The 115,343-nt window shown below is 45.5% G+C and carries 102 protein-coding genes (1 of these 102 running past the window's edge); 60 read left to right on the plus strand and 42 right to left on the minus strand.

The genetic code is table 11. The features are described from left to right. Nucleotides 1-325: 325 nt before the first annotated feature. Nucleotides 326-1,336: a DUF4179 domain-containing protein gene (locus AB4Z45_RS14140; RefSeq protein WP_441909978.1), complete on the minus strand. Its 1,011-nt coding sequence runs from the start codon at nt 1,334-1,336 to the stop codon at nt 326-328. 11 nt (nt 1,337-1,347) lie between these two features. Then, a complete protein-coding gene (locus tag AB4Z45_RS14145) occupies nt 1,348-1,887 on the minus strand; it encodes a sigma-70 family RNA polymerase sigma factor (protein ID WP_441878427.1) in 540 nt (179 codons plus the stop codon). 186 nt (nt 1,888-2,073) lie between these two features. Between AB4Z45_RS14145 and AB4Z45_RS14150 the strand changes: the two genes are divergently transcribed. The 4 genes from AB4Z45_RS14150 to AB4Z45_RS14165 all read left to right on the plus strand — a co-directional run bounded on the left by AB4Z45_RS14150 (nt 2,074) and on the right by AB4Z45_RS14165 (nt 6,504). After that, nucleotides 2,074-2,781, plus strand: a complete 708-nt coding sequence (locus tag AB4Z45_RS14150) for a response regulator transcription factor (RefSeq protein ID WP_441909979.1) — start codon at nt 2,074-2,076, stop codon at nt 2,779-2,781. Then, on the plus strand, nt 2,778-3,788 hold the full coding sequence (locus AB4Z45_RS14155; protein ID WP_441909980.1) for a sensor histidine kinase: 1,011 nt from the start codon (nt 2,778-2,780) through the stop codon (nt 3,786-3,788). Before AB4Z45_RS14150 ends, AB4Z45_RS14155 begins: the two co-directional genes overlap by 4 nt. A 93-nt stretch (nt 3,789-3,881) precedes the next feature. Further along, nucleotides 3,882-4,649 carry an ABC transporter ATP-binding protein gene (locus tag AB4Z45_RS14160; RefSeq protein WP_441909982.1) on the plus strand — a complete coding sequence of 256 codons (768 nt, stop codon included), beginning with the start codon at nt 3,882-3,884 and terminating at the stop codon, nt 4,647-4,649. Then, nucleotides 4,621-6,504, plus strand: a complete 1,884-nt coding sequence (locus AB4Z45_RS14165) for an ABC transporter permease (protein ID WP_441909983.1) — start codon at nt 4,621-4,623, stop codon at nt 6,502-6,504. The genes AB4Z45_RS14160 and AB4Z45_RS14165 overlap by 29 nt, the downstream gene beginning before the upstream one ends. A gap of 58 nt (nt 6,505-6,562) precedes the next feature. Here AB4Z45_RS14165 and AB4Z45_RS14170 read toward each other — a convergent pair whose 3' ends face one another. Next, a complete protein-coding gene (locus tag AB4Z45_RS14170; RefSeq protein WP_441909984.1) occupies nt 6,563-8,641 on the minus strand; it encodes an acyltransferase family protein in 2,079 nt (692 codons plus the stop codon). Nucleotides 8,642-8,943: 302 nt separating this feature from the next. Between AB4Z45_RS14170 and AB4Z45_RS14175 the strand changes: the two genes are divergently transcribed. Then, nucleotides 8,944-10,185: a hypothetical protein gene (locus AB4Z45_RS14175; RefSeq protein WP_441909985.1), complete on the plus strand. Its 1,242-nt coding sequence runs from the start codon at nt 8,944-8,946 to the stop codon at nt 10,183-10,185. Nucleotides 10,186-10,345: 160 nt separating this feature from the next. Beyond that, entirely contained in the window at nt 10,346-10,726 is a 381-nt protein-coding gene (locus AB4Z45_RS14180; protein ID WP_441909986.1) for a VOC family protein, read from the plus strand. A gap of 90 nt (nt 10,727-10,816) precedes the next feature. On the opposite strand, the gene AB4Z45_RS14185 is transcribed toward AB4Z45_RS14180, so the two are convergent. From AB4Z45_RS14185 to AB4Z45_RS14195, 3 genes are all read right to left on the minus strand, one after another. Continuing rightward, complete coding sequence (locus AB4Z45_RS14185; RefSeq protein ID WP_441909987.1) at nt 10,817-11,332, minus strand: DUF4309 domain-containing protein; 516 nt, start codon at nt 11,330-11,332, stop codon at nt 10,817-10,819. A 247-nt stretch (nt 11,333-11,579) separates the two neighbouring features. Beyond that, entirely contained in the window at nt 11,580-12,128 is a 549-nt protein-coding gene (locus AB4Z45_RS14190; RefSeq protein ID WP_441909988.1) for a hypothetical protein, read from the minus strand. Between the two features lie 620 nt (nt 12,129-12,748). Then, complete coding sequence (locus AB4Z45_RS14195; RefSeq protein ID WP_144376697.1) at nt 12,749-13,717, minus strand: MraY family glycosyltransferase; 969 nt, start codon at nt 13,715-13,717, stop codon at nt 12,749-12,751. A gap of 226 nt (nt 13,718-13,943) precedes the next feature. Between AB4Z45_RS14195 and AB4Z45_RS14200 the strand changes: the two genes are divergently transcribed. The 4 genes from AB4Z45_RS14200 to AB4Z45_RS14215 all read left to right on the plus strand — a co-directional run bounded on the left by AB4Z45_RS14200 (nt 13,944) and on the right by AB4Z45_RS14215 (nt 17,334). Beyond that, nucleotides 13,944-14,849: an NAD(P)/FAD-dependent oxidoreductase gene (locus tag AB4Z45_RS14200; protein ID WP_441909989.1), complete on the plus strand. Its 906-nt coding sequence runs from the start codon at nt 13,944-13,946 to the stop codon at nt 14,847-14,849. Nucleotides 14,850-15,008: 159 nt separating this feature from the next. Continuing rightward, nucleotides 15,009-15,818, plus strand: coding sequence for a GNAT family N-acetyltransferase (locus AB4Z45_RS14205; RefSeq protein ID WP_441909991.1), 810 nt, complete (start codon nt 15,009-15,011; stop codon nt 15,816-15,818). Between the two features lie 29 nt (nt 15,819-15,847). Continuing rightward, nucleotides 15,848-16,786, plus strand: coding sequence for a helix-turn-helix transcriptional regulator (locus AB4Z45_RS14210; RefSeq protein WP_441909992.1), 939 nt, complete (start codon nt 15,848-15,850; stop codon nt 16,784-16,786). Between the two features lie 65 nt (nt 16,787-16,851). Continuing rightward, nucleotides 16,852-17,334: a GyrI-like domain-containing protein gene (locus AB4Z45_RS14215; RefSeq protein WP_441909994.1), complete on the plus strand. Its 483-nt coding sequence runs from the start codon at nt 16,852-16,854 to the stop codon at nt 17,332-17,334. 72 nt (nt 17,335-17,406) lie between these two features. On the opposite strand, the gene AB4Z45_RS14220 is transcribed toward AB4Z45_RS14215, so the two are convergent. The 4 genes from AB4Z45_RS14220 to AB4Z45_RS14235 all read right to left on the minus strand — a co-directional run bounded on the left by AB4Z45_RS14220 (nt 17,407) and on the right by AB4Z45_RS14235 (nt 22,204). Then, nucleotides 17,407-17,973 (minus strand): beta-class carbonic anhydrase, encoded by a 567-nt coding sequence (locus AB4Z45_RS14220; protein ID WP_339205551.1) that lies wholly within the window; start codon nt 17,971-17,973, stop codon nt 17,407-17,409. An 81-nt stretch (nt 17,974-18,054) separates the two neighbouring features. Next, nucleotides 18,055-20,208 (minus strand): YhgE/Pip domain-containing protein, encoded by a 2,154-nt coding sequence (locus AB4Z45_RS14225; protein WP_441909996.1) that lies wholly within the window; start codon nt 20,206-20,208, stop codon nt 18,055-18,057. A 151-nt stretch (nt 20,209-20,359) separates the two neighbouring features. Continuing rightward, complete coding sequence (locus tag AB4Z45_RS14230) at nt 20,360-21,379, minus strand: LLM class flavin-dependent oxidoreductase (protein ID WP_441909998.1); 1,020 nt, start codon at nt 21,377-21,379, stop codon at nt 20,360-20,362. Nucleotides 21,380-21,484: 105 nt separating this feature from the next. Further along, complete coding sequence (locus tag AB4Z45_RS14235; protein ID WP_441909999.1) at nt 21,485-22,204, minus strand: 3-ketoacyl-ACP reductase; 720 nt, start codon at nt 22,202-22,204, stop codon at nt 21,485-21,487. Between the two features lie 276 nt (nt 22,205-22,480). On the opposite strand from AB4Z45_RS14235, the gene AB4Z45_RS14240 reads away from it, so the two are divergent. The 3 genes from AB4Z45_RS14240 (at nt 22,481) to hxlB (ending at nt 24,146) form a co-directional block, all read left to right on the plus strand. After that, nucleotides 22,481-22,816 carry a winged helix-turn-helix transcriptional regulator gene (locus tag AB4Z45_RS14240; protein WP_441910001.1) on the plus strand — a complete coding sequence of 112 codons (336 nt, stop codon included), beginning with the start codon at nt 22,481-22,483 and terminating at the stop codon, nt 22,814-22,816. A gap of 131 nt (nt 22,817-22,947) precedes the next feature. Continuing rightward, nucleotides 22,948-23,580: a 3-hexulose-6-phosphate synthase gene (gene hxlA, locus AB4Z45_RS14245; RefSeq protein WP_076266387.1), complete on the plus strand. Its 633-nt coding sequence runs from the start codon at nt 22,948-22,950 to the stop codon at nt 23,578-23,580. Nucleotides 23,581-23,588: 8 nt separating this feature from the next. Then, nucleotides 23,589-24,146 carry a 6-phospho-3-hexuloisomerase gene (gene hxlB / locus AB4Z45_RS14250; protein WP_441910003.1) on the plus strand — a complete coding sequence of 186 codons (558 nt, stop codon included), beginning with the start codon at nt 23,589-23,591 and terminating at the stop codon, nt 24,144-24,146. Nucleotides 24,147-24,218: 72 nt separating this feature from the next. Here the strand turns inward: hxlB and AB4Z45_RS14255 are convergent, their stop codons facing one another. Continuing rightward, nucleotides 24,219-25,889, minus strand: a complete 1,671-nt coding sequence (locus tag AB4Z45_RS14255) for a PucR family transcriptional regulator (protein WP_441910005.1) — start codon at nt 25,887-25,889, stop codon at nt 24,219-24,221. A 244-nt stretch (nt 25,890-26,133) separates the two neighbouring features. Between AB4Z45_RS14255 and AB4Z45_RS14260 the strand changes: the two genes are divergently transcribed. From AB4Z45_RS14260 to AB4Z45_RS14275, 4 genes are all read left to right on the plus strand, one after another. Then, a complete protein-coding gene (locus tag AB4Z45_RS14260) occupies nt 26,134-27,381 on the plus strand; it encodes an amidohydrolase family protein (protein ID WP_441910006.1) in 1,248 nt (415 codons plus the stop codon). 98 nt (nt 27,382-27,479) lie between these two features. Beyond that, nucleotides 27,480-28,661 carry an amidohydrolase family protein gene (locus tag AB4Z45_RS14265; protein WP_441910008.1) on the plus strand — a complete coding sequence of 394 codons (1,182 nt, stop codon included), beginning with the start codon at nt 27,480-27,482 and terminating at the stop codon, nt 28,659-28,661. Between the two features lie 502 nt (nt 28,662-29,163). Continuing rightward, nucleotides 29,164-29,592 (plus strand): SRPBCC family protein, encoded by a 429-nt coding sequence (locus tag AB4Z45_RS14270; RefSeq protein WP_441910010.1) that lies wholly within the window; start codon nt 29,164-29,166, stop codon nt 29,590-29,592. A gap of 1 nt (nt 29,593) precedes the next feature. Continuing rightward, complete coding sequence (locus tag AB4Z45_RS14275; protein ID WP_076266383.1) at nt 29,594-29,974, plus strand: ArsR/SmtB family transcription factor; 381 nt, start codon at nt 29,594-29,596, stop codon at nt 29,972-29,974. Between the two features lie 325 nt (nt 29,975-30,299). Here the strand turns inward: AB4Z45_RS14275 and AB4Z45_RS14280 are convergent, their stop codons facing one another. From AB4Z45_RS14280 to AB4Z45_RS14315, 8 genes are all read right to left on the minus strand, one after another. Then, nucleotides 30,300-31,130, minus strand: coding sequence for a 1,4-dihydroxy-6-naphthoate synthase (locus tag AB4Z45_RS14280; protein WP_441910011.1), 831 nt, complete (start codon nt 31,128-31,130; stop codon nt 30,300-30,302). A gap of 1 nt (nt 31,131) precedes the next feature. Beyond that, entirely contained in the window at nt 31,132-31,839 is a 708-nt protein-coding gene (locus AB4Z45_RS14285; RefSeq protein WP_441910013.1) for a futalosine hydrolase, read from the minus strand. A gap of 86 nt (nt 31,840-31,925) precedes the next feature. Further along, entirely contained in the window at nt 31,926-33,293 is a 1,368-nt protein-coding gene (locus AB4Z45_RS14290; protein WP_441910015.1) for a TrkH family potassium uptake protein, read from the minus strand. Between the two features lie 39 nt (nt 33,294-33,332). Then, nucleotides 33,333-34,925: a histidine kinase N-terminal 7TM domain-containing diguanylate cyclase gene (locus tag AB4Z45_RS14295; protein WP_441910017.1), complete on the minus strand. Its 1,593-nt coding sequence runs from the start codon at nt 34,923-34,925 to the stop codon at nt 33,333-33,335. Between the two features lie 145 nt (nt 34,926-35,070). Continuing rightward, entirely contained in the window at nt 35,071-37,338 is a 2,268-nt protein-coding gene (locus AB4Z45_RS14300) for a PAS domain S-box protein (RefSeq protein WP_441910019.1), read from the minus strand. A gap of 167 nt (nt 37,339-37,505) precedes the next feature. Then, nucleotides 37,506-37,991 carry a hypothetical protein gene (locus AB4Z45_RS14305; RefSeq protein ID WP_076266379.1) on the minus strand — a complete coding sequence of 162 codons (486 nt, stop codon included), beginning with the start codon at nt 37,989-37,991 and terminating at the stop codon, nt 37,506-37,508. 210 nt (nt 37,992-38,201) lie between these two features. After that, nucleotides 38,202-38,705 carry a hypothetical protein gene (locus tag AB4Z45_RS14310; RefSeq protein ID WP_339205534.1) on the minus strand — a complete coding sequence of 168 codons (504 nt, stop codon included), beginning with the start codon at nt 38,703-38,705 and terminating at the stop codon, nt 38,202-38,204. 234 nt (nt 38,706-38,939) lie between these two features. Beyond that, nucleotides 38,940-39,701 carry a hypothetical protein gene (locus AB4Z45_RS14315; RefSeq protein WP_441910021.1) on the minus strand — a complete coding sequence of 254 codons (762 nt, stop codon included), beginning with the start codon at nt 39,699-39,701 and terminating at the stop codon, nt 38,940-38,942. Nucleotides 39,702-39,983: 282 nt separating this feature from the next. Here AB4Z45_RS14315 and AB4Z45_RS14320 point away from each other — a divergent pair, with 282 nt between their 5' ends. From AB4Z45_RS14320 to AB4Z45_RS14380, 13 genes are all read left to right on the plus strand, one after another. Further along, entirely contained in the window at nt 39,984-40,202 is a 219-nt protein-coding gene (locus tag AB4Z45_RS14320) for a hypothetical protein (RefSeq protein WP_339205532.1), read from the plus strand. Between the two features lie 454 nt (nt 40,203-40,656). Further along, nucleotides 40,657-42,060, plus strand: a complete 1,404-nt coding sequence (locus tag AB4Z45_RS14325) for an MATE family efflux transporter (protein ID WP_441910023.1) — start codon at nt 40,657-40,659, stop codon at nt 42,058-42,060. Between the two features lie 195 nt (nt 42,061-42,255). Beyond that, on the plus strand, nt 42,256-42,789 hold the full coding sequence (locus tag AB4Z45_RS14330) for a YceI family protein (protein ID WP_076266374.1): 534 nt from the start codon (nt 42,256-42,258) through the stop codon (nt 42,787-42,789). Between the two features lie 130 nt (nt 42,790-42,919). Further along, complete coding sequence (locus tag AB4Z45_RS14335) at nt 42,920-44,923, plus strand: GTP-binding protein (RefSeq protein ID WP_441910025.1); 2,004 nt, start codon at nt 42,920-42,922, stop codon at nt 44,921-44,923. A 137-nt stretch (nt 44,924-45,060) separates the two neighbouring features. After that, complete coding sequence (locus AB4Z45_RS14340) at nt 45,061-46,458, plus strand: UDP-N-acetylmuramoyl-tripeptide--D-alanyl-D-alanine ligase (RefSeq protein WP_441910027.1); 1,398 nt, start codon at nt 45,061-45,063, stop codon at nt 46,456-46,458. Nucleotides 46,459-46,476: 18 nt separating this feature from the next. Continuing rightward, the gene (locus tag AB4Z45_RS14345) at nt 46,477-46,941 is read left to right on the plus strand and encodes an NUDIX domain-containing protein (protein WP_441910029.1); all 465 of its coding nucleotides are present in this window, start codon (nt 46,477-46,479) and stop codon (nt 46,939-46,941) included. Between the two features lie 443 nt (nt 46,942-47,384). After that, the gene (locus tag AB4Z45_RS14350) at nt 47,385-48,068 is read left to right on the plus strand and encodes a hypothetical protein (protein WP_441910031.1); all 684 of its coding nucleotides are present in this window, start codon (nt 47,385-47,387) and stop codon (nt 48,066-48,068) included. Between the two features lie 222 nt (nt 48,069-48,290). Then, the gene (locus tag AB4Z45_RS14355; RefSeq protein WP_441910033.1) at nt 48,291-50,096 is read left to right on the plus strand and encodes a histidine kinase; all 1,806 of its coding nucleotides are present in this window, start codon (nt 48,291-48,293) and stop codon (nt 50,094-50,096) included. Next, nucleotides 50,074-50,835, plus strand: coding sequence for a response regulator transcription factor (locus AB4Z45_RS14360; protein ID WP_441910034.1), 762 nt, complete (start codon nt 50,074-50,076; stop codon nt 50,833-50,835). The genes AB4Z45_RS14355 and AB4Z45_RS14360 overlap by 23 nt, the downstream gene beginning before the upstream one ends. Before the next feature lie 105 nt (nt 50,836-50,940). Next, complete coding sequence (locus tag AB4Z45_RS14365; protein WP_441910036.1) at nt 50,941-52,257, plus strand: ABC transporter substrate-binding protein; 1,317 nt, start codon at nt 50,941-50,943, stop codon at nt 52,255-52,257. A gap of 79 nt (nt 52,258-52,336) precedes the next feature. Then, the gene (locus AB4Z45_RS14370) at nt 52,337-53,221 is read left to right on the plus strand and encodes a carbohydrate ABC transporter permease (RefSeq protein WP_441910038.1); all 885 of its coding nucleotides are present in this window, start codon (nt 52,337-52,339) and stop codon (nt 53,219-53,221) included. Between the two features lie 15 nt (nt 53,222-53,236). After that, nucleotides 53,237-54,064 (plus strand): carbohydrate ABC transporter permease, encoded by an 828-nt coding sequence (locus AB4Z45_RS14375; RefSeq protein WP_441910039.1) that lies wholly within the window; start codon nt 53,237-53,239, stop codon nt 54,062-54,064. A 29-nt stretch (nt 54,065-54,093) separates the two neighbouring features. Next, entirely contained in the window at nt 54,094-56,334 is a 2,241-nt protein-coding gene (locus AB4Z45_RS14380) for an FAD-dependent oxidoreductase (RefSeq protein WP_441910040.1), read from the plus strand. Nucleotides 56,335-56,420: 86 nt separating this feature from the next. Here AB4Z45_RS14380 and AB4Z45_RS14385 read toward each other — a convergent pair whose 3' ends face one another. Together AB4Z45_RS14385 and AB4Z45_RS14390 are read right to left on the minus strand one after the other, a co-directional pair. Beyond that, nucleotides 56,421-56,648: a hypothetical protein gene (locus AB4Z45_RS14385; protein WP_441910041.1), complete on the minus strand. Its 228-nt coding sequence runs from the start codon at nt 56,646-56,648 to the stop codon at nt 56,421-56,423. Nucleotides 56,649-56,662: 14 nt separating this feature from the next. Further along, nucleotides 56,663-56,983 (minus strand): heavy metal-binding domain-containing protein, encoded by a 321-nt coding sequence (locus AB4Z45_RS14390; RefSeq protein WP_339205517.1) that lies wholly within the window; start codon nt 56,981-56,983, stop codon nt 56,663-56,665. 246 nt (nt 56,984-57,229) lie between these two features. Here AB4Z45_RS14390 and AB4Z45_RS14395 point away from each other — a divergent pair, with 246 nt between their 5' ends. After that, the gene (locus tag AB4Z45_RS14395) at nt 57,230-57,739 is read left to right on the plus strand and encodes a GNAT family N-acetyltransferase (RefSeq protein WP_441910043.1); all 510 of its coding nucleotides are present in this window, start codon (nt 57,230-57,232) and stop codon (nt 57,737-57,739) included. Between the two features lie 45 nt (nt 57,740-57,784). Continuing rightward, complete coding sequence (locus AB4Z45_RS14400; RefSeq protein ID WP_441910045.1) at nt 57,785-58,225, plus strand: hypothetical protein; 441 nt, start codon at nt 57,785-57,787, stop codon at nt 58,223-58,225. A 446-nt stretch (nt 58,226-58,671) separates the two neighbouring features. Here the strand turns inward: AB4Z45_RS14400 and AB4Z45_RS14405 are convergent, their stop codons facing one another. Together AB4Z45_RS14405 and AB4Z45_RS14410 are read right to left on the minus strand one after the other, a co-directional pair. Further along, nucleotides 58,672-59,202 (minus strand): GNAT family N-acetyltransferase, encoded by a 531-nt coding sequence (locus AB4Z45_RS14405; RefSeq protein WP_441910046.1) that lies wholly within the window; start codon nt 59,200-59,202, stop codon nt 58,672-58,674. Between the two features lie 113 nt (nt 59,203-59,315). Continuing rightward, a complete protein-coding gene (locus AB4Z45_RS14410) occupies nt 59,316-59,537 on the minus strand; it encodes a GNAT family N-acetyltransferase (RefSeq protein ID WP_441910047.1) in 222 nt (73 codons plus the stop codon). Nucleotides 59,538-60,063: 526 nt separating this feature from the next. Here AB4Z45_RS14410 and AB4Z45_RS14415 point away from each other — a divergent pair. Then, the gene (locus AB4Z45_RS14415) at nt 60,064-60,195 is read left to right on the plus strand and encodes an IS3 family transposase (RefSeq protein WP_441910048.1); all 132 of its coding nucleotides are present in this window, start codon (nt 60,064-60,066) and stop codon (nt 60,193-60,195) included. Nucleotides 60,196-60,217: 22 nt separating this feature from the next. Here AB4Z45_RS14415 and AB4Z45_RS14420 read toward each other — a convergent pair whose 3' ends face one another. Both AB4Z45_RS14420 and AB4Z45_RS14425 read right to left on the minus strand, forming a co-directional pair. Continuing rightward, nucleotides 60,218-60,802, minus strand: a complete 585-nt coding sequence (locus tag AB4Z45_RS14420) for a hypothetical protein (RefSeq protein WP_441910049.1) — start codon at nt 60,800-60,802, stop codon at nt 60,218-60,220. Between the two features lie 193 nt (nt 60,803-60,995). Further along, entirely contained in the window at nt 60,996-61,454 is a 459-nt protein-coding gene (locus AB4Z45_RS14425) for a hypothetical protein (protein ID WP_441910050.1), read from the minus strand. A gap of 381 nt (nt 61,455-61,835) precedes the next feature. On the opposite strand from AB4Z45_RS14425, the gene serS reads away from it, so the two are divergent. The 5 genes from serS to AB4Z45_RS14450 all read left to right on the plus strand — a co-directional run bounded on the left by serS (nt 61,836) and on the right by AB4Z45_RS14450 (nt 71,563). Then, a complete protein-coding gene (serS, locus tag AB4Z45_RS14430) occupies nt 61,836-63,119 on the plus strand; it encodes a serine--tRNA ligase (RefSeq protein ID WP_441910051.1) in 1,284 nt (427 codons plus the stop codon). Between the two features lie 275 nt (nt 63,120-63,394). Beyond that, a complete protein-coding gene (locus AB4Z45_RS14435; RefSeq protein WP_441910053.1) occupies nt 63,395-67,690 on the plus strand; it encodes an endo-1,4-beta-xylanase in 4,296 nt (1,431 codons plus the stop codon). Between the two features lie 206 nt (nt 67,691-67,896). Further along, entirely contained in the window at nt 67,897-68,862 is a 966-nt protein-coding gene (locus AB4Z45_RS14440; RefSeq protein WP_430056687.1) for an ABC transporter permease, read from the plus strand. An 18-nt stretch (nt 68,863-68,880) separates the two neighbouring features. Then, nucleotides 68,881-69,759: a carbohydrate ABC transporter permease gene (locus AB4Z45_RS14445; RefSeq protein ID WP_441910055.1), complete on the plus strand. Its 879-nt coding sequence runs from the start codon at nt 68,881-68,883 to the stop codon at nt 69,757-69,759. Nucleotides 69,760-69,865: 106 nt separating this feature from the next. Beyond that, the gene (locus AB4Z45_RS14450; RefSeq protein ID WP_441910056.1) at nt 69,866-71,563 is read left to right on the plus strand and encodes an extracellular solute-binding protein; all 1,698 of its coding nucleotides are present in this window, start codon (nt 69,866-69,868) and stop codon (nt 71,561-71,563) included. A gap of 59 nt (nt 71,564-71,622) precedes the next feature. Here the strand turns inward: AB4Z45_RS14450 and AB4Z45_RS14455 are convergent, their stop codons facing one another. The 5 genes from AB4Z45_RS14455 to AB4Z45_RS14475 all read right to left on the minus strand — a co-directional run bounded on the left by AB4Z45_RS14455 (nt 71,623) and on the right by AB4Z45_RS14475 (nt 78,596). Beyond that, entirely contained in the window at nt 71,623-73,236 is a 1,614-nt protein-coding gene (locus tag AB4Z45_RS14455; RefSeq protein ID WP_441910058.1) for a response regulator transcription factor, read from the minus strand. Next, nucleotides 73,214-74,926, minus strand: a complete 1,713-nt coding sequence (locus AB4Z45_RS14460; protein WP_441910060.1) for a sensor histidine kinase — start codon at nt 74,924-74,926, stop codon at nt 73,214-73,216. Before AB4Z45_RS14460 ends, AB4Z45_RS14455 begins: the two co-directional genes overlap by 23 nt. A gap of 237 nt (nt 74,927-75,163) precedes the next feature. Then, nucleotides 75,164-75,586 carry a DUF1284 domain-containing protein gene (locus AB4Z45_RS14465; protein ID WP_441910061.1) on the minus strand — a complete coding sequence of 141 codons (423 nt, stop codon included), beginning with the start codon at nt 75,584-75,586 and terminating at the stop codon, nt 75,164-75,166. Nucleotides 75,587-75,708: 122 nt separating this feature from the next. Further along, nucleotides 75,709-76,227 (minus strand): DinB family protein, encoded by a 519-nt coding sequence (locus tag AB4Z45_RS14470; RefSeq protein ID WP_441910063.1) that lies wholly within the window; start codon nt 76,225-76,227, stop codon nt 75,709-75,711. A 65-nt stretch (nt 76,228-76,292) separates the two neighbouring features. Beyond that, a complete protein-coding gene (locus tag AB4Z45_RS14475; RefSeq protein ID WP_441910065.1) occupies nt 76,293-78,596 on the minus strand; it encodes an AraC family transcriptional regulator in 2,304 nt (767 codons plus the stop codon). Nucleotides 78,597-78,741: 145 nt separating this feature from the next. Between AB4Z45_RS14475 and AB4Z45_RS14480 the strand changes: the two genes are divergently transcribed. The 6 genes from AB4Z45_RS14480 to AB4Z45_RS14505 all read left to right on the plus strand — a co-directional run bounded on the left by AB4Z45_RS14480 (nt 78,742) and on the right by AB4Z45_RS14505 (nt 85,666). Beyond that, nucleotides 78,742-80,262, plus strand: a complete 1,521-nt coding sequence (locus AB4Z45_RS14480; RefSeq protein ID WP_441910067.1) for an extracellular solute-binding protein — start codon at nt 78,742-78,744, stop codon at nt 80,260-80,262. A 283-nt stretch (nt 80,263-80,545) separates the two neighbouring features. Continuing rightward, complete coding sequence (locus AB4Z45_RS14485; RefSeq protein ID WP_441910069.1) at nt 80,546-80,728, plus strand: hypothetical protein; 183 nt, start codon at nt 80,546-80,548, stop codon at nt 80,726-80,728. Nucleotides 80,729-80,968: 240 nt separating this feature from the next. Continuing rightward, on the plus strand, nt 80,969-82,528 hold the full coding sequence (locus AB4Z45_RS14490; protein ID WP_441910071.1) for an extracellular solute-binding protein: 1,560 nt from the start codon (nt 80,969-80,971) through the stop codon (nt 82,526-82,528). A gap of 71 nt (nt 82,529-82,599) precedes the next feature. Beyond that, the gene (locus AB4Z45_RS14495; RefSeq protein ID WP_441874618.1) at nt 82,600-83,562 is read left to right on the plus strand and encodes an ABC transporter permease; all 963 of its coding nucleotides are present in this window, start codon (nt 82,600-82,602) and stop codon (nt 83,560-83,562) included. 71 nt (nt 83,563-83,633) lie between these two features. Then, complete coding sequence (locus tag AB4Z45_RS14500) at nt 83,634-84,509, plus strand: carbohydrate ABC transporter permease (protein ID WP_076266349.1); 876 nt, start codon at nt 83,634-83,636, stop codon at nt 84,507-84,509. A gap of 53 nt (nt 84,510-84,562) precedes the next feature. After that, nucleotides 84,563-85,666: a glycoside hydrolase family 88/105 protein gene (locus tag AB4Z45_RS14505; protein WP_441910073.1), complete on the plus strand. Its 1,104-nt coding sequence runs from the start codon at nt 84,563-84,565 to the stop codon at nt 85,664-85,666. Nucleotides 85,667-85,751: 85 nt separating this feature from the next. Here AB4Z45_RS14505 and AB4Z45_RS14510 read toward each other — a convergent pair whose 3' ends face one another. Both AB4Z45_RS14510 and AB4Z45_RS14515 read right to left on the minus strand, forming a co-directional pair. After that, nucleotides 85,752-86,474 carry an amino acid ABC transporter ATP-binding protein gene (locus AB4Z45_RS14510; protein WP_430056719.1) on the minus strand — a complete coding sequence of 241 codons (723 nt, stop codon included), beginning with the start codon at nt 86,472-86,474 and terminating at the stop codon, nt 85,752-85,754. Then, the gene (locus AB4Z45_RS14515; RefSeq protein ID WP_441910075.1) at nt 86,467-87,972 is read right to left on the minus strand and encodes an ABC transporter substrate-binding protein/permease; all 1,506 of its coding nucleotides are present in this window, start codon (nt 87,970-87,972) and stop codon (nt 86,467-86,469) included. The genes AB4Z45_RS14510 and AB4Z45_RS14515 overlap by 8 nt, the downstream gene beginning before the upstream one ends. 364 nt (nt 87,973-88,336) lie before the next feature. Here AB4Z45_RS14515 and AB4Z45_RS14520 point away from each other — a divergent pair, with 364 nt between their 5' ends. The 3 genes from AB4Z45_RS14520 to AB4Z45_RS14530 are packed head-to-tail and all read left to right on the plus strand — an operon-like array spanning nt 88,337 to nt 90,298. After that, a complete protein-coding gene (locus AB4Z45_RS14520) occupies nt 88,337-88,660 on the plus strand; it encodes a hypothetical protein (RefSeq protein WP_076266345.1) in 324 nt (107 codons plus the stop codon). Next, nucleotides 88,630-89,454 carry a membrane protein insertase YidC gene (gene yidC, locus AB4Z45_RS14525; RefSeq protein ID WP_441910077.1) on the plus strand — a complete coding sequence of 275 codons (825 nt, stop codon included), beginning with the start codon at nt 88,630-88,632 and terminating at the stop codon, nt 89,452-89,454. The genes AB4Z45_RS14520 and yidC overlap by 31 nt, the downstream gene beginning before the upstream one ends. 19 nt (nt 89,455-89,473) lie before the next feature. Further along, nucleotides 89,474-90,298 (plus strand): sugar phosphate isomerase/epimerase family protein, encoded by an 825-nt coding sequence (locus AB4Z45_RS14530; protein ID WP_441910078.1) that lies wholly within the window; start codon nt 89,474-89,476, stop codon nt 90,296-90,298. Nucleotides 90,299-90,381: 83 nt separating this feature from the next. Here the strand turns inward: AB4Z45_RS14530 and AB4Z45_RS14535 are convergent, their stop codons facing one another. The 4 genes from AB4Z45_RS14535 to AB4Z45_RS14550 all read right to left on the minus strand — a co-directional run bounded on the left by AB4Z45_RS14535 (nt 90,382) and on the right by AB4Z45_RS14550 (nt 93,203). Next, nucleotides 90,382-90,924 carry a DUF5673 domain-containing protein gene (locus AB4Z45_RS14535; protein WP_441910079.1) on the minus strand — a complete coding sequence of 181 codons (543 nt, stop codon included), beginning with the start codon at nt 90,922-90,924 and terminating at the stop codon, nt 90,382-90,384. A 658-nt stretch (nt 90,925-91,582) separates the two neighbouring features. Continuing rightward, the gene (locus AB4Z45_RS14540; protein WP_441910081.1) at nt 91,583-92,128 is read right to left on the minus strand and encodes a chromate transporter; all 546 of its coding nucleotides are present in this window, start codon (nt 92,126-92,128) and stop codon (nt 91,583-91,585) included. Beyond that, nucleotides 92,115-92,753, minus strand: a complete 639-nt coding sequence (locus AB4Z45_RS14545; protein WP_441910083.1) for a chromate transporter — start codon at nt 92,751-92,753, stop codon at nt 92,115-92,117. Before AB4Z45_RS14545 ends, AB4Z45_RS14540 begins: the two co-directional genes overlap by 14 nt. Next, a complete protein-coding gene (locus AB4Z45_RS14550; RefSeq protein WP_339209783.1) occupies nt 92,754-93,203 on the minus strand; it encodes an Lrp/AsnC family transcriptional regulator in 450 nt (149 codons plus the stop codon). A 289-nt stretch (nt 93,204-93,492) separates the two neighbouring features. On the opposite strand from AB4Z45_RS14550, the gene ggt reads away from it, so the two are divergent. From ggt to AB4Z45_RS14575, 5 genes are all read left to right on the plus strand, one after another. Further along, complete coding sequence (ggt, locus tag AB4Z45_RS14555) at nt 93,493-95,073, plus strand: gamma-glutamyltransferase (protein ID WP_441910084.1); 1,581 nt, start codon at nt 93,493-93,495, stop codon at nt 95,071-95,073. A 19-nt stretch (nt 95,074-95,092) separates the two neighbouring features. Beyond that, nucleotides 95,093-96,283: an amidase gene (locus AB4Z45_RS14560; protein WP_441910250.1), complete on the plus strand. Its 1,191-nt coding sequence runs from the start codon at nt 95,093-95,095 to the stop codon at nt 96,281-96,283. Between the two features lie 19 nt (nt 96,284-96,302). Beyond that, the gene (locus AB4Z45_RS14565; RefSeq protein ID WP_441910085.1) at nt 96,303-97,163 is read left to right on the plus strand and encodes a fumarylacetoacetate hydrolase family protein; all 861 of its coding nucleotides are present in this window, start codon (nt 96,303-96,305) and stop codon (nt 97,161-97,163) included. A gap of 69 nt (nt 97,164-97,232) precedes the next feature. Further along, a complete protein-coding gene (locus tag AB4Z45_RS14570; RefSeq protein WP_441910087.1) occupies nt 97,233-97,931 on the plus strand; it encodes a pirin family protein in 699 nt (232 codons plus the stop codon). 199 nt (nt 97,932-98,130) lie between these two features. Continuing rightward, nucleotides 98,131-98,457: a hypothetical protein gene (locus AB4Z45_RS14575; protein ID WP_339205476.1), complete on the plus strand. Its 327-nt coding sequence runs from the start codon at nt 98,131-98,133 to the stop codon at nt 98,455-98,457. A gap of 203 nt (nt 98,458-98,660) precedes the next feature. Here the strand turns inward: AB4Z45_RS14575 and AB4Z45_RS14580 are convergent, their stop codons facing one another. Continuing rightward, the gene (locus AB4Z45_RS14580) at nt 98,661-98,792 is read right to left on the minus strand and encodes a DUF4023 domain-containing protein (protein WP_076266332.1); all 132 of its coding nucleotides are present in this window, start codon (nt 98,790-98,792) and stop codon (nt 98,661-98,663) included. A 238-nt stretch (nt 98,793-99,030) separates the two neighbouring features. Between AB4Z45_RS14580 and AB4Z45_RS14585 the strand changes: the two genes are divergently transcribed. Together AB4Z45_RS14585 and AB4Z45_RS14590 are read left to right on the plus strand one after the other, a co-directional pair. Then, nucleotides 99,031-99,693, plus strand: coding sequence for a hypothetical protein (locus tag AB4Z45_RS14585; RefSeq protein WP_441910089.1), 663 nt, complete (start codon nt 99,031-99,033; stop codon nt 99,691-99,693). Between the two features lie 165 nt (nt 99,694-99,858). Continuing rightward, nucleotides 99,859-100,089 carry a cold-shock protein gene (locus AB4Z45_RS14590; RefSeq protein ID WP_053373644.1) on the plus strand — a complete coding sequence of 77 codons (231 nt, stop codon included), beginning with the start codon at nt 99,859-99,861 and terminating at the stop codon, nt 100,087-100,089. Nucleotides 100,090-100,223: 134 nt separating this feature from the next. On the opposite strand, the gene AB4Z45_RS14595 is transcribed toward AB4Z45_RS14590, so the two are convergent. Beyond that, the gene (locus tag AB4Z45_RS14595) at nt 100,224-101,846 is read right to left on the minus strand and encodes a response regulator transcription factor (protein WP_441910091.1); all 1,623 of its coding nucleotides are present in this window, start codon (nt 101,844-101,846) and stop codon (nt 100,224-100,226) included. After that, entirely contained in the window at nt 101,843-103,699 is a 1,857-nt protein-coding gene (locus AB4Z45_RS14600) for a sensor histidine kinase (protein WP_441910092.1), read from the minus strand. The genes AB4Z45_RS14595 and AB4Z45_RS14600 overlap by 4 nt, the downstream gene beginning before the upstream one ends. A gap of 187 nt (nt 103,700-103,886) precedes the next feature. Between AB4Z45_RS14600 and AB4Z45_RS14605 the strand changes: the two genes are divergently transcribed. The 3 genes from AB4Z45_RS14605 to AB4Z45_RS14615 all read left to right on the plus strand — a co-directional run bounded on the left by AB4Z45_RS14605 (nt 103,887) and on the right by AB4Z45_RS14615 (nt 107,073). Next, nucleotides 103,887-104,774 carry a carbohydrate ABC transporter permease gene (locus AB4Z45_RS14605; protein ID WP_076266328.1) on the plus strand — a complete coding sequence of 296 codons (888 nt, stop codon included), beginning with the start codon at nt 103,887-103,889 and terminating at the stop codon, nt 104,772-104,774. Then, the gene (locus AB4Z45_RS14610) at nt 104,774-105,607 is read left to right on the plus strand and encodes a carbohydrate ABC transporter permease (protein WP_076266327.1); all 834 of its coding nucleotides are present in this window, start codon (nt 104,774-104,776) and stop codon (nt 105,605-105,607) included. Before AB4Z45_RS14605 ends, AB4Z45_RS14610 begins: the two co-directional genes overlap by 1 nt. Nucleotides 105,608-105,756: 149 nt before the next feature. Next, nucleotides 105,757-107,073 carry an ABC transporter substrate-binding protein gene (locus AB4Z45_RS14615; RefSeq protein WP_076266326.1) on the plus strand — a complete coding sequence of 439 codons (1,317 nt, stop codon included), beginning with the start codon at nt 105,757-105,759 and terminating at the stop codon, nt 107,071-107,073. A gap of 122 nt (nt 107,074-107,195) precedes the next feature. On the opposite strand, the gene AB4Z45_RS14620 is transcribed toward AB4Z45_RS14615, so the two are convergent. Both AB4Z45_RS14620 and AB4Z45_RS14625 read right to left on the minus strand, forming a co-directional pair. Then, the gene (locus tag AB4Z45_RS14620) at nt 107,196-108,476 is read right to left on the minus strand and encodes a glycoside hydrolase family 125 protein (RefSeq protein ID WP_339205471.1); all 1,281 of its coding nucleotides are present in this window, start codon (nt 108,474-108,476) and stop codon (nt 107,196-107,198) included. Nucleotides 108,477-108,492: 16 nt separating this feature from the next. Further along, nucleotides 108,493-111,285 (minus strand): alpha-mannosidase, encoded by a 2,793-nt coding sequence (locus AB4Z45_RS14625; protein ID WP_441910251.1) that lies wholly within the window; start codon nt 111,283-111,285, stop codon nt 108,493-108,495. Nucleotides 111,286-111,699: 414 nt separating this feature from the next. Between AB4Z45_RS14625 and AB4Z45_RS14630 the strand changes: the two genes are divergently transcribed. The 3 genes from AB4Z45_RS14630 (at nt 111,700) to AB4Z45_RS14640 (ending at nt 115,249) form a co-directional block, all read left to right on the plus strand. Then, nucleotides 111,700-112,584 (plus strand): ABC transporter permease, encoded by an 885-nt coding sequence (locus tag AB4Z45_RS14630; RefSeq protein WP_441910252.1) that lies wholly within the window; start codon nt 111,700-111,702, stop codon nt 112,582-112,584. Nucleotides 112,585-112,603: 19 nt separating this feature from the next. Beyond that, nucleotides 112,604-113,515, plus strand: coding sequence for a carbohydrate ABC transporter permease (locus tag AB4Z45_RS14635; RefSeq protein ID WP_076266323.1), 912 nt, complete (start codon nt 112,604-112,606; stop codon nt 113,513-113,515). Between the two features lie 120 nt (nt 113,516-113,635). Continuing rightward, nucleotides 113,636-115,249 (plus strand): extracellular solute-binding protein, encoded by a 1,614-nt coding sequence (locus AB4Z45_RS14640; RefSeq protein WP_441910095.1) that lies wholly within the window; start codon nt 113,636-113,638, stop codon nt 115,247-115,249. Nucleotides 115,250-115,334: 85 nt separating this feature from the next. Here AB4Z45_RS14640 and AB4Z45_RS14645 read toward each other — a convergent pair whose 3' ends face one another. Continuing rightward, a protein-coding gene (locus AB4Z45_RS14645; RefSeq protein ID WP_441910097.1) for a helix-turn-helix domain-containing protein crosses the window boundary here: on the minus strand, nt 115,335-115,343 show its 3' end. The gene runs 2,325 nt beyond the window's last position; only the last 9 of its 2,334 coding nucleotides appear in the window; its start codon lies off the right edge, out of view; its stop codon occupies nt 115,335-115,337.

The following is a 115,343-nucleotide window of genomic DNA, read 5'->3' on the forward strand; positions in this document are numbered from 1 at the left end:
TATATTGAATGTACATAGAAACCTTCCTTTCGAAGATGGTTGGGTGGTACCTCCATTTTACCAAAGGTTGGTTTCTTTGTTTTTTACAGATTTCAAAACTTTGAAGAGGGTGCCTCTAAAGCCTATGGCTTTTGGGACACCCTCATTTTTGACAATTCCACGCTCGTGAGCCGAAATAGCGGGATGCGTTGAGAAATAAGACTAGTTTCTATATCTAATTATGCTGAATTGGTCATTTAAGGAGAAATAAGACTAGTTTCTAGTCCTATTTATAAGAATTCCACGCTCAGAAGCCGAATTGGCGGTATGCGGTGCCACTGCTATGCTATGGATTAATCGGTATCGCTTGCTCCGGCACATTACCTGGATTCTCAGCATGAGGGTTCTCTGAACTCTCGAAAGGAACCAAATAGTATTTCTCAGCTTTTAAATCAATCGGAACGTAGCGGTTATAAGAACCCTCTGCAGAAATTTCCGCAGTGTTTGGCAATATCTCCACCCCGGCTTCACTGACGATTTTAAACGCAATGTGGTTGGATTGCTCAGTCCAGTCATAATATAAAATCGTTGAAATAGGTGATACGACCATGTTTTTTAGATGAATGGATTGTCCGTTTCCAAGTGAGATATCCTGATTAAAAGCAATCGTTTCACTTGTTGCAGCCAATTGATTCGTTGGAACCTTAATGTCAAAGGACCAAGGATTCTCAATCAGCTTCACTTTCGAATCTATGCTCCAGTCTAGATTATCGTATCTAATTTGGAAGGCAATCGTTTCACCGATCGGAAGCTCTGAAATTCGCAGCTCATTGTAGACCGTATACATGGAATCATGTACTTTAATGGATTGTCCAGCGGTTCCTGAAGTGAGATTCTGTCCATTCATGAGTACGGTTGGCATCGGATGCATTTGGTAATTAAATTTGACCCCCTCTGCAGGCTCAAAAGTGGAGCTAATAAGCAAACGTCCGTTATCAATCAACGCTTCATCTAAGGTCCATTTCCCGTACTTATTTTCAGCAGTGGCACCAATTTCGGTTTTGAACGGAGAGTAGTCCGCGTTCTCATCTGCATTAGTTGCCATCAATCGCTCCATCAACCCTCCGACGAATGGAACATTGGCAAAAGTCACAGTCCCCGTACTGATTGAAATACCTACTGCCAATATAAAGGCCGCCGCAACGCCTGCATATTTCTTTTTATTATTGGTTTTACGTTTTCTAATTTTACTCCGTACACGTCGGTCCCAGCTCTTTTTTTGGAGGCTCGTGAGCTCCTGTTCTTCATACTGGCTTACATCCAGGCTAAGATCATTTAGCTCTTTATAAATCGACATAGTCTCACTCCTTACCCTTGATTATTTTTGAGCAGATAGCTTTTCAATTTCTTGCGTCCCCTAGAAAGCTTGTTGTGCACCCAAGATTCCTTGGCATTATAGTGCTCCGCGATTTCATGGGAAGGTGTTCCCTCTAAGTAATATTTTTCGAAAATATCCCGCTCACGCGCTGATAGTTGGTCAAACAGCTCATCTACTTGGCTTGTGCCGGCTGCTTCGCTTGTTTTGAGCATGCGATCATCTATTTCGGAAACCGAAAATTGGTGATTGTGAAGCTTGATTTGTTTTCTTTGATAATCAATTGCTTTATATTTGGCAATCGCTGCAAGCCATTGTTTAAAGCCATTTTTCTCTGGATCGAAGTGCAAAATATTGTTCCATACTGAAAGCAGCACATCATCCAGGCATTCCTCGTAATCCTGCTGCTGGCCATTCAAATGGCGTTTAATTATCGCAGCAAGCAGTCCTCCATATTGATGGATAATAAAAGAAATGGCTTTCTCGTTTTTGTTTTTTATGTGTTGTACAACATTGTCCTCTGTCAGTTTCAACCGTTCACCCCTCCTTGCAACAATTATTGGCGCCTACTAGGTAATACGAATAGAATTCCATTAATCTATCACATGAGAAAAAAAGAGCTAGCTTCCCGTTTCCATATCGATAATGTATCAAGCATAATAGATAGTGTTGCAATATTCTTATTTTGACATTAATGGTCCATACAAGGAGAGAGTGAGATGCACAAAATAATGATTGTAGAAGATGATCCGAAAATCGCGGAGCTTCTGCTGTCTACTATAACGAAATATGGCTATGAAGGGATACGTGTAAACGATTTTCAGCATGTCATGGAGGAGTTCCATCAAGCCAAGCCGGACATGGTTCTTCTTGATGTCAATTTGCCTAGTTATGACGGCTATTACTGGTGCAGGCAAATCCGCAGCGCGTCGATCTGCCCGGTGTTGTTTATATCCGCTCGCGACGGTGAAATGGATCAGATCATGGCTCTTGAAAATGGGGGCGATGATTATATCACGAAGCCGTTTCACTCTGGAATTGTGCTGGCCAAAATCCACAGCCATCTTCGACGTGCCTATGGGGAGTATGCCTCCAGATATGAGGAACGCGTTCTCGAAATCGAAGGGCTCATGCTTTATCCCGAAAGGCTGGAGCTGAAGCTAGAAGCTGCAATCATTGCGCTCACGAAAAAAGAATCCGACATTGTAGAAAGCCTCATTGAGCGATATCCACGAGTTGCCAGCCGCGAGGCTCTGCTTGAGAAGCTGTGGGATGATCAGGCTTACGTGGATGAGAATACGCTGAATGTGAACATTACCCGCGTTAGAAGAAAATTTCAGGAGCTTGGCATCGAAGATGCTTTGCTGACGGTGAGAGGCACAGGCTATCGGCTGAACGTCACATGGATGAAGGAAAGTGACAAGTGAAACTGTTTATAAGAGAACACGCTCTGCTCATTGTTGTTCAGCTTTTGCAATTGGGTATCATTTTTTCGATTTATTGGCTCGATGGCTATCACAATTTGGAGACAGCACTTTACGTTGTTTTTCTTGCTTTCTTCATCCTAGGCGGATACCTTGTGTACCACTTTCTTAGTCGGCGACATTATTACCTCCGCCTTTGTCAGCCTCTAGAATCGCTAGATGCTTCATTTCAGAAAATTGGGCAGTCGCCCATCTCGGAGGCGCTCCAGAAACTGTTGCATACCCAGTACCGTCATTATCAGCAGCAATTATACACGGTAAAGAAACAGCAGGAGGAGCATCTCGTTTTCATGGACCAATGGGTTCACCAAATGAAAACACCTCTTTCGGTCATTGAGCTCACTGTTCAAAATATCGATGAGCCTGAGTTTGCCAGCATTCGTGAGGAGCTGGAGAGAATGCGCTCGGGATTGCATACGGTCCTCTATATGGCTAGGCTCCGCGCCTTCGAACAGGATTTCCACGTGAAGCCCGTTGTTTTGTCACAAATCATCAGCGCCGTTGTCCATGACAACAAACGACTTTTTATTCGCAATCAGATTTATCCCGAGGTTCACATCAGTACGCCTGAATTAACGGTCGAAACGGATGAGAAATGGCTGTTTTTTATGCTCTCCCAGCTCGTCATCAATGCGATTAAATATTCTGCGAGCAAAGAGACAGAAGGGAAGAAGGTCGTGATTTCCTGTTATTTGCGCGGGAGCGAAGCTGTTATTGAGGTTATCGATCGTGGGGTAGGCATTCCTGCTGCGGATATGAAGCGGGTATTTGATCCCTTTTTTACCGGGGAAAACGGACGCGGCATGCGCGAATCAACGGGTATGGGGCTCTATCTGACGAAGGAGGCTGCTGATCGTCTTGGACATGGAATGGAGCTAGCGTCAGTGGTCGATCAGGGTACGGAGGTACGTATTGTTTTTGCCGCCTATGAGAAGCTTACAAGCGTGTAATAAAAGTGAAAGTCTAATCGATAGTTAGCGGCTGACTGTCCACAGTATACTGATCACACATTAACTGTTTTCCTCTTGAAAGGAGATCTAAGTATGCTGCATGTAAGACAGGTTAGTAAAATATATGAAGGTAAAATGTCCTACCGAGCTTTGACCGACATTAATTTAACGATTGATGACGGAGATTTTGTTGGGATTATGGGTCCCTCTGGAAGCGGGAAAACAACGCTGCTGAACTTAATTGCAACGATTGACGAGCCGACAACGGGAGACATATCCTTTCACGGCAAAACGACCAGCAAGCTGGACAAAAATGAGTTAGCTATATTTCGCCGCCGTGAGCTTGGATTTGTTTTTCAGGATTTCAATCTGCTTCACACCTTGACGGTTGAGGAGAATATTGTGCTGCCGCTGACTCTGGATGGCAACAAGGTTAGCGAAATGAAGAAAAAAGTAAAAGCCATAGCAGAGAAGCTGGGCATTACAGAGATTATGGATAAACGCATGTATGAAATATCTGGGGGGCAGGCACAGCGGGCAGCGATAGCAAGGGCTATGATTCATTCCCCTAAGCTGCTGCTGGCAGATGAGCCGACAGGAAATCTTGACTCCAAAGCAGCGAAGGATGTTATGGAACTGCTGGAGAAAATTAACCGCGAGCAGAAAGCAACAATGATGCTGGTCACGCATGATGCGGTGGCTGCTAGTTATTGCAATCGCGTTGTTTTCATTAAGGACGGCAAATTCTATACGGAAATCCATCGGGGTGACAATCGTCAAACCTTCTTCCAAAAAATTATCGATACGCTTTCGCTGTTAGGAGGATATCATCATGACGTTTCGCCAGTTCGCATTCCGTAACGTCACTCGCAACAAACGGCTTTATGCAGGTTATTTTCTCAGCAGTCTATTTACGGTGATGGTTTTCTTTACTTTTTCGATCTTTGCATATCACCCTGTCCTTAGCGGGGAAAACATTCATTCCAGCGCTACGTTTGCGCTTTCTGTATCCAAGTGGATTATTTATGTATTTTCCTTCTTTTTTGTTCTGTACTCCATGAGTGCATTTCTACAATCGCGCAAAAGAGAATTTGGGCTGATGATCATGCAGGGCATGACCACTGTCCAGCTCCGTCTGATGATTTTTTTGGAAAATATGATTATTGGCATATTTGCCATTATCGGAGGCATTGGTTTGGGGCTTGTGTTTGCAAAGGCGATTTTGCTTGCAGGGGAAAATGTTCTTACCATCAACGAAAAGCTATCCTTTTATATTCCTTATAAGGCTATTGTTCTCACTCTGGTTTCATTTTTAATTCTATTTATTCTCATCTCTTTTTTTATTTCCACCGTACTGCGCAGCGGGAAGCTGGTGACGCTATTAAAGGCAAACAAGCAAGCGAAAAGCGAGCCGAAGTCATCCTTCCTTCTTTCCATGCTGGTACCAATCCTGATTGGAGCAAGCTACTTTCTTAGTTTGCGAGCCGATGGCACAGAGGCAATTTTTCTGCTTATTCCGGTTACGATCATGGTTTGCATTGGCACCTACCTGCTGTTTACACAGCTTAGCGTCTATATCATTCGGAAGCTAAAGAGTATGGAATCAATTTTTTGGCTCAAAACGAATATGCTGCTTTTTTCCGATCTCGCCTACCGCTTGAAGGACAACGCGCGCTCGTTTTTTCTGGTCGCTATTATTTCCACTGTCTCGTTTTGTGCGATAGGCTCGCTTTACGGATTTCAATCCATCATCGGTGGAGATAATGTTAAGGGAAATCCTTATCTATTCACCTACCAGACAACAATGGATGGTGATAGCAGCGAGCAAAAGCATATGGAGCAGATTGATCGCACGCTGAAAGAATCGAACATCGCAAATGAAAAAGCAATGCTTAAGCTTGGTTATTACAAGGCCTCCAATAGCGATAAAATGATTGTAGTGGTTAAGCAATCCGACTATAACCATTTGGCCGAATTAATGAAAATAGATAAGATTAAGCTTTCAGGCGGCAAAGCAGCGGTTGTCGACTTTGGGATGTCGCGAGCGGGTAAAGCAATGCTTAACGAGCCATTTACGCTGCAGCCTAGTGTTGTGATTGAAGCCAATCGAGCTGTTGTATCGCCAGCGGTACATGGCTTCAGCGGCTATTTCATTGTATCGGATGAACAATTTGCAAAACTCCAGCCTCCAGTACAAGAGAGCCATTATTATGCATGGCATGGACCACTGCGGCAGAAAGAAGCCATAAAGGCAGGCGGCAAGCTTACGAATCTCATTCCCTATAGCGATAAATATGAGTTTTACGCGCTTGAATTTCAAAATTCCGTGTTAAGCGAGCGCTTTGGCCCGATACTGTTCATTGGTTTGTTTATCGGAGTCGTGTTTTTTGTCTCCGCAGGCAGTTTTCTCTATTTCCGCCTGTACAGCGATTTGGATGATGACAGGCAGAAGTTCAAAGCGGTTTCGAAAATGGGTCTGAGCGACAAAGAGCTTGCAAAAATACTGAATCGACAAATGATATTGCTATTCTTTGCGCCAATCGTGGTGGCATTAGTACATGGGGCTGTTGCCCTCATGACACTATCCAACATGTTTAAATACTCGCTGCTCAAGGAATCCATACTCGTGCTTGGCCTATTTTTTATCGTTCAAGTCATTTACTTCTTCATCGTTCGTTTCTTCTATATTAGGCAGGTAAAGATGGCGCTTGCCTAATTGAGCATAATTAATAAAGAGTGCTTCAGAGGTGATAACACCTCCAAAGCACTCTTCTTTATTTGTCTAATGCTTTAACAAGCAGGTCTGCATAAAACTGTGCTCCATGCTTTTTCAAATGCACGCCATCAGCGGCAAAAAAGTCCTTTTTCCCTTTGCTTGCTGTATACCAGTCTACAATGGTCACGTTCTCCGTCTTTTTCGCTGTGGCCGCGAGCATTTTATTTACGGAATCCTGCCATTTGCGCGGGACACGCGTATTGATGAATATGATTTGACGCTCTGTGCCTAACGTGTCAAGAAGCTCATTCATCTGTTTTGTCGTAAAGGCACCGTTCGTTCCGAGCTGAATGACAACCGTATTTCCAAGCTGGTTATTTTTTTTCAAGCCCTCGATCACATCTAATGCCTGCCCAAACTGTCTTCCTATTTTTCCATCAACCACGATACCCGGAACCAGCTTCTCTAGGAATGGTTCAGCATCCAATAGGACGGAATCACCGATTGCTGTCACGCTGTTTTGATCGATAGGGGTGACAGTCGGTTTGTCTGGTACAGGCTTCTGATCTTTGTTTCCCTGTACGGGATTGCTGGTTGGTTTGTCATTAACAGTTGGTACAGGCTTTGGCTTACTGCCATCGGTACCGTTCACAATGGTATCAACTTTCGGCTGCTCGGGATCGGTGATAGACGGTTCGGTTTTATCCTTACCTGTACCCGGAGCCGTATTAGATTGACCAGGTTGCTCCGACGCTTGCGGAGGCGTTTGTTTTTCTGGTTCAGCTGGCTTCGGCTCGATCACAGCCTCATTTTGTCCAGTCTTGCCTTGTTCACGATCTTTGCCTGGAGAAGCTTCCTCCGAAACATTCGGCTTGGCGGGCGCAACTACAGAGGTTTCATTGTTTTTGCTATCGCCGCTGGCTGATTGCAAATTCACACTGCTTGTGCAGGATACGCTTGAGAAAACAATGACAAGCACAGCGAGATAGCTGCTGGCTTTTTTGAGTCCAATTCGCTGCGTGGTTTGCTGTTTAAACAAAGAATATATTTTTCCAAGCGCACCATGTCTTATAGGCTCCTCTATAAACCGCCAAGAAAGCTCAGCAAGTACGAACGTTAGGATTACTTGAATAAGTGCTCTTACAGGATGCAGCTCTCCGCTCTCGGCTGTTGGAGTCGTTAACACGATAATTGGATAATGGTATAAATAAATGCCGTAGGAACGGACGCCGATCCAAGCGAGTACTTTGCTCCCGATTACATTTGCGAATTTACTTGCGGGATGGGCGAGTGCAGCCACGACAACCGCAGTAGCAAGGGAGAACAGCACCATGCCTCCGCGATAGAGAAAAGAATCATACTCATTGGTCTGATTAATCATAACCAAAATGATGACGAAGCCGAACGTGCCTACAGCATCCATAAGCATGCGGCTGCGTGCAGACAAGGTCGATGACAGCTTCCAACTCGGCCAAACGATAGCAAGCGCTGCCCCTATGAGAAGGGAGAATGCTCTGGTGTCCGTCCCATAGTAGACACGGCTTGGATCAACACCCGGCTGGTAAAGTAGGATCATCGCACCAGCTGATACCGCAGCTGCCGCCAGTGTCCACAGTGCAAGTTTGCCCCGTTTTGGAGAGAAGCGGATAACGGCTAACAGCACGAGGGGCCACAATAAATAAAATTGTTCTTCCACTGCAAGCGACCACAAATGGCCGAACGGAGAAGCGGGGCCGAAGCTCTCGAAATAGGAAATCTCATGGAAAATAAGATACCAGTTGCTTATATAAAGAAGAGCTGACCCGATATCGCCTTTTAGAGACAATAACCGGCCTGTATCACTAATCAACAGCCATAATGAAACGACAGCTATCATGAGGAACATCGCAGGCAGCAATCGCCTAGCTCGGCGAATAAAAAACGTTTTGAGATCTAATTTCTTGGAAGGATGAAGCTGTTTCAGCAAAATGTCCGTGATTAAATATCCAGAGAGGACAAAAAACATAGTAACACCGAGCAGTCCGCCCGGTACCCATTGCAAGTTCAAGTGATAAGCAATGACGGCAAGAACGGCAATGGCGCGCAAGCCATCCAGTCCCGGCATATAGCGACTACTGTTGCCGATTGGTTTAGGCATGGCGGAATCCTCCTACAATGAATGAAATGGGGAGAATTGCAGCAAGGTCGATGAGAATAAGACGGTGGAAAAAGCGATGATTACGAATAATACCGATGGTAAAAATGGTGTTCAGCCCCTCTGGATGATGAATCGTTGTAAATCAATTATATGGCGGCAGCTAAAATAATTCGTAACAGAACAGTTACAAATCGGTATCAAACTGGAAACAAAAAAAATGAAAAGTTACAGAACTAATAAATGCATGTTTCCACCAGTAAAGGGAACCGTAACCACAAGTATTTTTTTGGGAGGTTCCCTAGATGAGAATCGTAAAATTTTGGATCGCTTCGTTTCTTGCGTTGTTGTTTATGACGAGTGGAGCAGATATTGCAGCGGCACCGAATGGGGAACAAGAACAACTTCTAAGGGCTGCTTTTGTGCGAAATGGCGAGCTTTGGCTAAAGACAGGTCAAGTGGAGAAGAAGCTTGTAAGCGGACCTTTTGTGCGAAATCCCAAGTGGTCATTCGATGGAGAATGGCTTGCATATACGCAGGGAGATGCAGAGCAAGAGCTATGGGTGCTGCATTTGCCAACAGGCAAGAGCAAGCTCGTCGCTGCAAATGTCGGCAAAAATTTTCAATGGGCACCGAAGAATAAGCTGCTGGCCTATCAGATAAAGGATCAACTGCAATACGTTGATGCGAGCTCGCCGGACAAACCGCTTGGTTCCGCGGCAGCCATAGATAATTTCTCATGGCTGCCATATGGTAAAGGTTTTTTTGCTTCTTCACAGTCAGAGCTGCTCCCGGATGGATGGACGCCGATCCATCTTTATCAAATGCCACTTCGTACAATGGACGATCCTCGCACCTATACAACCGTTCATGTGCTGCCAGCACCATCTGACGATTTTTTTGCAGTCGGCACGAGTGAGTTCAAATGGTCCGCTGATGGTCGATGGATCGCATTTCTTGCTAAGCCAACCGCGTCGTTATCGGCCGATAGCAACATCCTCTGTGTGATTTCAACTGACGGCGTTGTTTTTCGAACACTTGATGAGATGGTGAATAATCCCCAGTGGTTCTCATGGGCAAAGAGCGGCAGCCGGCTCGCTTACATTGCAGGGATCGGGCGCGAGGCCACCAGTAACAAACAGCTGAAGGTGCTGGAAGTGACATCTGAGAAGGGGGCTGCGTACACGCCTAAGCATTTCGTTGATCAAGCATTTGTTTGGCAGGATTTGCAGCATATTATTGTGTCGAGAGCAGCGGAGTCTAAACCAGATGGTGATCAGCGCCGTGCAGCATTTCCTTACTTAGTAAGGGTGGAGCTGAATAATGGCGTGCAAAAACATATGACAAAGCCCTCCCGAAAGTATGGCGCTTATAACCCGGTAGTTCTTCATTCGAAGCTCTTTTGGGTGAGGGATGATCATACTACAGCAAATGTAATCATGGCGGACATAGATGGACACCATGCAGTGGAATGGATAAAAGGTATCGACCAAGCAGATTCTTATTATGGACAATGGGACTGGTCTGAGGTGATTGCATTCTATTGAGTGTTTCATGTGCATCATAACGTATGCGGCAAAGATCAGAATATGCTCAATTGATAACCTATTCTACATGCTATAATATATGGAGGTAATGGAGACAAGCTGGCTGAGGAACGCCCAGTTCAATTATGATAATTACTTAAACAAGGGAGTGGAACAATCAATGATTAGTAAAGTCGGTCAAATCATGCTGTATGTAGATAACCAAGATAAGGCAGTGGAATTTTGGACAGAAAAAGTAGGTTTTCAAGTCATTTCTGAAGAAAATAACGGCCAAGGGTTTCGATATATTGAAATTGCTCCTACAAAGGATTCAGAAACAACGATCATTCTACATAATAAGGAATTCGTTGCAAAAATGTCACCAGGATTAAATCTTGGTACACCATCTTTAATGTTTTTTACGGAACACTTCGAACAGCTGCATGGCGACTTGTCCAATAAAAATGTCACTGTCGGTGACATTGTAACGATGCCTTCTGGAAGAGTATTCAACTTTGCAGATGATGAAGCAAACTACTTTGCTGTAATGGAGAAAAAGTAATTTTCCCCGCCCTTTTCAGTGTGTTAGGAAACGAATGCTCTACCAAACAGCGGCAGTCTTTCGAGACTGCCGCTGTTCTTTCAATACAAGTTAATTCATACTCTTTATTCGAACAATCCCTTCAGTTGATGCCGCGTCCTCGTACATAAAATATAAAGAATAATCTCCTGTTGTATAACTAAGGCCATATTCATCATACCCGCCATCAGAATTGCCTTCGGAATCTGGTTCTCCCAAAACCTTTTTAACCTCTTCTACGGATTCGTTTATTTTTATATCGATTACACCTATCTTATTTTCGTCCCAAATATAGAAGTAGCAGTTATCATATTTTAAATAATCAGCATTTTCAAACCCAACTTCGTCAGGCTGTCCATAGGCTTGCTCTAGTTCGCTTCTAGATTGGTTTAAATTCACTTTTAAGCCCTTAAGCTGCCCTTTTTCGGCTGTTTCTAGAAGCTCGCTGTCGAGGCTAAATCGACACGCATTCCCTTTACCCGTTTCTATTTGACGCGTTTCAGGTTCTTCGGCTTTCGCACAGGCGGAGAGGAGGAGCATCGATAGTAAAAGGCATATTCCAGTGGTTTTGCTTATCCTACTTATCATAGAAACGCCTCCAATAGTTCACTCGATATAACTCTAAACGGGCCGAGTAAATGTAATGTTTTAAGAGCTTCGCGCCGTCAAGCTAGGTCAAGTGTTCAAGGTGTCTGAGGACTGGCTGAGGGAGGACCCGCTTTCTATGCTGGGACAAGTAAGCGGTGTTGTGAAAAGGCTTGGTGAGTGAGGTGTGGTCGTGCTTGGCCTCACAATTAAGTCTGAATCCCATGGACGATAGTGAGCATTTCGATTTCTAAGTATCGCCTGTTTTTAGCTCACACCCCTCGCATTCCGTGCGAACAAAGCGCTCGCCTTGCCAAGTGTAAAGCGTTTGCGCTTCTTTCCCTTTGTCCATGTCGTAATAACGATTAATAAATGAGGTATTTCCGGCTTTTTCGTATAGGGTGGAATAGCTGTTGTCAGCCGTGAACAAGCCTTGATGCAAGACAGCGATGCCTTCTGGCAAGAGAGAATACAAATTAAAAGTTGAGCCGTTCGAGGTAAAGGATTGGCCGATTGAAAAGTCGAGGCTGCCATCGTTGTTATAGTCTGCAAAAGAAATAACAAATTGGCGGCTCTGATTGAAAATTAGCGGTCCGCTGTTGAATGTAGGATTTAAGTCTAAAGCATGCAAGAGCGTGCCGTCTTTAGCAATCAGCTCCAGACGAAATTCCCCTTCCCAGTATGTCCCCATATTAGGGCCTATTTCCTTCTCCTCGTTAGACTCGCCAGACATCATGCGCACATAAAGCTTTTCTTCTTCGCCGTCTTGGTCATAATCGACAGCTGCTTCGGCGATCACCGTCGGTTTTTCTGTTCCATTGGAATGTGTAGAAGCTTATTTAGGGAGTGCGCATCCTGATGAGATCAACATAATCAGCATAACGATACTTAATACAGATAGAGCTCTGTTCATGAAGCACCCGCCATCCGCTTGAAATATTTGCTAATTAATCAGACTGCGTAACAGGAGGAAATGTTTCATCAATAAATTAAATTATGTTCGAGATTTAGCGGGGATGGGCTAATTAGCTTTATTCAAAAAGGACAGGAATCATTAAAGAAATAAATATGGTTCCAACTAAGAATGAGATTAACGAAATTTTATAACTACGTTTTTTTATAAAAATTATCCCCAATACAACAACTAAAAAGGGAATGCTCCACAAAAAAATAAGGCAAAAACTGTTGAATCATAATATTGAAAATTCGAAACCATGTTTCTCTTTTTCGACGTTGTATTCCTTGCTGTCTAAATAATGGCGCTAGTTTAAATAATAACGCCATGCCAATTCATCTACTACCCATTATTATATCCTTTCGTATACTCATATTTGTTCGTGAATAATAAGATTGAACATAGTCAAACAAAAAAAGGGATGCTCTTAAGCGAATAAATTCGCTTGAGAGCATCCCTATTCCTTATATCTGAACAAGCAGTAAAATGATAGATGATAAACATAAGCATGTGCTGACCAAGCATAGGAACATGACGACCTGCTTATGATTGAGGCCGGCCCGCAGCAAGCGATAATGCGCTTGGCTGGCATCTGCCTGATAGATGGCTTTGCCTTGCAGCATGCGCTTCACGACAACGAATATATTATCGAAGATCGGTACGCCGAGCGCCAGAATTGGGATAAACAACGACATCACGGTAGCTTGCTTAAATGCGCCGTCTAGTGCAATGACCGCCAAAATAAACCCAAGGAAGGTAGCTCCAGCATCGCCCATAAAGATTTTTGCAGGAGGTTTGTTATATCGCAGGTACGCAATGGTGACACCTACTAAAATAATAGCCATGATGGCGGAATTGGATTGTCCTTTGGCCAGTGCTACAACGAACAGCGTTACGGCAGAAATCGCCGATAGTCCGCCAGCGAGCCCGTCCATGCCATCGGAGAAGTTAATGACCGTCGTTACGCCAAAGATCCACAAAATCGTAAGCGTAAACTGCAAAATAACGGGAAGCAGTACATATTCGCCTGATAGCGGATTGTAAAAGCCGGTAAATGCGATGCCAGAAGCATAAACGAGCACCGCTGCTGATATTTGGACGATAAATTTAGGAAGCGACGGAAAGTCTTTGCCTTTCGTCTTGTACCAATCATCAACCGTGCCGATGAAGAGAAGCAGTACGCCGCCTAGAAATATGGCGCCAGTTTGCAGGGAGAAATCTCTTGTTACGAGCAAATAAGTAAAGAAGAATCCGATGAAAATAACATAGCTAGCAGTAAGAGGGATCGGTTCCCTATGAAGTTTTCGCTCAACATCCTTGCGGGGCTTGTCCACAAAATCAAGACGGAAAGCAAGCTTTGCAAACGGAGGAATTAAGAAATAAACGATAGCAAAGGAAACTAACAAAGAGATTGCATATAAAATAATAGTCACCACCGTTAGTTAATGAAGGAACAACAGAATTATACAATTCGTGAAGAAAATTGTCGATTGGAGATTACATAAGTGAGAAGATATTAATCTTTAGAAGCTGCCTGCAGCACGCCCTTTATTACATAATCAAGATGCATCCTTCCTGCCCAGATTGAATAAAGATAAGCGATAATTTGTTTAAACGTATCGGCTTGTTAATAGTTCAACTGATAAGGGAGCGATAGATATGAAGCTGGATTGTGCCATCATCGGCGGCGGGCCTGCTGGTTTAAATGCAGCGCTCGTGCTGGGCAGATCGCGAAGAGTTGTTATTGTATTTGATCACAATAAGCCTAGAAACGCGGTAACCCATGAGTCGCATGGCTTCATCACGCGAGATGGCATTGAGCCGCGCGAGCTTCGTCGATTAGCCCATGCAGATATTGCCCAGTATCCTTCGGTTACCATTAAGCCTGACAAAGTGACGGAGGTGCAGCGAAGCGAGATGGGCTTCCATCTGATGACAAGCAACGGTGTTATTTATCACGCTCGCACGCTTATTTTGGCAGCAGGTCTGAAGGAATCTTTGCCTGCTATTCCCGGCATACGAGATTTTTATGGAAGAAGCCTGTTCAGCTGCCCATACTGCGATGGCTGGGAGCTGCGTGATCAACCGCTCGTCGTCATTTCGGAGGGCTCGAATATTTTCAATTTGGCGAAAACGGTGTTTAACTGGAGTCGTAATGTAGTCGTTTGTACGAATGGAATGAACAGCCTTAGCTCGCAGCAGATCGGTCAACTAGGCCAAAGAGGGATTCAAGTGACGCAGCAAAAAATTAAAGCTCTCCATGGCGAGAATGGCCGCCTTCATCGTATCGTATTTGCGAATAACACCGAGATTGAGCGCACAGGCGGCTTTGTTACGCCATCTTGGGGCCAAGCAGCGCACTTCGGAGAAGCGCTCGGCTGTGCGATGACACAGGCAGGCGGCTTCGTTACGGACGATTACGGCAGAACGAGCATAAGGGGCATATATGCAGCCGGCGATTCTTCTATTATTGTACCTGCACAGCTGGTTGTCGCAGCCGGCGAAGGCAGCAAAGCTGCCATTGGGGTCAATACCGATTTATCGCATCAGGATTTTGGATTTTAGCAGCTGAAGTGAGCGTGTATAAACGCAGCAATATCGTTATACCTATTAAGGTTTTTTTGCTAAAATAAGGATCAAATAATAGACATCGTTGTTACATCCCTACTCATTATGGGTATTGGTGTTGGACTGAAAATTATCAGCGAGAAAAGGAGGGATCATATGTTAGAAAAACTGCATCCAGATGATCATGTTTTAAATCAATTTCCATTTATGCGAGATGAGCTGCAATATAATCTGATTCATTTGATTACGGCATTGGAAGGCGCAACGAGCTTGAAGACGTCTGACGGACGGCTGCTCTTTGCAGGTTCGCCTGGGCATAACGCTTGGTTATGGCTATCGGAGGATATGACGGAAGAGCGCAGAGATATGCTTATGCAGGAGCTTATCGCTTATTACGAAGGAACGGATTTGCCGGGTATATGCGGAGCTCCGTCTACGGCAGAACCGTTCGCGAAAATGTATGCGGAGGCGAACCAGCTGCAATATCATGCTTATATGTTGATGACTGCTTATTCATGCCCGAAGGTGATTAAGCCCATGAAGGTCAAAGGGAAAATGATTCAAGCAACACGCCAGCATGTAGAGCTTGTCGCTGAGTTTTTGGCTGGCTTCTCTGAGGACGCGTATGGGGCGTCGGTTATACCTGCCAGTCAGATGCCCGCTGCAGAGGGAATGGTCATGAGAGGCAATTTATATTTCTGGTCTGTTGATGAGCTTCCAGTGGCGATGGCCAACATCGCTCATCGATCTCCGCGGCACGGACGGATCAATGCGGTTTATACGCCGTCTGTCCTTCGGAGAAACGGCTATGCAAGTGCGGTTGTAGCGGGAATTTGCGAAATTTTGGAGGAAGAGAACAGGGAGCCGATGCTGTATGCGGATAATAAAAACCCTGCTGCTAACAAAGTCTATCAAAATATAGGTTTTGTCCAGAGTGGACCGATTGCTGAAATTAGATTTATGTAGATGCAAAAGCTTAGAAAGTAGGAACTGATTTGAAGATTGATCGTTTACTCGCGATGACGGTACTGCTGCTTAACCGGGGACGAATAAGCGCCAAGGAGCTGGCGGATCGTTTTGAAGTATCGACAAAAACAATTTACCGCGACATGGACACGTTAAGCCAGTCCGGCATTCCGGTATTGGCTCATCAAGGGACAACGGGCGGATTCGAGATTATGGAGCAATATACGCTGTCTCGTCACTATTTAACATTAGCAGAAATCTCGTCGCTTATAGCAGCCGTCAAAGGCATAGGTACCGCATTGGATGATGCGACCTATGCTGGTTTGCATGAGAAGGTAAGAGCATTGCTGCACAAATCGGATAAGCTTCAGAACGATCACCTTGGAGACAGCTTGGTTTTTGATTTGAATCCTTGGGGGCAGGGACCAGCAGCGCGCGACAAGGTAAACTTGTTCAAGAAGGCGATTGAAGAGACGCGGAAGGCGGAGCTTAGCTATATTAACATGAACGGCACGGAAACGGAGCGAGTGATTGAGCCGTATGCGCTTATTTTGAAAGGTAACATATGGTATTTGCAGGCTTACTGCACGCTTCGCGAGCAGTTCCGTGTATTCCGTTTATCACGCATACAGAAGCTGAATCTCTTGCTGGAGAGATTTGAACGCCGCGAGACTCCTTCGCTGGACGGTTACGCATGGGATGTAGAATGGTCGAAAAATGCCGATACCATCGTAACGCTTATTTTCCAGCCGCAGGTGCGCCACCGTGTAGGAGATGCTTTCCATCCGGATCAAGTGACTGTATTAGCGGATGGAAGCTTGCGTGTGGAAGGCAAGCATACGATAGATGACTGGTTTTATGGGATGCTGCTAAGCTACGGTGATCAGGTTAAGGTTGAGCAGCCTCAGGCTCTCGTGGAGGAAATTATTATGCGAGCTCAAAATATTGTTAACCGTTATAAGAACTAAGACAGACAGCTGTCCAGTTTCCTGCGGTAAAATAAGATCAAACCAAGGAAATGGGGAATCAGCAGATGAATGATACCATTGCAGTAAAACCAGCAGTTACGCTTATAGGGGTAACAACGCGCACGACGAATGCCCAGGAAGCGGGAGCAAATGGACTTTTGTCCAGTCTATGGGATTCTTATTTCACCAGCGGTATCTCAGAACGAGCACAGGTGAATAACGGTCATCTTATCTATGCGCTGTATACGGATTATGAAAGTGATGCTAGTGGAGCCTATACGGTGCTTATTGGGCATGAGCGGGCAGATGCACAAGCCAAGCTGCCGGATGGACTAGAGCAAGCGACAGTTCCGGTGGCTAAATTTATGGTTTTTAAAACGAAGAAGGGTCCCGTTTATGAAGTTGTAGCGCAAGCATGGGGTGAAATTTGGGCGTTTTTCGAGCATTCGTCTATTGAGCGCACTTATGGCGGCGATTACGAGCTGTATGACGGCCGGACATTTGACCCTGCGAATGCGGAAGTCGACATCTATATTGCGATAAAATAAAAAACGGTTGTCCTATGGGCTGATTCAGCTGAAAGGACAACCGTTTTTTTGTATTCTTTGCTTATGGTTCAATTACTCTGCTTGATAATCCTGTACGAGAAGCTCCAGAGCGCCCGTTTCGGGGTCGAGTATAAAGCCGTGAACAGGAATGTCTTTTGGGAAGAGAGGATGCTTACGGATCAATTTGACGCTGTGCATGACGCCTTCTTCGGAACTTGCGAAGCCCCGCAAAAATTTATCCATGCGTATGCCTGAATTTTCTAGCGTTTCAATGGCAAGCGGATCGATGCCGTGATCTTGGAATTTGCTGACCATGCCTTCTGTATTGAGGTTGGTCATACCGCAGCCATGATGGCCAATGACGAGAACCTCGCGAGCGCCAAGCTCGTACACGGCAATCAGGATACTGCGCATCGCGCTTCCGAACGGCTGAGTCAGAATGGCGCCAGCATTTTTAATAAATTTGGCATCGCCATTTTTTAAATTTAATGCTTTTGGCAAAAGCTCTACGAGTCTAGTGTCCATACAAGTAAGAACTGCAATCTTCTTATCGGGAAATTTGTCAGTCAAATAGGCTTCATATTGTTTTTCCTCAACAAATTTTTTATTAAACTCTAATATTTGTGGAACCATGGACATATAATTGCCTCCTAACCCAAGATCGTTTTTCTATTGTTTATTTTATTATTCATAGAAAAAGGGGGCTAGTCAAATGTTTTGCTAATGAATTAATCCGCTTTGCTTTGCTTTTTCCAGCATTTTGGTAGAATAGCGGTTAATCCATTTCTTCAGAGCTAGGCCAATCAGCAGTGCAGCACCAGCAAAAAGCGCAAGAGCAATTAAATCTCTGGCAACAATATCCCATAAGATGCCGCCCACCGCTTCGCGCATCATGCTGATCGCGTAGGTGAAGGGCAGGAAGGGGTGAATCGCTTGAAAAAAAGGCGGTGTAACTTGAATTGGGAACGTGCCTCCAGATCCAGCAAGCTGAAGCACGAGCAGAACGATAGCCATCGCCTTGCCGACATTTCCAAATACGGATACAAGCGTGTACACAATCAGCATGAACACCGCGCTTAAAATAACGCCAAACAGCACAAACCATATTTTGTCTGCGACATAAGCCTTAAGCAGCCATATATCGCCGATCGTAACAAGCAGCGACTGTACAATCGCAATGGTAAGAAAGGTCAGGTATCGCCCAAAATAGACGTGATAGCTGCGGTATGCGGTTTCTGCTGTGGAATGGACGTCCACACTAAGCAGTGAAACGAGCAGCAAGGCACCAACCCAAAGAGATAGCGTTGTGAAAAATGGGGACATGGCTGAACCGTAATTTGGTATCGGATATAGGCGGTTCTCCTTCAATATAACCGGCTCAGCGAAAAAAGCACCCTCGCGTTCGGCGTCATTTTTGAGCAAATCAACAAGCTCATTTAAATTGCCTTCCTTCTCCAAGTCACGAATCCGCTGTGCGAGTCCTTTGATTTTTTGCTCTGCTGCGGGTAAGTTTTTTTGAATGTTGGCCATTTCCTTGCCGCCAAGTTCTAGTCCCTTAGCAGCGTCGCTTACGATGGATGCAGCACTCGGAATGACCTTGTTTGCTTCCGCTAATATGGACTCTGCGGTTGCAGCGGATTTTTTCGCTTTGTCCGCAGCTTGTTTGATATGCGGTAAAATTTCACTGTCATAACGGCCCAGCACGTCCGTTAAGAACGAAGAGGTTTCCTTGGATAAGGTGCCGAGACGATCAATTAGCGTTTGCGCTGGCTTCTCGCCCTTTTCTACTGCCGACCGGATTTGCTTAACAATCGTAAGCTGCTGCTGAAACCTTGTGTTCACCTGTTTTAGTCGATCAATGGTCGACACGATTACTTTGCTTGGTGCCAAATCATTCAAGCGATCGAGCAAATTCAGCATCCCATCAATGACGATGATGGAGCTTGTCAGGCGCTGCTCTGCCAGCTCCAAGCTCTTTTTTACCACTTCAGGATCTATATTCGTATCTTGTAATATGCCGACAAGCTCCTCCACCGAATTGGCCGTTTGCAGCAGCAGCTGCAAATCCTGTTTAATCAGCGGGCCAGCCGTGTCGAGCGCCGATTTGCTTTGGTCAAAAAAAGTACCGAGCTGCTTGGCGAAAGCTTCGCCGTCCTTGGCGAGCTGGGCAGCTTTTGGCAGCTCCGTTTGAACGGTTGCAACGATTTTTTTCGATTTTTCAATATCGGTAACCGCTAGCGCGACGGCGTCATTAATCTGAGGGAATAATGATTCCAGCTTGAATACAGTACTGCGAACCTGCTCAATCGCTGGTTTGTTCTCCTCGAGCTCAATGCCTATTTGATTGAATATACGAAAAATCGTTTCGTTAGCGGTTTTGACGAAGCTTGCGCGAACCTGCTCAATGATGCCGCTCGCACCCTTCTGGGCGATTTTTGGCGATACGGCATTGATCTTCTCATTTACCGCGTAATCGAGCTCTGCTTGTTGAAGATTGTTCGACAGCACCGTAGCCATTTTGGCAGAAAAATCGGGCGGAATGGTGATGCTGGCATAATAGTCGCCATGCTTAACGCCTTCAATGGCCTTGTTGCCCTCTACAAACACCCAGCCAATTTTTTTATTTTCCTTCAAGGAGGCTATAATTTCGTCTCCAACTTTGATGGGCGTCCCATGCAGTACAGCGCCTTCATCGTTGTTCACGACGGTTATGGCAAGTGAACTGGTCTGGCCGTATGGATCCCAAGATGCTTCAATGTTGAACCAAGCATATAAAGACGGCAAAAAAGCGAGTCCGACGATGACGATGGCAGCTGCGCTGTTCCGGAAAATACTGCGAAGATCTTTGGCGTAAATAGCGAATATAGGCCCCATGTTCTCCCACCTTCAACAATGATTTACTTAGTATTGCTGAATAGGCCAAAAACTACACCAAAGAATTGTCACTGGTTTCCATGGGTACAGGTGAGCATAGAAAAAGCAGCATCCAAAGCGTTGTACGCCTCGGATACTGCTCTTGGTTCGATTATTGTGCTGCTGAGTTTTCATTAAAAATTTCAGCGAGCAGCTCATAGGAGCGAAGGCGCGCCGCTTGATCATAAATTTGGCTAACGACAATCAACTCGTCAGCGCCAGTCTGTTCAATTAAGGCGTTCAGCTTGTCCCTAACCGTTGCTTTGGTGCCGGCAATGGTGAAGCTGAGCTGCTTTTGAACGATCATTTTCTCCTGCTCGTTCCATAGGCCATCCATGCTGTCAACTGGCGGGTTCAGCTGCCCCATGCGTCCTCTTATGAGGTTCAGGAAGGCTTGCTCCTGAGAGGTGGCTAGGAATTTAGCGGCTTCATCTGAATCAGCGACAATGACGTTCAAGCCAACCATCGCATATGGCTTATCCAGCACCTCCGATGGACGGAAGTTGTCGCGATACAGCTTCAACGCAGGCAGCAGGAAATCCGGCGCAAAATGGCTGGCAAAAGCAAACGGGAGGCCATGGTGACCAGCAAGCTGTGCACTAAAGCCGCTCGAGCCAAGCAGCCAGATCGGAACATCTAGACCCTCGCCGGGAACAGCCCTTGGCAATACGCCGCGTGATTCAGCGCTCGGATGGAAGTAATGGCGCAGCTCGTTCAGCTGCTCTGGGAAATCCTCGCCGTTGCTGCCAAGTCCGCGGCGCAGCGCGCGGGCTGCCACTTGATCAGAGCCTGGCGCTCTTCCAAGCCCAAGGTCGATACGGCCTGGATACATGGATTCGAGCGTACCGAACTGTTCGGCAATGACGAGCGGTGCGTGATTCGGAAGCATAATGCCGCCAGAGCCCACGCGGATTTTTTCTGTTCCAGCAGCTACGTAGCCGATAACAACTGAAGTGGCTGAGCTTGCGATGCCGGGCATATTATGATGCTCGGCGAGCCAGAACCGATTGTAGCCCCATTTGTCAGCGTGCTGGGCTAGCTCAAGTGTGTTGCGGAATGAATAAGCGGGCGAGCTGCCGGTTACGATTGGTGCAAGATCTAATATCGAAAAGGGAATATTGTGTATAGACATCGTTGAATTTACCTCCCATGTGGCGCACAGCGGGATGCTGCTGCACGGATAGTATACGTAAAACCCCAGCGCCAGCAAGGGCGTGGGGCATTATTCTTAAGTCTATTATTGCGGGTTTGTAGTCCAGATCCCTGCGGCTTTAATAAATACGCGGTCAGGCAGCTTCAACGTTGCAAGAACCAGCGCAGCCATATCCTCAGCTTGCATCATGCGATCCTCGTCACCAATTTTCAGGCCAGCGTTTGAAGCAAGCTCTGTGTTGACTGTGCTTGGCGTTAGGGCAGTTACACGAATATTGGATTTGCGGACTTCTTGCATAAGCGCCTCAGTCATGCCCATGACAGCAAACTTGGAAGCACAGTAAGCGGAGCCGGTTGCAAAACCGCGTTCGCCAGCCGTAGAAGCGATATTGATGATGCTTCCGCCGCTTTGCTCCAGCATAGTTGGAAGTGCAGCGCGGGTCACATAGTAGGTTCCGAGCACATTCGTTTGGATGATGCGCTCCCACTGCTCGTGATCCATTTCAAGTAAAGTGCCGAATGTACCGATTCCTGCATTGTTAATTAGAATATCGATGGAGCCTAAGCTCTCTTTGAGTGATGCAATCGCTTGATCGACATCCGATTTAACAGCGATATCGGCGGTTGCAATATAGACCTTAATTCCATAAGTGCTTGTAAGGGAGTCTTTCAACGTTTCCAAGTCGGCGCTTGTACGAGCAATGATGCCAAGGTTGACGCCTTCTGCAGCTAAAGCAACAGCAATCGCTTTGCCGATGCCTTTTCCTGCGCCGGTAATGATTGCTGATTTATTTTTTAATTCCATGGTTATCTCTCCTCTATTCATTGTAGATTGCTTGATTCGTATGAAGCGGCATAGATATGATATCCTCATAATGAGGAATTTACTACGTTGTGTCTTATTATTGAGCTATATTCTAAGGATTGCAAGTACCAACTTTATATTTGAAAATAGGACAGAATGATGATGGCGCTTTCTCATAATGCCAGTTATCATGCGATTTTCTGGTGAATTAGACAGGCAGCGTAGTGATTGCATATGTAGATTTGTATAATGTTTTGACGAAAGGAGCCGCTCACATTGGGTGATCAGCATTTTAAAGAAACAGTAGAGTTGACCTTGAAAGTCATAGGCGGGAAATGGAAGCCAGTTATTCTTTGTCATTTGACTGCAGGAACGCATCGATTCGGCGAGCTGAAGCGGGAGATGCCGGCCATTACCCAAAAAATGCTTACGCAGCAGCTGCGAGAATTAGAGGAAGACGCGATCATTGATCGCAAGGTGTATGTTCAGGTGCCGCCTAAGGTAGAGTACTCTTTAACAGAGTACGGCTTAACGGTGAAGGAGCTGCTGAACGTCATGTCGAAATGGGGCGAGCAGCATCAAGAAAGAACGGCTGAGCTGCACGAAAAATGACAGAAATGGCTGCTCATAGTTCCCAAATGGGTACTACGTTACATAAAAGTGCGTACTTTTTTTTTCATCCGCAACTCTCTAGAATAGGCCTTGTGAGTGAAATAAACAGAACCTATGAGGAGTGAATATAGATGAAATTACAATTAGCACTGGATCTTGTTGATATTCAAGGGGCTATTGAAGTTGTGAAGCAGGTTGAATCTTTTGTAGATGTCGTGGAAATTGGTACGCCAATCGTAATCAATGAAGGCTTGCATGCGGTCAAAGCGCTTAAGGAAGCTTTTCCTAACCTGACCGTACTTGCGGATTTGAAAATTATGGACGCAGGCGGCTACGAAGTGATGAAAGCTTCTGAAGCTGGCGCGGATATCGTAACGATTCTTGGTGTTGCAGAGGATGCGAGCATCAAGGGTGCCGTCGATGAAGCGAAGAAACAAGGAAAACAAATATTGGTTGATATGATTGCCGTTAAAAACTTGGCGGAGCGTGCGGCTGAAGTCGATGCACTCGGCGTTGATTATATTTGTGTTCATACGGGCTACGATCTGCAAGCGGCTGGCCAAAACTCCTTCGAGGACTTGCGCACTATTAAAGCAGTGGTCAAAAATGCGAAGGTAGCTGTGGCAGGCGGCATTAAGCTGAACACCTTGCCGGAAGTTATCGCTGCTGGCCCTGATCTTGTTATCGTAGGCGGCGGCATTACAGGACAAGCCGATATTAAAGCAGCGGCTGCCGAAATGCAGCAATTGATTAAGCAAGGTTAATTCGAAGGATGCCAAAAGAGAATAATCTAGCTGCTATCATGCAGGAGCTGAATCAAGCCTCGGGTCAGCTGTCAGAGGATCAATTGGAGCTGCTTTCTGAAGCTGTTGGCTCGGCAAGACGCGTATTCGTGGCAGGAGCTGGCCGCTCGGGACTGATGATGCGGGCGTTCGCGATGAGGCTGATGCATCTCGGCTTGGATGTATATGTCGTTGGTGAGACGGTTACGCGCAGCTTGAGCAAAGGTGATTTGCTTCTAATTGGCTCCGGCTCTGGCGAGACAAAATCGCTGGTGCCGATGGCGGAGAAAGCGCGAAGCTTGGAAGCTGCGGTAGGCGCATTAACCCTCTCGCCGGCATCGACGATCGGCAATTTGGCTGACATCGTCGTCAAGCTGCCTGGCGCTCCGAAGGATCAGGCAGCGAATGAAGCGGCTACGATTCAGCCGATGGGCTCATTATTTGAGCAAATGCTGCTGATTGTATGTGACGCTATTATTTTGCGATTGATGGACAAGCAGGCGTTAAGCGGACAAGCGATGTATGGCAATCATGCGAATTTAGAATAGCTGTAGTTTAGAAGGGACTTTCTCTAGGGCGCGATGCGGCCAGGGATCGTCCCTTTTTTTATTTCTAACTTTCTAACGGCTAGGATCTCTTCGTAATAACGGCTCGATAGCGAAGGCGATACGGAAGCGAAGGCTTTCAGTGGCGTCTTTGAGCTTAATGCCCATCAGCTTCTCGCATTTGTCCAATCGATAAATAACCGTATTACGGTGCACAAAAAGCCGTTTAGCCGTTTCGACGAGCTGGCATTGTGTATCGTAATACACATTCAGCGTCCGCATCAGCTCCTTTTGCTCGGTTTCGTCAATAGAAGAGAAGCACTGAAACGTTTCCTCGTAAAACTGCTTCAGCTCATCATCGGGAATCATACGGAAGAGATAGCTGATATCCTTGGATTGATAGGACTGAACAAACCTCGTTTTTTTCATTTGGTAACCGATTTGCAGCGCTTTGACTGCCTCATTATACGACAGCCCGATATCAAGTACGTTAGTGACCGGATTTCCGACGCCAAGCGAGATGCTAAGCTGGGATTGCTCAAACAGCAAAGACGTCATAGCGGATAAATGCTTGAGGAACGTACCCTCCTCCCACTTGGACTCTTGAATGAACAAGAGCATCCCGAACAAATCATTTTTGGTAAACATGACGAACACTTCACCCAGCAAGGAAAAATGGCGTTTAATCAGCTCATATTGCACATCCCGCTCAGAGATCAGGCGCTCGTCGAACAGAGCCGCAGCATTAGTTGTTTGGCTCTCACTAGGATTTGTCTGCTCATCCTTCTTTGCAGCTAAAAGCAGATATTTCCCTTTTTGCTTGAGACCGTATTTTTTGCCGCGATGCAAAGCCTCTTGCTCAGAACCGATAAAACCATCAATTAAATCGGAGAAAAATTCATTTTTGTACCGACGTGAACGCTCCTTTACCGCCTGCAGCTTCGACATCTCCATGCCTATGACGTTCGAGGCCTGCTCTAGCGTTAAGTCATGTTGGTTTGATGGAGCTTGTTTTGGCTGAAAGGTAATCAAAAAACCCTCATGCCTATAGGTGAATATCGGATAGATCGCTACATGGCGGTATTCGTGTAAAGCGGGATCAAGCAAGCAGAGGTGTGCTGCAGTTTGAAGAGAGGGCTGGCTGCTTAGAACGGTTTCGACTGCTGATACGAGAGGCAGAAACTTAGGCAGCTTGAAGTGATGCGAGTGAGACGTAACCTGCAGCTTGCTGTTAAGCAGCACAACAGGCGAGTGAAGCAGCTGCGTAAGGGCAGTTACAATTTCTGGAATACCGTTTCCTTTCATGATCATTGAAGCAAATTGTTTGTGGACGGTCAGCGAATGCTGCAGCTCATCATTTTTATTATCTAAAATAACGCTGGTCGAGCGCTGCAAAATTTCTCCGAGCGAATGCTCAACCGAAGAGATTTCGATAATCGGAAACGGGATACGATCGGCCGCATCCTTGATCTCTTGGGGAATGTCGAGGGCAAAACGTCTCGTCTTTACTGCCAGGCCAGAGCATTTCAATTGATTCATCTTCAATATAAGATCGAGTAGAGCTTCAGGATTTTCCTTCATAAAGTAGCCGTTTGTAAGCAGCAGCTCGCCAGGTTTTAAGAAATGAATGATGTCGGGGGCATCCATAATATTAACGGTTTCAACGACACGGGATAAGCCGCTGTGGCCTGCAATGACCGTTGATCCAGAAAATATTGGGTGTAACAGCAATTGTTCGAGCAGCATTCTTATTCATCCCTCTCCGGTTTAGTTCCTGATATAAAAGCTAGCAGTATTCAAGAATGCTGTAAAGAATATGTTAGACGTTTCATCCAAAAATATAAATAAGATTTGTATTGAACGTACAATGACAGTTCGTAGGCAAGCAGGTATGCTCTTTTCAAGGGTTTACATGCCAAACAACAAATGATGGGTGAGCCTCTCCGTAAGGCTTGTCTCATCGTTCAGATGATAATCGGAGGTGAGGACATTGCTGGATTTACTTCTCACACAAGTTCGTTTACAGAATGAAACAAGGCTCATGGATATTGGAGTGCGGCAGGGAAAGATCGAGTACCTAGCGCCAAGCGGGAGCGAATTTGTACCTGAAGCACAGCTCATAGAGCTCGCTGCTGGCGGGATGCTGCTGCCGGGTTTTGTAGAGCCGCATATTCATTTGGAGAAATCTTATCTGCTCTCGCGAATGGCTCAGGAAGCAGCCTCTTTATCTGAGGCGATTCGCATGACCGCGGATATGAAGCATGACTTCACCCCGATAGATATGAAGTCGCGTTCGCTTGCTGTTATTCGTGAAGCGATTCGCAGCGGAGTCACGCATATGCGCTGCCATGTGGAGGTTGATTCTATCCTTGGTTTGACAGCCTTTGAGGCTGTGCTTGAGCTGAAGGAGAAGGTGAAGCACGCCCTTGATATACAAATTGTAGTGTTTCCTCAAGAGGGCATATTCAAAAGTTCAGGTACGGCGGAACTCATGGATGAGGCCATGCGTTCCGGAGGCGATGTGGTAGGCGGCATTACGTATCAGGATGATGACCTTGAAGCGCACCTGCAGTATGTATTCGAACTTGCGGAGAAATACGGCAAGCCGATCGATTTTCACGCTGATTTCTCGGATAACCCCGAACAGCTTGCAATTGTTCAAATTGCTGACAGAACGAATGCAGCAGGGATGCAAGGCCTTGTCTCTGCAGGGCATGTAACCTCGCTCGGTTCGCTGGAACGCAGGCAAGCGGAAGTTGTTGCTGATCTGATTAAGGAAGCCGATCTTCATATCATGACACTGCCGGCCACCGACCTGTTTATTGGCGGCAGAGGTGATCAGGAGAAGCAGCGACGCGGACTAACGCCGATAGGTATGCTGCTTGAGAAGGGGGTGAACGTTGTTGTCGGCGTTAACAATATACGCAACCCGTTTACTCCGTTTGGCAAAGCCGATCCGCTGGAGATCGCATGGCTGCTTGCAATAACCGCATATATGGGCGGTGAAGGCGATGCTCGCCAATTGATTAAGATGCTGACAGAGGGAGCCGCAAGAGCGCTTGGGATCAAGAGCTATGGACTGCAGCTGGGCTCAGAAGCTGATATGGTGTTATTTGCAGAGCCGTCCGAACGGGACATTCTACTCGGTAAGCCAGAGCACAGAACGGTATGGAAACGTGGTGTTAAGGTGGCAGAGACCTGTGTCACGAGCAGCTTGCAAGGTTTTTTGCAAGCCTAAGCGTTGATATAGAATGCCCGTATAAATACAAGATGCTCGTATGATAGCAGCCTAATTAGGCGTATATTAATCCAATAAAATGGTAGAGGGTGGAAAAGTTGAACATCACACAACTAAATCGAGTTCTTATTAATGATCGTTTATTTGATATGACACTAGACTTGCAGAAGGGTACGATTTCAAAAATAACGCCAAGCAATAATGATTCTGCTGGCGTGAACACGGGTAGCGTAAGGGATGCTGAGGGAATGCAGTATTTGCCGGCGACGACCGATATGCATATCCATTTGGACAAACATTTTTTGGGTGAGCCGTGGAAGCCGCTGCAGCCTTTTCTCACATTGCCCGGACAATTGGCGTTTGAGAAGTCCATGCTGGCTTCACTGCCGACTACGGCAGCCGAGCGTGCGCGTCGTCTGATCGATTTGGTCCTCAGCCATGGCACCACCAAAATTCGGACGCATATAGATGTTGATCCAGAGCTCGGCATCTCGCATTTGGAGGATGTGCTAACGGTGCGGGAAGAGTACCGTGGAATTATGGAAATGGAGATCGTAGCTTTCCCGCAGCAAGGACTTCTTCGATCGGATTCCTTGCAGGTGATGAAGGAAGCTATGCGTGCTGGAGCCGAATATGTCGGCGGTGTTGATCCGGCGGGGCTTGATCGCAAAGTCGATCGGAGTCTTGAAGCTATGTTTGAGCTTAGTGCGGAGTTTAATGCGGGCGTTGACCTTCACTTGCATGATCCCGGCCACTTAGGTCTATATACGATAAGCCGCTTTGCTGAACTGACAGCACAAGCGGGTAAAGCCGGAAAAACAGCAGTCAGCCATGCGTATTGCTTAGGGCAAGTGAGCGAAGCAGAATCCAAAGAGCTCGCTCAGCAGCTGAAAGCAAATGACGTAGCGATCATTACGAGCGTTCCACTCGATAGACCAATGCCTCGCGTAGATCAGCTAGTAGAAGAAGGGGTTCGCGTACACGTCGGCTCGGATAATATTCTCGATGCTTGGAGTCCTTTCGGCAATGGGGATTTGCTCGCAAGAGGTGCGAAGCTGGCAGAAAAATTCGGCTGGATACTTGATGACGAACTGCTGCAAACTTATCCGCTTATTTCAGCGGGGACACTTGCGCCCAAGGAAGGCGATCCTGCCAGCTTTATGCTAGTAGCTGCGCTTAATGCGAAGCATGCGCTGGCTTATGCTCCTTCTCGCACCGCGGCTTTCTCTAACGGGAAGCTGGTAGGCGGCAAATGGGCGGAAGCGATGACGAAGGCATAGGAATAGGCATAGTCAAAGCTAGAGCCAAGGGAAAAGACAGAGATAGAGACAGAGACAGAGACAAACAGAGAGACAAAGGACTCACAATATAAGGTTGGTTCACTGCTCAGTACTGCCGCTCGTTCATATGGTGTTCATTATTTTTCTGTATGCTTGGCTTTCAAAGGTAAAGCGAGCATAGAGAGGAAGGGCTGCTCCTTCCGAGGAAGCTGTCAGCGCAGTGGCGCCAAAAGCTTCAATAGGGCAAGTGGCAAATTCGGATCGGACGTTTGACATGCGTGTTTAGATTAAAATAAGCAGTCGTTTGGCTCGCTCCATGAATTGAGCCAGGTTCTATACTACGATATGAAATAAGGGAAGAGTTGAATGGGTAAACTAGCGATTGGTTTGGTTTACCTATTTGACGTGCAACCAAAAGGTGTTATATAATCTCAATACGAAACCAAATGGTTTCATATTGTTATCTATAAACTGCCAAGATACATTAAATGGAGGTCATGAGTTGGAAAACAATAATACACAAGGTACGCTGTCTGATATTAGACAAACGCTGATACTTAACGCGCCGATTCAAAAAGTATGGGACGCTGTTGCAACATCCGAGGGTATTGCCGCATGGTTTATGCCGAACAATTTTCAAGCGGAGCTCGGTTATGAATTTCATTTGGAAGCGGGGCCTTTCGGAAATTCCCCTTGCAAAGTAACCGTGCTTGAACCGCCGACTCGCCTAACCTTTGAATGGGGCAAGGATTGGTCGCTCAGCTTCCAACTGTCTGATTTGCAAGGTAAAACGGAATTCACCCTTGTTCACTCTGGCTGGGATGCGAATAAAGTTACGGAGTTCGGACAGTCGCATGCAGAGGTTCGTGATCGCATGTCAGGCGGCTGGGTTGGTCTTGTTCAGAAACTTAGCGCTTATGTAGAGGCCTAATATGGCTGAGCCCGCACCAAAGCATGACGTGTTTCAGGCTATTGCTGACCCAACGCGTCGCAAGCTGCTGCATTTGCTTGGGGATGAGGAGCTGCCGGTTACCGTTATAAGCGGTCATTTCACGATGAGCCGTACGGCGGTTTCGAAGCATTTGCGTGTTTTGGCGGATGCTGGACTCGTTAAGGATAGGAAGGTTGGACGGGAAACGCGTTACCGGCTCGATCCTGAGCCTCTCCTTGAGCTGAAGCGATGGCTGGCCTATTATGAGCGTTATTGGGAAAATAAACTGTTTGCGCTTAAGCGCTTTGTCGAAGCAGATGAAGATTCATCTGCAGACCCGTTTGGCCCGCTTACGGTTATAGAAAAGGATTCCAGCAAGTAAGGTCAGAGTGTAGCTGTAAAAGAAGAGGATGCTCCTATCGTAGATTTTTCTACTTTAGATGCAGCCTCTTTTTTTTAGTGCGGACTAAACAGATCGACTCGCGTGCGAAAACAAGGCTAGTGAAAAGTAAGGCAGCGCTTTTGCTCTGTTGAAGCCATCATAATAGAAAACCCCCAATTCGTCGGAATTGGGGGCATTGTTGTTCATTTTGCCGCAAAAAGCGCAGCTCACAAGCAGGCTGCAGATGAGTTTCTACATTGCAAGAAAATGCAGTGTAGATGGGAGCGGGTCTGCTGCGAAGCCTTCGTTTCTAAATAGCGTTACGCTAGCGCAACAGTGACAAGTCGAAGCTTGGGACGAGCCCTTCTTCAGCAGCACGGCCAAGCAGTGCAGTTATCGCGGCATACCCGTCTTCACCAAGATTTCCAGTAAACTCATTGACGTATAAATCGATGTGCGCCTGCGCAACGTCTGGTGAGAGCTCCTGCGCATGCATCATAATATAGGGGCGAGATTCCTCGGGATTAGCCCATGCATATTCAACGGATTCGCGAACCCAATTGGTAATGGCATCTGTGTCCAATGAGCGCTTAGCGATGATGGCCCCAAGCGGAATAGGCAAGCCTGTGTCTGATTCCCACCAGCTGCCTAGATCAGTCAGCATGCTGAGTCCATATGTGGGATAAGTGAAGCGGGCTTCATGAATAACGAGTCCCGCATCGATTTGACCATCGCGAACGGCAGGCATAATTTCGTGGAAGGGCATAACGATAATTTCAAGATCCCCGTTCGGAATATGCTGAGCCGCCCATAATCGGAATAAGAGATAAGCGGTTGAGCGCTCACTTGGTACAGCTACTCGTTTGCCTGCTAGATCAGCAGCACTTTTTATTTCCCCAGCAGTTAATACGAGCGGTCCGCAGCCTCTGCCCAGTGCGCCTCCACAAGGTAGAAGCTTATAATCTTCCAATACCCAAGGGAGTGCAGCGTAAGATATTTTCATCACTTCGGGCCCTTTGCCTTTTGCAGCCCAATTGTTCGTAATATCGATATCGGCATAGGTGACGTCCAGCTCAGGTGCACCCGGAATAAGCCCGTGCGCCCAAGCATGGAAAACGAAAGTATCATTTGGACAGGGTGAATAAGCGATATTCATTTTAAAAAACCTCCCGTATGGCTTTGCTAGCTGCTTCTAATGAGGCTAATGCTTCTCCAATGCGCCACGCGGAGCGATCCCGCGGTCCAACCGCATTGGATATCGCGCGAATTTCAGTAACTGGAATACCAAGTGCGGACGCAGCTACTGCTACTCCATGGCCTTCCATTCCTTCCGCAGACGCACCGCTGATTCGCTTGCTTAGCGCAGCAGTGGTCTCAGCTGTACCTGTTGCTGTTGTAACGGTAAGAATAGCGCCGCTGCAAACCTTTAAGCCCGCTGATTGAATAGCAGCATACAAACGATCATTCCAAGTCGTGCTTACAGCAATACGTGCTGATCCGAACCCCAGCTCGTCCAAGCTAAGGAAACCATCCTGCGTCTCGGCACCTAGGTCAGCAGCAACAATGAGGTCGGCAACGACTAATGAGCCTATCTCTGCTTTTCCGACAAAACCGCCGCCAATGCCAGCGCTTATAACCAAGTCGTAGGATTCAGCTGCAGCCGTTAAGTACGCCGCTGTGTGTGCTGCCGCCGATGCTGCGCCTACTCCAGCTGTTATGACGTCGACACGGTTTAATCCATCTAGCCCACGAAGAATCGCATCGCGCTCGGTATCAACCGCAGTCACGATCAGCACTCGTTTACTTCTATTGCGCCATTCCTCACGAGATTCCAGTATCGAATCGGTATGTGAATTTAAAATCATTATGAAGTTGACTCCTTTAGTAGCCTTCCGGAACGACTAGCCTTTAGCTATCGTATCATTCACCAGATTATCGATGCAAATATAAGCTAACCAATGGTGATTTTGCCTTCAGGAAAGCGGTAGAGCTCTTTTTTGGAACGGGTGTTAAGCGCGAAAGCCAACGTGACAGGCCCTAGCCGTCCGACAAACATAAGCAAAATAATAATAATTTTTCCTATTTCACTCAAGTGGCTCGTTAATCCTGCGGACATGCCAACCGTACAGTAGGCAGAGGTCGCTTCAAACAATATGGCAAGAAAAGACCCTGTCTCCGTAATGGAGAGGAGCATGGTCGCCCCGCAAATAATCGAGAAAGCAATCATGGTGAACATAATCGCTTGATGAATTTGGTTTTTGGATATGCGATAACGGAACATCACGACATCTTCTTTGCCTCTCATCATCGCAACGATTGCTCCAATGAGAATAGCGAAGGTCGTTACACGAATACCGCCGCCCGTTGAGCCGGGGCCAGCACCGATAAACATAAGCAGGATGATGAAAAACTGTGTAACCTCTCGCAGCATGCTGGGATCAACCGTACTTAACCCAGCCGAACGAGCTGTAACCGATTGGAACAAGGCGCCAAGCATTTTTCCAGCTGCGGATAATGGCTGAAGTGTGCTGGAATTGGAAAACTCCAATGCAAAAATAACAATCGCGCCAACTGCGGTAAGAAGGCCGGTAACAGACAAAACGACCTTGCTATGCAAGCTGAGCTTTCTGTTTTTTGGATAGTTCACAAGCTCTGATATGACGATAAACCCGATTCCGCCAAAAAAGATCAACAGCATCGATACGATATTAACGAACGGGTCCTCCACGTAATGGATAAGACTGCTTGCTCGTTCGGGAAATTGGGAAAACAAATCAAAGCCAGCATTGTTGAAAAAAGAAATACTATGGAAGATGCCAAAATAAATCGACTTCCCGACCGGCATTTCCAGCATAAAATAGCTGCTAAGCAATACCGCCCCGGTTAACTCGATGACTAGAGCATAGAGTAGAACTTTACGAATCATGCGTACAATGCCTTCTGTTGAGCCATAGTTCATAGATTCTTGCAGAACGAGCCGCTCTCGAAACGAAATGCGTTTGCGAAACAGCAAAGCAAATAAGGTTGCCATCGTCATAAAACCTAATCCGCCGATTTGGGCTAATGCGATTATGACAACCTGTCCGAAAGTGGAGAAATGAGTGCCGGGATTTAATACAGTAAGCCCTGTTACGCATATCGCGCTGGTCGACATAAACAAAGCATCCAGATAAGAAAGCGAAATATCATTTGTATAGGATATGGGCTGCGATAAGAGCTCGGCGCCAATCAATATAATAAATATAAACCCGAAGGTCATTACTTGCGGAGGACTTGGCCGAAAACGCAACTTTTCGCGCAAGGCAGCAAGCTTAAACATGAGGTCATCCCACCTATCTCTTTCATGCTAGTATGGTTATTATTGTTCATTTGCATGTACACGTTCCTGATTGGACAAATGCACTGCGTTTCTTCCGCTATGTTTAGAGAGGTAGAGTGCCACGTCTGCTTCACTCAGCAGCGCTTCAAGCGGAACATCGGCTGATTTTGCCTCTGCCACCCCGAAGCTAGCGGTGATTGATATCGCCCTGGACGCGCTGTAGAGCGGATTTCCGGCAATGGCTGCACGGAGCTGCTCAGCGATTTGACCAGCTTGTACAAGTGACGTATTCGGCAAGCTTATAGCGAACTCTTCTCCGCCATAACGTCCGAATAAGGCATCAGCCGGGAGCGTTTGCTGGCAAATCATTACGACATGCTGTAATGCAAAATCGCCTAAGCTATGCCCATAACGGTCGTTGATTTGTTTGAAATAATCGATATCAAACAAAATAAACGAAAGCGGCTGCTTCGTTTGATGGGCAGAGGAAAGAAGCTGTCTGCTTTTTTCCATAAAGAAGGTTCGATTATAAATAGAAGTAAGCCCATCAATTTCTGCGAGATGGCGCAGCTTATTCTGAAGCAGCGTGTATTCCGTCACATCGATCATCACGATGGTTCTGCCAGCAAGCTGGCCATTTGGCTTTAATAGGTTGGAGGCTCTTATCCGGTAGTAGAACGTTTCCCCGCCTCGAATCCATTTGAACTCCTGCTCGTATTCTCCGGTTTCGTCCATTCCGAAGGAAAAGGCGCCTGATTCGGCTCCGCGCTTCCAAATGTGATCCAGCTTCTGGCCAATCGCTAAAGGAGTAAGCGCAGGAATAATCGTTGTGGCTGCGCCATTAAAGTCCATGATTTGATTTTCTAAATTAAGAACGAGAACGCCGTCGCGCATGCTCTCAAAGATATGTTCCCGCGCGATAGGCGCAACGGTCAGCAGCGCAGTCGAGAATATGGATGTGACATACAATATGGATGTCACACACATAAGAATCGGAACAGGGTCCATCCCAAGCGGAGTTTGACCGAGCACATACATAAGCGCACCTAGCATAGGCAGTGTGATGCCTACTGCCAGTGTAAGCATCTGCTTGCGATAAATGGATTTTGTCTTCTGCCAATGACGCGCCAATATAAACAAGCTGGCGAGCATAGATCCGAAAGTGTATCCGCCATGAACGTAATACCAGATGCCAGGCACTACATCCACCACTGTTGTGGCAACATGAGGCCGCAAATATAAGTTTTTATAAAAGAGATTATGGTATTCGTTGGTAGTAACCATGAGCAGCGTTATGGCAGGAATAACGAATAAGACCCATGATTTTTTGAACGTATTGAATTTATTTAGCCCAACATAGTGCATGATGAGCAGGAGGCTGCAAGGAGCGATAAAGGGCATGCCTATATATTCAATGTTTAACCAGAAACGGATTTCTTGAAGCGAATCGCTGGCAAGCTCAAATGCGAAAGCAAAGGTGTATACGGCTGATAGAACGGTCATCCACATAAACACGCTCATGCCCGAAAATTTATTCTTGTTGTAATAAGCATATATGGCAAGCAGCACGCTAAGAACGCCTGAAATAATGACAATAATAATATACTGTGACATAGGGGAATTCATAGTCATGACATAAGCGACTCCCAATGTAGCGGAATGATAATACGTACTTATTAAAAAAAACTATGGATGGGTAATAGGCTACGGACACATTTTACCATAGTAGCTTAATTTTCTACAAAATAATATAAAACCGGACAGCAAGGTCGTTATCCTAGCTGTCCGTTGGCAATGATATTTCAACGCAGGTGCCCGAGCCGAGCTCGCTGTGGAACACAATGGTGCCCTTATGCGCAGCGATAATCTGTTGGCTTACCATAAGGCCGAGACCATTTCCGCTCGTTTTATTCGTAAAGAAAGGCTCTCCTAGGCGAAGCAAATCACTCTCGGCAATTCCACAGCCTTGATCGATAAATTGCAGGATGATTACTCGATTTGCATCACACGCCACCTTCACGGAGAGTACGCCGCCGCTGGTCATCGATTCAATGCCGTTTTTCATAATATTTACGAAAACCTGCTTCAGCTGATTAGCCTCGCCAATCACCTCAGGAAGCTCGGCTTCCGCGAGCAGGGCTAGCTGCACATTGCTCATCTTTGCCTCTGAATCGAGCAGCATCATAATATCGCCAACGAGGCGGATGATATTCACAGGCTGATAGATCGTGGCCTGCGGCTTAGCGAATACGAGAAATTCGCTCACGATCATATTAATCTGATCGAGCTCGCCAAGCATAATCTCAAGATGGGCTGGCGATAACGAGCCGGTCTGCTTGTGCAGCTGTACAAAACCACGAAGTGTCGTAAGCGGATTGCGAACCTCATGCGCCACGCCCGCAGCAATTTGACCAACGACCGACAACTTCTCAGAGCGCCTAATAATTTCTTCTGTTTGTTTGCGAGAAGTAATATTCCGAGATATAGTGGCAATCGCAATAATGGTGCCCAGCTCGTCGCGAATAGGAGAAATCGTAATGCTGAGATCGATGAGATTGCCGGATTTACTGTAACGCACAGTTTCATAATCCGTTACAGAGCCGCCTCGCAGTACAGTGGACTCAAGCTCTTGGTGTGAGCTTAAGTAGCCTCGCGGAACGTTATCAAGCGTGATGCCAAGCGCTTCTTCTTGGCTCCAGCCGTACATCTTTTCAAAAGCGATATTGACCTGTATGACATGGCCTTCCAGATCAGTGACATGAATGGCGTCCGATGTATGATTGACGAAGGATTCCAAATACTGCTTCGTGCTTTGCAGCTCTTCCGCAGCAGCTTTAAGCTGAGTTGTATAATGATTTAGATTATTGCCCATCGTATCGACACGAGAGGCAAGCAAGCCTAATTCATCCTCGCTGCGAATCGTAATGACTTCTCCAAAATCTCCTGCAGCAATCGCGTTTACTTTACGTATAACTTGATTGAGACCGCGCAGCATGAAGCCGGCTATGAAATAGCTCGCAATCATCGTAATAAGCACGAGTCCAAGTGAAATGACAAATTGCATAACCAGCAGCTGATTAACGGGCTTTTGGATCGCTTTCTGATCAAAAACGACGCTAAACACATAGTTTTTGTTCGTCTTAATCGGGATAAAGTTTTTGATAACCGGAACGCCGTTGATGTTTCTTTTGACAGTAAGGCTCTTACCGGTTTTATTGACTTGTTGAATATTTAAAAAATCGTTTGATTGATCCTGATAGTTATAGTCGCCAAACGGGATGGCTCGAACGTCGAGGTTGTAAACGGGAATGCCTTGTTTGTATTTAATAATTTTGTCCTTGCCGTAAAACTCAAGGTCGAATCCGGTAACTTCTAGAATATCGGATTGATCGGCAATGATCTTGTTAACGATTGCATCTGTCCCAATGGTATAGTCGAAATCCAGCAGCACCTGAGCGTTGACGTATGGATTGATGATATAGTTTGTTGAGCCGTCATAGTAATAGCCCCATTTGCGAATTTCGGACGGATCCGACGTTGAGAAATTAAACGGGCCTGACCAGAAGTTTTTGAGCTTCTGACCTTGCACAATGTTTACTTCATGTTTGTCGAATAGCTGTAAAAAGGCAACATGCCAGTAATCCCAGGTTTTTGAGCTCATATTAATTTCATTGGGATCTGAGGAACGTTTCGCAACAACATCGTTTCCAAAGCGCTGCCATAATGTAATATGATCGACGCCAAGCTGAGTGCTAAGCTTTACGAGCTGCTCATTTGTTACATTTTTAATTTCAGGATCCAGCTGTGACTTTGCCGCTAGAGAGGCAATGCGCAGCTTTTCGCCAAGCGTGTCCTCCATGTACTGGCGGGCGTTCTCTGACGCTTCGACCGTACTGCTTAGTTGCTTTGCAATATTAGTAAACTGAACTTCTAGATTAGACTCAGCTTCAGTTTTTGTTGTGTAGTAATAGAGCAAGGTGCTTAGTGTCAGTATGACAGCTACTATTATGGATATGGAGAAGGATAGCTTAGCTTTAATTGACAAAAATAATTCCTCCCACGGTCTAAGATGCTCCTACTTACAATTAGACACGGAATGACAAAAATCCTGTTTTGGCGCACAGAAAAAAGGAGAAACAGCAATCGTTTCTCCTTTTATGAAGCAATACGGATTTTGGTACCTATGAACAAACATTCGTTGCCCTGTGTCCGCTAGGCGCGTGAGAATTGCTCTTCTTCTAAGTACTGCTCAGCTTCCTCGTAGGTCTCGAAAGCGGATTCCAGATTCAAGTCGGCATATAGATACCAAAGATCTTCTTCGAACAGCAATGTTAGCACAGCATTGTCCGGTCCGATCCAGCGCTCTTCTTGCGGTGCTTTTTGTTTTTTCTTTTTCTTCGATTCCGGTTTCTCTGGCGGTGCGATGGATAGAGAATGGATCGATTTCTCAATAAGCGAGCGAAGCTCTTCCTCGTTGAAATCGCGAATATTGACTAGGCCTTTGTCATCGGTTGCTACACCCTTAACTAAGCCAGCGAAAACATAACCGTTTCCGTTCGGATGCAGATGGTGCACGACCGACTTTTTCTCATGTGCGCTTTCTTCGTAATGGAAGTTAGTGCGGCCAAGAGAAACATCCTTCCGTTCTAATTCAGGAAAGCCTTCAATTATTGCAAGCTTTTGTTCAAAAGACAACATCTTTTATTTCCTCCTAAAGGTTTGCGAAGCAAACCACTTCGTAAGCATAATCCTAGGTTTGCGAAGCAAACCACTTCGTAAGCATAATCTTAGGTTCGCGAAGCAAACCACCTCGTAAGCATGATCTTAGGTTTGCGAAGCAAACCACCTCATAAGCATGTGCTTAGGTTCGCGATGCATGTGATTATACCATACCAAAGGAGGGAGATGTTAGATGTCTTTCTTCTTCGTCAGCAGGATAACAGCGCCGCAGAGAATAAGGATGATCGCAATGATCGGCTGGCTGAGTAAAAACTTGCTGTAGAGGGAGCCGATGGAGAAGACGGCGAAGAAGAGAATAGACAACACAGTCAAAATGTTAATGGGAATAAGCAGCCATTTGTTCCGATTGCCGAACCAATAAAATTCGAACAAGCCAATGGCAACGGCGAGAATAAAGCCCGGCCACATGTACCCCCAATTGTTGAATAACATAGCGATCTGACAAACGACACCTGCAGTGAACAAAATGCCTCCCGGAATTAATAGGCCTGATCCACGTCTGCCAATCATGGAGAAGTACAGCCAGTGAAAGAAAAGCCCAACGGGTATGACGAATAACGATGGCCAGAAGTAGGCAAATATTTTGCCTGGGCCAAATTCTTCGCCTTGGTTTAGAAATAATACAGCTCCGAGCAGCAGGAGGACAAACCCGCTAATGGTTTTTAGCTTCATTGTTTTATTACACCCCAATCAACGTTTTATTAAAATATAAGAAAGTATATTAATTGCTCCTACTTTTCTTATATTTCTCTGTCAAAGCTGCTTCAGTATCCAGAGGATGCTGAAGGCGTTTTTGCTTGGCTGAATTCAGCATAGCATACATTGAAATTAACTGTCCTCCTGCTGTAGGTAAAATGGTTAGCTGGACTAAAGTCTAGTACTCACTCCTCCTCTGCATAGGGGTTGTCAGTGCTGGATGACAATTTGGCGCTCCGAGGGATGCAGAGAAAAAGCTTCATCTATTCCGTCGGGGATAATGCTTAGCCGCTCAGACAGGCGATTGCCCTCAAAGGCCATCATAAAGGGAATACCCAGTATGGCTAAAACAACGAGTAGAACGCCAGTATGGCGCAATTTGCGCAGCCAAGGGCGGTAAACGGGTGGTGCCTCCGCTGCAAGCTGGTTGCGGTGAGTTTGAAGCATCCAGACGATGCAAGCCATAAACAAAAAGAAGGTGGTCGTCATTGTCACGAAAGACCAGCGGAATGAATGTGGCGGAATAAAAGCAAAATAAAGCATGGCAAATGAGCAAAGCGGTGCTAGCTGAAAGGGAACAATAAGTACGGGATCGGATGCTTGGCGGCGCCGTGCTACATCATTAGCCTTTTCAGTCCGAGCGTTCGTTCGCCGTATGAGCCTGCGCATTTTTGGGTATGAACCAAGCCAAATGAGCAGCACTGGAATGATAGCAAACGGCGTGTGAATGAGCAGCCGATGTGTCCAAAACTGAGGATGCGTCATCGAAGCCAGTATTAAATCTGCTGCAGCAATTCCTACCGTAAGGAAGCTTAAGCAAACAGACCAAAATAACAGCTTGCGTGTTTTGTAATTAAGCTGCTGCTCGGTTTGGCTATAAGTCAGTTTTGATGCTTTGGCAGCAACTATTAATGAAAAAATGACAAAGAGCATTAACGTGCCGAGTTCAAAATAAATGAATAAAGAATGCATGGAATGAGCCCCCTGAAAGTAATGATAGCACCATATACACTTATACTATAGAAGCGATTTTACTAGTCGTTATACATCTTATCTAGTTCATCTGTTATGCAACACAGCCGTAAGTCGGAACGAAGTACTAGACCTCTGGCGGGGAAAAAGTCGAAGAAACGCAAATGGAATCGAACAATACAAAATGCGGAAATAGTTCCTATGAAACGACATTTTACACCTCTTGTTTAGTTCTATGAAAGCGCTACAATTAAGGTAATAAGAAGTAGGAGGTGAATAAACATGAGCCAAGAAGAAGAAGTAGTTCAAGAAGGCGTGGAAGAAACCGCTGAACTGATTTCGGAAGAGGCTCCAGCTGAAGAAGTAGTAGAAGCTGTTGAGGCTGAACTGGAAGAAGAAGTGGAAGAAGCTGCTGCAGCTACGGAGGAAGAATCCTCTGAGGAAGCAGAAGAAGAGTCAGCTGAAGAAGAAGCAGCTGAGGAAGAGTCTGAAGAGCAATAATGATATCTATCATTTTATATTATAAAGAGAAAGACTGTTCTTAGGTTGCTATGGCGACCCAAGCACAGTCTTTTTTTATTGTAAAGAAGGCTGGATTATACTTATTTCTTAGATCTATTTTTAAAAACCACGATTAGACCGCCAATAGAAATGCCAACTATAGCCCACGCTGCAATAAACAATATTGAATTCATGAGGTACACTCCTTATTTGTTACTATATCGCTGAATAAAATTAGACACCTATTATAACATGCTTAATAGGTGATTTTTCTTTCTAACTGTGAATCTTCTGCTTCTAAAAAGGTAACGACTGGGCATCATAGGAAGATTATTTTAGTAGAAGAAATACAAAAAAATTATTTATGTAAAGGTACGATTCTAACGTGCAATAAGCTATTTTATATGCTACGATACCTTGTGTTTTACTTTTTATATTAGAAGAAGGTGACAGCATGACAACAGCAGAGGCTGGTAATGGAACAGGGCAAAAGGATCAGAAGGGCTTAAGCTTATTTTTTCTGACGTGGCCTATATTTTTAGAAATCTTTTTGTTTATGCTGATGGGTATTGCAGATACGCTGATGCTGAGTGCAATATCGGATAATGCTGTATCAGGCGTTGGTGCATCAAATCAATATTTGCATATAGCGATCTTACTATTAGAGGTAATCGGCAACGGGGCATCCATAGTCGTTGCGCAATATATCGGTTCTCGCAAGTATGTAGAAGCTGCCAAAATATCAGCGCTCGCGATCTCGCTCAATCTAGTAGTCGGGGTATTTATAAGCCTTATGTTCGTGTTGTTCGGCGGACATTTGCTGCAAACGTTAAATTTGCAAGGTGAAATACTTGAACATGCGAAAAGTTATTTAGCCATTGTAGGCGGCATGATTTTCCTTCAAGCTATCATCAACTCGATATCTGCCATTATTCGTGTACATGGTTTTACAAAGGAAGCGATGTTCGTATCGCTTGGCATGAATATCGTTCATATTATCGGAAACTATTTGCTTATTTTCGGGAAATTCGGATTTCCGGAGATGGGAGTTCAAGGTGCGGCGCTGTCATCGGTCATTAGCCGTGGTTTAGCGCTCATCGTCTTCTTCTGGATGCTGTACCGGATTATGTCAGTACGGATTGAAATCAAGTATTATATTGCATTGTCCAAGGAGTATATCCTCAAAATACTGAGAATCGGCATTCCGTCTGCATTGGAGCAAGTGATGTATCAGGCATGCCAAATCGTATTTTTGTATTATGCTACGTATCTTGGCGCGGCCTCCTTGGCGGCGAAAAACTATGCGAATAACATTTCGATGTTTACGTATCTGTTTGCTTTTGCAATTGGCATGGGTACTGCAATCATCGTAGGCAGGATGGTTGGTGCAGGCGAGCAAACGATTGCCTACCGTCAAGTATGGAAAAGCGTGCGCTGGGCAAGTGCGGTAACCTTGATTGCCGTGTTGCTCGTTATTTTGTTCCGCGAGCCGCTCATGCGAATGTTTACGGACGATGAGGAAATTGTTCGGCTGGGCATAAATGTGCTCCTGCTGAGCATCGTGCTGGAGAATGGCCGTACGATTAATATCGTGCTTATCAACTCACTGCGTGCATCAGGCGATGCAAAGTACCCTCTATATATCGGAATGGGTTCTATGGTCGCAATGAGCTTGCCGCTTGGCTACTTCTTCGTATTCCAGCTTGATCTGGGCCTCGCTGGTATTTGGCTGGCGATTGCAGCAGATGAATGGCTGCGAGCCGTTATTATGTTTTTCCGATGGAAGAGTAGAAAATGGGAGAAATATGGGCTCGTTAAGCGTGATAATAAGGAGAAATCCGCAGTTTTGCAGGGTTAAGCTGAGCTAAGGCAATGTTGCTCGCTCAAATCATAAGGAATAATGGACACCAGAGAAGTTTACCACTTCACTGGTGTCTTTTTTTTGTAAATACAATTGACATAAATAGGATTACGCAATAATATATAAACATACATAATATAAGTTAGTAAGTTTTAAAAAGTAAGTTAATATTTTTATTGGAGGAATTTTAAAATGGCAAAATCACAATGGACGGTTGATTCCACGCACAGCAGCATCGATTTCTCGGTAAAGCATATGATGATCGCAAAAGTAAAAGGTACTTTTCATGCGTTTGAAGCCAATATTTCCGCTGATGCGCATGACCTGACTTCAGCTGATATCCAGCTTACGATTGATCTTGATAGCGTGGACACACGCAACAAGGATCGTGACGCACATTTGCGCAACAATGATTTTTTTGATATCGAGCAGTTTCCGAAGCTTGTATTTACTGCAACGGCAATCACAAAAACAGACGACGGCGAATATTCCGTTGTTGGCGATGTGAGCCTTCATGGCGTGACACGTTCCGAGAAATTTGCAGTCAGCTTCGAAGGCGCAGGCAAAGATCCTTGGGGCAACGATAAAGTAGGCTTTAGCGCGACGGGCAGCCTGAAACGCAGCGACTACGGCTTAACGTATAATGCTGCTCTTGAAACAGGCGGCGTGCTCATTGGCGACGAAGTGAAGATTTCAATCGATATTGAAGCGATTCATCAAGGCTAATGAATTAAGAAGCATATTTATTAACGGCTCATCGGGCATTTGCCCGGTGGGCCGTTTTTTGTTGCTGTAAAACGCTTTCAGCGGTAGGATAAGTAAAGGAACAGCTAGTGAGAGTAAGGGGATATGCAATATGGAGCCAAATGCTTCAACACATATAAGGAACATCGGAATATTTGCTCACGTTGATGCGGGGAAGACGACCACAACAGAGCAAATTTTATTCCATAGCGGTCGCATTCGTTCGCTTGGCAGCGTGGATGCAGGCACGTCACAGACGGATTTTCTAGAAGTGGAACGCTCAAGAGGCATATCGGTACGTGCAGCAGCAACCCGTTTTACTTGGCAAGGAGTAACGATCAACCTGGTCGATACACCGGGGCACGTCGATTTTCTCTCTGAGGTCGAACGTTCACTGCGCGTCATGGATGGAGCGGTGCTTATTCTGTCGGCAGTTGAGGGTGTGCAGGCACAGACAGAAGTCATATGGCATGCGCTGCGCGAACGAAACATTCCAACGCTTATTTACGTGAACAAGCTGGATCGAATTGGTGCAGATCCAATAGGAACGATCCAGCAAATTAAGCGTTTGTTATCCAATCAAGCAGCGCCAGTTCAGGCTCCGCTTGGTATCGAGGATAGTTTCAGCGGTGCAGTTAGCCTGCTCGTTTCGGGAATAGCAGGGAGTGAGACGGAGGAAGCGCAGCTTTATTTGCAACTGCTGGAGGAAGCCGTGGCAGAGCAAGATGAACCGCTGCTTCTTCAATATTTGGACAGCGGCGCACTGCCTAAATCGGAGCTGAATCAACAGCTGCCTGCGCTTACGCAGCGCGGTGAATTGTTTCCAATTTTATTTGGCGCATCAAATCGTGGGATAGGCATCGAGCCTCTCATGCAAGCGATGATTACGCTGCTGCCGCCGCCTCAAATCATCTCGGACGGTCCAGTGTCTGGCGTCGTCTTCCGTATTGAGCGCGATGCAGCAATGGGTAGAATCGCCTATGTCCGCCTGTACAGCGGGGTGATTCGCAATCGTGATTCCGTCCGCAATGAGACGCAGCAGATCGAAGAGAAAATTACGCAGATACGCAAAATCGATGGGCAAAAGGCCGAGGATGTAGGGCTGCTCGCGGCAGGCGATATTGCAGCGGTCTGCGGCTGGACTCAGGCGCGCATTGGCGACATTATAGGCAGCGCTGAGTTTGTACCCGGTGAGACGCGGATGGCTGTTCCGCTGCTGACGGTACAGGTGCGCTGGAGCAACGAAGCCGAATATCCGGCTGTCGTTGCGGCGCTGCATGAGCTGGCGGATGAAGATCCGCTGCTCGATTTGCAATGGCTGCAGGAGCAGCGCGAGCTGCACCTGAAAGTCATGGGGCCGATTCAGATTGAAGTGCTGACGCATGTGCTGAACAATCGGTACGGCTTAAAGGCTGAATTCGATCAGCCATCGGTTATCTATAAAGAGACGCCTGCTCAATCAGGCGAGGGTTTCATTGCCTATACGATGCCGAAGCCATGCTGGGCAATTCTGCGGTTTCATATTGAGCCCGGTGAGCGCGGGAGCGGGATAACGTTCAGCTCCGTTGTCCGATCAGAGCGGCTGCTTGACCGCTATCAGAACGAGGTGGCAAGAAGCGTGCCCGAAGCGCTTCAGCAGGGGTTATTTGGCTGGGAAGTAACGGATATAAAGGTTACTCTTATTGAGGGTGAGCATCATGTGTGGCATACGCATCCGCTAGATTTTGCAGTCGCAACCCCGATGGGCATTATGGATGGTTTGTCGCGAATTGGAGTAAAGCTGCTGGAGCCGATGCTGTCCTTCCGCCTCTCTGCCCCGGAAGAGACGGGCGGCAAGCTAATGAACGAGCTCATTCTAATGCGTGGTGAGTTTGATACGCCAGTTGTCAGGCAGGAACGAATGGAAATCGAAGGCATCATTCCTGTTGCCACGTCCCTTGAGTTTCCTGCGAGATTTGGATCGCTTACCAAGGGCAGAGGTGCGCTTGCAACCTTCTTCGCCGGATATCGCGAATGTCCGCCTGATGTAAAGGCCGAACGGATAAGACGAGGCGTAAATCCGCTGGATCAGTCAAAATATATATTAGCTGTTCGAAATGCGCTTGCCGGGTCATAGCCGCAAGCGTTTTTGTTCATTTATATAGCACAGGGCATATATTTAGGAACGGAAGGGAAATTCGAGCGAAGTATTTTAATTTAAGGTAAAGTATGGGTATCTATACATGTGTATAACCTGATAAAGGGAGGATATTAATGATCATACGTTCCCTTGAAGAAATTACAAATATGTCTGATGGTTATGCGTTGCAAGATAGTGTAAATGGATTCTTGGATCAAAAGGTCCATGGCGTATCCATTGATACAAGAACGATTCATCCTGGAAATTTGTATATTCCAATCGTACGGATCGACGATGGACACAAGTACGTGAAGCAGGCTTTTGAAAAGGGGGCAGTTGCTTCTTTATGGCAAGCAGATCATATCCCGCCACCTGAAGGCTTACCGATTATTATAGTAGAAGATACGTTAAAAGCACTCCAAAGCATCGCCATGGCGTATCGAAGCCAATTAAACTGCAAGGTAATTGCTGTAACAGGTAGTAATGGCAAAACAACAGTTAAGGATATGGTGAATACCTTATTGAGTACAACGTTTAACGTTCAGAAAACAAGAGGAAATCTCAATGGCGAGTACGGACTTCCGCTCTCTTTATTAGAGGTTAGAAATGATACAGAAATCGTTGTTTTAGAAATGGGCATGAGCAACAAAGGTGAAATTAAAATTCTGTCTGAAATTGCAAAGCCTGATGTTGCTATAATTACAATGATTGGCGTTTCTCACTTGTCGAATCTAGGTTCTAGAGAACAAATCGCTTTGGCTAAGTTGGAAATACTTGAGGGACTAAATTCTGAAGGGACTTTCCTGTTTAATGGCGATGAGCCGTTGCTCGTTAAGGGACTGGAGAAGAGAGGCTTTCCGTGGACAGGAGCAACCATTCGATTCGGTCAATCTCCATCCAACGATTATTTTCCTTTGAAAATAGAGCACAAGCAATCAGATCTCTTATTCACATTAAAGCAATATCATATGCCATTCAGATTGCCGCTCCTTGGTAGCCATAATGTGGCCAATGCCATTGCTGCGATTGCTGTTGCAAACCTTTTTAAAATCGATGAAGAACATATTCAATTAGGGCTGAGCAACTTAGAGATTTCCGGAATGAGAATGGAGCGGATTTGGTCGGCTAAGGGTTTCTTAATTATTAACGATGCTTGGAATGCCAGTCCTATTTCTATGCAGGCGGCCATTGAAACGGTTCAAAACTTAGAGGGATTCCATAAAAAAGTATTAATATTAGGGGACATGCTTGAACTAGGAGATGCCGAGGCAGCGTTTCATGAAGAAGTAGCCCGGAGTGTGGATTTATCAAAAATTCACTCGGTGTTTACTTTTGGTCATATAAGCAAAATAATTTCGGATACGCTCCTCGAAAATGGTTTTGAGGGAGAAGCCAAACACTTCACATCAAAAATATCTTTAACTGAAGAGTGCATGCGAATCCTGAGTAAAGATGATGTTGTTTTAGTAAAAGGATCTCGCGGTTTGAAGCTGGAAGAGGTCTGTCATCTTCTAGAAGATAAGCAGCAATAGGCAGAAGGAGAGGATTTTATGTTGAAGAGAGTGAATGAGCTTCCAACGGATAAAAGAATCGCTGGCATTCATAGTATCCCTTTGCTCGAGGATGGGTCTATCGTGATGGTATGGGATCGCAACGAGCAAACATTAACGACGGTTGGCGGAAGAATTGAACCGGGCGAGAGCATCGACGAGGCGCTGGATCGGGAGACGGTGGAGGAAGCCGGACTGCTGCTGATGCCGGAGAGAATACCTGTTGCCTGCTGGTACTGGACGGAAACCGATACGTATACCGTATTTGTTGTTGCGAAGGTACACAGCTTCGTTCCGATGCCGGAAGGTTTTGAGACTACTGGGCGCGTCACCTTTAATTTCGAAACGGCCAAACAAGTCGTGAATCGATTAGAGGGGCATGGCCAACGTATACTTATATTAAATTATGCGGAAGAAGCTGCCTCTCAGTTATTCACAACCGAAAACCCACGATCTTTACTCTAACGAACTGTACTATGCTTATTATGCAAAAAACTACGTTTTTTTCATTTTAACGAACCTAATTGACGTTATAGCATGCTTTGTATGGTGTTACGAGCTATTTTTCTCAAAATAACGATTCTGGAGTTCGTTACAATTTTAATTCCTTACGAATGATTTAAATAAGAGTGATGAGGTTCGTAAGCTATAGGAATGATAGGAGAAGGGCACGTTATGCCTGAGCTCCTTCAAGCTCCTTCAAAAAAACAAAGCAGGGACTGTTTCAAGCGTAGGTAATCCTACTTCTGAGGAACTGCTCATGCGGATTGGGCGTATCGTTTCGTTGTGAACGACGGCAAGTCTTACATTGTTTCAGATACTCAGGTGGAATCCGCACAGATTGGCGCTAAAATCGGTAAGGTTGCTGCGTGAAAAAATAATGGCTCTGTCCGAATAGAGGGAATTGTATGATAACCAAGGTAGTATCAGTGTTGCTGGGACTTCTATTTTATCGCTCCCCTGTATTTAAGTTCACAGAGGACGAGGTCAATGAATATGAAAGATTGTATTCCGATGCTGTCCGCAATAAATCTGAAATAATGTACGCCAGCACATTTCCCAAATTCCGTTTTATTCAGTATATTGCAATGACGAAACCAGTCATAATGCACGGGTCAAATCATAAAAATATTGAACAATTCGAGTTAAGAAAGCAGACGCTTTTTAACGGTAAATATGTAGAAGCCATATTTGGCACAAAAGATGGCATTTGGCCGTTGTTTTATGCGGTTTTTGATCGGAGTAAAGTGGTAGGCAACTTTCGAAATGCTTGTTTAAAAGTGAAGGCAACTCAGAGCTATTATTTCTTCTCTATCACTAGCGAGACTAAAAATAAAGCACCTTGGACGAGCGGAATGGTGTACATTTTACCACAGGATACGTTCAAAATGGTTAGTCATTCTGTCGTGTCTTTTGACGAGTGGATTAGTGAATCGCCGGTGCTGCCCATTACAAAAATAGAGGTAGAGCCCCAAGATTTTTACTTTATAGATAAGGTTGCAAGCCATAAAGCAGAGGAATCGCTATTCATTTCATGGATTTTCTATAAACGCAGAATTAAGCGGAGCACGAAGGTGCTTTCAAGAAGATAATTTACGGTAAGCGACAACACGCCATTTGAGGGAGCCCATAAGGGCTCTTTTTTTTCACTGGGCGCAAACACCGCAAGTTAGGTCAATCCATTCGGTTATGTCATGATGAAGGAGAGTTACCAGCTTTATTTTCAAGCTTGCTCCTAGGGACTATTCGCGTTATCTTGAGAGATATGTCGAATCAATTTTTAAACAGATGAGAGCACTTGGGGGGCATATCTCGTGAACAAATGGATTAGAGGCTTAACTCCAGAAACGTTTAAAAATAGAATATTAATGGCTTTTTTGCTGCTAGTGCTAGCTCCATTCGTTTTATTAGTTATTTATAATTTCAGTGAAACGGAAAGAGTTCTGCAGGAGGAAGCCTCTGCCAAAAACGAGGATCAGCTTCTCGATATTGAGAAGTCTTTCCTGGATGTGCTCGGGCTTGTAATGAAGACAGGTCTGCTATTAGAACAGGATGACACCATCCGCTCGGTTATGAAAAATCCGGAGCAGAAAGATCCGCTAACTCGGAAGGAACTGGTGGAGAATAAGTTCGCAAGCATTGAGAACAGCTTCTTCCTGACTGGTGCAACGGTGTATTATACGCTGGTAGATAAACAGGGCTATGCCTATACCTCCTTTGCCCCTCGTGAGCCACTGAATTACTCCTCGATTACGAATGAAGCATGGGTAAAGATGCTTTCCTCCAATGAAGGGGAAAGCTCCATTTGGAATGCAAGCGATACCAATTATGTGAGTCCGGTTATTAAACCCAATCAAAATATGCTTAGTCTCTATCAGATGCTCCGCGATGAGAATCTCAAAGAGTACGCCTATGCCCGTATCAGCATCGATTATGAGCAGTGGTTCAACAAGGTGATGAGAGATAGGCAGCGCGAAGGCATTTATTATTTATTGGATCATACAGGAAGATCAATGGTGCAGTCTGATGCCAATGAAGCGATTGATCCTGCCATTTTATCAGCGATGCTCGAAGTAAAAGAGCCCTCTGCATCCGCTTCTATTGTTAGCCAAGATGAGAAGGTATTGTATACGTTCAGCCGTATTGCCCAGTTAAATGGGTTTATTGTGAAGAAAGTACCCTTGTCCTTGCTGTTTGAAGAAGTGGAAACGTTGAAAAAACGCTTTTTCGCCATCTTCGGGTTGATTACGCTTGTGTTTGTCATGATGACCTATTTTATTTCTTCAACGATTACCGTTCCTCTAAAAACGCTGCAGCGAAAGATGGAGATATCGGTCAAGACCAACCTCAAAGTAAAGCTGCCAGAACAAGGTCGAGGTGAAATTCTTGCACTCACGCGAAGCTTTAATACCATGATTGACGATATAAATGGTTTAATGGAACGGCTTCAATTAGAGGAACGTCAGAGGCAGATCGTCCGCTTTCAGGTTCTCTTATCTCAAATGAACCCGCATTTTCTCTTGAATACGCTTAATGTTATTAAAAGCATAGCGCTTGAGAAGGATGAGGATGACATTTATGAAATTTGTGTTTCGCTCGGAAAAATATTGGAGACGACATTGAATGTAGAGGTCGATCTTATCTTGCTGAAGGATGAGATTGCGCTTATCGATTCCTATATGCGCATTCAAAGCGCGCGCTTCGGTGGGCATATTACAGTCAGCTATGAGCTAAGTGACGAGCTAAACTTTGCACTGGTTCCGAAATTCTGTCTTCAGCCTTTGGTAGAAAACGCCATTATACATGGGTTTGGAGGGAGACGGAGTGACGGCCGAATTGAAATCAAAGCAGAGGCGAGACATGATCTTTTGTATCTTGAAGTGGCGGACAATGGAGTAGGGGTAGAACGTGCCAAAGAGAAGAAGGTGTTCCGTAAGCGGAAAAGCATCGGTATTCAAAATATTCGAGAAAGCTTGGAGCTTCTTTTCAAAAATCAGAGTACGGGCTTGTCCCTTGCCTCATCAGAAGAAGGAACAAAGGTTATGATGCATCTCCCTCTATTATTATCGAAACCCTATTTAAAGGAGGCTGACAGCGATGTGGACCGTATTGATCGTTGATGATGAACAGCATGCAAGAGCGAGTCTCAGCAAGCTGATGAGCAAAGCTAATCTTCCTTTTGAAATTATAGCCACTGCTAATGACGGCGAGGAAGCGTTGCGGGCGATTCGAGAATTGCAGCCGGACGTGGTCATTTCCGATATTGATATGCCCATGATGGATGGAGTAGAGCTGCTGAAATCTGTCAGGAAAGAAGGGCTTGATTGCCGATTCGTTATGCTCACCTGTATGAATGAGTTCGAGTATGCAAGGCAGTCGCTGGAGTTCGGGGCGTCCAGCTATTTACTTAAGCTTTCAATGGATGTGAGCGGGTTGAAGCAGGCACTTGAGAAGGTAACCCTTGAACTAGAGCAGCGAGAGCAATTAAGAAAAGCAGCCAAGTGGTTTCCGAAGAAGAATACGTCTGAACCTACGGATCATCCAGAGATGAATAAAATAATTCGTCATATTGAGGAGCATTACGCTGAGGAAATCACATTAAAACGTGCAGCTGAGCTCATTTCTATGGATGCAAGCTATGTGAGTGATTTGTTTAAGAAAAAAACGAACCAAACCTTTATTCACTATGTACAGAACCGCCGAATCGAGGCAGCAAAGATGCTGCTTGAGGAAACAAGCCAATCGATAAGTGAGATTGCAAGGCAAGTAGGATTCGAGAATGACAACTATTTTATTAAAATATTTAAACGATGGTGCGGCATGACGCCAAGTGAATATCGCAAAGAGCAAAATAAATGATCCAAAGAATGTATCATGAATCGCCAAATATCGTTCCTTACCCCGCGAAATGCCCGGTGATAAGATTTAACTAAGCAATTAAACAAGTTTGTAGGGGGCAAAGAAATGAAAAGAAACAGAATGTTGATCAGTGCTCTTTCTCTTATTCTTGTCGTGGTTCTGATCGCTGGATGCGGTGGGAACAACAAAAATAATGTTTCGGGGACACCAACAAACAGCGGCGCCACAACAACCAAAAAGATTAAGCTTACGCTATGGGGCGGCGTGCCTCCTGAAGCGGGACCTCAAGCAGTTGTTGACGCATGGAATGCCGAGAATCCAAATGTACAAGTGGAATATGTTCGGTTCGTTAATGATGATGCGGGCAACTTAAAGCTGGATACTGCTTTGCTTGCTGGGCAAGATGCAGATATTTATATAAACTACACCCTCTCTCGCCTTCAAAAGAGAATAGATGCAGGTGTAGCCGTAGATATGAGCGCAAAGACGGATTACAACATTGATGAGCAAATGGGTCCTGAAGCTAAGCAATGGATGATTAATGATAAGTATTACGGCATGCCTACAAAGAAAAACATGGCGTTCATCTGGTTGAACAAAGATATGCTTGATGCGGCAGGTTTGCCAATTCCTCCGCTAGATTGGACATGGTCTGATTTACAGGAATATGCACTGAAATTGAAACAACCTAATGTATGGGGCTTGCTCCAGCATGATGCTGCATTTACTACGCAATTCGACGGCACGATCGGTGGAGATGGTTACGTGAAAGCAGACGGCACATCCAACTTCGATAATGCTTATTGGAAACAAGGGTTTGAAATTTTGCACAACATGATGTTCAAGGATAAATCAACTCCGGAATATGGCGAGCAGCTGACCAGCAAGATGCCGGTGGATACGATGTTCCTAAAAGGCGAGACAGCGATGCTGACAGCTGGTGAATTTATATTCCGTAATGCGAACAATCTAGTCGATTTCCCGCATGATTTCAAAATTGCTTTTGCACCAATTCCGCGTATCTCCAAGGATCAAACCAACTTCAAATATCCAGGCGGATTGGGCGACGTGATTTCGGTTAACGCGAAATCCAAAAATCAAGAAGCGGCTTGGGAATTTGTGAAGTGGTACGCTGATGGCGGAATGCTGCCAATGGCTCCGGGCGGACGTATTCCGTCATCCAAAAGTGTAGACAGCACGGAAGCGATTGATTTGCTCCTAAAAGGGTATGAAGAAAATTATGATCGGGATTCTCTTAACAAAGTGGTATTCGGCAAATTCGAATCATTCCAGCTTAACGTGCCTCAGCAAGTGATCGATGCGCGCAAAGAAGAATATGAGAAGTATTTCCTCAATAAACAAGATATCGACACGACGTTGAAAAATATGGCAGAGCGGCACAACGAATTCATCAAGAAATAAGCTGCGCAAAGAAAGTAAGAAGGAGCAGCCTTGTCCTTCTTACTTTTTTTTACGGGTGAACGAAGAAAGGCGGGTTGTTATGAGTAAAACGAGCTGGATGCGCAAGCAAAGCTGGTTGGGTTATGTGTTTATTCTTCCGAATATGTTGGGCGTATTATTGTTTTTTGTCGTACCTGCGTTATTTTCCTTTGGACTAATTTTTACCGATTATCAATTTTCGAATCCAAATGTCTCGTTTACGGGCATGGACAATATAAAGCGAATGTTCCAGGATGATCAGTTTTATAATGCGATTAAGAATACGGCGATATTCCTTCTTTCTGTTCCAGTATCGCTTGGACTATCCTTTATCGTCGCTCTCGTTCTGAATAAGAATGTATATATGAAAGGGCTTCTGCGGGGGATGTTTTTTCTTCCCTATATTTCTAGCGGGGTAGCTGTTGCATTCGTTTGGATGCTCTTGTTTCAGCCCTCTCAAGGGCCCATCAATGAAATACTTCGCTGGATTGGCATTGTATCGCCGCCAGGTTGGTTCGCTGATACCGAGACTGCGATGTATGCGATTGACATCATACAGATCTGGTTCTTGTTAGGCTACAACATGATTATTTATCTTGCTGCGCTTCAAGAAGTATCGCCTGAGCTGCTGGAAGCAGCGAAGATAGACGGCGCGAAGAGCCGGACTGTCACGTGGCGAATTGTATGGCCGCTTGTTAGTCCGACTACCTTTATGCTGCTCATTACGGGCTTAATCATGACGATGAAATCCTTCTCCATCATTCAAGCGATTACACAGGGTGGTCCGAGCGGAAGCACGACGATCTTGTCGCTATACATTTACAAAACAGCCTTCAGCTATTATGAAATGGGCTATGCTTCAGCGATATCATGGTTCTTGTTCGCTATTATTATGGGGATAACCGTCATTCAATGGATTAGCCAGAAGCGCTGGGTCCACTATTAGAAAGGGGAGATTTCAATGAACAATCTAGTCAGCTCTGTCAAAACCAAGCTGCCGTTAACTGTACTCATGCTCATTTGCGGCGTGTTCATGATACTTCCGTTTCTATGGATGGTCAGCACGTCCCTGCAGAGTCCAAGTGAAGTATTTACGAGATGGCTGCCCTCTAAGCTTGATTGGAGAAGCCATGAACGAATTTGGACAGGTGACTATAACTTCATCACCTATTATTTGAATTCACTTAAAATCTCCATTCTTAGCACAGTCGGCGCAGTGTTTCTGTCCGCTTTCGCTGCTTATGGTTTTGCGAGAATCGAGTTTAGAGGCAGGAATGCCATGTTTCTCGTCTACTTATCCATGATGATGATACCGCCACAGGTTATTTTTGTTCCGAAGTTCATCATGTTCAACTGGATGCATATATACAATACGCATTGGGCGCTTATATTGCCGGGCTTGTTCTCGATTTTTGGCGTGTTTATGCTAAGGCAATTTTTTATGAGCATTCCGAAGGAAATTACGGAATCCGCTTTTATAGACGGTGCCGGCCATTTTCGCATTTTCTTTAAGCTTGTTCTGCCTTTAGCGAAGCCGGCACTAGCTACCTTTACAATTATCGACTTCTCGTGGCACTGGAATGATTTTGAGAATGCGCTCGTATTTTTATCCAGCCCGAAGTTATATACAATTCCACTTGGCTTGCAAAATTTTATTTTAGAAAATAACGTCGATTACAACGGCATGATGGCTGCGGCAACCGCTGCGATTGTCCCTATGATCCTCATCTTTATCATCGGTCAAAAATATATTATCCAGGGCATATCCGGCTCTGCCGTTAAGGGCTGATCACTCACAAAGAAAAGGAGCGTTATGATATGAGATCTGAAATCATCAAAACAGAAGTAACCGTCATTGGTGGCGGGCTCGCCGGCGTTTGCGCTGCCATTGCTGCGGCAAGACTAGGACAGAGAGTATCCTTGGTACAGAACCGGCCTGTCTTGGGCGGCAACTCCAGCAGCGAGGTGCGCGTTTGGGTATGCGGTGCTACAGGGCATGGCGTGAATCGTTATGCCAGAGAAACGGGTATTATGGGTGAATTGTTTGTAGAAAATCAGTATCGCAATCCTGATGGCAATCCTTATCTATGGGATTTGATTGTATTAGAGGCCGTTAAAGCGGAGAAAAACATTGAGCTGTTCCTCAACACGGATGTACATGAGGTTGAGGCAACAGGCTCAGAGGTGGATCGTCAGATTCATTCCGTGACAGGCTGGATGATGGGATCTGAACGCAAAATTCGCTTCGAGAGCAAAATGTTTTTAGATTGCACCGGAGACGGTCTGGTCGGTTTTCTAGCAGGAGCAAAGTTTCGAATTGGACGGGAAGCGCATCATGAATTTAAGGAGGATTGGGCTCCTGAAGTTGCGGATGATATCACGCTCGGAAGCACGATTTTATTTTATACAAAGGATGCAGGTCAGCCAGTCAAATATATCCCGCCAAGCTTTGCCAAGGATATTTCCCAAACCTCCATACCGGTACGCCGGGTAATGCGAAGCGGAGATTCGGGCTGCCACTACTGGTGGATTGAATGGGGCGGAGAGCTGGATACCGTTCATGAGAACGAGAGAATACGGGATGAGCTGTGGTCCGTTATTTATGGAATCTGGGATTATATTAAAAACTCAGGAAAGTTTGAAGCGGATAATATGACTCTGGAATGGGTAGGATCTCTTCCTGGCAAACGGGAATACAGGAGATTTGTTGGTGATTATATCCTCAATCAGAATGATATCGTGGCGCAGGAGCCATTTGAGGATCGAGTAGCGTTCGGTGGCTGGTCCATCGATTTGCATCCACCAAAGGGAATGTATGCGGAAGAGAGCGGCTCCAAACACTTCCATGCAGATGGTACGTACCACATTCCGTTCCGTTCGCTGTATTCCAGCAACGTTAATAATTTATTGTTCGCCGGCAGAAATGTTAGTGCGACACATGTTGCTTTTGGCACGACTAGAGTGATGGCTACCTGTGCGGTAATGGGAGAAGCGGCTGGGACGGGAGCTGCCCTCTCTGCTATGAAGGGAATTACACCAAGAGAGTTAGGTCAGTCTCATCTTGCAGAGCTGCAGCAAACACTCATTAAACAAGATGCTTCCATTATTGGTATTCGCAATGAGGATGCCGGCGATTTGGGGAGAAGCGCCAAAGCAGCTGCTTCGAGTACGATGAGAAACGTGCATGTAGATGATGCGTCTAAGGTTTATTCTTTACTGAATCCGGTTGGAATAACGTTCCCGGTCACTTCGGAGCTGAATAAGCTGTCTTTGCTTGTTAATGCTTTGGCGAATACAGAAATGACGATTGAAATTCATTCTACCGGAAAAAAAGAAAACTATATTCCAATGGGACTTATCTCCAAGCATACCGTGAAAGTAACACAGGGAACGAAGCAGTGGGTTGATTTTGGACTTGATTATAAGGCGGATGAAGCGATCAATTTATTCGTTGTCATTCAGTCGAACCCGGAGCTGCAATTGTATACGTCTGAAACGCCGCTTTACGGTGTGTTGTGCTTCGAGAATAAGATCGATTCATCCGCTGATTTCTCCAGTTTCTTGGATACGCAGCAGACCATGGCTTGGCAAATGAAAGGGCTGCACAGAACACCTTTCTGCTTCAAGGCATTCCCTGAGACTACAGCATACGAAGCGGTATCTGCTATTGATGGCTACACAAGACCTTATGGCGGTCCTCATACATGGGTGTCTAATCGAATGGATAGCAATAAGCCGGAGTGGCTTTCTCTTGAGTGGGAATCCTCTGTTTTCATATCCAATATTCATATTACCTTCAATGATGATGTGAATGAGGATCTAATCAACCTGCACCATCATAGAACGCCATTTGAAGTTATTCCTGAGCTGGTGAAGGATTATCGAATTGAGGCTTTTGTCGATGAGCAGTGGAAGGTACTGCTGCGTGAGACGGATAATAGAAAACGAAAACGGACGCATCAGCTGGAGCCTATCCGTACCAATAAGATCCGCGTTGTAATTGAAGCTACAAATGGATGCCCTTATGCAGAAGTTGTTGAAATACGGGCTTATGAGTAGTCATGCTGTGATGAGCTTAGCAGGACTCTAATTGAAATTTTAAAAAATAAGCTAATTCAAGGCAGCTTTAGCCACCGTGAATTAGCTTATTTTTTATTGTTATCCGTTCTTTCATAAAATCTTTCTCCAGTACTAGGGTTAAACCATACTTGCTGCTGAACGCCCGTTGTTGGATCGATAAATATTTCACTCGTTTTCTGGAAACCAGCTGGAGGCTGAGGCGTGCGTTGCTTTAGCCGCCTACGGCGATATATAAACGTACTAATTATAGCGATAATAATAACCAATAATTGAAGGGCGAAGTAAATGCTCATGAAATAAGGCATCGCTAATTTTTCTCAGCCACAACTGCAGTGCCATAAGCGACGATTTCAGACATCGTTTGTCCGATTTCACCAGAGTCAAATCGCATCATCACAATTGCATTTGCTCCCATGGCATGTGCATTTTGAATCATACGGTCTATAGCGACCTTACGGGCATCTTCAATCATTTCAGTGTATTCTTTTATTTCTCCACCGAATATGCTTCGCACAGAGGCTGTAATATTTCCTCCAAGGCCCCGGCTTCTTACTACGACACCAAATGTGTGGCCTATTACTTTATCAATATGATAGCCAGGAATATTTTCTGTAGTGACAACTAACATTTTGGTTCCTCCCATTCTAATTATGAACTGAACATAACATGCTTATCTTAACAAAACCATTATTGCATCCTTCTTGCGATATTGAAGTCATATCAACTAAAATCATAGTATCACTCATTCCAATAATATCCAATGGTAAAATATATAAAATGAGGAGGCTAGTAATATGATTTATGTTGTTAGGCATGGGCAAACCGATTTATAAAGTGTATTCATTCCATTTGCGTGATTAGAAAAGAGGATCATATGCGGATTAGACTGGCAACGATTGACGATGTACCTGATATCGCTCATGTCCACGTAGAGAGCTGGAAATCCACCTACAAAGGGATAATCTCGGATGATTATTTGTCCAAGCTTAGCATCGAAAGTCGTATTAAAAATTGGTTATGGGTATTTAATCGCTCGAACCCTGATGAAGTGATTTACGTTATTGAAAATGATGAAGGTACGATAGTAGGATTCGCAAACGGTGGGAAGTGCAGGAGTGAGCAATACGACTACGACGGAGAGCTTTACTCCATATACTTGCTGGAGGAGTACCAGGGGCTCGGGTTCGGAAAAGCACTATTTTCCGCTGTGGTCGATCATTTGAGAATACATCATTATCAAACATTAATGGTATGGGTGCTGGAGAAAAATAGTGCAATCAACTTTTATTATCGATTAGGGGCGAAGGCCTTTACGAAAAAAGATATCCGAATAGGCAATGATACCGTTACCGAATTAGGGCTTGGCTGGGATGAGTTCCTGTAACTTAATTCCTTATTTACACGTCATAGCAGTCAAAGGGGCGATGTTATGAGGAAAATGATTATGATCGTTTGTATGATTTGTTTAGCCGTTACAGGCTGTGCTTATGGCGGCGGTTCGAACGAAAGAAACGAAGAAACGATAACATTGGATCAAATAACGAGTGTATTTGAAAGCCATGGCATCCCGTTAACCGCAAAAACCGATATAAACCCGGGTGCTGTATTTTCTAGAGCCTATAACGATATAAAACCGGAGCAATTCAACTATAATACGAGTCAAAGTATTAGTATTTATATTTATTCATCAAGCAAAGAGGCTAAAAAAGGCTTAGAGGATTTTGCTAATAGCTGGGCAGCGGCGGATTTGGCGTCTTATCGTTCCCATCAAGTAGCCAATGTATTGTTTTTTTACGGAGCAGAAACGACATTGGGAGAGGAACACATCACGATGGCGATCGAGGAGTTAAAAGCTCTGACGAAGAAATAGGTTAGAATGCATTTGAGTCTACTGTAATCTTGATATTGTCTAAAGTTATATCAGTCATAAGTCTCCCCTAATAGGATATTTGTGCTTAATCATTTATTAGTATAAACTTTCTCAGACATGTATTAACTGACAAATAATATCACAAAAAGTTATAATTCATTGGTAAAGAACAAATAAAGCAAATGAATCCTGCTCAATAGCTCAATGAGGCTGCCGTTTCATACCGGCAGCCTCATTTATGTGATTGTTAAGCTATAGTGTCCTGTTAGTTCAATAGTTTTCTTATTGGATTACAGTATTATTTTCATTAGATAAAGTTAATTCAGCCTACCGGCGAAATCAAAGTACACTTTTAAATTTCATTTAAAAGTGATCAAACCTCAAATAAATGGCTTACTTAAAGCAATCTATTTCACTTTGGTATCCGTTCAGGTCCGGAGTAAACACTACATTTTCTTGTAATCTTTTTTAATTATTGCCATGATAATTTCATCAGAATAAGTTCCGCCATAATATAAAGATTCACGTAAAACTCCTTCTTTTACAAAACCTGCCTTTTCATACGCTCTTATTCCACGAAGATTATGACTAAATACTTCTAACTCTAATCGATTTAAATTTAGTTCTTCAAAAACAAATCGTAATACAATTTTTAAAGCTTCAGTTCCATAACCTTTTCCTGTTAATTTAATTGAATTCATTGTGATTCTAAATCCTGCTTTTTTATTTTCTTCATCAATATCAGAAATAGATAATTCACCAATCATTTGGTCATCATCTTTTAAACAAATAGCAAAATCATAGCGAGAAGGGTCATTATTAATATTATATATATGAGCTTGAATTTGTTCTAAAGTAAAGTTATGTTTTGTACCTGTCATATAACGTATTTCTTCATCCGTTGTATTAGCTAACATGATCGGTGCATCTAATTCTTCAAGTTTCCGCAAATAGATTCTTTCGCTTTCTAAATTCACTTTAAAGCCTCCTCGTATTATTATTTTATGGTAGCAGCCATCTCAAGTTCCAAACCGCATAAGAATTCACAGATAAAATATTCACCTCATTAGTGTAATCGAAAATATTTATTCTATAATTTCTTCTTAAAGAAAAATTGTTTTATATCTTCTGGGTATTCATCATTAACGGCAAAAATCTCATAGTCCATACGCTTATAAAATTCAGGCGATTGATACGTGAATGTGGAAGTATGAGCAAATATACAGCCAGGTTCTTTCCCTAGCCGCTCAGCTTCTGCTATCATGATTTTTCCATATCCTTTGTTTCTGTATTCATTAGCTATATCAGTCATAGGTCTCCCCAATAGGATATTTGTGCTTAATCATATATTTGTATAAACTCTTTCAGATATGTATTGACTAACAAATAATACCACAAACAAGTAATAATTCATTGGTAAAGAACAATTAAAGCTAATTAATCCTACTCATTAGCCGATATGCCCCCCAAATAGTAGACAGGTGAAATAATAAATAGCTGAAGAAATACCAAGACGGCGGGCAAGATGCGCTGCAGGATGGACGTGGGCGTAAAAAGACCGAAGAAGAGTTAACTGACACAGACCGCCAAAAGCTTGCCATGAAGAAGATGCAGGCTGAAAATGAACGTCTGCGCGCAGAAATTGCATTTCTAAAAAAGTTAGAGGAACTCGAAAGAAGGCGACGCTAAGTCAAGTAAGTCAAGAAAACATCTATCTTGCCATTCAAGCTGTACAGATAGACGGGCAGAAAACCCATAGCATGTCCCTCGTAGGGAGCTGCATTGATAACAGTCCCATAGAATCCTTCTGGGAAACCTTGAAGTGCTAAAAATTTTATTTGCGTACATACCGAATTTTTGATGAGCTTGAACGGGACATTGAAGCCTACATTCACTTTTACAATTACGAACGATTACAGGCAAAACTAAACGGCCTCAGTCCAATGGAGTTTAGGACTAAGGCCGTTTAACATTTTTTATTTTTTGTAATGTCTACTTGAATGGGGGCGCTTCAGTGCTACCAACTTCTAGATTAACGGCAATAATGCCGTATGCTTGAGGCTCCTCGGCCGATGCGCCAAACCAAAGCTCACCGTCTCCGACCATCACACCTAGATCGCGAACGAACAAATCATCCACCTTCTGCGCGGCTAGCGCATCCTTCACGGGTTTTGTCATAATGGCATCATATTTCTCTATAAACTCTGCTTTGGATGTAATCTCCATCGATGTTTTTCCGTTTACTCGAAGCGGTAGCAGCACTAGGTCTGCAACGGCCTCTTTATCACCCGCGGCAACAGCTGTCTTAACCGCTTCAAACATTTTGATAAAAGCTTTAGGATCCGTAATGCCAGCAGCGGCGAAGGGGTTATCCTTCTCTGAAGCAGCATTTGTTTCTTCGGTTTGATTAGCGGGAGCGATTGCAGCGGAATCTGGATTAGGCTGAGCACCCATTTCACTCGTTCCTGTTTGACTGCAGCCAGCTAATAAAGTCATCGTTATGCCAAAAGCGGCGAAAGCCGCAAAACTTTTCCGCCTTTTATTCTTACGCGGTATTGTTGTCATCTCATTCAGCATGAGAAGCCTCCTTCATGAAGGGCTTGTATAATCAAGCCCATCAGTTATGTCTCCATGTTATTTTAAACGAGTTGTCCTAATCTCAATCATAAATCCCCAAAATAATGCATCTGCGAGCTGCAAATACGTTTAAAAGGAGAAGGGAACGGATTATACTCATTACGCTATGCCTCATTTCATTCTAATTAATCCGTTATTTTAAAATAGTACCCAGCGTTTCTGCATCCTCTTTCGACGTTTTTTTGTAAGAATGAATGCCGCTTATATAAATCTCAGCGTTGTCGTTCGTAAACCAAACCTCATATAATACCGCTTTTGCTTCTGAGCCATCGGTAGGTTGGAAATGAACTTTATAATCGGGGGGTCTTGTCATTAGGAATTTAACTTCTTCCCATTCGCCTTTGTTTAAAATGTTCCTCACAGTAGAAACAGACTTCTCGTCGTTTATTTCCTTATGATCTTCGTATTGGTTTTCCATGCCAACTCTTTTGGCAATGATTAATTTATCGCTTGATTTCGACAACGATTCCGTCAGGTGATCTTTGTCCATCTGCTCAGTATGAGTGGTTAAGCCGTTGTTCGCTCCGGAGCTTTCGCAGCTTGCCAGCCCAAACATGATAAGTAAGAATGTAAGTAGAAGACCATATCTCAACAAATGCACCTCCCCTTCATATAACCTACTGACTGTTAATAAGTGGACAAAGTTGCATATGAGGCACACTAAAAAGACAAATTGAAATTTTATTTCCACAATGACACTTGTGTTGGCCGTATATAATGTGTTATATTACTACAAAATTAATTATCGGATCACGCCAGTGAAGAGAATCCAACTCGGAGGCGTTCWCGTCAAGGGGAGGGAAGCACCTTCCCCCTAAGTTTACCGGGCCCGCCCGTTATCGCGGAACAAAGAGGATTAGACAGTGCGTCTGTTTAATCAATTTGGGTGGCACCGCGAGTAAAAAACGCTCCTCGTCCCATTGGGATGGAGGGCGTTTTTTGTGTTTTTCTAATGAAAAGGAGCGCGGTTAGCATGTTGGACATGAAATGGGTTAGGCAAAATCAAGAGCAGGTACAGATGGTTGCGAATCAGAAGGGGATTCAGATTTCTATTGCAGAGCTGATGCTCTTGGACGAGAAGAAACGTCAGCTCATGCAGGAATCGGAAGCTTTACGGGAAATTCGCAACAAGCTCTCGAATCTTATCGGCACTCTAGTGAAGCAGAATGCTCAAGCTGAAGTGGAAGAAACGAAGCATAAGGTCAAGGAAACAAATGAGAAGCTGGGCACAGTGGAAGCAGAGCTTGCGATAGTAGAGCAGCATGCAGCTGAGCTCATGGCGTTGGTACCTAATATCGTATCTCCAGACACGCCAGATGGACGATCGGACGCGGATAATATAGAGCAAAAGCGTGTTGGCGAAGCCCCGAGTTTTCCTTTTGAACCAAAGGATCATATGGCGCTGGGTGATCTGCATCATATGATTGATGTGCAGCGAGGTGTGAAGGCAGCAGGCAGCCGCAATTATTACTTGAAGGGGGCAGGCGTTTTGCTCCATCGTGCCGTGCAGCAGCTGGCTGTCGATTTGCTGCTGAGAAAAGGCTTCACACTGCTGGAAGTACCATTAATGGTCCGCACCGAAGCGATGAAGCATACAGGCTTTTTCCCGCTTGGTGAGGATCAGACCTACCGGATTGCAGGCGAGGATAAATGGCTGGTAGGCACCTCGGAGGTGCCTATGGTTACCTATTACGCGGACGAAATAATAGAGGTAGGAGAGCCAATCAAGCTGGCTGCTGCATCGGTATGCTTCCGCAGCGAGGTCGGCTCGGCTGGCAGAGATGTTCATGGTCTATACCGTGTACATCAGTTTGCCAAGGTCGAGCAGGTTATTTTGTGCGAGGCTGATCCGGCGTTGTCGGAGTCGCTGCTGCAGGAAATAACGGCTAATGCCGAGGAACTGCTTCAATGCCTTGAGCTGCCCTACAGAGTAATGGCGGTTTGTACTGGCGATATGTCGCAAAAAACGTATAAGCAATACGATATTGAGACATGGATGCCAAGCAGGCAGGCCTACGGGGAGACGCATTCGTCGTCGAACCTGCATGATTTTCAAGCACGCCGCTCGAATATACGGTACCGTGCAGAGGACGGCTCGTTAAAATTTTGCCATACGCTCAACAACACAGCAGTGGCTAGCCCGCGTATTCTCATTCCACTCATCGAGAATCATCAGGAGGAAGACGGCTCGATTCGTATTCCAGCTGCACTTCAGCCTTATATGAGAGGGCTGGAGAAAATAGCAATTAATGAATAAATTAAAAATGCGGTAAGGAGATGCTCAGCAGCATTTCCTTATCGCATTTTTTTTGTTCTATTTACTTTGATATTGAAAAAAGGTTACTCGATTAGGGACAAAGCTAATAATTTGTTATGTGAGCGATGTATTTGTTATATGGAAACGCTTACCTTAGAGCTATACTTCAACTATCCGGTTGTAGTAGCAACCTTTGGTTTATATAATCGCACAACAAAAGAAAGGAACAAAGAGCTAGTTACAGCGCTATGATCATCATATTAAGGAGGATTTATATGAAATTTACTAAACCGTTCGCATTATTTATCGCTTTTGCCATGCTTATCACTATCATTCTTCCTCCCTCTCAGCAGTTGTTTGCTAACGAGAGCAGCACAACCATTCTCATTTCAGATTTTGAGAATGGAACAACGCAGGGCTGGGCGCGTAAAGGAAACGAGTCGCTAACGGTCTCAGGAGATGAGTATCATAGCGGTTCTCATAGCCTATATATATCTGGGAGAAGCGAGGATTGGGAGGGACCCAATTACGTTTTAACGGAATTGTTGGCTCCTAACCGCACCTACTCCATTAGTGCTTGGATGAAGCTATCCCCCGGTACAACGCCAGCTGATATTAAACTTACAATGAAGAGCAGCATTGACGGGGAAGACAACTGGGAGCAAATCGGCACGGCGGATCAGAATGCAGCATCGCAATGGACCTTAATAAAAAGGAATTATACGACAGGGAGCAAGAAGGGCAAATATGATCTTTATGCAGAAGCCACGGCGGGTACTGCCTTTTATTTTGATGATGTTTCCATAGAGCTTGTGCCTGACTCAGAGGGCCCGGTGGGTGATGATCGTCTGCTTATCGATTTTGAAGATGGAACGCTTCAGGGGTGGTTGCCGCGAATCGGACATGAGGCGCTGACCGTTTCCGCAGCCGAAGCCTATAGCGGCAGCAGCAGTATGTTGGTAGAAGGGCGGAGCCGTACGTTTCATGGGCCAGCACTTGAGCTTAAAAATCATCTTCAAAAGAACAAGGAATATGAATTAAAGGCCTATGTTCGATTAAAGGAAGAGCCAGCCTCTGACATCAAATTGCAAATGACGGCCTATAAGAAGTCCGGATCGGAGAGCTGGAATGCACTAGATACCATTACGATTAAGAAATCGGAGTGGCAGCAATGGTATGAGCTTAAGGGACAGCTTAATTACAGCGATTCTCCTTCGGAGCTAAAACTATTCATCGAAACGCCTTACATTACGGAGACTACTCCAGATACGCTATCTTTTTATGTAGATGAAGTAACAGTAGTCCCTGTTTCGGCGCTATCGATTCAAAACGATATCGTGTCCTTAAAGGATTATTTTAAGGATGATTTTCCAATTGGTGCTGCCGTCTATACCTGGCAAATGGAAGGAGCCTATGGGGAGCTTCTCAAAAAGCATTTTAACAGCATAACGGCAACGTATGAAATGAAACCAAAGTTTATTTCCCCAGCTGAGAATCAGTATACATTCGATGCAGCCGATTATTACGTGAAATATGCTCAGGACAATGGAATGGGGCTGCGCGGACATGCTCTTCTATGGCATATTGATGCGGCCGAGTGGATGTTTACGGACAGCAATGGACAGCCTGCCAGCCGTGACTTGCTTCTGCAGCGCCTTCAGTCTTATATAGAGACGGTAATGACACGTTATAAAGGTAAAATATACGCATGGGACGTTGTAAACGAAGCTATTGCTGACAATGGGGGAGATGCGGACGGTATTAGAATTTCACCGTGGTATAATCTCATAGGCCCGGATTACATCGAGAAGGCATTCGAGTTTGCTCGTGCTGCGGACCCTGATGCCAAGCTGTATTATAATGATTACTTCACAGAGGTTCCGGAAAAAAGAGAACATATCTATCAATTGCTAAAGCGCCTCAAAGCTAAAGGTCTGATCGACGGGGTAGGCTTGCAGTCTCACTATGGGTTGGTTACGCCGCCAATTGAGGAAGTTGAAAAGACAATCAAGCTGTTCTCTTCGCTAGGGCTAGATATTCAGGTGACCGAGCTGGATGTTGATAGCGGAGTGAGCATGGGTACGCCTATGCCTGATGACATAGCTGCAAAGCAAGCACATAGATATAAGGAATTGTTTGACTTATACAAAACCTATAAGGACAAGATTTCCTCTGTAACGATTTGGGGACTGCAAGACGAGAAATCCTACAATAATCAGGCTATGCTATTCGATGCGAATCTCCAGGCTAAGCTAGTCTACTGGGGAATTGTAGATCCACTTACACTTCCTATTATTACAAACCGTACGGTATCACTCATGGCAACGCCAACGGCGGGTGATCAGAATTTTACAGATTCTATATGGAAAAAAGCTGTACAGACGCGGCTTAAACGCAGCGGCAGCGAGGCTGCAACGTTCCGTACCTTATGGGATATGGCCAATCTTTATGTTCAAGTAGAGGTTAAAGATGCTACCCGTGACGCAGCGGACAAGATAGAGCTGTTTATTGATGAGAATAATGGAAAGTCAGCGGTTTACGAGTCAGATGATCGTCATCTTACTTTTAATCGGTCAGGTGCTGAAAATGGCGATAGCAGCTATAAAATAAAAGAAACAGCAGCTGGTTATAGGCTAGAAGCCGTTATTCCTTGGAAAGGCTTAGCGCCAGGAGCGGAAGAAATCGGATTCGATATTCGTATTCAGGATGCATCGACAAGCGAGATACTGCCGGTTTATTGGAATGACAGCACATTAAGTCAAGATCTGGACACAAGCAAGTATGGCGTCATTCAGCTTGCAAGTATGCCAAAAAGCGCACAGTCGATAAAAGGCACTGCACGTATTGATGGACAAATGGAAAGCGAGTGGGAAAAGGCAAAGCCATTCGTTGTGGATCTAACTAATAATAACAGCAAAGCAACGGCTCAAGCTCGTTCTATGTGGACGGATAACAGTCTGCTGCTGTTAGTCGACGTAACCGATCCGCTGCTTAAATCAGATGATCCGCAGCCATGGCTGCAGGATTCAATCGAAATTTTTATTGATGAAAATCATCAACGGACATCGACTTATCAATATGATGATGCACAATATCGGATTAATATTGATAATGTAGCTACCTTTGCTGGAAATGCTTCTCCTTCTCGTCTTGAGAGCGCAGTTGTAAGAACAGAGAAAGGCTACCGCATGGAAGTAAAGATCGCGCTGCCTGAGCTTCGTCCGAATACAGATAGTGTAATAGGTCTGGACATTCAGGTGAATGACGATCAGGGGGAAGGAGTGCACAGCACCGCCAAATGGAACGATCCAACAAACGATTCATGGAGAAATACTTCCCAATTCGGCATTTTGACTTTTGCCGAGTCAGAAAAGAACAGTGGCATCGATAATGGCGGTGACAAGCCTGGAAGCTCTGGGCAATCTGGCAGCACTGCTGATCCTGTGATGACCATTACTGAGGAGAATTTTCAGAACGGGTCGCCTAATCAGGTAAGCATCAGCGTGCCAGAAGGTAAGCATCAAGTACGGCTGCCCCTTCAATTAGCTGGTCTATTAAAAGGCAGAGAGCTGGAGCTATCCAAAGGGTCTGCTACACTAACGATTGATTCAAAAGTGCTCCAGCCCCTCATTGATCAGTTGAAGCCTGAATTGCGGAATGGAGCTGAGCTGTCGCTTCGTATGGAGCCTGCTAAAGAAGCTACAGGCAGTCAGCAGCTAAAAGGAGAGCAAGGGTTATCTGCGAAGTTTATTGGCGGAGAAAGCTGGTCCTTCGAACTGTCTTTAATAACGGTTGATGGTCTTGAGATGAAGGCGGGCACATTTGATGGAGCTGTCACCTTATCTTTCTCCTATTCAGCGGAAGCCAATATGAAGAAGTCGCTCTTAGGCATTTACATGCTGAATGAGCAGACCAATAAATGGGAATATGTAGGCGGGAAGAATGACGAAAAAACGAATCTTATCTCTGTTGATCTTGCGCATTTCAGTAAGTACGCGCTGCTTGAATATGATAAGAACTTCAATGACGTTAATTCAAGCCACTGGGTATACGAGCCGTTGAAGGTGCTGTCTGCAAAACAGATTGTGAATGGCCGAAACGCTGCTCTTTTTGCTCCAGACAAACCTATTACGCGAGCGGAGTTTACCGTTCTATTGGTACGCATGCTTGGACTTAAAGAGCAAGGGTCCTCCAGTTTTATAGACGCTGCGGAAGGAACATGGTTCTCGTCGGCTGTTAATGCTGCCTTTCACGCATGGATTGTTAAGGGTGTGTCAGTGGACCGGTTTGCTCCCCTTGCAAACATTACCCGTGAAGAAATGGCGGTTATGCTTGCCAATGCTTATGCATACCAAGCAAAAACGAAACCAGAGGAGTCTAACGTCGAGCTATCATACATAGACAAGGCTAACATCTCGGCATGGGCGAAGAACGCTGTTTCTATTGTTTCTTCGCATGGAATGATGAAGGGCAAGGGTGATTATCGTTTTGTTCCTAGTGAGCATACTACTCGAGCAGAGTCAGTTCAAGCTTTATATAATATGCTCATGATCCTGAATACAAGCAAATAATGAATGGATTTAATGACGCCAAGCTCTCTTCTATAGAAGGGGGCTTGGCGTTTTATTTGTATTCAAATAGCGTCAGCTCGGATATTAACAATTTGTTATCGATGCTTATGATTTATCATAGTAGCGTCTCTAGGTGCCACTTATAATGAGAACAGACGATAGGACAGATAGGGTTTATGTCATTCAAACAGAAGGGAAGCACACAAATGAAGAAATCAATAACGCCAGCAGATGCCCTTGCAGAGACCGCCCCACAGCTGTCTCAACGCACGGATCGCCGCTCCAAATGGCAAAGGGCATTGGTGCTGGATGCGATGCTGCTGCCAGCGGTTATCCTTACTTTAATCTTTGCTTACATTCCAATGTTCGGACTCGTAATTGCTTTCCAAGATTTCAAGCCTTGGCTAGGATTTTCCCAATCCAATTGGATTGGCTTGGAGCACTTTCGTTACCTTTTCAGTACGCCAGAGTACGTACAAGTCATTTGGAATACAGTTATTATAGCCGGAATGAAGATGGTTTCAGGACTCATCGCTCCGTTTACTTTCGCTCTCTTGCTCAATGAAGTGAGAAAGGCGGCTTTCAAACGGACGGTACAGACGCTGGTTTACTTGCCGCATTTCCTTTCTTGGGTCATCTTAGGGGGCATCTTGCTGGACATGCTGTCCAGTGAAGGACTCGTCAATCAGTTTCTAGGCGCGGTATTCGGTTTGAAACCGATATTCTTCCTCGGCGATGGCAATTGGTTCCGATTTATCGTTGTTGTAAGCGATGTCTGGAAAGAGTTTGGATTTGGAACAATCGTATTCCTTGCTTCACTAGCAGGAATTAATCCGTCATTGTACGAGGCGGCGGAAGTAGATGGAGCGAACAGATGGCATCAAACCTTGTTCATTACCATCCCAGCACTTATCCCAATTACAATCGTGGTTGGAACACTATCTTTAGGCAATATATTGAATGCAGGCTTTGACCAAATATTCAATCTGTATAATGCACTGGTTTTCGACAAAGGGGATATTATTGATACGTTTGTATATCGTATCGGTATCATAGACGGCAAGTTCGGATTCTCCACAGCAATAGGGCTTTTCAAATCGGTCGTAGGCTTCGTGCTTATCGTCGCAGCTTACCGCTTGGCTTACAAACTGGCCAATTACCGTATTTTCTAGAAAGGATGAACCGACAGAATGTATCATAAATCGAACACCTACAAATTATTCACAGTGATCAACTATACGTTTCTAGCGATATTATCCATTGCTTGTATTATTCCATTAATTCATATTTTAGCTGTTTCATTCAGTGGGAAAGCGGCTGCGAACGCTAATTTGGTCGGATTGCTGCCCGTTCAGTTCACGGTTGAAGCCTATAGCAAGACATTGGAGAATGAGAATTTTATTCGCTCTCTATGGGTAGCTGTTCAGCGTACTACATTAGGCACGCTGATCAGTATGGTACTCGTTACGCTCGCGGCGTATCCACTATCTAAAGAAGCTCAACATTTCAAACGCAGAAGTATATATACGTGGTTTTTTGTCTTCACGATGTTATTCAGCGGTGGCTTGATTCCCTTCTACATTCTTATTCAAAAGCTAAACATGATGAATACGCTTTGGGTGCTTATCATTCCTGGAGCTGTATCAGTATGGAATATGATACTCCTACTTAATTTCTTTCGCGGGGTGCCTAAGGATTTGGAGGAAGCTGCATTCATCGATGGAGCTGGCCATCTGAGAACACTATTCAGTATTTATTTGCCAGTATCGATGCCTGCAATTGCTACACTATCGTTATTCTCAATGGTTGGTCATTGGAATTCCTGGTTTGATGGTCTAATTTTCATGACGGATCATAAAAACTATCCACTTGCAACTTTCCTGCAGACCATTATCGTACAGCAAGACTTCAGCAAAGTGACGGTGCGACCTGAGGATTTGGAAAACATTTCACAAAGAACCGTAAAGGCTGCTCAAATCTTTATCGGCATGGCACCAATTCTCCTTGTGTATCCGTTCCTTCAAAGATTTTTCGTCAAAGGAATTGTACTTGGTGCCGTGAAGGAATAATGGATTTGCTTCATGAGAGGGGTGTTGCTGCACAGTAGGATTTATATATGATTTGGTTGGAAGGGTCAGAGCAAACCAAATAAATTCAATTGGGGGAAATAAAGATATGCTAACTAAATGGAAAAAGCCGGCTGTTATGGTTATGACAGGAGCAATGCTGATGGCATCGCTTGCAGCCTGCGGCAGCAATAAAGAAGATCAAACAGAAGAAAAGGCCGATAATGATTCCTTTTATTCAGCGAAGTTCGAGAATGGAAAATATGTGGAGCCTGTTTCCATTACGACGGTCTTCCCTATTACAACCAATTTAAAATTCAAAAATGGCGAAAATATTGATAATAACGTTCATACAAAGTGGGCGAAAGACACTTTGGGTATTGATATTAAGTACTTATGGACGGTCAGCGATCAAAACAATGCCTACCAAACGAAGCTTAGGCTGATGCTTACCTCGGGGCAGGAAATGCCGGATATTATTTCATTCAGGGGCGATCCAACGCTGATTGCTGATTTAATTTCGAGTGGACAGTTTACGGATGCAGGAGAACTATTCGATAAATATGCTTCCGATACCTACAAAGAAGCGATGGCACAGGACCCTACGGTTTGGAACCCGTATATGCGTGATGGAAAACGAATGGGAATTCCGATTTTAGAGAATGCCTATAATAATGATCCAGTCATGTATATCCGTGAAGATTGGCTGAAAAAATTAAACTTGAAGGCTCCTCAGACGATCGATGAGCTTGAAACGGTAATGGAAGCTTTTACTAATCAGGATCCGGACGGAAATGGCAAGAAGGATACCACTGCTTTATCCGTTGGCTTTAAAAACAATTTGAATACTTGGATGTCTGAAACAGGATGGGTGTTTGGCATGTATGGCGTAATGCCAAACCAATGGAACGTAGGGGCCGATGGCAAGCTTGCCTATGGTTCTATTCAACCAGAGATGAAGCCTGCACTCGCCAAGCTGCAGGATTGGATGAAGAAGGGCTACATTTCCCAAGAGTCGGGACTGTATGATGAAGTAAAAGCCTCAGAAGCTTTCACAGCTGGCAAATCAGGTATTATTGTTGGCCCTTATTGGATGACAGGCTGGCCAATTCCAGATCTGAAAACCAATGTCCCTACTTCTGAGTATAAGCCATATCCTCTGCCAGCTGGTCCTGATGGCAAGGTTGGCCGTCATGGAACTCCAATTAGCACAGGTGCGGTTCTTATCAATAAAAACATGAAAAATAAAGATGCATTCTTCGTCTATCAGAATTACCTATTTGACAACTGGGCAAACCCTGATGGGGATGGTCCATTCTCTAAAGGCTTCGCGAAAGGGTATGACTATGATATTGGCCCGAACGGTGAGATTTATCGCGAGCAGGATAGTGATAAAATTCCTGGCGGTTGGGTAGATGCCATACGATATACGCTAACCTTTGATGGGGCCATTATTCCTTTTCTTCGTATTAACGGATTAGCAAAACTAGCGAACGGTGAAAAGCCGTCCACGCCGTATGAAGAGACGCTTACGACCTCTATTCCAGAGCAAATGCAAGCGGCGAAGATTGTTGTTGACCAGAAGGATGCTATTATGCCTAGTATGTTTACTGGTACTCCTACGGAGACGCAGCTATCCAAAGGCGATATGCTAAGCAAGCTGGAGAAGGAAGTACTGAACAAAATCATTTATAATAAAACCTCGGTTGATGAATTCGATGCTTTTGTTGAAAGATATAATTCTTCAGGCGGAGCGAAAATAGCGGAAGAAGTCAACAAGTGGTACGATGAAATTAAGTCAAAATAAATAACAGCAAGAAGGGCGGCTCATTCATGAGCTGCCCTTCTTGCTGTTATTTAATTCAACTAGGTCTTATCCCGAAAATCCTGAGGGGTCATACCATGCTGCTCCTTGAATACCTTAATGAAGTATTGTGAATTTGAATAACCGAGCTTATCAGAAATTTCGTATACCTTGTCGGTTGAATTTCGGAGCAAAGCAACGGCATGCTCCATCTTCACACTGAGAATATACTCGCTCAGGCTGCTGCCGCTCAGCTGCTTAAACAGCTTGGATACGTAAACAGGATGAAGGGCTACATAATCGGCTATCGATTGAAGGCTGACTGTCGACAGATGAGATGAAATAAATACTTGGATCTCTCGAATAATTGCTTGTTGTTGGCTAGAAACGTCTTTCTCCAGCTTCTCCTTTAGTGTTAAGGCAAGCTGTTTTGCCCATTCAATAAGCTGACAAAGTGAGCGGAACGTTTGTCTATACATAAGCGCATTTCCCGCTACATCTGACAGGAGAACATTGTTTCTATGAGCTATGTAATGGAAGGAGGACATGAGCACCGTACTTATCGCATCCAGATGCTCTTCCGTTTGCTCGGATAAAGCGCTGAATGCTTCCTCAACTTGGTTCAATCTGTCTTCAAATCCGTCCCATTGGCTGGTTTCCAGCAGATGGATAAACGTAGGTGGATCATATAATACGTTCATGGATCGAATGTAGGATACCTGTGGAGGCTGCTCGGTAAGTGCTAGAAAATAGCCTGTACCGTTTCCGACCTGCTTTCTGATTGCTGTCACTGCATTCTCGTGCATATGGCGAAGATCACTGCTGAATTTTCCCGGATAGGTAAGGATGACCGATATCCCGCCCCCTAAGTATTCATTCACATTACGATGCAATTGGAGTGAACGACTGGTAAGCTCCTTTAAAAGACTTTCAGAGTTCTGAAACCCGTCTGTTTGCTTTGCTTTGAGCGTAAATATAAGATAATCATAAGCATCTCGGCAATGCCAAGTCTCGAAGGAGTCCTCGAGCAGCTCGCAAGCAATGTTTGTCACAGCATATTCGAAAAGCAGCAGGCTGTTTTGGCCATAGCGGTTGAAATGCTCCTCCAGACGAATGACAAGAAGAAAGACATCATCGTCTTTCCCATAGGTCAGTGAGAAGCTGGAAAGCTTGTCGACAAGGGCATCCTCAGAGTAGTTCTTGCCTTGCAGCAGCTCATTAAGGAGCTTGTCCTTCATGACAGGAAGATGCTCCCGGAATGTGAATAACGCCTGCTCGTAGGATGCGGTCTGCTCCATCTCCTTTTTCATGATATTTATCGTTTCTTCAAGACAGAGGCCAAGCTTATTATGATCAAGCGGCTTAATTAAATAGTCTACTACCCCCTGCTTTATCGCCTCCTGGGCGTATTCGAATTCTGCATAACCAGTAAGTAGAATGCATTTGATTGCCTTATTGAATTCTTTAACTCGTGTAATGAGCTCTAGTCCAGTCATTCCTGGCATGGCAATATCTGTAATGAGAATATCAATAGAATTCCTTTCAATGACCTGCAGCGCCTCCATGCCGGAATAAGCGGTATATACCTTTTCAACCCCATATTTGGTCCAGGGGAAGGCGATTTCTAGATCATCGACTACATAAGATTCGTCATCAACTAATAATAGCTGCAGCATAGTTGTCCTCCTTCTTCTGAATTGTAATGATATAACAAGTTCCTTCGGCTAATTTTGATTGAATAGTCAGCCCAGATCTCTCTCCAAAATATAGCTTGAGACGCTGGTGTACATTCCTCATGCCTGTACCTACCTTATTCTCAGAAAATATGCGTTCCTCGATATGCTGATTAACGAGAGCGAGTCTATCCTCCGCAATGCCGACTCCGCTATCTTGAATCACTATACGTAAGGACTGCTCATCCTCTTCCGCACTAATTTTGATATGACCGGGATGCAGAGATGGTTCTATGCCATGCTGAATGCAATTCTCGACAAGCGGTTGAAGGATCATTCTAGGCAAGCGATACATACACATGGATGGTGGGATATCAATAGAGAAGGTCATCGACCGTTTGCGCAGCTGTAAAATGGACAAATAGTGCTCAACGAAGACAAGCTCCTCGTTAATGGTAGAATCAATATTTTCAATTTTTTGAACGTATCTGCAATAAGCACCGAGATGAAGCGTCATCGCAGTTACGGATTCATGGTCCTCGATGCTGGCTTTGCTCTGAATATAATTCAAGCAGTTATACAAAAAATGGGGATTAATTTGAGCTTGGTATTGCTTAAGCCTTGCTTCGGTAACTTCCAGCTCTGCAACGAGCACCTGCTCAATGAGCCGCTGCGTATTCTCGGCCATACGATTAAAGGAGTTGCCAAGCATCCTGAACTCGGTTGCATGAAGATCGATGACACGACTGGAAAAATCGCCGCGATCAAATTTGTCAATAGCCTTCCTTAGTACAATAACAGGTGCCTGAACTTGCCTGCGCAGCACGAGGCTATAAATAAGTGAAATAAGCAGCAGCACAATGATGGAAAATATAAAAAGAATATTATTTTGAGAAATAGGCTCAATGAACTGACGCATAGGGTGGTAATCTATAAAATACAAATCAAGCAAATCAGATTTCATATAGTTGAGCAGGTATTCAGTTCCGTTGTCGTCGACCGATAAAAAGCCGCTCTTGCCCTCAATTAACGGAATAATTCGGCCTGTCGTATCCTCTAGTAGAGGGGAATTACCAGTTTGGATAATCGTTTTGTTAAAAGAATCATAAAGCAAAGGGGTTCCGGATGAGTACTGCTTCATCATTTTAAGTAGATTATCCAAAGACACTCTCGTTTCAATAAGCAATGGACCGATATGGCTGCGGGTCAAATTAGAATAATAGCCTGAACCGTCCTTCTTCCAGTGCACGACCCACTTATTCAGCCGTTGGGAGGGCGGATTATAGGTTGAGAAGGATAATGTACTGTCGGAAGAGACGGTTTCCTTAAAATCTGGATAGTAGAGAGTGATCGTGTTGTTCCAGGATGTAGAGGCACTGTTGAGAGCGAGCTTGTCAATGATAGCTAATTTCGCCTCGTACTTGGAATAGGCATCCCCGAATTGCAGGACATAGGGATATCCTCTGACCGAATGGTCTTCAGACATGGTCGTCGTATTCATAAGGACTTGCTCGAACTGTGTGGAAAGCTGCGAGGTCATGAATTTGACTTCACCAATTTTGTTTTTCTTTAGTTCTTCTTGGATGTCCGTTACATTAAGCCGATATATAATCCAGAAAATAATGATGATTAAGAAGAACATGAGCAGTAGCCCTAGCATCAGCTTTTGAAATATAGAAAGACCAGCATTCATGATTAATATTCCTCCGGAAATTTAAATAGCAGCACCTTCTATTTTACTATATTTTAATAAGCATAGTGGGAATTGTACTAAAAATTAGGCATTAAGCAGCTTGTTTTGCGCACTAAATAAAAGGCTGCGCTAGTTTGAGCGCAGCCTTGTGGAAAATAATAATTTAATTAGTTCTATTTAGCTGTATTTCGTTTGTTACGAATATTACATAGCTGCATCGATGTTTTCTCCATAGGTCTACTTACTATCTACCTTAGGCAAAGGCTTGCCTTGTATAACGAGGCCAACACCCTCCGCACAGACGCCATATTTCTCCCAAGGGCAGGTCGTGCATAGATGACTGATGTCCTCAGGCACCATCGTTTCGGCTACGCGGTCACATATGGATTGCCAGCTTCCTCGCTCAGATACTTCAAGCCCAAGCTTTGCGAGTATCGCTGCATCCAAGCTGTAGACGGTTCCCTCGCAATGATAGGCTTTGTCCGGCGGATACGCTTTGCAAACATCGTCTGGGCCTAAAATAATTTCGATTTCAGTGTCAGGCTTTGCGAGCAGCAATTCGTAAATGGCAGTCATATTGACGCAGAAATCATCTGAATAACCCATACCTCGGTAGCCTAGTAAACAAAGCAGATGGTGTCCTCGTAATCGAATCGTCATAAAAGTACCGCTCCTCATGCAAAAAAATCCTATATGTTAACCATTTTATCATAATAAAAGGTTTACATATAGGATTTTATCTAGTTTCTCATTAGGTTAACGAGCGAATTAGCGAATACGATTTATTTTCCTAAATACTTGTTCTGAACGATGTTCAAATGATGAATCTCATGTCCTGCAATAATATAAGCGAGAGCTCTAGCGGAGATATTGCCGCCATTAGCTACGCCAATGCGAAGCCATGCTTCATCCGACAAGCCGCGCAACAAAGCGAGAGTAGCCCGGCGAACCGAGATGTAGTCCTCGATAATTTGTGATAAAGACCATTCTTGAAAGGTGGCGCCGTTCATAAATTCGTCCTGATCATAGCCGGCAAGAGGTGTCTTGTCACCCCGTGCGATTCGAAGCAAACGGTAGCTCATGACGCGCTCATTATCCGAGATGTGACCGATGACTTCCTTAAGCGTCCATTTTCCTTCCGCATAGCGGTAATTAGCCTGCTCCTCGGGAATATCGGAAAGCAATTCCGTTGTGCTTGCGAGCTGTTTTGTAAGCCATTCCGTAACAGATCCTTCGCCTACTAGGCGGATATACTGTTCATAATAATCAAAGTATTCATCCCGTGACGGTCGTTGTGTCATGCGTAAAGCCTCCCATTCATATTGAAGAGCATTTATTTTCCAAAAGCTTTCATTATTTTTATCGGCTATCCACTGCGTTTTTTATAGCGGTATTGCCCTGGAGTAATTCCCTCTTGTTTGCGGAAGGAACGGATGAAGTTTTGCGGATTATTGTAACACAGCTTTGCAGCGATGTCTTTAATTGGCAGCTCGCTATCGGCGAGCCATTGTTTTGCCATTTTGAAACGGTACATCGACAAATACTCGCTAAACGAATAATTCGTCTCCTTACGGAAAACGCTGCTTAAATAATTGGCATTATAGTGGAGCCGCGATGCACATTCTTCTAGCGTAAGGTCGGTGTCGTACAGATGCTGCACGAGGTCAATGATCTTCTCCGAAATGTTGTGGTACTGCGCCTCCTGACGATCCTTGAATATGTTGATCATCGGATAAACAACGCTGGTCCAGAACCAGTCATCGATCTCAGCAGAGGTATGCAGCTCAAGCAGCTCCTCAAGCAGGGAACCCTTTAATGGATGGATTTGATTAAGGCTTACGCCTGATTCCTGCATAACGATCAACAGATTATTGAGCAGCCGGGCAAGCGGAATTTGATATTCCTGCGGCGATAGCTCCACGACAAATACCGCCTGCAAAAAAGCTCGCAGCAGCTCCTTCGATTTATCCTTCTCGGCCAGCTTAATCGCATCGATAAGCTCATTCTCGATATGCCCTGGGTAGTTGAGATTCAAATAATGTTTGCCGGCATTTACATTCTCATACTGAATAATGATGCCTTCGCCTAATTTCATGCGCTGCTTCAGTGCCTCAAGGCCTTCTTTATAAGCTGTCGCCAGCGATGAGAAGGAGTCGAACGGCAAGCTCATGCCAATACTGACCTGCACGTTTAGGTAGCTTGCGATCTGCTGCTGCAGATGCTCCGTTAGCGCATATTTTGCATTGTGGAAAGCGTCCTTGCCCACTTCTGCACTGCCGATGATCGTCACAATTGTCTGATCCATAATGATCGGGGCAAGTCGCTGTTCGAAGGGAATAAGCTCCTCGATGATGTTATGGACAGCGAATAGGAGCAGCTCCAAATCACTTTTGGAGTAACGGCTGTTGCCTTGAAAGTCAATTTGCAGCGTAATCGCGGCCATCGTTTTCCACTCTTTTAGCTGAGAGCCATAGCCGAATTGAGCCAGCTTTTCCGGAATTTCACTTGACTTGATGTTGCCTTGGAAGGCTTTCATGAAGAAGAAGGTGCGCACTTGATGAATATGCTGCCTAACCTCTTTTTCAAGCTCGGTTTTGGACTGGAATAAATGGGTGACGCGTTCGCCAATCGCTTGAAATTCATTTGTTTTCCGCTTCTGAATGTCGGTCAGACGCTCGCCGATTTGATTCAGCAGCAATTGAATTGGCGAATACATATGCCGTGAGCCGATCCAAGCGAGCAGCATGGATAGCGTGAGCATAAATAGACATACATAAAGTGTATACGTGCCAATTTTATTTGATTCCTTCGTCATGCCGGCAATGGAAGTGGCAGAGAGATAGATCCAGCCGTTAAGGTCGGAACGGTAATAGGTGACTGAATAGTCCTTCTGTTCAATCGATTGTGTAAACTGCCCCGAGGGCTCAGTGAGCTGTCCCATATGCAGTCCGCTCTCGAGCACAGGCTTGCCGATCAACGCTTGGTCGGGATGGAGCAGAATACGGTATTGATCATCCAAAATCATAATGGTCGAAAAAGGGTCCTCTTCGCTCTTAAGCAGCTCCTGCAAGCTGCAGGTCGGAATGTTGGCGAGCGCCAAGCCGTATTTTTCAAGCCCATTCGTTGGCAGCTTCTTCACGAGGCTGATGCTGTAGCTGCAAGCAGCACTTTCCGCGGCTTCTTCACTATAAAACCAGCTGGACGGGTTAAGCACCCATGAGGTTCCTTCAGGCATATGCATAAGGCTGGACAGCTCATCGAAATAAGCATATTGTTCAAATGAATATAGTCCGGAATTTTTGATCATCCAGTTATGGCGCTCATTGATCAGGATGACATCCTCAAGCTTGGTGTCAAAGGATTGCATATGGCGGATCTCGTTCCGCAGGTCATCATACATCACAAAATCGTTGACGGTTAGCGGCTGATTCATCGCTTTTTTGAGCACGGTCGAGTTAATAACCTGATTCAGCGTGTGGTTGACAGTCGTCAATTTCTGCTCTACATTGGAGTTGATTTGCATGATAAGCTGCATTTTCCCACGGTTTACATTTTTCTGAATTTCACTGGAAGAGGTCGCATACGAGAATGCGCCGATAAAAATGACGGGAAGAGTGCTGAGTAGAAAGCCGAAGATCGTCATCTTGCTTAAAAAGGTTAAAGATCGCACAGCTATCAACACCTTGTCTAGTAATGAGCGAGCATTAGCTTTATTTTAGTAAACGCATACATTTTGAGCAATAATCATCTATCGCGCAAATAATCATTTCCTTAGATTATGAAGAGAAAAGGCTGATAAGACAAGGGGGATTAAGGTGGTAATCCATTCAAGGAACATAGGAATACGCGCAGGCTGTCGCTTTTTTGTCGTGCTGCTTATCCTTTTTATTTGCGCTTCATGCACCGCATCTTCTGCCCCAAATGAGCGAAAAGACGCAAACACAAAAACGACGATCTCCATTATGGCACCGCTGCACTTCCCCCATCCGCCAAGTGAAGAGATCATTGCGCTCATCGAGAATCTAACAAATGTGAAGCTTGATATTAACTGGGTACCGGACGGCATCTACACAGATAAAATGAACACAGCTCTCTCCACAAATTCGCTGAAGAAGGCGACTTTCGTGAAGCATACTGATTATATTTTTGTGAAAAATGCCATTCGCTCGGACTCTTTCTGGGAGATCGGCCCTTATTTGGAGCGGTTCCCGAATTTAAGGCATTTGAATAGCGGTATTTTGGAACAATCCGCAATAGATGGCGGCATATACGGGCTTTACACGGAGCGGCCATCGTCTAGGCAAGGCGTTATTATAAGGGAAGACTGGCTGGATAATCTCAAGCTGGACAAGCCTGGAACGATTGAGGAGCTGTATGAGGTCATTCGGCAGTTTACGCTCGGTGACCCGGACCGCAATGGAAAAAAGGATACCGTCGGGCTGGCTGACCGTAATGATTTGGTATTTGGGGCCTTTAAGACGCTGAGCTCTTATTTCGGCACGCCGAACAACTGGGGTATCGTCGATAAGAAGGTAGTTCCAGAGTTCGAAACGGCAGCCTACATGGATACGATGAATTTCATGAAGAAGCTGTACGATGAGCAGCTTATAAACGCGGATTTTGCGGTAACGAGCAAGGAGATGCAGCGGGCTAACATTATACGAGGCGCAGCAGGCGTATATATCGGGAGCATGACCGACGTGCAGAGGCTCTCGGATGAAGCGAAGCAGATCAATCCTGCTGCGCGCTTCACCTTGGTGAATCGTATTCAAGGACCGGAAGGGTATCGTGTTTGGTCGATTCCGAATTATAACGGGCTTTATTTATTTTCCAAAAAGGCGATTCGGACGGAAGAGGAGCTGCTGGAGCAGCTTGCGTTCTTCGATCGTACGATGGATAAGGATGTTGCCAATCTTATGCGGTACGGGATCGAAGGCAAGCACTATCTTCTGGAGGGTGAAGAGGTTCAACTGCCTGAAGAGACGTCTCAGCTGCGCGTAACAGAGGTCAACGCGCTTTATCCGCTTATGATTGCCGATCTAAGCAATCCGAATGTACGGAAGGTAGCAGAGAAAGAAACGATGTGGGAGATGGCGGAGCGTCTCAGCGCAGATAACGATAAGTTTCTCGTGACGGACAAGGTCATTGGCCTTGAATCGAAGACTTACGATGAGAAGAGCATGGAGCTGTACAAAATCATTTCCGACGCGACATACAAATATATTCTCGGACAGATTAGTATGGAAGGATTTTATCAGGAGGTCGAACGCTGGAAGCGCAGCGGCGGCAGCTTAATGATTAGCGAGTATACGGATGCGTATTTCAAGAAGCAATGAGCGGGCAATAAAACGATGTATAGAGCAGCTTTGCAGGTAATATCTTCCCTGCAAAGCTGCTCAATTTTTTTGAGCAAAAAAATAAAAAAACAAGTTTGTGAGTATAAAGAACTAGGTAAAAGTATCGATTTTTCGAAGGATATTTTATAGAATTGTCGAAATAACTCGCAAATTGTTTATATTTGTTTAGAAATTGGATAGAACGACGGTATATAATAAAAATCTGCTTTACGTTGTTGATGGATGGCAGAATTGAAAAAGACGACATGGAGTGTGACTTAAGATGAAAACTGATTTTTTTCAAGAAGTACATAAGCTGGGTTACGACAACGAATGGAGATACAAACTGCTTATCCGAGGTATTCAAAACATACAAGAAGAGAAAAAGTCCCAAGGTTTTTTTAAGAAGCTGGAGAGACGATTCGTAAACAAATATAAGAAGATCAAGGTTTCCGCTTGGAAGTAAGGGGCGCTATGCAATAAGTGCCATTTCATATAAAACACATGATTTGAGGGTGAAGAGCGATCTTCACCCTTTTTGTGTTGTGTTCATTTAACAAAAGTGTCACCAAAAGCGGCAATAATCATTAGCTCAGATGCCTCTAGAACGATACGCCATATGAACAAATGATTGTTTCGGCACTCTTCCTCCAGGTGGTAGCTTGAAGAGGTAGCAACCAAAACGATATATGGAGGTCAACGCTGTATGAAGAAAAAATCGTTTTCGATTCTGATGGGCGTAGTTTTGACATTTAGTTTATTGCTCGCAGCTTGTTCTAGCGGCAGCAATAATGGAAAAAATAATACGCCGCCAGCAGCAACCAATGACAGCGCAGCAAAGACGGAAGAGACAGACGAACCGGCAGAGCCGGAGAAGCCGACTGAAATTACGATCATGCTGCCTCTTAACATCGCAGAGACACCGCCAGATACAATCAAAAATGAGCTGGAGAAGCTGACGAACACCAAACTAACGTATCAATTTTTTCCGGCAGACACGTATGAGGAGAAGCTGAACGCATCCTTTGCGACGGGTTCGCTGCCGCAGGTTACTTATTTGAAGAACCAAGCGACCTTCGTTCAAATGAAAGAAGCGATCAGAGACGGTCAGTTTTGGGAAATTGGCCCTTATTTCAGCGAGTTTCCTAACCTGAGCAAGCTGAAGGAAGAGATTTTGAACAATACAAAAGTGGATGGCAAGCTATATTCGCTATACATCGGCAGACCGCTGGCTCGCCAAGGCATTATTTATCGCAAGGACTGGGCAGATAAGCTTGGCATCGCCGCACCGGCTAACGTGGATGAATTGTTTACGATGATGGAGAAATTTACGACGGGCGATCCGGATGGCAACAACAAGCCGGACACGATTGGATTAGCTGATCGGAACGATCTCGTATATGGTGCATTCAAAACGGTCTCCGCATGGTTCGGCACGCCGAACAACTGGGGTGAGCGGGACGGCCAGCTTGTTCCAGAGTTTACGACGCCTGAATATGCAGCCACGATGGATTTTATCAAAAAAATTCGCGACGCCAAAGCGATGAACGTAGACTTTGCAGCGACAAGCAAAACAGATCAGGTCAATATGTTCACGAGCGGCAAGGCAGGCGTATACATCGGCTCCATGCAGGATGTCGACTCACTAGTGAAGGACCTTGTTAAAAACGTGCCGACCGCAGTCGTTGATACACACAGCATGATCGCCGGACCAGACGGGAAGCTGGCATCGTGGTCCATTCCGGGCTACAACAACGTAGCGTTATTCCCGAAATCTGCAATTAAAGATGAAGCTGAGCTGAAGAAGATTTTGGCTTACTTCGATAAGCTGATGACGCCAGAAGTGGCGAACATGATGTTCTGGGGCATTGAAGGTACTCATTATACGGTAGTGGATGGCAAGGCAAAAGCATCGGCAGATAAAGAGCTGACGGAGCGCGAGGTCAAAGGCTTTAAGGACAGCGTTATTGGCGAGCCGGAAACAAACGGCATGTACGATGGTTTCCACGAGCTTCCGGCGAGAATTCATGCGGAGCAGCTCATTATCGAGAACGAGAAGATCGCCATTGCCGATCCTACTGCGCCGCTTGATTCGAAAACGTATACCGAGAAGGGCACGGAGCTTCAAGAAATTATAAAGGATGCCACTTACAAATATATTTATGGATCGATTGATAAAGCTGGATTCGACAAAGCGGTTGAGGATTGGAAGAAGCGCGGCGGGGCTCAGATTATCGAGGAATACAATGCTGCTTACAAAAAATAAAGAATAGCCCATAGAGGCTGCTCGCATGCTCGAGCAGTCTCTATAACCTCTCGTGGAAAGGAAGAACCCATATGCAAGAAGCTCATCAGGAAAACGCGGTTCAACTGGCAAGGGTACCTCAGCCTAGAACGAGCGAGCTTAAGAAGCGGCTTTGGAAAAACAAATGGCTCTATGTCATGCTGCTGCCGGGCGTGCTTTTCTTCATTATTTTTAAATATATTCCGATGTTTGGGCTTGCTATTGCCTTTCAAGACTATAAGCCATTCAAGGGTATTGGCGGGAGTGAGTGGGTTGGCTTCAAGCATTTTGAACGTTTGTTCACGGAGCCTGATTTTTTGAACATTTTAACGAATACACTGCTGCTGTTTGGCATGAATTTATTATTTTATTTTCCGATCCCGATTCTGCTGGCGCTTATGCTGAACGAGGTTCGATTCTCTTTTTTCAAACGGACGTTTCAGACGCTTGTGTATTTGCCGCATTTTATGTCTTGGGTCATTATTGTGTCGATCAGCTTCGTGATGCTAACGTCGGACGGCGGTATCGTGAACGAGCTGCTTGAGTACTTTGGATTCGAAAAAGTCAATTTCCTGCTCAGTCCCGAGTGGTTCAGACCAACCTATATCATTCAGGTGATCTGGCGGGAAGCGGGTTGGGGAACGATCATATATTTGGCGGCCATCGCCTCCGTCGATCCTGGCCTCTATGAGGCAGCGCGCATGGATGGAGCGGGCCGGCTTAGACAGGTATGGCATATTACGCTGCCTGCCATTCGGAGCGTTATTATTATTTTGCTCATTCTAAAGATCGGCGATGTGCTTGAGCTTGGGTTCGAGCATGTGTACCTGCTGCTGAACTCGATGAATCGTGAGGTTGCTGAGATTATCGACACCTATGTTTATACAGCTGGACTTAGACAGGGGAAATTCAGCTACAGCACGGCGATTGGCTTCTTCAAATCCTTTATCGGGCTTGTGCTTGTAATGACGGCCAATAGACTCGCGAAGAAGATGGGCGAGGAAGGCATCTATTAGAGTAAGGCGTTTGAAGATCGAAGGTCGAAGTCGCCAGAAGCTTCACTACAAAAACTTAAGGAGGATTCAGCATGGTAGAGGATAAAACGTTCAGCGGGCGGCTATTTTCCATTGTGAACTTCACGCTCCTTGCCATTATCGCGCTCGTAACGGTGCTTCCGTTTCTGCATGTTGTTGCCGGATCATTCACCACAAGCGCCGAGATGGCGATGAAGAAGTTCATCCTCGTGCCGACGATTTGGAGCTTTGATGCCTATAAATTCATTTTCTCGACCAATACGATTTTTCGTGCCATGACGGTATCGACCGGCGTTACGATCGTCGGAACCCTGTTCAGCATGTTCACAACAGCGTTGATGGCCTATGGCTTGTCCCGAAGAGATCTCGACGGACGCAAGGGAATTATGTTTCTCGTCGTATTTACGATGCTCTTCAGCGGCGGACTCATTCCGACATTTCTTGTTGTGCGCGAGATGGGGCTGATCGACAGCTATGCAGCGCTTATTATTCCGTCGGCAATCAGCGCGTTCAACCTTATTATTTTGAAAAACTTTTTTCAAAATATACCCGAAGGGCTTGAGGAATCGGCCAAAATTGATGGCTGCAACGACTTCGGCATCTTGTTCCGTATCGTGCTTCCGCTATCAATGCCCGCGATCGCTACCATTTCATTATTTTACGCGGTCACCTATTGGAATACGTATCTCAGTGCGATTCTGTACTTGGATGACAGCGCCAAATGGCCAATTCAGGTGCTGCTCCGCCAAATCGTCGTGCTGGCTAGCGGCCTAGACTACAGCTCCGACCTGGATGCAGCGGTTCCGCCGCCGGATCAGACGGTGAAGATGGCTGTCATCGTTGTAGCGACGCTGCCTATTCTGATCGTATATCCGTTTTTGCAAAAGCATTTCGCTAAAGGTGCGATGCTGGGATCGATTAAAGGTTGATGTTGTTTGAGCTTGGACTGTAACAGTGGAAAATGGAGAGGAGTGCTGTTTGGATGCGAAATGATGTGAAATGGACACCTATCGATTGGGCGAGAGCCGCTTGCGATTCTTTAATGGACACTTATTTGCCAGAAAAGCTTCCTCCTGCCGGCCGCTGGCATTATCACCAAGGCGTGTTTCTTTGCGGGATGGAGATGCTGTGGCAGGCGGAGGGGGATGACCGTTACGCTGCTTATATTAAGCGCTACGTTGACAAGCTGGTGGATGAATGCGGCAATTTTGAGTTTGCTCGTGACGAGCTGGATGCTATCCAAGTGGGGCTGTTATTGTTCCGTTTAGATGAACAAGGCGATGAGCGCAAATACCGAATCGCAGCCGATAAGCTGCGCGGCCTGTTCGACACGCTGCACCGCACCTCGGAGGGCGGCTTTTGGCACAAGGATAAATATGCCTACAATATGTGGCTGGACGGCTTGTATATGGGCGGAGTATTTGCGCTAAAATATGCGAACGCCTTCGGAGAAAAAGGGTTGCGCGATATGGTGCTGCATCAAGAGCAGCTGATGCGCCGCTATATGAGGGATGAGAAGACGGGGCTGCTCTATCACGCTTGGGATGAGAGCATGCAGATGCCCTGGGCAGATCCTGAGACCGGCTGTTCGCCAGAGTTTTGGGGTCGGTCACTCGGCTGGTATGGTCTTGCAGTCGCTCAGTTTCTTGATGAGATAGCGGAAGGCGAAGCGGGACGTGCTGAGCTGGAAGCCGTGCTGGCTGATTTCTCCCAGTCGCTGATTAAGTATCAGGATGGAGAGAGCGGGCTCTGGTATCAGGTCGTGGACAAAGGCCATTTGGCTGATAATTGGCTGGAAACTTCTTGTACTTGTTTGCTCGTCTATACGCTCGCAAGAGCCTATAAGCTTGGCCTTGTAGGAGATGAGTGCTTGGATGCGGCAAGGCGAGGGTTTGAAGGGCTTGTTCGAGTGGTGCAGTCTGACGAGCAGGGGCGTTTCATATTGCCGGATATTTGCATTGGCACCTCGGCTGGCGATTATGAAAACTACGTCACGCGCCCAACGATTCAGAACGATTTGCACGGCGTCGGCGCTTTCATTATGGCATGTGTTGAGATGGAGTCGCTTGTTGATCGGAAGGAGTAGCGGATAAAAGAGAAAGCTCTGCGGCAGAGTGAGCCGTAGAGCTTTGTTTAAATGTGCGCTTAGCACCTGTTATCCTTAATAAGTTTTAAAGCACCTGCTCCAGAAAACGTGCAGCTCTCTCGCTTTGAGGCTTAGTGAAAAACTGCTCAGGCTTCGTTTTTTCAACAAGCTTGCCGTTATCTAGGAAATAAATCGTGTCCGCAGCTTCGCGGGCAAACTTCATTTCATGCGTAACAATAAGCATCGTCATGCCGCTGTCGGCAAGGCTGCGAATAACATTAAGCACCTCTTTGACCATCTCAGGATCAAGCGCAGAGGTTGGCTCGTCGAACAGCAGGATGTCGGGTTCCATCGCTAAGCTTCTTGCGATCGCAACGCGCTGCTTCTGTCCGCCAGACAAGCGGGATGGATAACTATCTGCTTTGTCCGAGAGACCTACGCGAGCTAGCAGCTCCATCGCTTTCTTACGGGCTTCCTGCTGCGATACTCCTTTGACCTGAATCGGAGCAAACGTAATATTGTCGATCACGGTCATATGCGGGAATAGGTGAAAATGCTGGAATACCATGCCGATCCGCTGCCGCACGCGGGCAATATTTGTTTTGGGATCCGTAATGGCTGTTCCATCTATTGTAATCTCGCCGGAAGTCGGCGTCTCCAGCATATTTAAACAACGTAGAAAGGTGGATTTCCCTGAGCCGGATGGTCCGATTAGAGCAACGACCTCTCCTTTTTCAACGGTTGTTGTAATTCCTTTTAGCACTTGGTTTTTGCCGAAGGTTTTTGTTAAGTCGGTTACATTAATCACTGCGGCGCAGCCTCCTTTCAAGCATTCGAGCAAACGATGTTAAGACAAGCACAAGCACGTAATAGATTGCAGCTATAAATAATAATACTTCGATGGAGCGGAACTCAGTGGAGCGCACTACATCTGCTCGGCGCATCAAATCGGATACCCCAATGACAGATACGAGTGACGATTCCTTAAGCAAAGCAACACATTCATTTACGAGCGCCGGCAAAATGTTACGAAGCGCCTGCGGGAATATAATGCGAAGCATCATCTTCCGGTATGGAATGCCAAGTGCAATGGCGGCCTCGCGCTGTCCTTTGTCCACGGCCATAATGCCGCCGCGGATCGTTTCGGACAAATAGGCAGCTGAATTGAGTCCGAAGGCAAGGCCGGCAGCCATTAACGCAGGAATATCGTAATTGAATAGCTGCGGCGTTGCATAATAAATAATGGTCAGCTGTACAAGCAGCGGCGTGCCGCGGAATATAGATGTATAAGCGGTGGCGAACCACTCGAGCGGCTTAATGCCGGATATTTTGAATAGAGACAGCACCGTACCCCACACAAGTCCGAATAATGCGGATACAAAGGTGAAGAGCAGCGTGACATATACACCCTTGAGAATATAAGGAGTGTAACCCTTCAGTATACTGAAGTCGATGTTCAAATGAAGCAGCGAATCGGAATCTTCCTTCTCAGCAGCAAACCATTTCTGTACGATTTCATCGAGCTTGCCATCGTCCTTCATTTCGGAGAGAACGCCGTTAAACTCATTCACAATAGGGGACTTCTTAGGAAATGCAATGGCATAACCATTTTCCGCCGATTCAGCTGGCAGGAAATGCATCGCCAAACCCGGGTTTAAGCTGGTCATCTCAATGGCGACAGCGTCTTCTACGATAGCCGCATCGACACGTCCGGAGTTCAGCTCTTGGATAAGATCTGGAATCTTATTCAGCTTCTTAAGCGTGGCTCCTTCAATCGTTTCTGCGTAAAGATCCTGTGTGGAGCCAAGCTGCGTCGCGACTAGTTTACCCGATAAAGAAGCTTCTGTTTCGAGCGGTGCAGACTTCTTTGAGACAATCGTATTGCGGGCAGCGTAATACGTATCAGAGAAATCGACATTTTGCCTTCGCTCATCCGTGGCGGACATTGCGGACATGACGAAGTCGACTCGGCCGGTCTGAAGCGCAGCAACAAGCCCATTGAAATCCATGTGTGTGATTTCCAGTTCGTATCCGAGCTGACTAGTGATATACTTGGCTATATCGATATCCAATCCAACGAATTCGCCGTTGTTTTTGGCATCGACGCTTTCATAAGGTGGATAATCGGCGGATGTGCCCATTATGAGCTTCTTTTTTTGACCATTAACTGTGGTGCTTGATGCACTCTCTGCACTAACGGAATAAGTGCTGCTTTTCCCCATAGGGAAGGCTTGTCCAAGTCCGACTAGCAGAACCGTAAAGACGATAAGCGATAAATAAATGACTTTGAGCTTTTTTCGATTCATGATGTCCTCTTTCTTCTAAGTTGATAGGTTTAACAGGCTTATCTGTCATCACGAGATGAGTGTATATTGATAAAATAGCTCCGTTTCAGTCGAATGCGCCTGCAACATTAGAAATTATATGGTGTTCCCTATCCTTTGTAAATAACCAAAGAGCCGCTTTTGTGAAAATTTCAGCATATTTATTAGTACCCACTTATATTTATGCTGAATTATTTATGCGAAAAGACTGCATTTATTCAAGAAATTAGTGCCTGCCATTTTTGTTTGCATATTCGAGATTTTGACAGTCGTCATTTGATCAGAATTACTGTTATAATATCCAGATAGAAAGAAAACTATTTTCAGATGAAGGGAGGTGAGTACATTGTTCGAGCTTGAACTGCATGACATCATACCGTATCTCATTTCGATCAGCCTACTTTGTTCATTAGCTTATGCTTACGCTTCGCATTTGCATTCTGGTGCCTATGAGTACTGGGAACGGAATCAGGTTGTAAGTATAATGTATAGTTTGCTGCCGCAGGTTTTGATTCGTTCAATTCCGCTGCATCATTGGTTAGTTCGCAAGGTAAAGCGGAAAGAATCGCCAGATGATGACATAGCAGACTGTTCCAACTCGTTTGTTCAGCTATTTTCAAACAAACGAGGAGGATTTTTATGCAAACGAACAATGTATTCACTTCTTTAAAATACGGACGTGTATTAATGGCCGGTTTGATGCTGGCAGGGCTGCTTCTAGTAAGCGGCTGTAGTACGGCTAGTGGTACGATTGATGGAAATACACCGGGTATTTTTAACCACTATGTCATTTACCCATTATCAGCGGTGCTTCAATATCTTGCTGATATGTTTGGCGGAAATTACGGTTTTGCGATTATTGGCATTACACTTATGATCAGACTTGTTCTACTGCCGCTCATGATGCGCCAGTATCGCTCTCAGAACCAGATGAAAACAAAGATGGCTATCCTTCAGCCGGAGCTCAAGCAGCTCCAAGATAAGTACAAAAACAAGTCAGACGCAGCATCCAAGCAGAAGCTGCAGCAGGAAACGATGCAGCTTTACCAGAAGCATCAGGTGAATCCGCTCGCTATCGGGTGTTTGCCAATGCTCATTCAGATGCCGATATTGATGGGTCTATATTCCGCGATCAAGCTTACGCCAGAGCTGGCGGATCATTCGTTTCTTTGGTTTAAGCTAGGCTCGCCGGATATTGTGCTGCCGATTATCGCAGCGCTCGTTTATTTTGTACAATTCAAGGTTTCGCAGACGACGCAGCCCAATGCGAATGCTGCACAGCAGAAGCAGATGGCTTTCATGGGTTACCTGTCTCCGATACTGATGGGCGTATTCGCTCTATCGGCACCGGCAGCGATCTCGCTTTACTGGGTAACAGGTGGGTTGTTCATGATTGCGCAGTCTTATTTAGCCAAAAGAGTGTATGCGCCGAAGGTGGATGTCGCACTCGAGGGCAGCGCCTAAATTTGAAGGAGACGATCAGATGTCAGTCGGTGTACTCGCTCATTTATTCGGAAGCTTGCCGTACAAGGAGCTTGCTCCTAAGGTTGCGGAGAGCGGCTTCAGCCATGTGCAGCTAGCTTTGTGGAAGGCGATTAGCGATGTCGATTTCAGCAAGCCTGGGAACCTCAGCCCAGGCCTTGCGAATGCAATCGGCGAGCAGTTCGATAAGCATGGCGTTTCGATTTCGGTGCTTGGCTGCTATGTTCATTTATTTGAACGAGACGAGCAGCTGCGCCGTGCCAATGTGAATCGATTCAAGGAGCTGCTGCGTTATGCGAAGTATTTCGGAGCGCCAATGGTAGCTGCGGAAACGGGACGGAATGAAGGCGGAGACTACACAGACCGAGATTGGTCCGTGATGAAGGCGACATTAGAGGAGTTAGTAGAGGAAGCTGAGAAGTGGGGCGTCTTTGTCGGTTTAGAAGCGGCAAACGACCATTTAATTGGTACGGCTCCTGAGCTGGCTCGGATGCTGGGGGAGGTTCCTTCCTCCAATATCGGTGTCGTTATTGATCCTGGCAATCTGCTGACATCTTCTAATTTTGCGAGACAGGATGAGGTCATTGAACAAGCGTTCGAACTGCTCGGTGATCGTATTATTGCGGCTCATGCGAAGGATCGCATGCTGCTCGGGAGTGGCGAGCTGGCTACTGTAACTGCTGGCCTCGGACAGATGAATTATGAGCTGTATATGAAGCTTTTGAATCAATATAAGCCGCATGTACACATCATCATGGAAGAAGCGAAAGAGCATCAGATGGCGGAGTCAAAGGCTTATATAGATGGAATTCGTGCGCGGGTATAAGGGCTTAAAAGCGAAAAAACAGTAGACCATGGGACTCCCGAGGGCTGCTGTTTTTGTTTTTTTATATTGGAAAATAGCCCGTCCTATTCAGTTGTGATTTCATCTGCATTACCTGAAGTCGGAACATTTCGAAGCAGCATAAGTAATTTTTTTTTGGAATCAGCATGAACTACACCGCGAAAAACCTGATGTTTTGTATGAATGTCGAGTGAAAATTTTGTATGGAAAGGATCTGTTTCCGTCAATTGATAATAAACAACATCCTCCCAAGGAATGACTGTTTTTGCATGAAACACGCCATCTTCACCAATTGAATAATTAATTTTACCGCCAGAGAATATGGTGGTGAGCATAATGGGAAAAACATACGCAAACCAGTGCTTATAAACGATATCCGTTAAACCAAAGATAAGCAGTATCCATAAGGTCGTAACGATAACTACATACGACAGCACCGTGAGAGTGAATTTTTTGTCGGGAATAAGGAAAGATGGATTATATACTTGAACATTTTTTTTGGATTTTTTAAATATCCGAAATTGTTTATGCTCATTGTAGAAGGACCAAATGAGGATCAAGCAGCTGAGGATGTTCAGTAATAATGTAAACAAAAAATCGATGTGCAATTCGGTCGCTCCTCGTATATTTGCTGTAGTTGTTAGTATAAAGGGAAATATCCGATAAGGTAGAGGAGATACTGAAAGCAGTGAAAAAAGAAATATTACTCTTCCATTGATTATAGGGATAACAATACTTTTGTACCAAGGGACTAAATTCCTATTTCATTTAAATTATATTTGATTTAAAAGAGCGCAAGCAACGAAATATAGTTTGGTAATTTCCGAAAGAGGTTTTGCGTGCATTAACTAAACGCTAACAACTGTTTATCGGTGGAATCAAAAAAAGAAGTAAATACTGCAGAAAATGCCGTAGCCTTATCACTTCCAAGGGATTTATTGTAACCATTTCAAAATATATACTATGATGAAGGAGAAAACATCGAAAGAAAAATTAAATGATGAGTAAACTTTGTTACAGAGCCAAGGGAGGCACATCGTGAGCCATAAAATATGGATGGGTAAGCGGACTGATTGCTTATGGGAAAATCATTTGATGAGAGTCATGTCAGTGTGCTGCCAGCGGCAATTAGCAGAGTGTTGCGGTTCGCGTTATCAGCAATCATAAGGGATGATTATTAAAATAGTTTTGATTAATCGTTATATTTATGAAAATAGGGCGAACCCCAGTAGACATTTGCTACTCGGATTCGCCCTATTAGTTATTTTATAATACGTTCAAATGAGGAATAACAAGACCGCCATAGGCGAATGCGATAACGATGACAATGGCAGGATGGATTTTGCGGAACTGCATCGCCCAGAAGGCGACCGCTGCAATAATGAGCGATTGCACAATTCCGATCGATTCGATAGAGCTTGCAGCCATTTGCCATGTAAGCAACAGCATCATTATGGCAATTACAGGCTGTACAAGCAGCGTCATTCCTTTGACTACAGGCGATTGACGATGCTTCTGCAGCACCTTAAGAAGTAGAATGAGCGCAACAGCGGATGGAACAATCGTTGCAGCTAATGCGACAATTAAGCCGATCCAGCCGCCGACATCGTAGCCGACAAAGGCGGCAATTTTAGTCGCAATCGGACCTGGGAGTGCGTTGCCGAGCGCCAGTATGTTTGAGAACTCTACTGGTGTCGTCCACTGATGATTCGTTACGATCTCCCTGTACATAAGCGGAATGGAGGCCGGTCCGCCCCCGTAGCCAAGCACATTAGCGATAAAAAATCCGATAATTAAATTAATCCATTCCACGCGTTACGCCCTCCTTCTGCTGGCTGTTTCGGAGCTGTTTCTGCTTTTTTTTGCGCTGAAGGGCTGCAACTGTTTTCAGATGAAAAGCACCGTAACCAAGAAATAAAAGAATGACGATAGCAGGATGAATATGAATGCCTTGCAGCAGTCCAAATGCTAATGCAAAAAAACCAAAGCCGACGTATTTGCCAAGTCCTTTGACGGCACGTTCCCCGAATTCATAGGCCATCATGCCAAGCATGACAGCGATGACAGGCGTTACCGCACCGATCATACCTTGTATGAAGGCTGCGCTGCTGAGGAATTGAACCGTCGTTAATAGCAGAATCATCGCAACAGCAGAAGGAATGATATGGGCGAGAACAGACACGATGGCACCGAGAGTACCTTTTTCGCGATATCCTAAATAGGCGGCAATTTTTGTTGCAATCGGACCTGGCAGTGCATTCGCTAGCGCAAGAATTTCACCAAATTCCTCATCTTCGATCCATTTATAGTTCGTAACTGCCTCGTATCGAATTAGCGGGATAACGGACGGGCCGCCCCCGTAGCCAAGAATACCAGTCTTCATCATCGCCCATGAAAGCTGCATGTAGCGGTTATTCATTATTTTTCCAGCCATCATCTACAGCCTCATTCCCATTCGACTCTTGTAACGATTAATTAACACCTGACAATCGACGCTCATAATGCCGGGCAGTGTGTAAAGCTTATCTTTGAGAAAATGCTCCATCTCCTGATTGTTGCGAAACAGGCCATGCATATGCAGTTTACTTGGTCCAGTCATATGGTAGAGGCTTGTGACAAACGGCTCTGTCGAGAGCTGATCAGCAACGGCGTGCAGATGCTTAGGCTCCACCTCTACATTGAAAAAAGCCGATACATTTATGCCGATTCGCTCAGGATTAATGACGGCCGTGAATCGTTCGATTACGCCGCCGTCCATCAACGCATTAATCCGAGATTGGACAGCTACTCGCGATAATCCAATCTCCTTCGCTAAGTCTGTGTAAGATATTCTTCCGTTAATATTGAGCTCAGCAATGATTTTACGATCAATATCATCAATTTCCATAATTTTTGGTTCATCAAAAGGCTTTTCTTGCACTTGTTCATCAGCTCCAATTTTATTTACATCATTTTGCAAGGTGTCTTGTAATACTGAATTTTGATTACCATATGTATAAATATATACACATCACCATTCGTTTTCAACACAATTAATAAAAAGAAGTTACATTTTTATTGCCTATCATTCTCTGAGGTGGTATTTTAAAAGAATACACAATGTTATATTATCTAACATATAAATAAGTGAATTGCGAGTTTGATTAGAGTTATATCCATTTTTAGGGGTGGTAGATATGAATCAATCGGTCATCGGAACCAAAACTATGGTTGTCAGCCCTCATTATTTAGCTACTGCAGCTGGCGCTCGTATGCTTGCGCAAGGTGGGAATGCTTACGATGCAGCTGTCGCTGTGAGCGCATGTCTCGCCGTCGTTTATCCGCATATGACAAGCCTTGGAGGAGACTCCTTCTGGCTCGGCTATCATCATAGTGAAGGAAAGGTGCGCGGCTATAATGCCAGCGGCCGATCTGGTTATAAAGCTAGTATTAGTGCTTACGATGGCTTGGCGGCGATTCCAAATCGGGGCATTGGCAGTATCGTAACCGTGCCCGGCATGGTAGACGGCTGGGATGCGGTTCACCGAGAGTATGGCAGACTGGACTGGGCGCAGGTGTTGGCACCCGCTATTGATTACGCCGCGAATGGCTTCCCTATGTCGAATGATCAATATCAAAATACGGTTCATAATGAAATCGTTCTTGCAAGAACACTCGAAACAGCAGATATATACTTGCCAAACGGGCAGGCGGTTAAGGTGGGCGAGCGCTTTAAGCAGCCTGCGCTTGCGAAGACGCTGCGCCGTTTAGCGGAATTTGGGCGCGATGAATTTTACAAAGGGGAAACCGCAAAGGAAATGACGAGTTTTTTGGGCAAACAAAATGGTCTGCTTGCCGAGGATGATTTTGCGGATCATCATGGCGACTGGGTGACCCCGATTGAGGGCACTTACCGAGGGTATACGCTTCATCAGATGCCTCCCAATTCACAAGGCTTCTCCGCTATTATGGCACTTCAAATACTAGAGCAATTTAAGCTCGGTGAAATTGAACATGGCTCCCATCATTATTATCAGCTGTGCGTCGAGGCATTAAAGCTAAGCTTCCGTGACCGGAACAAATATTTATCAGACCCTGCCTTTACGAGCATACCGCTTGAGCGACTCTTGGATAAAAACTATGCGGCAGCGCTAGCTGCTTCAATTGAGTTAAATCATGCTTCATGCGAGAAATCCGAGGTGCTGGGCAGCGATACCGCCTATGCAGCAGTTGTGGATGAGGAAGGGAATTCCATCTCCTTCATTCAAAGCTTGTACTTCGAGTTTGGATCGGGCGTCGTAGCAGGCAATACGGGTGTTTTATTGCAAAACCGCGGCTCGTTTTTCTCGCTTGATCCAAATCATGTGAACAGTCTGAAGCCAGCTAAAAGGACATTTCACACCTTAATGCCAGCGATGGCATGTCGTGATGGCAAGCCTGCTGTGCTGTATGGCACGCAAGGCGGCGAGGGGCAGCCGCAGACGCAAACGGCGATAATTACCCGGATGATTGATTATGGCATGAATCCTCAGCAAGCGATAAATGAACCTAGATGGGTATGGGGCCGAACGTGGGGAGAGCCAACGCAGGAGCTGAAAATAGAAGGACGTGTTTCTGCAGACGTACTAGCATCGCTGTCACAGGCAGGACACACGGTGAAGAAAGTGAAGGACTTCGACGGCATTATGGGCCATGCCCATGCGATTATGCGAGATGAGCAAGGTTTACTGCAAGGCGGATCGGATCCGCGCTGCGATGGCGCAGCAATGGGATGGTAAAGAGGAGGCGGGGATCTTGATGAAGCAAAGCTGGAATGCGTATGCGACGGAACAGCTTGAGATAGAGCCTTTAGCTGAAGGTGTCTTAAGCGGTAAAACATATGCGGCAAAGGATGTATTTGATATTGCTGGTCACATCTCAGGTGCAGGCAATCCCGATTGGCTGCGAACACATGACGAGGCGGATAAGCACGCTTCGGTCATAAATCGGCTGCTTCGAAACGGAGCGACATTAAAAGGAACGACCATTACGGATGAATTGATGTACAGCATTAACGGGGAAAATGCCCATTATGGAACACCGGTGAATCCTAAAGCGTTTGGCCGAATACCCGGTGGCTCCTCCAGCGGATCAGCTGTTGCGGTGTCGGCTGGATTAGCAAATTTCGCTATAGGTACGGATACGGGAGGCTCCATTCGCGTGCCATCCGCCTATTGCGGAATTTATGGGATACGGCCTACGCATGGTGCAGTGGATACGAAGGGGCTTATACCGCTGGCGCCTAGCTTCGATACGGTAGGCTGGATGGCTCGTGATGCGCAGACATTGCTTCAAGTGGGCAGTGTACTGCTTGATGAGCAAGGAAGCAGTAAGGAGACATTCACGCGAATGGTGTTTGCTGAGGATGTCTGGGCATTGACGGATGAGCACACATATACAGCTTCGTCGCAATATTTTCCAATGCTGCATGATCTAGCCCAGAGGCATGTACAAGCCATTATTGCGCCAAACGGGCTGCGAGAGTGGGTGAATGCTTTTCGGATTATTCAAGGAATAGAAATCTGGCGTGAGCATCGGGAGTGGATATTGCGCGAGCAGCCTGCCTTCGGACCGGGCATAGCGGAGCGGTTTGCTTGGGCAAGCACGCTGCGGGAAGAGGATAGTGGTACTGCCTTCACCATTCGGGATGAAGCGCGGGCGCTTATGGATGGATGGCTCGGAGAGGATACGGTGCTCGTTGTGCCGACCGTGCCTGCGATAGCGCCGCTGCTCGGATTATCGGGCTCGGAGGTTGAGCAGCGACGCGCGCAAACGCTCGAAATGAGCTGTTTAGCAGGGCTTGCAGGGCTGCCGCAGGTTACGGTTCCGATTGCAGGCGAGCTGGGCTGTCCAATTGGCCTCTCCTTCATTGCAGGAAGAAGCCAGGATATGAGGCTGTTAAAATGGGTGGCTGATCACGTCTCGACACGAATAAAGCCATTAAGCTAAAGAAAAGGAGCTGCTGGCAATGAAAATATCAACAGTAAAAAGGAATGGCAAGGAGCTCGCTGCGATACCAAGTGCAAAGGGCCTTGTGCTTATAGAAACGATTAATGAGGCGGAGAATGCCAGCTGGAGTACAGAGCTGTTCGAGCTTATTCGTTTGGGCGAGCTGGAGCTTTTAACAAAATGGTACGAAGGAGCAGGGAAGGAAAAGTTGAAGCGATTGCCGGCGATTCCTTATGAGGATGTACAGTACGCTCCGCTATACCGTCACCCTCGCAAAATTTGGGGTATCGGCATGAACTACGTAAAGGATGCGGCAGAATTAGCGTTGGCGGACCCAAATGAAGAGCCAGTCAGTTTCATCAAGCCGGATACGACGATTATCGGTCCGCTTGATGCGATACAAATTCCAGACGGAGTTGGGAAAATTACAGCAGAAGCTGAACTCGGAATTATTATCGGAAAAACCTGCAAAAATATATCAGAAGCTGAAGTGTATGATGTCATTGCCGGGTATACGACGACAATTGATGTTACGGCAGCTGATATTCATGCTAGACATCAGAGGTTTTTATCGAGGGCCAAAAGCTTCGATACCTTTTTCAGCTTCGGGCCGGAGTTTATTACGAAGGATGAGTTTCCTGATTTGCTAGAGCTGAATGTGGAAACCGCAATTAATGGTGAGGCCGCACATCGCAATAAGGTATTCAATATGAAGTTCCGCCCTTTTGCAGCTGTTGCTTTTCACTCCAGAGTGATGACGCTGTTGCCGGGCGACATTATGATGACAGGAACTCCAGGTGCTGTCGTTATTCGCGGCGGAGATATAGTAGGCTGCCATATCGATGGTTTCGAGCCGCTGCTCAACGCTGTTCAATTTTAAGCTTGCTCGGAGAATGAAAAACTGCTATATATAAGTAAGTAAATAAAAACTTGTTTGGAGGAGAGACTTATGATCGACGTATTCCCCGCGGCATCGCGGCATTCGGCGGATCTAGGCTGGCTGCGCAGCCACCCAAGCTTCTCGTTCGGAGCTTATCATGATCCGAATCGAACAGGCTTTAGTGTGATGCGTGTGTGCAATGACGATTATTTGGCTCCGGAAAAAGGTTTTGGCGCGCATCCACATAGCGACATGGAAATCGTATCTATCGTATTGAATGGCCGCATTAGACATGAGGATAACATGGGCAACTCGGTCGTGTCCTCGTTTGGCGAGGTGCAACGGATGTCAGCTGGCACGGGCGTTATCCACACGGAATTTAACGCATCAGAAGATCAAGAGCTGCGTTTGCTCCAGCTGTGGTTCATGCCGCAGGAACGAGGGATGAAACCTTCCTATGAAGCGAGCCGATTCGATGTAGAAAAGCTGCATAATGCACTGCTTCCTGTCGTTTCAAATCAAGATTTGGAACAGGTTGCCTCCATAAATCAGAATATGACGATTTATCTGAGCAAGCTGGAGCAAGGAAAACAGTTTGAATACGTTGTTGAACCGGGACGCAAGCAATTTATATATATTATTGAAGGTGAACTGTCGGTTCACGGCGAAACACTTTTTACCGGTGATGAGGCACAAATTGAGGCAGCTGAGGAGCTTACACTCGCCGCTGCGGCTCCAGCTTTTTTTATGCTGATCGATTTGCCTTAGGCTTTCGAAGTAAGTTTGCATTCGCAAACTTTAAGCATACGCTTTCGATGTAAGTTTGCTTTCGCATAAGCATACGCTTTCGAAGTAAGTTTGCATTCGCAAACTTAAGCATACGCTTTCGAAGTAAGTTTGCATTCGCAAACTTTAGCATACGCTTTCGAAGTAAGTTTGCATTCGCAAACTTTAAGGAGGGATAAAAATGAAACAAACGTTTCTTGTTAAACATGCGGTGGGTGGTCGGATGTTTATTGATTCGAATAAGCTGGAAGTGCCTTATACGCTTGTTCCACAGGGGGAAGGCTGGCGATTTACGGTTTCTGTGCCATGGAGCGAAAGTATCGAAGAGCTGCTTGCTCATAAAGCTGAGCTGAACGTGTTTGTTTTCCAAGAGTTTGACGATCAGCCGACGCTAAAAACGTGGTATTACGTCAAAGACGGTCCAGTTGAATATAACGCTGACGAAAACAGTCTCACGATTGTAGCGGATTCTCATATCGCCTATTACCCTCATGAGTATTCGGTTTAAAAGCTTGAGGCAATCATATGCAATTATCAATTTGCTGTACACATAGGCCAGTCAAACATGGTTACACATGTAAGGCTGGTTTTTATTTGTGTCCAAACATGTCGGAGTTGCCTAGCTGCTGAAAGAGATGACCTTCTCTGCAAAGCAAGAAAGGTGCTGCCACCCTGCGGCGACAGCACCCATTCGAAGCCTTATCCAATCATTTATTTATTGGTGCTGTGCTGTTTATTTACAAGTCTCTCAGCAGGGTTGCCGTTGCCGTTTCTTCTTTTGTTGAGTTCGGCTTTACGCTGCGTAGCCTGTACCTTTTGGACAAACTCACTTGTGCTTTCCAATTGTATTTCCTCCTCGTTTTTTTGGCATTCTTTCCAACTTCCTTAATTAGAATATCCAACATTTTAAAAAACTGGCGTTAGCGTCACTTATTTTGAGAAAATCGATTGATTGTAGCAATGGGCTCCCTTATGATACCGATATATACAACTTTGATGCAGTCATTCACGTTTAACTATACAGGGAAGCTTTAAATTCGAATGCACTTCAATTGATCGTACGAGCGGAGCGAGAATAATCATGTTTAGAGTCATAGCGAGGGCGCAAATGAAAGAAGGCTTCGAGATGGAGGCCATCCAAGCGGCAAAAAAGTCAGCTGCTGTACAGCAGCTAATAGAGCAAGGGGAGATTATGACGGTTGGCTGCTTCCAATGGGAGCGAAATGTGTTCATTTACTGTGAGTGCATCGAACGAGTGCTCGAGTCCGATGAGCTGCTTCCAGAGATGGCTGCTTTTTTGGAGGATTGGCCTGGACATTCAGCTGCGCGAAAATGGATTCCGATGATTGATGTCTTCCATTTCAACGAGCCAGCCAGCTCTGATCATTGGCTTCGCAAAGAAACAGTTGAACGGCGTGTTGGAAGAGTGGCGCACTTAAAGCCGGAGATGGCAGCGAGCTATATTTATTTTCATTATCAGCTTCAAGAAGAGCGGGCTTTCCATGGGCCGAAGTATGAAATCATTGCGATGCATGAGAATTTGCTGTTTGGTTATCAGGAATTTCCTGCCGTCGTCGAGGAGCCCGTATTGCCCGGCAAGCTTAGTACGACAGGGACTCCTGCCAATTGGAGCGATTCTAGAATGGATCTTCATTTTCAACCTTGGGAGGATGGGCATTTGTATTTCAAACCGATTGAGCAGCTGTTTGCGCATTACTGCCACTCTCCAAAAAAAAGGCGCTAAAATATAGGCTGATATTTGCCTTTATTGGACGAAATATGGTACAATAAAATCAATTGCAAGTTTGAAGCAAATATTCACAATACACTGCTGTTTATAAATGATAACTGCCCCTTACTCTAAGTTCGAGGCAGTTTTTCCTTTTTTATCGCGAAGGGGGCTGACCATATGTACAATCGTAAAAAACCGCTTGAAGAAATTCCGGAAGAAAACACGAAGGTATGGACATGCGAGACGGAAGGGTGCAACAGTTGGATGCGCGATAACTTTGCGTTTGATCACGTTCCTACTTGTTTAATCTGCCATGAACCAATGGTCAGTGGCGAGAAGATGCTGCCCGCGCTCAATAACTCCAATAGTGACATGAAGACGTTGAAGAAGGGTACACCGATAATGTAGGTGTCTTTCTTAGACAAAGAGAAGCTGAGTTTTGCTCGATTGGTTAACGCCAATTGAACGAAGCTCAGCTTTTTTTTTGCCTTTGAATCAGTTTATGGAGCTGACTTTAACCCTTATGCGAAAGCAAGTTCCCGCTAACTATCCCCGCTGTAATGGTGTTTCCTATAGTCGTTCGGAGAGCAGTTCGTACGTTTCTTGAAGACGCGGCTAAAATATTTCTCATCCTGAAAGCCAACCAGCTCAGCAACCTGAGCGATCTTTAACTGCCCGTTTGCCAAAAGCTCCTTTGCCCGCTTGATCCGAACCTCCGCAATAAAATCGGATAAATTGCCATTCGTCTCCTGCTTGAATTTGCGCGAAATGTATTCTCTGCTTAAATAAAAGCGCTCGGATATATCCTGCAGCGTGATCTCTTCGTGAGGATGCTGTTCAATATAGGCAGCGATGTCCTCAATGACACTGCGTTCCTTGTCATGTTCAGCCAAACGCAAGGAAACGTCACACGTTTCTATAAAAACGCCCTGTTTCCACTGCTCGTAATCAAAAAATCCATTGGCATCCAAGGATAAGAGTGTCTGATCCTCAATTAAATCAGATTTGCTTCCACTTTTGTTTTTATCGCTTTTGTATTCCCATATAGACTTGGCGAATTCGAATTGCTGACGCCAGTTCATTAGCTGCTCTTGCGAGATGAATCCTGCTTGATCAAGTGAATCGAACCAAGGCTTTAAAGCACGGCGGATTTGTTCTTTGTTGCCGCTTTGCACAGCAAATTTTATTTTTTCTTCATGCTCGCTAAAGAGCAGAAGCGTGTTTTTGTGCTGATGAACTGCTGCCTCAAAAGTATGGCAATACGAATCGTTAACGAGCAAATTCCGGCGCAAAAGCGCATGCTTCGCTTGTTGATAAGCGGTGGCTGCTGATGAAGGAAAAGCTGCAGCATGCCCGAGTCCAAAATGAAACCGCGTCTTCAATATTACAAATATCGCATCGTTCATTTCCTTGATTAGCGCAGGCGCCAGTCCTCCATCTCCCCAAAAGAGCAGCAATAGCTCCTGCTCCTGTCCGCGGTGGCGAAGCGCGAAGCCAATTTCTTTTTCCTTTAGAAATTCATTGCAAATATTCGTCAAAGTGAACAGCAGCAAATCGAGTCCTGAGGCAAATTTCTCTCTGATGAACGGAGAAGCAAGCTCAAGCTTGACCAGCGCAACACGTGCATGAGATATAGGTTTCGTAATTCCTAATTCCAGTCTGAGTGTTTCAGCAAAATTAGAGTAGGAGCCGGGTTCGTTGATCATTGCCGAAAAATATTGCTCCAAGTACATCGGCTTAAGCTGATTAAGCTCGATATTCATCCTCGTCTTGCGGCATCGCTCCTGCTCCTCCGCGGTATAGCAGCTCACTGCTTTTGCCAATGCACTAACGAGCTGCTCAGCATCAATGGGCTTCAAAATATAATCGATTCCGCCGTATTTGACCGCATGGCGAACGAGGCTAAAGTCGTCATGGCCGCTAATGACGATGATTTTGCTGGAGGGCGCATGCTCAGCCGCCCATTGCAGCAGCTCCGTGCCATTCATATTAGGCATCATCATATCGGTGAAAATAATTTCTGGCCGTTCCGTGCGAATTAAAGCAGTAGCGGCGATACCGTCTTGTGCCTCAAGCAGTGTATCGATGCCGTAATCATCCCAAGGGACGAGCAGCCGTATCGCTTCCCTCACATGTTTCTCATCGTCAATGATTAATGCCTTCATCGTTCATTCTCCTTTGCCAGCGGAATATGAATCGTAACGGAAAAGCCATGCGGCTTCACGTGACGCAGCTCCATAGCAGCCGTTTTGTTAAAATGCAGGCGCAGACGCGAAAGCACGTTAGGCAGGCCAATGCCGCCCTCTTCTTGATCATTCGTTTGCCCGGTTCCGATTGGAGGCATTTTCTCCAGTTGAAGCCGCACCTCTTGCAGCCGATCTTCGGACACGCCGCAGCCATTATCTTGAACCGTAATCGAAAGCCATTCCCCTTGCTTATCCAAAGCGCTGGTAATCAGAAGCTCGGAAGGCTCCTCCGATGATTGCACAAACCCATGCTTAAAAAAGTTTTCGAGCAGCGGCTGCAAAATCATTTTTGGAACGAGTATTTGCCTTGTCTGCTCGTCAATTAGCAGCTGCACATGGAGAGCTGTATCAAAACGCTGTTTCTGCAGATCAAGATAGGCCTGAACATAATCGAGCTCCCGGCGCAGCTCCACGACCGAATCCATGGCGTTCATCTGATAACGCATCATTTTCCCAAGAGACGTAATGAGTGAATACGCTTTGGTGTCGCCGTGCTGCAGTGAAACGGTACCGATCGATTGCAGCGCATTATAGAGGAAGTGTGGATTTACCTGAGCTTGCAGCGCTTTCAACTCATTGGTCTTATTGGCAATCTCAAGCCGATATTCGGTCAAAATGAGATTGTTGATGGTCTGCATCATCGAGCGGAATCGCCTTGCGAGCAGACCGATTTCATCATTGCTGTGTATGTCGATCGCTACATTCAAATTGCCCGTCTCAATCTTGTTCACATAACCGATTAAGCGAAGCAGCGGCTTCGTAAACCGAATCGAAATGAACAGAGTGGCTAATACGACAATGGCTAGAAAAGCGATTCCGACTGCCGTATTGATGCGGGCAATCCGATCGGCAGCGCTGAAGAGATGCTTGTAGGGCGTCTGTTTAATTAAATACCAGTCCATGTAAGGCGTCTTAATACGATCGTAAAAAATCATGCCCTTGAACGATTCCTCTTTCCAGTCAAAATGGCCGCTGTCCTGCCCGGAGTCCAAAATCGTCCCCAGCCAGCTCTGTTTAGCAGACGTACCGATTTCGTTTTTATCTGAAGAAAGCACGATTTGACCATTCGAATCCGCAATATAGAAGCTTTCCTCACCGCCGTCATAGAGCTGGCGATTTAGATCCTCTAATACATTCAATCTTACATCGATAGACAATTCAGCAAGAAGCTCATCACTCGGGGCGAGGAAGATCGGACGATGAAGCGTAAATACCATTTCTTCGCTTGCCGAAGATTTGAGATCAATGAGTCCGTAATTATGGCTCATATGTGTAGGCTCTATATATGCTTTCTTAAAGGTTTGTGGAATGGGAACATTGTTTCGCCCAACCTTAATGTCGTCATTCCATAGTAGATACGTTGCGTTTTGGTTGACCGCATAAAGCCTTACTTTATGAAACTCGCTGACACTTTGATACATGTTGTACAAATGATCCTTCAGCAGGTTGCGATTGCGAATGACGTCTGTAATATCGTTCGGGAATACCTCATCCTCCATGCTGTGCTCCAAAATATAATACAAGGAGCGCGGAACGTTCATTGCGTTGTAGACAGCGAGCGACTTCTGATTGATGTTGTTCATGTAGTTCATAATGTTCGTTTTCCCGAGCGACAGCAGTCGATTGTTGCGGGCAATCGCGTCCTCCGTAATCGATTTGGTTGTCGCATTATAAGAGATAATCATCGAGGTTGCAATCGGCAAAATCGTAGCTGCGAGCAGCAAAAGCATGAGCTTTTTGCGAATCGTGTTAAATGGCTTAATCGTATTCATGATCACAATCGCCCGCTTTCTGTCTAAGTCACTCTTGCATAAACACAGTAACCGATCCTGCTGCGGATGGTCAATATAGTCCACCTACCTTATCATCATTCTCTGTGGTTAGATGGGGGACTCAGTTTTATACTGTGAATATCAACAGATACATTGACACACAGGGAAGAGAAAGGGGACGAGAATGATGTCCAAAAAAATCAAGTGGAACGAATGGATACAGCAAACGGTATTTGTTGGACCGGGACTCATTGCCTTTATATTGATTGTGCTTGCGCCATTCGTGATGGGTTTTTACTACACCTTTACGGAATGGAACGGGATGGACCTCGGCAACGCCAAATGGGTAGGTATGAAAAATATAGTTAAGATTTTCTCGGACGATGAGCGTTTTTGGAACGCATTCTGGTTTACGACTAAGTTTACGGCTGCCGCGGTTATCGTCACCAACCTGCTGGCATTTCTGTTATCTCTGCTGCTTACGCGAAACCTGAAGAGCCGCAACATTTTGCGAACCGTATTTTTTCTGCCTAACGTAATCGGGGGACTGCTGCTCGGCTACATTTGGTATTTTATATTCGTAAGAGGCTTTCGGGCTATCGGCGAAGCGACGGGCTTCGGATTTTTTAACCTTCAGTGGCTAGGTACTCCGAATACTGCCTTCTGGGGCATCGTTATCGTATTCGTATGGCAGACGGCAGGGTATATGATGATTATTTATATCGCAGCTATGATCAGTGTGCCGAAGGATTTAATCGAGGCCGCCAAAATCGACGGGGCAGGAGCTTGGCAAATGCTGCGTTCAGTCACCGTGCCGCTTATTATGCCAGCCATTACGATCTGCTTGTTCCTTACGACATCAAACTCGTTCAAAATGTTCGATTTGAACCTGTCGCTCACCGCTGGCGGTCCTGGCAATGCAACGGAATCGATTGCGCTAAACGTTTACCGCGAGGGGCTAGTTAACAATCGTTATGGACTTGGAACAGCGAAAGCGATGATATTCTTCTTCGGCGTAGCTTTAATTACGGTCACGCAGGTATGGTTCACGAAGAAGAAGGAGGTGGAGGCGTAATGGAAAATAAACAGCGCTATACACCTCTCATTTTATTGCTCGAAATTATAGGTATCGCGGCTGCGCTTATTTTCTTGGCACCGTTCTACTTTTTGATCATCAACTCGTTTAAGGAGCTCAAATTTATTTTGCTCAACGCCGCTTCGCTGCCGGAGAAGCTGGGGCTGGACAACTTCAAGCGCGCATGGGTTGCCATTGATTTTCCGACGGTGTTTCTGAATTCGTTTATGGTGACCTCGATTAGCGTCCTTATGCTTGTCATCGTCAGCTCCATGATGGCTTATCGCTTAGTTAGGCGTCCGACGACCTTTAATAAAATATTGCTGACGGTGCTTATTGCTGCCATGATCATTCCGTTCCAATCGGTTATGCTGCCGCTGATGCGCATTACGTCGATGTTCGAATTGCGCGGACATTTGTATGGTATCGTTATATGCTATATGGGCTTCGGCATTTCCTTGTCGATGTTTCTGTATCATGGGTTCATTAAATCTGTTCCGCTAGAGGTAGAGGAAGCGGCGGTTGTGGATGGCTGCTCACCTTATGGCGTGTTCTGGCGTATCGTGTTTCCGCTGCTGAAGCCGATCACGGTAACGGTCATTATTTTGAACGTGCTGTGGATTTGGAATGATTATTTGCTGCCAGTGCTCGTTATAAATGATAAGCTGACTACGATTCCGCTCGCCGTGCAAAAGTTTTTTGGCCAATACTTGCGCAAGTGGGATCTCGCAATGGCTGCACTCACGCTTAGTACGATTCCGATTATTTTGTTTTTTTTATTTTTGCAAAAGCACATTATTGAAGGAATTACAGCCGGTTCAGTTAAAGGTTAACGATAAAAAGTTTTATTATGGAAGTTATCAACATTTTACACCTAGAAGTACAATATATTCGGTGTTGTGCCACGTTGTTGCACAATTATAATGACGATGTAAGCGATACAAAAACGAAATGATATATAAAATTTGCGGGAGGTCATAAGATGAAAAAAGTTTCCTTACTTATGCTAGCTGCTATTATGCTCATCGTTCTGGCAAGCGGCTGTGGAAGCAACAACGGCAACGGCGGGAAAGCAACAAATGCACCAAAAGAAACTGAAAAAAATGGCGGAACAGAAGCGACGGCAGCGCCGAAGAAGGACGTTACCATTAAAGTGTTTCAATTCAAGGTAGAGATAGCTGATGCACTTGCCAAAATGGCTGCTGAATACGAGAAGGAAACCGGCGTAAAAGTGGAAATCGAGACACACGGCGGCGGGGAAGACTACAGCGCATTGCTGAAAGCAGAGCTGGCTGCTGGCGAGGAGCCGGAAATTTTCAACTCAAGCGGCTGGGCGGGCTTCGATCCTTACGTGGACCGTGCGACGGACTTGACTGGCGAGGCTTGGGCGAAGGATTTGGTTGAAGCATCGAAAGCGCAAATTACGCGTGACGGCAAGCTGCTTGGCATGCCGATGAACCTTGAAGCTTATGGTTTCACCTACAATAAGGATCTATTTGCAAAAGCAGGCATCACCGACCTGCCGCAAACGCTCGAGGATCTAGAAGCAGCAGCTAAAAAGCTGAAGGATGCTGGCATCATTCCATTCGCGCTTACTTCGGAGTGGTGGTCGATGGGCATTCATACGCTAAATATCGCATTTGCTAACCAAGCTGATCCTGCGGCATTTATCGAAGATGTGAAAGCGGGCAAAGTGAAGCTGAAAGATGATCCGATCATGAAGCAGTGGATTCGCCTAGTGGACATTATGTTCGCGAATGGTCAAGACAATGCGCTGACAACGGATTACAATACGCAGGTAGCGGAGTTCGCAGCAGGCAAATATGCCATGATTCAGCACGGCAACTGGATTCAAGGCATGATTGATGAAATTGATCCCGCGCTTAACCTTGGCATGATGGCTGTCCCTCTTCAAGGCAAGCCTAACGTATTTACCGGCGTACCGAACAACTGGATCGTCAACAGCAAATCCGACCAAGTGGAAGAAGCGAAAGCCTTCTTGAACTGGATGGTTACTTCGGAAACAGGCAAAAAATTCATTTCAACCGATTTCAAATTTGTACCGGCATTGTCCTCCATCGAGCCGAACCCAGAAGCGGTAGGCAAAATCGGCGGCGACTTCGCAACCTTCGCGAATGCGAGTCCAGAGCAAGTGAAAAGCTGGAACTGGGATCGTTTCCCTGACGGCATTACACAGCAATGGGGTGCAGCAATGCAAGAATATCTCGGCAAGCAAATTACTAGCGATCAATTGCTTGAGAAATTCGACAAAGCGGTACAGGATATCGTGAAAAAATAATATTTTGAGCAATCAGAAGATAATGATGCTCCCGTATCTTCTATAATAGAAGAGGCAGCCCCTTAGGTTATTGACCTAAGGGGCTGCCTCTTATTCGTGAGAGGACTTACCCGTACACGAAATTATACGATGTCTCTATCCATCGCCTCGCAAATCAACATGGCGAACAGGCTGTTGGACCAAGCGAACCATTCTCGCGAGAATACGGACGGATCGTCCGGATGGAAGCCCTCGTGCATAAAGCCCGTATCAGCATCCGTATTCACGAGCATATCGATTAGCTCTTTTATTTCTTCATTATTATCGGCAGTCAACGCTTGCATCGACAAAGCCATATGCCATACATGACCGGCAGGCGTATGAGGGCTGCCTATGCCTTTGGCAAATTTGCCTTCAAAGTAAAACGGATTTTCATGGCTCAGCGCAAACCTGCGTGTGTTCTGATAAATGGGATCGTCCACAGGCGCATAGCCGAAATAAGGAATAGACAGCAGTCCAGGTGTCCCCGCGTCATCCATAAGACAGTAGTTACCATACCCATCCGTTTCATAAGCATAAATTTTGCCGAATACCGGATGATTGACGATGCCGTACGCTCTGATGCCGAAGTCGATCTCCTGCCGCAGCTTCTCTGCTCTTGCGGCCAATTCTTTGTCGCCATACACTTGATCCGCAATATCCCGAATATAGCCCAAAATAACGACGGCAAACATGTTGGAAGGAATGTTGTAGCCGAACAGGCAAGCATCATCGCTTGGACGGAAGCCCGACCAAGACATGCCTGTGTAGTTGACCGGCAGTCCTAACCCGTCATTTTGCAGCGTTTCGGTTTCTTTAAAGCCTGGACGCACGAAGCGGTAAGGGGACTTCTCTTCATGCCGCTGCTCTGTTTTGATTACATTGACGATCGAGTTTAAGGCTTGATAGCAGGCATCGTCGAAAATATCGCTTTTGCCCGTTTCCTGCCAGTACATATAGGCGAGCTGAGTAGGGAAGCACAAGGAATCCAGCTCATATTTGCGCTCCCACATCCAAGCTGTCATATCGGATTGATCGCCGGCATTATAATGTTTGCCGCTTGCCGTCTCATTAAATGCGTTCGTATAAGGATCTATATTAATGTAGAACATTTGACGGCGAATTACGCCGCTAATAATACGCTGTAGTTCAGCATCCTCCTTGGCATAAGGAATGTAATGACGAACCTGCTCCGTAGAATCACGCAGCCACATCGCCGGAATATCTCCTGTAATGACAAAGGTTGTGCCATCGTCCATCAGCTTGATCGTTGTCTCCAGCGTATTTGGAAAACAATTTTTGAACAGCTTTTGCAGCTTGGGACGATGCGCAAGGCGCTGGTCCGCCTCAGCTAGTACATTAATAATGGAATCTGGTAATTTCATAAGGTTTGCCTCCTGATTAGTTCAATTGTAATGAGTAGGTTATAATTTTTGCTTTTCCAATGGTTTGGCGTACAGAACTGTTCTGAATGCTCGCGGCCTCTTGGCGGCGTTCCAAAATATCGCTTTGATGAATATGCTCTACGCCAAAATTAGCTTCAAACGCCAGCTCCTGCGGCTCGCCCGCGAGGTTGTACCAACGAATAATGACATCGCCGTTTTGCTGCGAGACTTTAAAGGTGGACAAAGCGAACCCTTTGCCTTCCCACTTCAGTGGCTCATAGGTTGCCGGGAGCGAGCCTTGTTGATTTCCGGTTTGCAGGTGGAACCAAGGCGCTTGGAATTGGTAAGCTTCCACAAATGCCTCCGAAGAAATAGCATCGCCGGCGTGCGGGAATAGGGAGAACTCTACAGTATGCTCTCCAAGGCACTGCGCCTCTGGTGTCGGGAATACTCCCCAATCTCCCAGCTCAGAAACAGAACGGAGAAGCGTAACCGCTATGGTATTCGATCCATCGCGTAGCACTTCGTATTCGTTAAGGCCTTTATTAGCGACGCTTAAGCCGTGTTCGCCGTCCGACACACTAACAAATGCATGTTGATGCTGGGCATTGCTTGGGTTTATCCACTCCTCCGCTGGCGTCGTATCACGGGAAGCGACTTCGAAGATCGAGTCAGCCAAATGCTTGTCCGATTTCAGCCCAGTAGGGAACAATACACGAAGGCGATGATCCTTGGCCTGATTATTGAAGGATGCCTCCAGCAGCAGCCCTCTGCCGGATTGCTCTAGGCTAACGTGAGTGACGATGCGCATCGGCACCATATGCTCGACTCGCTTAGCCTGCCGATCGCGGAAACGGATCATTTTTCGTTTTTCAGATGTGAATGTATCATCAGCTCTGGCTGGAATTGCCCATTCATGGACAATCTCGTACGTGACACGATAGGCTTCATTCTCAACTAGGGTTATCGTTGCCGGAATACCCTTGGTCGTAAGAGGCTGTTCTCCCTCAGGCTGACGAAATACATATTCATTGCCAATGTCGCCGCAATCCTCGTAAATGCCAAGTCCTTGGAATGTCTTCCCGGTTGCTTTATCCGTTAAATGATAAGAGCCGTCTGCTTCAAAGCTTACAGCAATATATTGATTTTCCATGCCGCTTGGGCTGGCGATTAGTGATGTGTTAGGCGCTAAAGCCGGAGCTGCAGCGGATTCTTGCCATGCATACGTTTTGAAGCCAAGTGCCGGAACCCGGCTTGCTTCAAACGTTAACTTTATTTTGCGAGCCATATAAGGCTGGCGGAATTTATCCTTCGGCAGCTCATAACCGAAATGAACGCCTAAATCCTCTACTTTGGCAGCAATCGTACAACCCTCGTCATCCAGCAGAGCCCCATTCTCCAACTGAAGCGGGAGCTTCTCAAGCCGTTCAGCAATGGCAGCAGGGTTAGGCCCTTCCTTGAAATAAGCTTTGGCAACGATGAGTTCCGCGCTTACTGTGCCGCTGCGCTCCCAACCTGTCATGTTGAAAATAGTAACCGGCACGCTGGATTCTCCCCATGCTTTAACTCCGCTTGTATCGATCTGTCCCGCAATTGCACTTAGGCTCTCCGATATAATGGATTCGGCCGTATGGCGGCTCTTATCGAATCGCGTCACCATTTCCTGATGCACTTCGTCTACGCTGCAGCCGCAAATACTGTCATGGGGATGATTTTGCATAAGCGTCTTCCAAGCATAGGTCAATAGCTGATGCGGATAGCTTTGGACGCCGACTAGATGCGCAAGTGCAGCTAGAGGCTCAGCGCCTTTCTCCAGCAAGGTTTGTCCCCGCTGATTGAGCTGCTTCAAATAAATCCGAGCGGAAGCCGTATTGACGAGCGTGCTCCACCCGTCTGTATGCTGGCTGCGCAGCTCGCCCTCGACCGTCGTCAAATGAGAAGGCAGCTGTCCCTTCAATGCCTCGATATACTGCTCAAAGCTGGAATGAACAAAGGTAACGTCCGGGAAAAGCTCGCTTGCCGTGCGAATGCCCTCGGATAAGTTGGTTTGAACAGGCTGATGATCACAGCCGTTCATGAATAGAAGCTCTGGCGTAGAAGCGTATTTGCTGGCATCGCCAAGCCGTTTGGTCCAATAGGCTTTCGCTTCTTCTGGATCAGTCGGCACTTCCATCCCGTTGTTGTACCAGTTGGCGAATAGCAGTCCAAGCACGGACGAACCGTCAGGAGAGGTCCAGTGCATTTCTGAATAGGGAGATTCATAGCTGGAGCCGGTCGTTTCACCGACCATATTATCGAAGCCGGTCGGCTTAACGCCCCGTCCAAACACAGCGGTATCCATATCTGCTTGCTTCAGCATTTGTGGAGCCTGCCCCATATTGCCGAAGGAATCGGGGAAATATCCAAGCTTTGAAATAACGCCATAATAAGCAGCGTCTTGATGCCCAATCAACAAGTTGCGGACATTCGCCTCGGAGCTTGTCAGAAATTCATCCTGCAGCACATACCATGGACCGATAATAATTCGGCCTTCTCGAATGTATTTCTCGAGCACTTCTCTTTTCTCAGGATGAATCTGTAGATAGTCCTCAATAATGATCGTCTGTCCGTCCAGATGAAAGCTGCGGAAGCTGTCATCCTCTTCCAAGATGCGAAGCAAATCGTTCATTAGCTCTGCGAGCAGCGTATGGTGGTATTCGTAAGGCATGTACCATTCGCGGTCCCAGTGCGTGTGCGAAATAAGATGGGCGGTTTTGTTTGTCACAGTCAAAAGCCTCCTGAATTGGGTTGGAATTGTATGCGTGTTCATAAGTGATAATTGATAACGGCTGTTCAGAAACAGGCATTCGTAAGAAAGGTTCACACATTTATCCGCAAAGCACAATATGTATCACTTGCACCCCATTTTCGGACAGCATATCTAACACATTAAGAGCGTTCTGATGAGTGAAAATAGGACAACTGTCATTGTGAAAAGCCTGTAAAACCCTATGGTTACGGCGTTTTCGAATGACAATGCAGATCATACATATTTACCGTTGATGGTGAAAATGACTACAATTTGGAATGTAAGCGCTAGTCAATTACAATGCCGGCTGCCGGTAGAGTGAAGCTGCGAATAACAACATAGAGAGAGGAGGATTCGAGAGAGATGGAAGGAAACGAATGGCAAGCTGTTCCATTAAACAAGAAGACAAGCGGAAACAAGTCGCTCGCAAAAAAGATGCTGCAAAACTGGGAGCTCTACTTATTTATGACCCCTGTCATGCTGTACTTTCTTATCTTCCATTATGGTCCGATGTACGGTATCCAGATTGCTTTCAAGAACTTCATTCCGACAAGAGGCATTATGGGAAGTCCGTGGGTAGGCTTCGAGCATTTTGAGAGATTTTTTAACTCCTATTATTTTTGGGACTTATTGTGGAATACGTTCAGCATTAGCTTATATGAACTGGCCATCGGTTTTCCGCTGCCCATTATTCTAGCGTTAGCATTTAACGAAATTAAGAACGGCTATTTTAAGAAAACTGTGCAAACGGTTACTTATGCACCGCATTTTATTTCTGTCGTTGTTATGGCCGGGATGATTATCACTTTCTTGTCGCCATCATCGGGAATGCTTGTGAGGCTCATCGAGCTGGTTGGCTTGGAGCCGGCTGCTTATCTTACGGATCCAAAATGGTTTAAGACGGTGTACGTCTTGTCAGGCGTGTGGCAAAGCGCGGGCTGGGGGACAATTATTTATCTTGCAGCGTTGTCTGGCGTAGACCCTCAGCTTCATGAGGCTGCTATCGTCGATGGCGCAAGCCGATTCAAACGAGTGCTGCACATCAACTTGCCGACGATTGTACCGACCATCACCATTTTACTCATTTTGAACATGGGCAATATTTTGGGCGTTGGCTTCGAGAAAATTTTGCTGCTGCAAAATCCATTGAATATGGGGTCATCGGATGTCATTTCTACATTTGTGTACCGAACCGGGCTAGTAGATGCACAGTATAGCTTTTCTACGGCCGTGGGCTTGTTCAATTCAGTCGTGAATGCGCTATTGCTTATCATGGTCAACAAAATTGCGAAACGCACAAGCGAAACCAGTCTTTGGTAGGAAGGAGGAGCAGAAACGTATGGTTACAGCAGTAAAAGAATCAAAGGGCGATAAGCTGTTTCTCATTTTGAACTATATTTATTTGCTACTAGCGCTAATCGTTGTGTTGTACCCGGTGCTCTATATGGTCAGCGCTTCGATAAGTGATCCGAAATACGTCAATTCAGGCGAAATGTGGCTGTTTCCGAAGGGGATTACGTGGGAAGGGTACAAGCTGGTATTCGATAACGCGAAGGTTTGGAACGGATATCTCAATACGATCATTTACACGGTCGTGGGTACGCTGCTCAATCTAGTCGTTACCCTGCCTGCCGCGTATGCGCTGAGCAGAACCGATTTCATCGGGCGCAAGCTTTTCATGGGCATCATTCTAGTTACGATGTTCTTCAGCGGAGGCCTTGTGCCAAGCTACTTGTTAATTAAAAACCTAGGCCTCATTAACAGCATGGGTGCGCTTATTTTGCCAGTCGCTGCCTCAGTATGGAATATCATCGTGGCGAGAACCTTTTTCCAGTCTACGATTCCGAAGGAGCTGCAAGAGGCTGCGCATATGGATGGCTGTACGAACTTGAAGCTATTTGTCCGTATTATTTTACCGCTATCCTCACCGATTATTGCGGTTATGGCTCTCTTCTATGGAGTAGGCCATTGGAATAGTTATTTCTCTGCATTGATTTATTTGAATGACGAGGCGAAATATCCGCTTCAAATGATTTTGCGTCAAATTCTTGTGCTGCAGGAAATGACAGCAGAGACTACGGGCGCCGCGGTTAGCGGTGAAGTAGCGATGGCGATGAATTCCAAGGCAGATGCGGCTTCTTTGGTCAAATATGCGGTCATTATCGTATCGACGCTTCCGATCATTGCCGTTTATCCATTTTTGCAGCGTTACTTCGTACAAGGCGTCATGATTGGCTCTGTAAAGGGTTAGTTGCCTTGTTCGGAGCTTTTCCGAAGGGCTTTGTGAGATAATGGACGAAGGAAATCATTCCTTCGCTTATTATATAGCATCATTTAAATAGTATAGAAGAAAAAAAGGGAGGATTTAAGAATGTACAAATCAAGAAAAGCAGCGTCCTTGCTGCTTGCAGGTGTGATGACGGTTACATTGCTTGCAGGCTGCGGCTCGAACGGCGACAAGGAAAAAGGAAATACGACTGGAGCGGGAGCAGGAGCAACTGCAAACGTGAATAAGGAAGGTTTTCCAATCGTTAATGAAAAACTTACCTTAACGCTAATGGCGCCGGACATCGGTATTCAGAACTGGAATGACATGCCGGTAATGGACGAAATGGAGAAATTGACGGGCATTAAATTTGAGTATTTGAATGCGCCTAGAGACAGCTTTGATACGAAAAAAAATCTAGTTTTTGCAAGCGGCGATTATCCTAATGTATTGTTTGGCGCAAAGCTAACTCAGGCTGAGGAGCTTAATTATGGTGGACAAGGCATTCTTATTCCACTGGAAGACCTTATTGACGAATATGCACCGAATGTGAAGAAGCTGCTTGAGACTTACCCGGATATTCGCAAATCAATCACAGCACCAGACGGGCATATCTACTCCTTGCCAAGATTTGATTTAAACCAGCCATGGTACCGCAATCCGCTTTGGTATAACGGCGACTTTCTGAAAGCGCTTGATATTAAGAAAATTCCTGAAACAACGGAGGAATTGTACACTTATTTGAAGCGGGTTAAAGAAGAGGATCCGAACGGCAATGGCCAAAGAGACGAAATTCCACTCGCTTCCTCCTCGAAGATGAGAGATTTGCGGACGTGGATTCTAGGAGCTTTTGGCGCATATGAGGAAGAAATTTATGTAGATGACAAGGATGTTGTTCATTATACGCCGATGGAAGAGCCTTACAAGGCGTACCTGGAATATATGAATCGTCTTTGGAGTGAGGAACTGCTCGATCATGAGTCCTTCTCTCAAACGGATGATCAGAAGAAAGCAAAAGCTAAAAACAATCAAGTCGGGTTGTTCTCGGAGTGGCATGCATACTTTACACTCGGCGGCGAGCCAGACACAGAAGATGTGTTGTTCAGCCCTGTAAAGAGCGATATGGTAGCAGCTCCTGCAATTGCAAAAAATAGAGGTTATTCAACAGGCGCCTTCGCCATTACGAGCAGCAACAAAGCGCCGGAAGCATCGATGCGTTGGGTCGATTATTTGTACTCCTATGATGGTGCAATGCTGTTTGACAAAGGACCTGAAGGTACGCTCTGGAAATACACTGACAAAGCTTCAATGACGAAGGAGTGGCTGCCTGTTCCAGGCGGCGGCGATCGTGAGGAATACCGCTCAACACTTACGCCTAACTATGGTATTGCCGCGCCTATGGTGATTAGTGATGACCTTACAAAGGGCTTGAAAACAGAGTTCGATGAGTGGGTAGCCAAGGAAAATAAGGAAAAGCTGTTGGATCGCGGTGCAAGAGTTCCGTTTCCTGCTTTGTTCTTGACTGCAGAAGAGTCAGCTGAGGTTACAAAACTTCGCTCTGACCTGAGCACGTATGTTATGCAAATGGAAGCTAAGTTTATTACAGGTCAAGATTCGATTAGCGGTTGGGATAAATACGTTGGAACGATCAAGAAAATGGGTGGAGAACGGATGGCGGAGATTTATCAAACGGCATACGACCGCTGGAAAACGAGTTAACTTTCAAGTAAATAAGCCAACTCTTGCACCGGAAACGGTGCTTAAGAGTTGGCTTTGATTATGAGCATGATGACAATGATGGGCTTTACTCCAC

Source organism: Paenibacillus sp. MCAF9 (assembly GCF_052114265.1).
GTDB lineage: Bacteria > Bacillota > Bacilli > Paenibacillales > Paenibacillaceae > Pristimantibacillus.

Bases quoted from the DNA above. Each gene is read 5' to 3' on its own strand.
- hxlB (WP_441910003.1), top strand. From the start codon at position 23,589: ATGCCAAAAGAGAATAATCTAGCTGCTATCATGCAGGAGCTGAATCAA.
- AB4Z45_RS14365 (WP_441910036.1), top strand. From the start codon at position 50,941: ATGAAAAGAAACAGAATGTTGATCAGTGCTCTTTCTCTTATTCTTGTC.
- AB4Z45_RS14170 (WP_441909984.1), bottom strand. From the start codon at position 8,641: ATGCCTAAACCAATCGGCAACAGTAGTCGCTATATGCCGGGACTGGAT.
- AB4Z45_RS14160 (WP_441909982.1), top strand. From the start codon at position 3,882: ATGCTGCATGTAAGACAGGTTAGTAAAATATATGAAGGTAAAATGTCC.
- AB4Z45_RS14410 (WP_441910047.1), bottom strand. From the start codon at position 59,537: ATGACTGATATAGCTAATGAATACAGAAACAAAGGATATGGAAAAATC.
- AB4Z45_RS14385 (WP_441910041.1), bottom strand. From the start codon at position 56,648: ATGAGCATTTACTTCGCCCTTCAATTATTGGTTATTATTATCGCTATA.
- AB4Z45_RS14205 (WP_441909991.1), top strand. From the start codon at position 15,009: ATGTTAGAAAAACTGCATCCAGATGATCATGTTTTAAATCAATTTCCA.
- AB4Z45_RS14175 (WP_441909985.1), top strand. From the start codon at position 8,944: ATGAGAATCGTAAAATTTTGGATCGCTTCGTTTCTTGCGTTGTTGTTT.
- AB4Z45_RS14140 (WP_441909978.1), bottom strand. From the start codon at position 1,336: ATGTCGATTTATAAAGAGCTAAATGATCTTAGCCTGGATGTAAGCCAG.
- AB4Z45_RS14485 (WP_441910069.1), top strand. From the start codon at position 80,546: ATGAAAACTGATTTTTTTCAAGAAGTACATAAGCTGGGTTACGACAAC.
- AB4Z45_RS14505 (WP_441910073.1), top strand. From the start codon at position 84,563: ATGCGAAATGATGTGAAATGGACACCTATCGATTGGGCGAGAGCCGCT.
- AB4Z45_RS14630 (WP_441910252.1), top strand. From the start codon at position 111,700: ATGCTGCAAAACTGGGAGCTCTACTTATTTATGACCCCTGTCATGCTG.
- yidC (WP_441910077.1), top strand. From the start codon at position 88,630: ATGCAAACGAACAATGTATTCACTTCTTTAAAATACGGACGTGTATTA.
- AB4Z45_RS14605 (WP_076266328.1), top strand. From the start codon at position 103,887: ATGTCCAAAAAAATCAAGTGGAACGAATGGATACAGCAAACGGTATTT.
- AB4Z45_RS14610 (WP_076266327.1), top strand. From the start codon at position 104,774: ATGGAAAATAAACAGCGCTATACACCTCTCATTTTATTGCTCGAAATT.
- AB4Z45_RS14585 (WP_441910089.1), top strand. From the start codon at position 99,031: ATGTTTAGAGTCATAGCGAGGGCGCAAATGAAAGAAGGCTTCGAGATG.
- AB4Z45_RS14330 (WP_076266374.1), top strand. From the start codon at position 42,256: ATGGCAAAATCACAATGGACGGTTGATTCCACGCACAGCAGCATCGAT.
- AB4Z45_RS14640 (WP_441910095.1), top strand. From the start codon at position 113,636: ATGTACAAATCAAGAAAAGCAGCGTCCTTGCTGCTTGCAGGTGTGATG.
- AB4Z45_RS14495 (WP_441874618.1), top strand. From the start codon at position 82,600: ATGCAAGAAGCTCATCAGGAAAACGCGGTTCAACTGGCAAGGGTACCT.
- AB4Z45_RS14370 (WP_441910038.1), top strand. From the start codon at position 52,337: ATGAGTAAAACGAGCTGGATGCGCAAGCAAAGCTGGTTGGGTTATGTG.
- AB4Z45_RS14280 (WP_441910011.1), bottom strand. From the start codon at position 31,130: ATGAATATCGCTTATTCACCCTGTCCAAATGATACTTTCGTTTTCCAT.
- AB4Z45_RS14550 (WP_339209783.1), bottom strand. From the start codon at position 93,203: ATGGAAATTGATGATATTGATCGTAAAATCATTGCTGAGCTCAATATT.
- AB4Z45_RS14390 (WP_339205517.1), bottom strand. From the start codon at position 56,983: ATGTTAGTTGTCACTACAGAAAATATTCCTGGCTATCATATTGATAAA.
- AB4Z45_RS14620 (WP_339205471.1), bottom strand. From the start codon at position 108,476: ATGAAATTACCAGATTCCATTATTAATGTACTAGCTGAGGCGGACCAG.
- AB4Z45_RS14530 (WP_441910078.1), top strand. From the start codon at position 89,474: ATGTCAGTCGGTGTACTCGCTCATTTATTCGGAAGCTTGCCGTACAAG.
- AB4Z45_RS14450 (WP_441910056.1), top strand. From the start codon at position 69,866: ATGCTAACTAAATGGAAAAAGCCGGCTGTTATGGTTATGACAGGAGCA.
- AB4Z45_RS14490 (WP_441910071.1), top strand. From the start codon at position 80,969: ATGAAGAAAAAATCGTTTTCGATTCTGATGGGCGTAGTTTTGACATTT.
- AB4Z45_RS14325 (WP_441910023.1), top strand. From the start codon at position 40,657: ATGACAACAGCAGAGGCTGGTAATGGAACAGGGCAAAAGGATCAGAAG.
- AB4Z45_RS14500 (WP_076266349.1), top strand. From the start codon at position 83,634: ATGGTAGAGGATAAAACGTTCAGCGGGCGGCTATTTTCCATTGTGAAC.
- AB4Z45_RS14590 (WP_053373644.1), top strand. From the start codon at position 99,859: ATGTACAATCGTAAAAAACCGCTTGAAGAAATTCCGGAAGAAAACACG.
- AB4Z45_RS14435 (WP_441910053.1), top strand. From the start codon at position 63,395: ATGAAATTTACTAAACCGTTCGCATTATTTATCGCTTTTGCCATGCTT.
- AB4Z45_RS14545 (WP_441910083.1), bottom strand. From the start codon at position 92,753: ATGATGGCTGGAAAAATAATGAATAACCGCTACATGCAGCTTTCATGG.
- AB4Z45_RS14350 (WP_441910031.1), top strand. From the start codon at position 47,385: ATGATAACCAAGGTAGTATCAGTGTTGCTGGGACTTCTATTTTATCGC.
- AB4Z45_RS14295 (WP_441910017.1), bottom strand. From the start codon at position 34,925: ATGACTATGAATTCCCCTATGTCACAGTATATTATTATTGTCATTATT.
- AB4Z45_RS14230 (WP_441909998.1), bottom strand. From the start codon at position 21,379: ATGTCTATACACAATATTCCCTTTTCGATATTAGATCTTGCACCAATC.
- AB4Z45_RS14400 (WP_441910045.1), top strand. From the start codon at position 57,785: ATGAGGAAAATGATTATGATCGTTTGTATGATTTGTTTAGCCGTTACA.
- AB4Z45_RS14440 (WP_430056687.1), top strand. From the start codon at position 67,897: ATGAAGAAATCAATAACGCCAGCAGATGCCCTTGCAGAGACCGCCCCA.
- AB4Z45_RS14625 (WP_441910251.1), bottom strand. From the start codon at position 111,285: ATGAACACGCATACAATTCCAACCCAATTCAGGAGGCTTTTGACTGTG.
- AB4Z45_RS14310 (WP_339205534.1), bottom strand. From the start codon at position 38,705: ATGAAGCTAAAAACCATTAGCGGGTTTGTCCTCCTGCTGCTCGGAGCT.
- AB4Z45_RS14470 (WP_441910063.1), bottom strand. From the start codon at position 76,227: ATGACACAACGACCGTCACGGGATGAATACTTTGATTATTATGAACAG.
- AB4Z45_RS14235 (WP_441909999.1), bottom strand. From the start codon at position 22,204: ATGGAATTAAAAAATAAATCAGCAATCATTACCGGCGCAGGAAAAGGC.
- hxlA (WP_076266387.1), top strand. From the start codon at position 22,948: ATGAAATTACAATTAGCACTGGATCTTGTTGATATTCAAGGGGCTATT.
- AB4Z45_RS14215 (WP_441909994.1), top strand. From the start codon at position 16,852: ATGAATGATACCATTGCAGTAAAACCAGCAGTTACGCTTATAGGGGTA.
- serS (WP_441910051.1), top strand. From the start codon at position 61,836: ATGTTGGACATGAAATGGGTTAGGCAAAATCAAGAGCAGGTACAGATG.
- AB4Z45_RS14565 (WP_441910085.1), top strand. From the start codon at position 96,303: ATGAAAATATCAACAGTAAAAAGGAATGGCAAGGAGCTCGCTGCGATA.
- AB4Z45_RS14200 (WP_441909989.1), top strand. From the start codon at position 13,944: ATGAAGCTGGATTGTGCCATCATCGGCGGCGGGCCTGCTGGTTTAAAT.
- AB4Z45_RS14225 (WP_441909996.1), bottom strand. From the start codon at position 20,208: ATGGGGCCTATATTCGCTATTTACGCCAAAGATCTTCGCAGTATTTTC.
- AB4Z45_RS14185 (WP_441909987.1), bottom strand. From the start codon at position 11,332: ATGATAAGTAGGATAAGCAAAACCACTGGAATATGCCTTTTACTATCG.
- AB4Z45_RS14335 (WP_441910025.1), top strand. From the start codon at position 42,920: ATGGAGCCAAATGCTTCAACACATATAAGGAACATCGGAATATTTGCT.
- ggt (WP_441910084.1), top strand. From the start codon at position 93,493: ATGAATCAATCGGTCATCGGAACCAAAACTATGGTTGTCAGCCCTCAT.
- AB4Z45_RS14360 (WP_441910034.1), top strand. From the start codon at position 50,074: ATGTGGACCGTATTGATCGTTGATGATGAACAGCATGCAAGAGCGAGT.
- AB4Z45_RS14460 (WP_441910060.1), bottom strand. From the start codon at position 74,926: ATGAATGCTGGTCTTTCTATATTTCAAAAGCTGATGCTAGGGCTACTG.
- AB4Z45_RS14635 (WP_076266323.1), top strand. From the start codon at position 112,604: ATGGTTACAGCAGTAAAAGAATCAAAGGGCGATAAGCTGTTTCTCATT.
- AB4Z45_RS14570 (WP_441910087.1), top strand. From the start codon at position 97,233: ATGATCGACGTATTCCCCGCGGCATCGCGGCATTCGGCGGATCTAGGC.
- AB4Z45_RS14275 (WP_076266383.1), top strand. From the start codon at position 29,594: ATGGCTGAGCCCGCACCAAAGCATGACGTGTTTCAGGCTATTGCTGAC.
- AB4Z45_RS14220 (WP_339205551.1), bottom strand. From the start codon at position 17,973: ATGTCCATGGTTCCACAAATATTAGAGTTTAATAAAAAATTTGTTGAG.
- AB4Z45_RS14575 (WP_339205476.1), top strand. From the start codon at position 98,131: ATGAAACAAACGTTTCTTGTTAAACATGCGGTGGGTGGTCGGATGTTT.
- AB4Z45_RS14395 (WP_441910043.1), top strand. From the start codon at position 57,230: ATGCGGATTAGACTGGCAACGATTGACGATGTACCTGATATCGCTCAT.
- AB4Z45_RS14305 (WP_076266379.1), bottom strand. From the start codon at position 37,991: ATGTTGTCTTTTGAACAAAAGCTTGCAATAATTGAAGGCTTTCCTGAA.
- AB4Z45_RS14600 (WP_441910092.1), bottom strand. From the start codon at position 103,699: ATGAATACGATTAAGCCATTTAACACGATTCGCAAAAAGCTCATGCTT.
- AB4Z45_RS14345 (WP_441910029.1), top strand. From the start codon at position 46,477: ATGTTGAAGAGAGTGAATGAGCTTCCAACGGATAAAAGAATCGCTGGC.
- AB4Z45_RS14150 (WP_441909979.1), top strand. From the start codon at position 2,074: ATGCACAAAATAATGATTGTAGAAGATGATCCGAAAATCGCGGAGCTT.
- AB4Z45_RS14420 (WP_441910049.1), bottom strand. From the start codon at position 60,802: ATGCTGAATGAGATGACAACAATACCGCGTAAGAATAAAAGGCGGAAA.
- AB4Z45_RS14165 (WP_441909983.1), top strand. From the start codon at position 4,621: ATGACGTTTCGCCAGTTCGCATTCCGTAACGTCACTCGCAACAAACGG.
- AB4Z45_RS14615 (WP_076266326.1), top strand. From the start codon at position 105,757: ATGAAAAAAGTTTCCTTACTTATGCTAGCTGCTATTATGCTCATCGTT.
- AB4Z45_RS14285 (WP_441910013.1), bottom strand. From the start codon at position 31,839: ATGATTTTAAATTCACATACCGATTCGATACTGGAATCTCGTGAGGAA.
- AB4Z45_RS14180 (WP_441909986.1), top strand. From the start codon at position 10,346: ATGATTAGTAAAGTCGGTCAAATCATGCTGTATGTAGATAACCAAGAT.
- AB4Z45_RS14455 (WP_441910058.1), bottom strand. From the start codon at position 73,236: ATGCTGCAGCTATTATTAGTTGATGACGAATCTTATGTAGTCGATGAT.
- AB4Z45_RS14560 (WP_441910250.1), top strand. From the start codon at position 95,093: ATGAAGCAAAGCTGGAATGCGTATGCGACGGAACAGCTTGAGATAGAG.
- AB4Z45_RS14340 (WP_441910027.1), top strand. From the start codon at position 45,061: ATGATCATACGTTCCCTTGAAGAAATTACAAATATGTCTGATGGTTAT.
- AB4Z45_RS14595 (WP_441910091.1), bottom strand. From the start codon at position 101,846: ATGAAGGCATTAATCATTGACGATGAGAAACATGTGAGGGAAGCGATA.
- AB4Z45_RS14290 (WP_441910015.1), bottom strand. From the start codon at position 33,293: ATGTTTAAGCTTGCTGCCTTGCGCGAAAAGTTGCGTTTTCGGCCAAGT.
- AB4Z45_RS14375 (WP_441910039.1), top strand. From the start codon at position 53,237: ATGAACAATCTAGTCAGCTCTGTCAAAACCAAGCTGCCGTTAACTGTA.
- AB4Z45_RS14465 (WP_441910061.1), bottom strand. From the start codon at position 75,586: ATGACGATTCGATTACGAGGACACCATCTGCTTTGTTTACTAGGCTAC.
- AB4Z45_RS14445 (WP_441910055.1), top strand. From the start codon at position 68,881: ATGTATCATAAATCGAACACCTACAAATTATTCACAGTGATCAACTAT.
- AB4Z45_RS14315 (WP_441910021.1), bottom strand. From the start codon at position 39,701: ATGCATTCTTTATTCATTTATTTTGAACTCGGCACGTTAATGCTCTTT.
- AB4Z45_RS14380 (WP_441910040.1), top strand. From the start codon at position 54,094: ATGAGATCTGAAATCATCAAAACAGAAGTAACCGTCATTGGTGGCGGG.
- AB4Z45_RS14320 (WP_339205532.1), top strand. From the start codon at position 39,984: ATGAGCCAAGAAGAAGAAGTAGTTCAAGAAGGCGTGGAAGAAACCGCT.
- AB4Z45_RS14255 (WP_441910005.1), bottom strand. From the start codon at position 25,889: ATGCTGCTCGAACAATTGCTGTTACACCCAATATTTTCTGGATCAACG.
- AB4Z45_RS14515 (WP_441910075.1), bottom strand. From the start codon at position 87,972: ATGAATCGAAAAAAGCTCAAAGTCATTTATTTATCGCTTATCGTCTTT.